This window comes from Nonomuraea sediminis (genome assembly GCF_018531495.1).
GTDB lineage: Bacteria > Actinomycetota > Actinomycetes > Streptosporangiales > Streptosporangiaceae > Nonomuraea > Nonomuraea sediminis.
The window spans coordinates 112,793-227,118 of the sequence record NZ_JAHDTI010000004.1; the positions used below are offsets into that span (position 1 = coordinate 112,793).

At 71.0% G+C, this 114,326-nt stretch carries 100 protein-coding genes (1 of these 100 cut by a window edge); 58 read left to right on the forward strand and 42 right to left on the reverse strand.

What is annotated here, in order from left to right:
• Positions 1–5,179, reverse strand: the 5' portion of a protein-coding gene (locus KIK09_RS57860; protein WP_250573520.1) for an FtsK/SpoIIIE domain-containing protein. The gene continues 230 nt to the left of window position 1, outside the view; 5,179 of the gene's 5,409 nt are visible here — the first part of the coding sequence; it begins with the start codon at positions 5,177–5,179; the stop codon falls past the left edge of the window.
• A 495-nt stretch (positions 5,180–5,674) separates the two neighbouring features.
• Positions 5,675–6,160, reverse strand: coding sequence for a hypothetical protein (locus tag KIK09_RS20410; RefSeq protein ID WP_214320872.1), 486 nt, complete (start codon positions 6,158–6,160; stop codon positions 5,675–5,677).
• A 286-nt stretch (positions 6,161–6,446) separates the two neighbouring features.
• Between KIK09_RS20410 and KIK09_RS20415 the strand changes: the two genes are divergently transcribed.
• The 12 genes from KIK09_RS20415 (at position 6,447) to KIK09_RS20470 (ending at position 16,799) form a co-directional block, all read left to right on the forward strand.
• Positions 6,447–7,079, forward strand: coding sequence for a hypothetical protein (locus KIK09_RS20415; protein ID WP_214320873.1), 633 nt, complete (start codon positions 6,447–6,449; stop codon positions 7,077–7,079).
• Between the two features lies 1 nt (position 7,080).
• Positions 7,081–7,788, forward strand: a complete 708-nt coding sequence (locus KIK09_RS20420; RefSeq protein ID WP_214320874.1) for a hypothetical protein — start codon at positions 7,081–7,083, stop codon at positions 7,786–7,788.
• Positions 7,785–9,086 (forward strand): TadA family conjugal transfer-associated ATPase, encoded by a 1,302-nt coding sequence (locus KIK09_RS20425; RefSeq protein ID WP_250573521.1) that lies wholly within the window; start codon positions 7,785–7,787, stop codon positions 9,084–9,086. The genes KIK09_RS20420 and KIK09_RS20425 overlap by 4 nt, the downstream gene beginning before the upstream one ends.
• Entirely contained in the window at positions 9,086–9,958 is an 873-nt protein-coding gene (locus tag KIK09_RS20430) for a type II secretion system F family protein (RefSeq protein ID WP_214320875.1), read from the forward strand. The genes KIK09_RS20425 and KIK09_RS20430 overlap by 1 nt, the downstream gene beginning before the upstream one ends.
• Positions 9,951–10,871 carry a type II secretion system protein gene (locus tag KIK09_RS20435; protein WP_214320876.1) on the forward strand — a complete coding sequence of 307 codons (921 nt, stop codon included), beginning with the start codon at positions 9,951–9,953 and terminating at the stop codon, positions 10,869–10,871. The genes KIK09_RS20430 and KIK09_RS20435 overlap by 8 nt, the downstream gene beginning before the upstream one ends.
• Positions 10,872–10,873: 2 nt before the next feature.
• Positions 10,874–11,095, forward strand: coding sequence for a Flp family type IVb pilin (locus KIK09_RS20440; protein WP_214320877.1), 222 nt, complete (start codon positions 10,874–10,876; stop codon positions 11,093–11,095).
• The gene (locus KIK09_RS20445) at positions 11,092–11,511 is read left to right on the forward strand and encodes a TadE family protein (RefSeq protein ID WP_308164207.1); all 420 of its coding nucleotides are present in this window, start codon (positions 11,092–11,094) and stop codon (positions 11,509–11,511) included. Before KIK09_RS20440 ends, KIK09_RS20445 begins: the two co-directional genes overlap by 4 nt.
• Positions 11,508–11,894, forward strand: a complete 387-nt coding sequence (locus KIK09_RS20450) for a TadE family protein (RefSeq protein WP_214320878.1) — start codon at positions 11,508–11,510, stop codon at positions 11,892–11,894. The genes KIK09_RS20445 and KIK09_RS20450 overlap by 4 nt, the downstream gene beginning before the upstream one ends.
• Positions 11,891–12,310: a TadE/TadG family type IV pilus assembly protein gene (locus tag KIK09_RS20455; protein WP_308164208.1), complete on the forward strand. Its 420-nt coding sequence runs from the start codon at positions 11,891–11,893 to the stop codon at positions 12,308–12,310. The genes KIK09_RS20450 and KIK09_RS20455 overlap by 4 nt, the downstream gene beginning before the upstream one ends.
• Before the next feature lie 78 nt (positions 12,311–12,388).
• Entirely contained in the window at positions 12,389–15,301 is a 2,913-nt protein-coding gene (locus tag KIK09_RS20460) for a BTAD domain-containing putative transcriptional regulator (protein WP_214320879.1), read from the forward strand.
• Entirely contained in the window at positions 15,298–15,867 is a 570-nt protein-coding gene (locus tag KIK09_RS20465; RefSeq protein WP_214320880.1) for a hypothetical protein, read from the forward strand. Before KIK09_RS20460 ends, KIK09_RS20465 begins: the two co-directional genes overlap by 4 nt.
• Positions 15,864–16,799 (forward strand): hypothetical protein, encoded by a 936-nt coding sequence (locus tag KIK09_RS20470; RefSeq protein ID WP_214320881.1) that lies wholly within the window; start codon positions 15,864–15,866, stop codon positions 16,797–16,799. The genes KIK09_RS20465 and KIK09_RS20470 overlap by 4 nt, the downstream gene beginning before the upstream one ends.
• Here KIK09_RS20470 and KIK09_RS20475 read toward each other — a convergent pair.
• Positions 16,780–16,971, reverse strand: a complete 192-nt coding sequence (locus tag KIK09_RS20475) for a hypothetical protein (protein WP_214321681.1) — start codon at positions 16,969–16,971, stop codon at positions 16,780–16,782. The genes KIK09_RS20470 and KIK09_RS20475 overlap by 20 nt on opposite strands.
• Between KIK09_RS20475 and KIK09_RS20480 the strand changes: the two genes are divergently transcribed.
• Positions 16,937–17,374: a response regulator transcription factor gene (locus KIK09_RS20480; RefSeq protein WP_214320882.1), complete on the forward strand. Its 438-nt coding sequence runs from the start codon at positions 16,937–16,939 to the stop codon at positions 17,372–17,374. The two genes, KIK09_RS20475 and KIK09_RS20480, sit on opposite strands and share 35 nt — an antisense overlap.
• On the opposite strand, the gene KIK09_RS20485 is transcribed toward KIK09_RS20480, so the two are convergent.
• A complete protein-coding gene (locus tag KIK09_RS20485) occupies positions 17,355–17,789 on the reverse strand; it encodes a MarR family winged helix-turn-helix transcriptional regulator (RefSeq protein ID WP_214320883.1) in 435 nt (144 codons plus the stop codon). The two genes, KIK09_RS20480 and KIK09_RS20485, sit on opposite strands and share 20 nt — an antisense overlap.
• An 83-nt stretch (positions 17,790–17,872) precedes the next feature.
• Between KIK09_RS20485 and KIK09_RS20490 the strand changes: the two genes are divergently transcribed.
• A complete protein-coding gene (locus tag KIK09_RS20490) occupies positions 17,873–19,033 on the forward strand; it encodes an MFS transporter (RefSeq protein ID WP_214320884.1) in 1,161 nt (386 codons plus the stop codon).
• On the opposite strand, the gene KIK09_RS20495 is transcribed toward KIK09_RS20490, so the two are convergent.
• The 3 genes from KIK09_RS20495 to KIK09_RS20505 all read right to left on the reverse strand — a co-directional run bounded on the left by KIK09_RS20495 (position 19,030) and on the right by KIK09_RS20505 (position 22,248).
• Positions 19,030–19,539: a methylated-DNA--[protein]-cysteine S-methyltransferase gene (locus KIK09_RS20495; protein ID WP_214320885.1), complete on the reverse strand. Its 510-nt coding sequence runs from the start codon at positions 19,537–19,539 to the stop codon at positions 19,030–19,032. The genes KIK09_RS20490 and KIK09_RS20495 overlap by 4 nt on opposite strands.
• A complete protein-coding gene (locus KIK09_RS20500) occupies positions 19,536–20,924 on the reverse strand; it encodes a DNA-3-methyladenine glycosylase 2 family protein (protein ID WP_214320886.1) in 1,389 nt (462 codons plus the stop codon). Before KIK09_RS20500 ends, KIK09_RS20495 begins: the two co-directional genes overlap by 4 nt.
• A 115-nt stretch (positions 20,925–21,039) precedes the next feature.
• Positions 21,040–22,248 (reverse strand): MFS transporter, encoded by a 1,209-nt coding sequence (locus KIK09_RS20505; RefSeq protein WP_214320887.1) that lies wholly within the window; start codon positions 22,246–22,248, stop codon positions 21,040–21,042.
• A 46-nt stretch (positions 22,249–22,294) separates the two neighbouring features.
• Here KIK09_RS20505 and KIK09_RS20510 point away from each other — a divergent pair, with 46 nt between their 5' ends.
• Positions 22,295–23,266 (forward strand): ArsR/SmtB family transcription factor, encoded by a 972-nt coding sequence (locus KIK09_RS20510; protein ID WP_308164209.1) that lies wholly within the window; start codon positions 22,295–22,297, stop codon positions 23,264–23,266.
• On the opposite strand, the gene KIK09_RS20515 is transcribed toward KIK09_RS20510, so the two are convergent.
• The 3 genes from KIK09_RS20515 to KIK09_RS20525 form a co-directional block, all read right to left on the reverse strand.
• Positions 23,240–24,163, reverse strand: a complete 924-nt coding sequence (locus KIK09_RS20515; RefSeq protein WP_250573522.1) for an NYN domain-containing protein — start codon at positions 24,161–24,163, stop codon at positions 23,240–23,242. The two genes, KIK09_RS20510 and KIK09_RS20515, sit on opposite strands and share 27 nt — an antisense overlap.
• Positions 24,164–24,287: 124 nt before the next feature.
• Positions 24,288–24,488, reverse strand: a complete 201-nt coding sequence (locus KIK09_RS20520) for an acyl-CoA carboxylase subunit epsilon (RefSeq protein ID WP_214320889.1) — start codon at positions 24,486–24,488, stop codon at positions 24,288–24,290.
• On the reverse strand, positions 24,485–26,077 hold the full coding sequence (locus KIK09_RS20525; RefSeq protein ID WP_214320890.1) for an acyl-CoA carboxylase subunit beta: 1,593 nt from the start codon (positions 26,075–26,077) through the stop codon (positions 24,485–24,487). Before KIK09_RS20525 ends, KIK09_RS20520 begins: the two co-directional genes overlap by 4 nt.
• Before the next feature lie 86 nt (positions 26,078–26,163).
• Between KIK09_RS20525 and KIK09_RS20530 the strand changes: the two genes are divergently transcribed.
• From KIK09_RS20530 to KIK09_RS20540, 3 genes are read left to right on the forward strand one after another with little or no spacing between them, the layout of a single operon-like run.
• Entirely contained in the window at positions 26,164–26,928 is a 765-nt protein-coding gene (locus KIK09_RS20530) for an ABC transporter ATP-binding protein (RefSeq protein WP_214320891.1), read from the forward strand.
• Complete coding sequence (locus KIK09_RS20535) at positions 26,925–28,487, forward strand: hypothetical protein (protein ID WP_214320892.1); 1,563 nt, start codon at positions 26,925–26,927, stop codon at positions 28,485–28,487. Before KIK09_RS20530 ends, KIK09_RS20535 begins: the two co-directional genes overlap by 4 nt.
• Before the next feature lie 56 nt (positions 28,488–28,543).
• Positions 28,544–31,165, forward strand: a complete 2,622-nt coding sequence (locus tag KIK09_RS20540; RefSeq protein ID WP_250573523.1) for a phosphoenolpyruvate carboxylase — start codon at positions 28,544–28,546, stop codon at positions 31,163–31,165.
• Here KIK09_RS20540 and KIK09_RS20545 read toward each other — a convergent pair.
• From KIK09_RS20545 to KIK09_RS20555, 3 genes are read right to left on the reverse strand one after another with little or no spacing between them, the layout of a single operon-like run.
• Entirely contained in the window at positions 31,162–32,220 is a 1,059-nt protein-coding gene (locus tag KIK09_RS20545) for an epoxide hydrolase family protein (RefSeq protein ID WP_214320893.1), read from the reverse strand. The two genes, KIK09_RS20540 and KIK09_RS20545, sit on opposite strands and share 4 nt — an antisense overlap.
• Positions 32,221–32,230: 10 nt before the next feature.
• Positions 32,231–33,610 (reverse strand): MFS transporter, encoded by a 1,380-nt coding sequence (locus KIK09_RS20550; RefSeq protein ID WP_214320894.1) that lies wholly within the window; start codon positions 33,608–33,610, stop codon positions 32,231–32,233.
• A 1-nt stretch (position 33,611) separates the two neighbouring features.
• Positions 33,612–34,535 (reverse strand): zinc-binding dehydrogenase, encoded by a 924-nt coding sequence (locus KIK09_RS20555; RefSeq protein WP_214320895.1) that lies wholly within the window; start codon positions 34,533–34,535, stop codon positions 33,612–33,614.
• A gap of 119 nt (positions 34,536–34,654) precedes the next feature.
• Here KIK09_RS20555 and KIK09_RS20560 point away from each other — a divergent pair, with 119 nt between their 5' ends.
• On the forward strand, positions 34,655–35,578 hold the full coding sequence (locus KIK09_RS20560) for a LysR family transcriptional regulator (protein ID WP_214320896.1): 924 nt from the start codon (positions 34,655–34,657) through the stop codon (positions 35,576–35,578).
• On the opposite strand, the gene KIK09_RS20565 is transcribed toward KIK09_RS20560, so the two are convergent.
• The 3 genes from KIK09_RS20565 to KIK09_RS20575 are packed head-to-tail and all read right to left on the reverse strand — an operon-like array spanning position 35,562 to position 39,726.
• The gene (locus KIK09_RS20565; RefSeq protein ID WP_214320897.1) at positions 35,562–36,668 is read right to left on the reverse strand and encodes an epoxide hydrolase family protein; all 1,107 of its coding nucleotides are present in this window, start codon (positions 36,666–36,668) and stop codon (positions 35,562–35,564) included. The genes KIK09_RS20560 and KIK09_RS20565 overlap by 17 nt on opposite strands.
• Before the next feature lie 50 nt (positions 36,669–36,718).
• A complete protein-coding gene (gene fdhD, locus KIK09_RS20570) occupies positions 36,719–37,555 on the reverse strand; it encodes a formate dehydrogenase accessory sulfurtransferase FdhD (protein ID WP_214320898.1) in 837 nt (278 codons plus the stop codon).
• Complete coding sequence (locus KIK09_RS20575) at positions 37,552–39,726, reverse strand: FdhF/YdeP family oxidoreductase (protein WP_214320899.1); 2,175 nt, start codon at positions 39,724–39,726, stop codon at positions 37,552–37,554. Before KIK09_RS20575 ends, fdhD begins: the two co-directional genes overlap by 4 nt.
• A gap of 83 nt (positions 39,727–39,809) precedes the next feature.
• Between KIK09_RS20575 and KIK09_RS20580 the strand changes: the two genes are divergently transcribed.
• The 9 genes from KIK09_RS20580 to KIK09_RS20620 all read left to right on the forward strand — a co-directional run bounded on the left by KIK09_RS20580 (position 39,810) and on the right by KIK09_RS20620 (position 46,916).
• Complete coding sequence (locus KIK09_RS20580) at positions 39,810–40,631, forward strand: biotin--[acetyl-CoA-carboxylase] ligase (protein WP_214320900.1); 822 nt, start codon at positions 39,810–39,812, stop codon at positions 40,629–40,631.
• A 33-nt stretch (positions 40,632–40,664) separates the two neighbouring features.
• Positions 40,665–41,177, forward strand: coding sequence for a PH domain-containing protein (locus tag KIK09_RS20585; protein WP_214320901.1), 513 nt, complete (start codon positions 40,665–40,667; stop codon positions 41,175–41,177).
• 10 nt (positions 41,178–41,187) lie between these two features.
• Positions 41,188–42,162, forward strand: coding sequence for an adenylate/guanylate cyclase domain-containing protein (locus KIK09_RS20590; protein ID WP_214320902.1), 975 nt, complete (start codon positions 41,188–41,190; stop codon positions 42,160–42,162).
• Positions 42,163–42,177: 15 nt separating this feature from the next.
• Positions 42,178–43,263: an S-(hydroxymethyl)mycothiol dehydrogenase gene (locus KIK09_RS20595; RefSeq protein WP_214320903.1), complete on the forward strand. Its 1,086-nt coding sequence runs from the start codon at positions 42,178–42,180 to the stop codon at positions 43,261–43,263.
• Entirely contained in the window at positions 43,260–43,862 is a 603-nt protein-coding gene (locus KIK09_RS20600) for an MBL fold metallo-hydrolase (RefSeq protein WP_214320904.1), read from the forward strand. Before KIK09_RS20595 ends, KIK09_RS20600 begins: the two co-directional genes overlap by 4 nt.
• Before the next feature lie 88 nt (positions 43,863–43,950).
• On the forward strand, positions 43,951–44,127 hold the full coding sequence (locus KIK09_RS20605) for a (2Fe-2S)-binding protein (protein WP_214320905.1): 177 nt from the start codon (positions 43,951–43,953) through the stop codon (positions 44,125–44,127).
• Between the two features lie 21 nt (positions 44,128–44,148).
• Positions 44,149–44,631, forward strand: a complete 483-nt coding sequence (gene bfr / locus KIK09_RS20610) for a bacterioferritin (protein ID WP_214320906.1) — start codon at positions 44,149–44,151, stop codon at positions 44,629–44,631.
• A gap of 335 nt (positions 44,632–44,966) precedes the next feature.
• Positions 44,967–45,635, forward strand: coding sequence for a response regulator transcription factor (locus KIK09_RS20615; protein WP_043620820.1), 669 nt, complete (start codon positions 44,967–44,969; stop codon positions 45,633–45,635).
• Between the two features lie 3 nt (positions 45,636–45,638).
• Positions 45,639–46,916 carry an ATP-binding protein gene (locus tag KIK09_RS20620; RefSeq protein WP_214320907.1) on the forward strand — a complete coding sequence of 426 codons (1,278 nt, stop codon included), beginning with the start codon at positions 45,639–45,641 and terminating at the stop codon, positions 46,914–46,916.
• Here KIK09_RS20620 and KIK09_RS20625 read toward each other — a convergent pair.
• Complete coding sequence (locus KIK09_RS20625) at positions 46,900–47,379, reverse strand: GtrA family protein (RefSeq protein ID WP_214320908.1); 480 nt, start codon at positions 47,377–47,379, stop codon at positions 46,900–46,902. The genes KIK09_RS20620 and KIK09_RS20625 overlap by 17 nt on opposite strands.
• Positions 47,380–47,591: 212 nt before the next feature.
• Here KIK09_RS20625 and KIK09_RS20630 point away from each other — a divergent pair, with 212 nt between their 5' ends.
• From KIK09_RS20630 to purE, 3 genes are read left to right on the forward strand one after another with little or no spacing between them, the layout of a single operon-like run.
• Positions 47,592–48,353: a YajG family lipoprotein gene (locus KIK09_RS20630; protein ID WP_214320909.1), complete on the forward strand. Its 762-nt coding sequence runs from the start codon at positions 47,592–47,594 to the stop codon at positions 48,351–48,353.
• Positions 48,354–48,364: 11 nt separating this feature from the next.
• Positions 48,365–49,507 (forward strand): 5-(carboxyamino)imidazole ribonucleotide synthase, encoded by a 1,143-nt coding sequence (locus KIK09_RS20635; protein ID WP_214320910.1) that lies wholly within the window; start codon positions 48,365–48,367, stop codon positions 49,505–49,507.
• On the forward strand, positions 49,504–50,001 hold the full coding sequence (gene purE, locus KIK09_RS20640; protein WP_214320911.1) for a 5-(carboxyamino)imidazole ribonucleotide mutase: 498 nt from the start codon (positions 49,504–49,506) through the stop codon (positions 49,999–50,001). The genes KIK09_RS20635 and purE overlap by 4 nt, the downstream gene beginning before the upstream one ends.
• Here purE and KIK09_RS20645 read toward each other — a convergent pair.
• Positions 49,953–52,754 carry an AfsR/SARP family transcriptional regulator gene (locus tag KIK09_RS20645; RefSeq protein ID WP_214320912.1) on the reverse strand — a complete coding sequence of 934 codons (2,802 nt, stop codon included), beginning with the start codon at positions 52,752–52,754 and terminating at the stop codon, positions 49,953–49,955. The two genes, purE and KIK09_RS20645, sit on opposite strands and share 49 nt — an antisense overlap.
• 46 nt (positions 52,755–52,800) lie before the next feature.
• Here KIK09_RS20645 and KIK09_RS57865 point away from each other — a divergent pair, with 46 nt between their 5' ends.
• Positions 52,801–53,532: a hypothetical protein gene (locus KIK09_RS57865; protein WP_250573525.1), complete on the forward strand. Its 732-nt coding sequence runs from the start codon at positions 52,801–52,803 to the stop codon at positions 53,530–53,532.
• 180 nt (positions 53,533–53,712) lie between these two features.
• Here the strand turns inward: KIK09_RS57865 and KIK09_RS20655 are convergent, their stop codons facing one another.
• Positions 53,713–55,347, reverse strand: a complete 1,635-nt coding sequence (locus KIK09_RS20655) for an FAD-dependent monooxygenase (RefSeq protein ID WP_214320913.1) — start codon at positions 55,345–55,347, stop codon at positions 53,713–53,715.
• Positions 55,348–55,436: 89 nt separating this feature from the next.
• Between KIK09_RS20655 and KIK09_RS20660 the strand changes: the two genes are divergently transcribed.
• Positions 55,437–56,045 carry a TetR/AcrR family transcriptional regulator C-terminal ligand-binding domain-containing protein gene (locus KIK09_RS20660; RefSeq protein WP_214320914.1) on the forward strand — a complete coding sequence of 203 codons (609 nt, stop codon included), beginning with the start codon at positions 55,437–55,439 and terminating at the stop codon, positions 56,043–56,045.
• A gap of 280 nt (positions 56,046–56,325) precedes the next feature.
• Here the strand turns inward: KIK09_RS20660 and KIK09_RS20665 are convergent, their stop codons facing one another.
• Positions 56,326–57,489 carry an acyl-CoA dehydrogenase family protein gene (locus KIK09_RS20665; protein ID WP_214320915.1) on the reverse strand — a complete coding sequence of 388 codons (1,164 nt, stop codon included), beginning with the start codon at positions 57,487–57,489 and terminating at the stop codon, positions 56,326–56,328.
• Between the two features lie 124 nt (positions 57,490–57,613).
• Between KIK09_RS20665 and KIK09_RS20670 the strand changes: the two genes are divergently transcribed.
• Complete coding sequence (locus KIK09_RS20670) at positions 57,614–58,927, forward strand: UDP-glucose dehydrogenase family protein (RefSeq protein WP_214320916.1); 1,314 nt, start codon at positions 57,614–57,616, stop codon at positions 58,925–58,927.
• Here the strand turns inward: KIK09_RS20670 and KIK09_RS20675 are convergent.
• From KIK09_RS20675 to KIK09_RS20695, 5 genes are all read right to left on the reverse strand, one after another.
• Complete coding sequence (locus KIK09_RS20675) at positions 58,903–62,403, reverse strand: protein kinase domain-containing protein (RefSeq protein WP_214320917.1); 3,501 nt, start codon at positions 62,401–62,403, stop codon at positions 58,903–58,905. The genes KIK09_RS20670 and KIK09_RS20675 overlap by 25 nt on opposite strands.
• 38 nt (positions 62,404–62,441) lie before the next feature.
• Entirely contained in the window at positions 62,442–63,170 is a 729-nt protein-coding gene (locus KIK09_RS20680) for a DUF4097 family beta strand repeat-containing protein (protein ID WP_214320918.1), read from the reverse strand.
• Positions 63,171–63,312: 142 nt separating this feature from the next.
• Positions 63,313–63,789 carry a hypothetical protein gene (locus KIK09_RS20685; protein WP_214320919.1) on the reverse strand — a complete coding sequence of 159 codons (477 nt, stop codon included), beginning with the start codon at positions 63,787–63,789 and terminating at the stop codon, positions 63,313–63,315.
• 74 nt (positions 63,790–63,863) lie between these two features.
• On the reverse strand, positions 63,864–64,640 hold the full coding sequence (locus KIK09_RS20690) for a S1 family peptidase (RefSeq protein WP_214320920.1): 777 nt from the start codon (positions 64,638–64,640) through the stop codon (positions 63,864–63,866).
• 152 nt (positions 64,641–64,792) lie between these two features.
• A complete protein-coding gene (locus KIK09_RS20695; protein WP_214320921.1) occupies positions 64,793–66,427 on the reverse strand; it encodes a trypsin-like serine peptidase in 1,635 nt (544 codons plus the stop codon).
• A 684-nt stretch (positions 66,428–67,111) separates the two neighbouring features.
• On the opposite strand from KIK09_RS20695, the gene KIK09_RS20700 reads away from it, so the two are divergent.
• The 3 genes from KIK09_RS20700 to qcrB are packed head-to-tail and all read left to right on the forward strand — an operon-like array spanning position 67,112 to position 71,533.
• A complete protein-coding gene (locus KIK09_RS20700; RefSeq protein ID WP_214320922.1) occupies positions 67,112–69,949 on the forward strand; it encodes an AfsR/SARP family transcriptional regulator in 2,838 nt (945 codons plus the stop codon).
• A 57-nt stretch (positions 69,950–70,006) separates the two neighbouring features.
• Positions 70,007–70,156 carry a hypothetical protein gene (locus KIK09_RS20705; protein ID WP_214320923.1) on the forward strand — a complete coding sequence of 50 codons (150 nt, stop codon included), beginning with the start codon at positions 70,007–70,009 and terminating at the stop codon, positions 70,154–70,156.
• Positions 70,157–70,213: 57 nt separating this feature from the next.
• Entirely contained in the window at positions 70,214–71,533 is a 1,320-nt protein-coding gene (gene qcrB, locus KIK09_RS20710; protein WP_214320924.1) for a cytochrome bc1 complex cytochrome b subunit, read from the forward strand.
• A 103-nt stretch (positions 71,534–71,636) separates the two neighbouring features.
• On the opposite strand, the gene KIK09_RS20715 is transcribed toward qcrB, so the two are convergent.
• From KIK09_RS20715 to KIK09_RS20730, 4 genes are all read right to left on the reverse strand, one after another.
• Positions 71,637–72,353, reverse strand: a complete 717-nt coding sequence (locus tag KIK09_RS20715; protein WP_308164210.1) for an LLM class flavin-dependent oxidoreductase — start codon at positions 72,351–72,353, stop codon at positions 71,637–71,639.
• Positions 72,350–73,078, reverse strand: coding sequence for a GNAT family N-acetyltransferase (locus KIK09_RS60075; RefSeq protein ID WP_214320925.1), 729 nt, complete (start codon positions 73,076–73,078; stop codon positions 72,350–72,352). The genes KIK09_RS20715 and KIK09_RS60075 overlap by 4 nt, the downstream gene beginning before the upstream one ends.
• A gap of 148 nt (positions 73,079–73,226) precedes the next feature.
• Entirely contained in the window at positions 73,227–73,568 is a 342-nt protein-coding gene (locus KIK09_RS20725) for an STAS domain-containing protein (RefSeq protein WP_214320926.1), read from the reverse strand.
• Between the two features lie 28 nt (positions 73,569–73,596).
• On the reverse strand, positions 73,597–75,051 hold the full coding sequence (locus KIK09_RS20730) for an LCP family protein (protein WP_214320927.1): 1,455 nt from the start codon (positions 75,049–75,051) through the stop codon (positions 73,597–73,599).
• Between KIK09_RS20730 and KIK09_RS20735 the strand changes: the two genes are divergently transcribed.
• Positions 75,050–76,150 (forward strand): glycosyltransferase family 2 protein, encoded by a 1,101-nt coding sequence (locus tag KIK09_RS20735; protein WP_504740303.1) that lies wholly within the window; start codon positions 75,050–75,052, stop codon positions 76,148–76,150. The genes KIK09_RS20730 and KIK09_RS20735 overlap by 2 nt on opposite strands.
• Here the strand turns inward: KIK09_RS20735 and KIK09_RS20740 are convergent.
• Together KIK09_RS20740 and KIK09_RS20745 are read right to left on the reverse strand one after the other, a co-directional pair.
• Complete coding sequence (locus KIK09_RS20740; RefSeq protein ID WP_214320929.1) at positions 76,113–77,828, reverse strand: CDP-glycerol glycerophosphotransferase family protein; 1,716 nt, start codon at positions 77,826–77,828, stop codon at positions 76,113–76,115. The two genes, KIK09_RS20735 and KIK09_RS20740, sit on opposite strands and share 38 nt — an antisense overlap.
• A gap of 26 nt (positions 77,829–77,854) precedes the next feature.
• Complete coding sequence (locus KIK09_RS20745; protein ID WP_214320930.1) at positions 77,855–79,246, reverse strand: bifunctional cytidylyltransferase/SDR family oxidoreductase; 1,392 nt, start codon at positions 79,244–79,246, stop codon at positions 77,855–77,857.
• 96 nt (positions 79,247–79,342) lie between these two features.
• Here KIK09_RS20745 and KIK09_RS20750 point away from each other — a divergent pair, with 96 nt between their 5' ends.
• The 7 genes from KIK09_RS20750 to KIK09_RS20780 all read left to right on the forward strand — a co-directional run bounded on the left by KIK09_RS20750 (position 79,343) and on the right by KIK09_RS20780 (position 85,921).
• Positions 79,343–80,785 (forward strand): CDP-alcohol phosphatidyltransferase family protein, encoded by a 1,443-nt coding sequence (locus KIK09_RS20750; protein WP_250573527.1) that lies wholly within the window; start codon positions 79,343–79,345, stop codon positions 80,783–80,785.
• Positions 80,786–80,796: 11 nt separating this feature from the next.
• Complete coding sequence (locus tag KIK09_RS20755) at positions 80,797–81,405, forward strand: DUF5941 domain-containing protein (RefSeq protein WP_250573528.1); 609 nt, start codon at positions 80,797–80,799, stop codon at positions 81,403–81,405.
• 82 nt (positions 81,406–81,487) lie between these two features.
• Positions 81,488–82,219: a phosphocholine cytidylyltransferase family protein gene (locus KIK09_RS20760; RefSeq protein ID WP_214320932.1), complete on the forward strand. Its 732-nt coding sequence runs from the start codon at positions 81,488–81,490 to the stop codon at positions 82,217–82,219.
• 28 nt (positions 82,220–82,247) lie between these two features.
• The gene (locus KIK09_RS20765; protein WP_214321620.1) at positions 82,248–83,288 is read left to right on the forward strand and encodes an iron-containing alcohol dehydrogenase family protein; all 1,041 of its coding nucleotides are present in this window, start codon (positions 82,248–82,250) and stop codon (positions 83,286–83,288) included.
• The gene (locus tag KIK09_RS20770) at positions 83,266–84,033 is read left to right on the forward strand and encodes a CDP-alcohol phosphatidyltransferase family protein (protein WP_214320933.1); all 768 of its coding nucleotides are present in this window, start codon (positions 83,266–83,268) and stop codon (positions 84,031–84,033) included. The genes KIK09_RS20765 and KIK09_RS20770 overlap by 23 nt, the downstream gene beginning before the upstream one ends.
• Positions 84,034–84,208: 175 nt before the next feature.
• Entirely contained in the window at positions 84,209–85,093 is an 885-nt protein-coding gene (locus tag KIK09_RS20775; protein WP_214321621.1) for a glycosyltransferase family 2 protein, read from the forward strand.
• 36 nt (positions 85,094–85,129) lie between these two features.
• Complete coding sequence (locus KIK09_RS20780; RefSeq protein WP_308164211.1) at positions 85,130–85,921, forward strand: ABC transporter ATP-binding protein; 792 nt, start codon at positions 85,130–85,132, stop codon at positions 85,919–85,921.
• Here KIK09_RS20780 and KIK09_RS20785 read toward each other — a convergent pair.
• Positions 85,918–86,625 carry an acetoacetate decarboxylase family protein gene (locus KIK09_RS20785; RefSeq protein WP_214320934.1) on the reverse strand — a complete coding sequence of 236 codons (708 nt, stop codon included), beginning with the start codon at positions 86,623–86,625 and terminating at the stop codon, positions 85,918–85,920. The two genes, KIK09_RS20780 and KIK09_RS20785, sit on opposite strands and share 4 nt — an antisense overlap.
• Before the next feature lie 95 nt (positions 86,626–86,720).
• Between KIK09_RS20785 and KIK09_RS20790 the strand changes: the two genes are divergently transcribed.
• Both KIK09_RS20790 and KIK09_RS20795 read left to right on the forward strand, forming a co-directional pair.
• Entirely contained in the window at positions 86,721–87,173 is a 453-nt protein-coding gene (locus KIK09_RS20790; protein WP_308164264.1) for an RNA polymerase sigma factor, read from the forward strand.
• On the forward strand, positions 87,170–88,063 hold the full coding sequence (locus tag KIK09_RS20795) for a hypothetical protein (protein ID WP_214320936.1): 894 nt from the start codon (positions 87,170–87,172) through the stop codon (positions 88,061–88,063). The genes KIK09_RS20790 and KIK09_RS20795 overlap by 4 nt, the downstream gene beginning before the upstream one ends.
• On the opposite strand, the gene KIK09_RS20800 is transcribed toward KIK09_RS20795, so the two are convergent.
• The 4 genes from KIK09_RS20800 to KIK09_RS20815 form a co-directional block, all read right to left on the reverse strand.
• Positions 88,060–89,049 (reverse strand): glycosyltransferase, encoded by a 990-nt coding sequence (locus tag KIK09_RS20800; RefSeq protein WP_214320937.1) that lies wholly within the window; start codon positions 89,047–89,049, stop codon positions 88,060–88,062. The genes KIK09_RS20795 and KIK09_RS20800 overlap by 4 nt on opposite strands.
• A gap of 49 nt (positions 89,050–89,098) precedes the next feature.
• On the reverse strand, positions 89,099–90,280 hold the full coding sequence (locus KIK09_RS20805; protein WP_214320938.1) for an acyltransferase family protein: 1,182 nt from the start codon (positions 90,278–90,280) through the stop codon (positions 89,099–89,101).
• A 167-nt stretch (positions 90,281–90,447) separates the two neighbouring features.
• Positions 90,448–92,082 carry an LCP family protein gene (locus KIK09_RS20810; protein WP_214320939.1) on the reverse strand — a complete coding sequence of 545 codons (1,635 nt, stop codon included), beginning with the start codon at positions 92,080–92,082 and terminating at the stop codon, positions 90,448–90,450.
• Positions 92,083–92,208: 126 nt separating this feature from the next.
• Positions 92,209–93,606, reverse strand: coding sequence for a hypothetical protein (locus KIK09_RS20815; RefSeq protein ID WP_214320940.1), 1,398 nt, complete (start codon positions 93,604–93,606; stop codon positions 92,209–92,211).
• A gap of 55 nt (positions 93,607–93,661) precedes the next feature.
• Here KIK09_RS20815 and KIK09_RS20820 point away from each other — a divergent pair, with 55 nt between their 5' ends.
• The 3 genes from KIK09_RS20820 to KIK09_RS20830 all read left to right on the forward strand — a co-directional run bounded on the left by KIK09_RS20820 (position 93,662) and on the right by KIK09_RS20830 (position 97,863).
• Positions 93,662–95,698, forward strand: a complete 2,037-nt coding sequence (locus tag KIK09_RS20820; protein ID WP_214320941.1) for a hypothetical protein — start codon at positions 93,662–93,664, stop codon at positions 95,696–95,698.
• A 213-nt stretch (positions 95,699–95,911) separates the two neighbouring features.
• Positions 95,912–96,808 carry a glycosyltransferase family 2 protein gene (locus tag KIK09_RS20825; RefSeq protein WP_308164212.1) on the forward strand — a complete coding sequence of 299 codons (897 nt, stop codon included), beginning with the start codon at positions 95,912–95,914 and terminating at the stop codon, positions 96,806–96,808.
• The gene (locus KIK09_RS20830; protein ID WP_214320943.1) at positions 96,805–97,863 is read left to right on the forward strand and encodes a glycosyltransferase family 4 protein; all 1,059 of its coding nucleotides are present in this window, start codon (positions 96,805–96,807) and stop codon (positions 97,861–97,863) included. Before KIK09_RS20825 ends, KIK09_RS20830 begins: the two co-directional genes overlap by 4 nt.
• Here KIK09_RS20830 and KIK09_RS20835 read toward each other — a convergent pair.
• Genes KIK09_RS20835 through KIK09_RS20845 form a run of 3 tightly spaced genes read right to left on the reverse strand, consistent with a single transcriptional unit; the run spans position 97,764 to position 100,872 of the window.
• Positions 97,764–98,717, reverse strand: coding sequence for a lysylphosphatidylglycerol synthase transmembrane domain-containing protein (locus KIK09_RS20835; RefSeq protein WP_214320944.1), 954 nt, complete (start codon positions 98,715–98,717; stop codon positions 97,764–97,766). The genes KIK09_RS20830 and KIK09_RS20835 overlap by 100 nt on opposite strands.
• A 12-nt stretch (positions 98,718–98,729) precedes the next feature.
• Positions 98,730–99,797, reverse strand: a complete 1,068-nt coding sequence (locus KIK09_RS20840) for a TFIIB-type zinc ribbon-containing protein (protein WP_214320945.1) — start codon at positions 99,795–99,797, stop codon at positions 98,730–98,732.
• Between the two features lie 10 nt (positions 99,798–99,807).
• Positions 99,808–100,872: an SPFH domain-containing protein gene (locus tag KIK09_RS20845; protein WP_214320946.1), complete on the reverse strand. Its 1,065-nt coding sequence runs from the start codon at positions 100,870–100,872 to the stop codon at positions 99,808–99,810.
• 95 nt (positions 100,873–100,967) lie between these two features.
• Here KIK09_RS20845 and KIK09_RS20850 point away from each other — a divergent pair, with 95 nt between their 5' ends.
• From KIK09_RS20850 to KIK09_RS20880, 7 genes are all read left to right on the forward strand, one after another.
• Complete coding sequence (locus tag KIK09_RS20850; protein WP_214320947.1) at positions 100,968–101,795, forward strand: class I SAM-dependent methyltransferase; 828 nt, start codon at positions 100,968–100,970, stop codon at positions 101,793–101,795.
• 23 nt (positions 101,796–101,818) lie between these two features.
• A complete protein-coding gene (locus KIK09_RS20855) occupies positions 101,819–102,703 on the forward strand; it encodes a lysylphosphatidylglycerol synthase domain-containing protein (RefSeq protein WP_308164213.1) in 885 nt (294 codons plus the stop codon).
• Positions 102,704–102,798: 95 nt separating this feature from the next.
• A complete protein-coding gene (locus KIK09_RS20860; RefSeq protein ID WP_250573529.1) occupies positions 102,799–103,917 on the forward strand; it encodes a glycosyltransferase family 4 protein in 1,119 nt (372 codons plus the stop codon).
• A 32-nt stretch (positions 103,918–103,949) separates the two neighbouring features.
• The gene (manB, locus tag KIK09_RS20865; RefSeq protein ID WP_250573530.1) at positions 103,950–105,029 is read left to right on the forward strand and encodes a mannose-1-phosphate guanylyltransferase; all 1,080 of its coding nucleotides are present in this window, start codon (positions 103,950–103,952) and stop codon (positions 105,027–105,029) included.
• 26 nt (positions 105,030–105,055) lie between these two features.
• A complete protein-coding gene (locus tag KIK09_RS20870; protein WP_214320949.1) occupies positions 105,056–105,952 on the forward strand; it encodes a DNA-3-methyladenine glycosylase family protein in 897 nt (298 codons plus the stop codon).
• A gap of 18 nt (positions 105,953–105,970) precedes the next feature.
• The gene (locus KIK09_RS20875) at positions 105,971–108,505 is read left to right on the forward strand and encodes a bifunctional FO biosynthesis protein CofGH (RefSeq protein ID WP_214320950.1); all 2,535 of its coding nucleotides are present in this window, start codon (positions 105,971–105,973) and stop codon (positions 108,503–108,505) included.
• Positions 108,506–108,565: 60 nt separating this feature from the next.
• Complete coding sequence (locus KIK09_RS20880; protein WP_308164214.1) at positions 108,566–110,308, forward strand: substrate-binding and VWA domain-containing protein; 1,743 nt, start codon at positions 108,566–108,568, stop codon at positions 110,306–110,308.
• A gap of 64 nt (positions 110,309–110,372) precedes the next feature.
• Here the strand turns inward: KIK09_RS20880 and KIK09_RS20885 are convergent, their stop codons facing one another.
• Both KIK09_RS20885 and KIK09_RS20890 read right to left on the reverse strand, forming a co-directional pair.
• Complete coding sequence (locus KIK09_RS20885; RefSeq protein WP_214320952.1) at positions 110,373–111,110, reverse strand: lytic polysaccharide monooxygenase; 738 nt, start codon at positions 111,108–111,110, stop codon at positions 110,373–110,375.
• Positions 111,111–111,191: 81 nt separating this feature from the next.
• Entirely contained in the window at positions 111,192–111,596 is a 405-nt protein-coding gene (locus KIK09_RS20890; RefSeq protein WP_214320953.1) for a DoxX family protein, read from the reverse strand.
• Positions 111,597–111,782: 186 nt separating this feature from the next.
• Between KIK09_RS20890 and KIK09_RS20895 the strand changes: the two genes are divergently transcribed.
• The gene (locus KIK09_RS20895; RefSeq protein ID WP_214320954.1) at positions 111,783–113,072 is read left to right on the forward strand and encodes a polyadenylate binding domain-containing protein; all 1,290 of its coding nucleotides are present in this window, start codon (positions 111,783–111,785) and stop codon (positions 113,070–113,072) included.
• Positions 113,073–113,123: 51 nt separating this feature from the next.
• Here KIK09_RS20895 and KIK09_RS20900 read toward each other — a convergent pair whose 3' ends face one another.
• Complete coding sequence (locus tag KIK09_RS20900) at positions 113,124–114,260, reverse strand: coenzyme F420-0:L-glutamate ligase (protein ID WP_308164215.1); 1,137 nt, start codon at positions 114,258–114,260, stop codon at positions 113,124–113,126.
• Positions 114,261–114,326: the final 66 nt, after the last annotated feature.

The window sequence follows — 114,326 nt, forward strand, 5'->3', positions numbered from 1 at the left end:
CGTGTTCGCCGTCTCTGCCCGTGCGGAGGATCTCGTCCAGGGCCTGCCCGGCGGGCGCGTCGGGGTTGATGAGCTCGGCGTCGTCCACGAGGACCACATAGCGTTCGTGATCCGCCAGGAGCTCCTGGAGACCTGCGGCGTTGCCGTCCAGCACCGCGAGCGCCCCTTCCAGTTCGCGCAGTGGGCTGCGGCGGGGAACCACGGCGACGATCGGCGTGCCGTACTCGACGAGTGACCTGGCCATCGTGAGCAGGACCGACGACCTGCCCGAGCGGGGCGGTCCGGCGACGACCGCGCCTGGGCCGTGGGCCAGTAGGTCGACGCCGAGCGGGGCCAGCGCGTCGCCGCCCGCGCCCGCCAGCGCCCACAGCGGCGAGGGTGGTACGAAGCCCGGGTCGAGGTCCATGACCTGGCTCGCGGTGATGCGCATGGGCAGGGCGTCGACCCGCATCGGCGGCTCGCCCTCCCACCGCCACCTCCGCGAATTCCTGGACGCACCCTCCTCGGAGGCCACCGGGGCACCTCGCCTGTCCACGGCTCCGACCTGGGTGCTGTAGGAATCCGCAGCTCCGGCTTGGCTGCTGTGGGAGTCCACGGCTCCGGCTTGGGTGTGGGAGTTCGCAGCTCCGGCTCGGGTGCTGTGGGAGGACGACGGGATTCTGCCTCCGCGTGCGATACCGCTGGGCGTGCTGTCGGCGGCCACGTCACCTGCCTCAGACGGGTCGCTGTCTGAAGGCGGGAGGCTGCCTGCGTTGCTCGCTGGTGCTTCGTCCCGGTTGGGGGACAGCGGGAGACTGCGCGGCTCAGCGTGGTCGCGGCGGGAAGGCGGCTCGGAAGCGGGGGGGTTGGCGGTGCCCACGTCGTCTGCGCGGGGGAGGGCTCCGTCGGGAGGAGGGCTTGTGCGGGACGGGCCTTCAGGCGGGGAGGTGGTGGTCGATGACAGCGGCGGTTCGGGTACGGCGCGGGCCAGGTGTTGGAGGGTGGCTACCTGGGAGGGGCCCGAGGGGTCGTCGGTCAGGAGGGCGATCTGGCTGGAGACGATGCCATGCTCGCCCATCGCCAGGGCACGGCCCGGCGGGATTGAGGTGGGCAGGTCCTTGATCGGGAGACCGGCGAGGCCGTAGTCGGCGAGGTCCGCCAGGCGCAGCAGCAGGCGGTCCTCGAAGAGCGTGGAGACCTGGCCGAGCAGGCACGAGCGGTCGCCGGTGACGACGGCGCGCAATCCCACCGCGGGGCCCTCGCGGAGGATCTGCATGAGGGATTCCGTCAGGCGGCCGTAGTCGTAGCCCTCGAAGGCCGCCACGTAGCCCTCCCAGCGGTCGACCATGAGCACCAGCCAGGGCAGCCGGTTGCCTGCTTGGCGGTATTCGGCCAGCGAGGCGTGTCCGGCCTCGGCCAGGAGTTGCTGGCGGCGGCCGATCTCGGACCTGAGGCGGGTGAGGAGGCGTTCGACGCGGTCGAGCTGGTCCCGGGTGACGACGGCGCCGCAATGGGGGAGCGCCACCAGGGGGAGGAGGGCGCCGGAGCCGCAGTCGACGGCGTGCAGGTGTACGTCGGACGGTGAGGTCTGCGCGGCGATGGCGCCGGCGATGGTCCGCAGCGCGGTCGACCGCCCGCTGCGGGCACCGCCCGCGACGAGCAGGTGTCCCCCGTGGACGAGATCCAGGGCGAGAGACCGCCGATCCTGCGCCCACGGCCGGTCGGTCACCCCGAACACCAGCGGCTCCACCTCCTCCCACCCGGCGCGGCCCGCGGCACGATGCACCGGCCTGGCACCGGCGGTGGCCTCCCCGCGGTCGAAGGGGCCGGTGGATATCGCGTGGTCGTGAAGGCTGGCGGCGAGCTCCCCGTGAGGGAAGGCGGAGACGAGCTTGCCCTGGGCGCGGTCGGCGGCGGCCTGCGCCGGGGGCAGGTCGGGGGTGAGTCGGTGGGACAGGTCCAGGACCGTGTGGGTGGGGAGGGGGTCGAGCCAGGGGCTCGGCTGGTCGGGTACGCCCGCCAGGCGGGCCGCCTCGATGAGGGCGTCAACCAGGAGCGTGAGGTCCGTGGTTCCGGTGTCGTCGGGAGGCGTGGGTGGTGCAGGGAGGGGGCGGCCGAGGGTGCGCCAGTCGAGGTCCACGACGCGGACGAACGCGTCCCTGCTTCCCGAGCCGCGCCCGCCGACCCGGGCGGTCTGCACCGCCGCCGCGGCACCGACCCCCGACTTCACGTAGCAGCGCCCGGGAGTCGACTTCGAGATGTGGGCCGCGTCAGGGAGGTCGATCACGTCGGTGGACTCGGCGGGTTCGGTGACCCGCAGCGCGATGCGGAGCGAGGTGTTGGCCTGGATGTCGGCTGTCACCACTCCGGCCGGCCGCTGGGTGGCCAGGATCAGGTGGATGCCGAGCGACCGCCCGCGCCGCGCGATGTCCACCAGCCCGCTCACGAAGTCCGGCAGTTCGGACACCAGCGCGGCGAACTCGTCGATGATCAGCACCAGCCGGGGCAGTGGTTCACGCCCGGCGGCGAGGTAGTCCTCGATGTCCTTCGCCCCCGCCGCCAGCAGGAGCCGCTCCCTGCGGCGGATCTCGGCCGCCAGCGATTCGAGCGCCCGCTGGGTCAGGTGGCCGTCGAGGTCGCTGACCATGCCGACCGTGTGCGGCAGCCGTACGCACTCCTTGAAGGCCGCCCCGCCCTTGTAGTCGATCAGCACGAACGTCAGCTGGTCGGGCCGGTTGGCCACGGCGAGCGCGGAGATCAGCGTCTGCAGCAGCTCCGACTTGCCCGCTCCCGTGGTGCCCGCGATGAGGCCGTGTGGGCCGTCCACGCTGAGATCCACGGCGAAGGGCCCGTCAGGACCCACGCCGATCACGGCCCGGGTCGTGCCACGCGCCCGCCAGCGGGCCGCCACGTCGCGCCCCGTCGGAGTGCGCAGGTTCAGCAGGTCGAGCAGCCGCGCCTCGCCCGGCAGGTTGCCCGCGGAGTCGTCCCTGCTCACGTCGCGGATCGGGGCGATGGCCCTGGCCACGCGGTCGCACCAGGAGGGCGAGACCAGGTCGCCCAGGATGTCGCCGATCGCCTCGAGCCCGCCGCCGCGCAGCCGTACCTGGCCGTCGGACGCGCAGTCGGCGACCGTCGCGCACTCCTCGGGCAGCAGCCGCTGATCCTCGTCGAGCGCCATCGTGTAGACGCCCGAGCGCGGGCCCTGGCGCAGCACCTGCGGCATGCCCGGCAGCCCGCGCAGCACCTGGGCGCCGTCGAGGACGATCAGCACGTCGTACGGCCGGACGTCATAGGAGGAGAAAGCGGGCGTCTCGGGCCCGCCGAGATCGTCCCACCCGGTGGGGATCTTGCCGAGCTCGGGGATCGCGGTGTTCTGGCGCTCGTCGATGAGCGCGGCCAGTTCGGCGACCCGATGGGCCGCGGACTCAGGGTCGGTGCCGACCAGGGCCACGCAATCCTCGCCGCCGCGCGGCGCGCAGTGCGGCAGCCACCGGACCCAGCTCCAGCGCCGCTCGCCGTCCGAATGCGCCGACAGCACCACGATCGCCAGGTCACGCGGGCTGTGCAGGGTGGCGGCCTGGCCGATCAGCCAGCTCGCCAGCGCGGTCGCGGTCTCGCGCGGCCCCGTCACGCCGGCCACGCCCAGGCGGCGCATCGCCAGCGACACGGGTACGGCGCGGCAGATCGGTGGATCGAGCGCACCGCCCTGCTCCTCGGTGAGCTCCAGGTCGGCGGGCAGGTCAGCGAGACCCACGCGCAGTTTGAGCGCGTCGGCGTCGTGGATGCGCCGCTCCCACAGCCGTCTTCGCGGCCCCGTGGCGGTCAGCAGCACCTGTGCGGGGTCGGGCGCGTCGTGCCTGCGGAAGCGCTCGTCCTGCGCCCTGGCCCGCTCGACCGCCTCCTCGTAGGCCTCCAGCTCCTGCTTGAACTGCCTGCTCGCCTGGCGGTGCTGTTTACGGCCGTGCCGCCGGTCGCTCCACCACTGGCCGATCATGATCATCGGGGTCATCAGCGCGACCAGCAGGAAGTACCACTGATGCAGCACGAACGCCAGCGTCAACCCCAGCACCGCGGGCAGCATCGCCGCCAGCAACTGCAGCCGCATGCCCTCGGCCCTGTGCGGCTCCCGCGGCCGTTCGAAGCGCCGCTCGGGCTCCGGCCGTCGGAGCCTCGGCGGCCGGTTGTAGGCCACGCCGCCCTCGGGCCTGGGCGCGAGATGAGCGTCCCGCGGCTCGATCGCCGTGAGCGTGAACAGCGACGAGCCGCAGGTCAGCAGCGTGTCCTCGGGCCAGTCGCGCGCCTCGGTGAGCGTGGTCGCGGCCAGCTCGGGCTGCGGCCACGGCGAGCTCCAGCGCTCCTGCTTGGCGGCCTCGCGCGCCTCCACCCTGGCCGCCATCTCGGCGACCTCCTCGGCCCAGCGGCCCTTCAGCTTCAGCCGCTGTGCCTGCGCGGGCTCGTCGCGGCGCGCCGGCTCGACCGTGATCGCCCCGGGCGCCACGCGTACGGTCGCCGCCTCGGGAGCCAGGGTCGGATCAGGTACGGCTATCGCGCACATGGGATCGGAGCCGATCACGTGCACGCCCAGGCCCAGCCGATGCACCGCGCCCGCCGCCGGCCCGCCCACCACGCGCACCTCGGCCACGCCGCCCGGCTCCTCGATCACCGTGGATCGTGCCAACCCCGGGTCGAGCGTCACCTTGTCACCGTCGCGCAGCACCGCCCGCGCCGGGGCCCGCGGATCGAGCGCCTTACCGTTCCGCCACAACACCGGGCCGTCATACGCCAATCCGTCCACCCCACTCCGGTACGGCAAGGCCTCCACGGACGAGCCGGGCACGTCGGGCCCATGAGGGGAACGTCGGGGCGTGTCCGAACTCCGGTACGGCGGGCCTTCCGTGGGCGAGGCGGGACCGTGGCGGGACGCGTCGGACCCGTTGGAGGGCGTCTCGGAGGTGATCGCGACCGGGCGGGGGATTTCGCGAGCAGGCGTGTCCGGGATGAGGGGTGTCGGGCGGGGGTGAGGTTGGGGGTCGGAGAGGCCGTAGGGGGCGCGGGAGCGGGGGAGGCGGACGACCTTGGCCAGGGGCTCGGGGGAGTCGAGGGCCTCGGCCACGCGGGCCACGGTGATGCCGTCGTCGCCATCGATGACCACGTCACGGTCGCCTTGCTCGCCGAGCACGGTGAGCATGATCCGCATGTGCCGTCTCCTCGGATGGGTCCGGGCGGGGCGCAGCCCGCGGGCGCCAAGGTAGCGCCCGAAGGCACGTTAGGCGCGCCAGTTGACGTCAACGGCATGGACCATCTCGCCTGTGGATGACGGGCTCGCCTTCGCGACGGTTGTGGATGGCGAGCTGAGCCTTGCGCGGTGCCTGGATGGCGAGGTCAGTCCCGGACGGCCAGGTCCGTCTCGGGCGTGCGCGTGGATAGCCAGGTCAGCCTTGGGCGGGTGTGTGATTGACCAGGTCAGCCTTGGGCGGGTGCGTGATTGACCAGGTCAGCCCTAGGCGGGTGTGTGATTGACCGAGTCAGCCCTAGGCGGGTGCGTGGATGGCGGGCTCAGCCTCAGGCATGTGCGTGGATGACGCGACGACCTGGGCGAGGTGGGGTTGTGGATGACAAGCCGGGCTGTGGAAAAGTAGCGGGGATTTTGCCCGGGCGTGAGGGGTTGCCTGTGGATGAGGTTGTGGAAAACCTAGGGGTCGCGGCGTGAGCGGGTGCGGTCGTGCAGTTCTCCTGCCTTCTCCTCCAGCAGGCCCGCGTAGGCGCTCACGTCGGAGGTGACCTCCGCGAGGCCGGTCGCGGCCCGGTGCAGTCGCTCCACGACCCGTTCCGTCGCGGGCGCTCCCACGATCCGCTCCACCCCGCGCCGCCGCAACTCTTCAACCCGTGACGCGCCGCCCTCCCGAAGGCGGGAAACGCGTGAGGCGCCGCCTCGACGGAGCCTTGCCACGAGACCGTCCTGCGCCGCGACGCCGTCCTCCACGACGCCGTCCTCCACGACGCCGTCCGGCGCGACGAGGCCGTCCTTCGTCGTGAGGCTGTCGTGTGCTGCGTGGCGGTCCTGGGTGTCGCGAGGGTCCTGGGTGTCGCGAGGGTTCTGGGCCTGACGGGCGGCGTCGCCTGGCCGTACGTGCTGCAGCGCTGAGCGCAGCCAGGCCGGGAGCTTCCTGCGAGCCATGGTGCCAATGGTCGCACAACTTGAACAGGTTCAGAAGGCGGCTAAAAGCACGAATCTCACGAAAAATCAGCGAATAGGGGGACGAGAGTTAATCCAGTGCCGCATAACCCAAAAAATCGAGAAACGTCAAGTCGACCAACCCAATAGGCATAACGTAATTCCAGTTGACAGTGTCCTACCTGCGAAACGAGCATGGTTCCCCGCATTCGAACCCCACCCCGTCACCCGGATGCACATAATGGCGTGAATTACACAATTATCTCAGCCAATTGGGAGCCCCCCACCCATGAGGACCGCAGAAAAGCCTGGGCTGTCCGCCCCTGCCTCGCGCAAGCTTCCCGTTCCTCCCCGTGAGCGGAAGCCCGCGCTGGCAGCGCTCGCCGTGCTCCTCATCCTGGGCGGGGCGCTGGCCACCACGCTGCTCGTGCTGCGCAGCGGCGACCGGGTCTCCGCGATCAGGATCACCCAGCAGGTCGGCGCGGGCCAGCCGTTCACCGACCGGGTGATCGAGGAGGTCCAGATAGCCGACACGGGCGTCGACTACGTGGCGTGGTCGCAGAGACAGCGCGTCCTGCAGACCTTCGCCGCGGTGACGATCCTGCCTGGCACGCTGCTGACCAGCGACATGGGCGTGACCGCCAGCCGGGAGCTCGGCCCCGGCAAGGCCAAGGTGGGCCTCGCGCTGAAACCCGGCCAGTACCCGGCGGGTCTGGAGCCGGGTGACCGGGTGCAGGTCATCCACGCGGCCGGCCGTACCACACAGCAGGAGAGTCAGGTGCTCGCGCAGAGCGCGCTCGTCAACAGCGTGGGGGACAAGGGCCTGATCACGGTGATCGTCGACGCGTCGACGTCTCCGGAGATCGTCGGATACGCCTCCGCCGGCGAGATCGCGGTGGCCGAGCTGCCCGGAGCGCGCTGAGGTGGCACTGATCGTGCTGGCCGCCGACAAGGGTGCGCCGGGCGTCACGACCACGGCGACGGCCCTGGCGGCGGTGTGGCCGCGTCCCGTGCTGCTGGCCGAGTGCGACCCGGCAGGGGGAGACCTCGCCTACCGGCTGCCCGCGGCCGACGGCGGCGTGCTCAACCCGGCCAAGGGCCTGCTGTCGCTGGGCGCCACCGCGCGCAGGGGGCTCGAGCCGGCGCAGATCCACGAGCACACGCAGCGGATCGTCGGCGGCCTCGACGTGCTGGCCGGGCTCACCCACGGCGAGCAGGCCGCGGGCCTGACCTGGCTGTGGGGGCCGCTGGGGCGCACGCTGGCCGGCATCCCCGGCGCGGACGTGATCGCCGACTGCGGCCGCATGGGCTCCTACCCCCAGATCGCCGACCTGACGGCGGAGGCCGACCAGATCGTGATGCTCACGCGAGCCACCCTCGACCACGTCGCCCACCTGCGCGAGCGGCTGTCGATCAGCAAGGCGCACGCCGTCGTGGTGATCGCCGACCCGCGCAACTACCGCGCCTCGATCGACGACGTGCGCCGCGTCGTCGGCCAGAACGTCGAGCACGTGTACGGCCTGGCCCACGACCCCAAGGGCGCCGAACTGCTGCGCGGGAGGTGGGGCGGCCGCCTGGACCGCACCCTGCTCATCCGCACCGCCCGAGACCTGGCCAGGAGACTCGCATGAGCGTGATCGACCACGGCCTCGTCAAGCGCTTCCGCCAGGAGGTCGGCGACCGGCTGGCCCACCAGCGCAGGCTCGACCAGGCCAACGGCCTGCCGGCGATGACGGGCGAGGACGAGCGCCAGTTCGCCAGGGCGCTGATCTCCCAGGTGCTGGAGGAGCACGCGCGCAGCGAGATCGGCCTGGGCCGCACCCCGCCCACCGTCGAGGAGGAAGAGGCGCTCGCGGCGGGTATCCACGCCGCGCTGTTCGGCGTCGGCCGCCTGCAGCCGCTGCTCGACGACCCCGAGGTCGAGAACATCGACATCAACGGCTGCGACCGCGTCTTCGTCGGTTACGCCGACGGCCAGGAGGTCATGCACGACCCGGTGGCCGACTCCGACGACGAGCTGATCGAGCTGATCCAGATCCTGGCCGCCTACTCGGGGCTGTCGAGCAGGCCGTTCGACACCGCGAACCCGCAGCTCGACCTGCGCCTGCCCGACGGATCGCGGCTGAGCGCCGTCATGGACGTCACGATCAGGCCCGCCGTGTCGATCAGAAGGGCGCGCCTGGGCAAGGTCTTCCTCGCCGACCTCGTCGGCAACAACACGCTAAGTCCGGAAATAGGGCGATTCCTCACCGCGGCGATACTCGCCCGCAAGAACCTCATGATCGCCGGATCCACGAACGCGGGAAAGACCACCCTGCTGCGGGCGCTGGCCAACGAGATCCCGCCGTCAGAGCGCCTCATCACCGTCGAAAGAGCCCTGGAGCTGGGCCTCGACCAGTTCCCCGAGCTCCATCCGAACGTGGTCGCCGTCGAGCAGCGCCTGCCCAACTCCGAGGGCCAGGGCGAGATCACCATGGCCGAGCTGGTCAGGAGATCCCTGCGGATGAACCCGTCCAGGGTGATCGTCGGCGAGGTCCTCGGCGACGAGATCGTCACCATGCTCAACGCGATGACCCAGGGCAACGACGGTTCCCTGTCGACCATCCACGCCAACTCCAGCATGGAGGTCTTCAACCGCATCGCCACCTACGCCCTGCAGGCTGATGAGCGCCTGCCCATCGATGCCACCCACATGCTCATCGCGGGTGCCATCGACTTCGTCGTCTTCATCGAGAAGCGCAACGACTACGAGCGCGGCGGCACCCTGCGCCGCTATGTCTCCAGCATCCGCGAGGTCAACGGCTGCGACGGGCGCGTCCTGTCGAGCGAGGTGTTCGTGCCGGGCCCCGAAGGGCCCGCCGTACCCCATGCTCCCGTCTCCTGCCTGGAGGAGCTCGCCGCGCACGGCTACCACCCGGGGAGCTGGTGATGTTCACGATCGACCCGTTCGCCCTGCTCGCGGGCGCGGCCGCCGGTGCCGGGCTCTTCCTGCTGTTCCTGTCCCTGTACGGCATGCGCCCCCGGCCCGCCCGGCCCAGGCGCCACCTGGTCAGGACGCTGACCACCCGCACCGCGATCGCCGCCGTGGCCGCCGTGCTCGTCCTGGTGGTGACGGGCTGGCCGGTCGTCGCGGTGGGCGCGGTGCTACTGGTGTTCGCCTGGCGGGGACTGTCGGGCGGCGCGGCGGAGGAGCGGGCCGCGATGCGCCGCCTGGAGGGGCTGGCCGCCTGGACGGAGTCGCTGCGCGACACGATCGCCGGCGCGGCCGGGCTGGAGCAGGCCATCCCGTCGTCGATCAGGGCCGCGGCGCCGATGCTCAAACCGCAGCTGAGAGCGCTGATCGACCGGCTGCACACGAGGATGGCGCTGCCTGACGCGCTCGCCCTGTTCGCCGACGAGCTCGACGACCCCTCGGCGGACCTGGTGGTCGCCGCCCTGATCCTGAACTCGCGGCTGCGCGGCCCCGGCCTGCGCGACGTGCTCGGCGCGCTGGCCGTCTCGGCCCGCGAGGAGCTCGACATGCGCCGCCGCGTCGAGGCCGAGCGCCGCTCCACCCGGCGCAGCGTGCAGATCGTGGTGATCACCGCGCTGGTCTTCGCCGGGCTGCTGGTGGTCTTCAACCCCTCCTACGTCAGCGAGTACCACAGCTGGCTCGGCCAGGCGGTGCTGGTCGTGGTGGCGGGGCTGTTCGGCGCCGGGTTCGCGTGGATGCGCCGCCTGGCCAGATTCGACAAACCCGCCCGCCTGCTGTCAGGCACGGGCAAACCCGCGGAGATCCTGACGGGAGGCGGCCATGGTTGAGGGCGTGCTCGCGGGCGGCGTGTTCGGGCTCGGCCTGTTCCTGCTGCTGCGTGCCCTGTTCCCGGCGCGGCCAGGGCTCGTCGCGCGGCTGCTCGCGCTCGACTCCGTCCGCGACGACGCCGACTCCGCGCGCATCCAGCTCGTGCTGCCCGACGAGGAGGTCAGCGCCTTCCGCCGCGGTCTCGGCGTACGGCTGGCCCGCCTGTACGCGGCACGCGGCTGGGAGGCCCGCTCGATCAGGGCGGACCTTTCGCTGGTCGGGCGCTCGTTCGAGGGCTTCCTGGCCACGAAGGCGTTGCTCGCGGCGGCGGGGCTGCTGGCCTTCCCGCTGCTGCTCGGCTGGCTGGTGCTGATGGAGTGGGGCACCTCGCCGACGATCCCGTTCTGGAGCTCGGTTGCGGTCGCCGTCGTGTTCTTCTTCCTGCCCGACCTGCAGATCCGGCGCGACGCGGCGGCCAGGCGGCGCGACTTCCGCCACGTGGTCGGCGCGTTCCTCGACCTGGTCTCGATGAACCTGGCGGGCGGCCGAGGCGTCCCCGAGGCGCTGCTGATGGCCGTGAGCGTCAGCGGCGACCAGCCGAACTGGGCCATGGCCCGCATCCGCGAGGCGCTCAGCGGCGCCAGGATCGTCGGCATCACGCCCTGGCAGGCGCTCGGCCAGCTCGGCGAGGAGATCAACGTCGACGAGCTGCGCGACCTGTCGGCGGCGCTCGGCCTGGTCGCCGACGACGGGGCCAAGGTCCGCGCGTCGCTCACCGCCAGGGCCGCCACGCTGCGCCGCAGGGAGCTGGCCGAGATCGAGGGCCGCGCCGGCGAGCGTTCCCAGTCGATGCTCGTGGCGCAGCTGCTGCTCTGCGCCGGTTTCGTGATCTTTCTCAGTTTTCCCGCCGCTATGAAGATGTTGGGGTCCTGACCATGAACCATCCCTGGATCGTCTACCTGCGGGCCTACCTGGGCATCCGCATCCACCGCGCGCGCACGGCCCCCACCCGCGGCGCGTCCGCCGTCGAGTGGGTGATCATCACGGCGATCATCGCCGGGGTCGCGCTCGGGCTCGCCACGCTCATCAAGACGCTGGTCGAGCAGAAGCAGGGCGAGATCCAGAACTCCTTCGGCGGCGGTGGCGGCAAGACGTGAGCGACCGCGAACGCGGCGCCACCGTGGTCGAGCTGGCCATGCTGATGCCCGTCATCCTCGCGGTGGCGCTGCTCATCGTGCAGGTGGCGCTCTGGTTCCACGGCCGCCAGGTCGCCGAGGCGGCCGCGCGCGAGGGCGCCCGCGTGGCCAGGGCCGCGCCCTTCGACTCCGGCTCGTGGGAGTCGGACGCCAAGGCCAAGGCCGAGTCCGTGGTGCGCGCGATCGGTCCCAAGCTGCTGGAGAACGCCACGGCCAGCACCGGCACGTCCGACCCCGACCAGCGCTGGGTCACCGTCACGGGCAGCGCCGTGCAGGTCGTGCCGCTGCTGCCGGACCTCACGTTCACGATCACGGCGACCTCCGGCGGCCCCGTCGAGTGCTTCCGCCCCGACAACCAGGGAGACGATTGCCAATGAACGAGCGCGGGTCGATGGCGGTCGAGACGGTCATGCTGGCGCCCGTCTTCCTGCTGTTCCTGATGTTCCTGGCCGGGGCGGGACGGCTGGTCCAGGCGCAGGGCGAGGTCAGCGGCTCCGCCAGGGACGCCGCGCGGGCGGCCTCGGTGGCCAGGACCATGTCCGACGCGGAGACCTCCGCCAAGGCCGCTCTCGACCAGGGACTGAAGGACCGCTGCGGCTCCGCGTCGGTGTCGCTGGCGGGCACCGACTGGCGCGAGGGCGGCCAGGTCCAGGCCCGGGTCACCTGCGAGCTCGACCTCGGTTTCCTCGGCTTCGGCGCGACCAAGCAGCTCACCGGCACCGCGGTGGTCCCGCTGGAGCAGTTCAGGAGGGTCCAGTGAAGCCTTCCCGGGAGCGTGGCTCGATGTCGGTGTTCACCGTGCTCTTCTCCGTGGTGGTGTTCCTGCTTGCCGGGCTCCTGGTCGACGGCGGGGCGGCGATCAACGCCAGGCTGCGGGCCACCGACATCGCCGAGCAGGCTGCCAGAGCCGGCGCCGACCGCGTCGACGTCGAGCACCTCAGGGCCACCGGCACCGTCCGCCTGCTCGACGAGGCCCAGGTGTGCGCCAGGGCGGACGAGATCGTCGCCGCGTACGGCACGGCCGACGCCTCGCCCGCCTCCTGCGCGGTCGGAGGCGGGCAGACCCAGGTGACCGTGGCGGTGAAGGTCCGCTGGACCGCGCTGTTCCTCGGGGCGCTCGGCTTCCCGGGATCGGAGATGGAGGGGCAGGCCACGGCGGGCCCCGACGCCCGCTAGCCGAGCCAGACCGAATCGGCCCACTCGGTGGATCAGGTGACGACCAGGCAGGACGCTGGACGCCAGAAGGGAGAGGCGATGCCCACGCGAGACCCGGCGCGACCCACCAGGCCCGCCAGCTCGGCCCGCGCGGCGGGATCGAAGGCCCCGGTCCGGCCACGGCCCGCGCCGGTCCGGATTCCGGCCAGGCGGACCGTGGGTGACGTGTTCGCGGGGCTGGGTGCGCTGGTGGCGCTCGTCGGGCTCGTGGGCGGCGTGCCGTACCTGCTGTTGCGGTTCGTCGGGCCGCCGCTGTCGGGCGAGCTGCTCGACCTGGACCTGCTCACCAGCAGGGTGGGGCCGAGCACGATCGTCGCGGTGCTGGTGCTGCTGGTGTGGCTGGCCTGGTTCCAGCTGTTCGTGTGCGTGATCGTCGAGGTGTACGCCGGGGTGCGGCGGGTCGGGATGCCCGCCAGGGTGCCGTTCTCCGGCGGGACGCAGGCGCTGGCCAACCGGTTGGTCTCGGCGGTGCTCGTGCTGTTCACCGCGACCGCGGTGGCGGCGCCGATCGCCAGGATGGGCACCGCGCCGCCGGTGCGGGCGCCGATGACGGCGGTGGCGTTCTCGGCGCCGATCGTGGAGCAGGTGCTCGACACGCACAAGACCAAGAAGGTGTACGTGGTGCAGCCGCCGCACGGGCGCCACCACGAGAGCCTGTGGGAGATCGCGGAGAAGTGCCTGGGCGACGGGCGGCGATATCCGGAGATCTACCGGCTCAACCAGCACAAGGAGCAGCCGGACGGCACTCGGCTCAGGATGGCCGATCTGATCAGGCCGGGCTGGGTGCTCGACATGCCGGACGACGCCCGCAACGTACATGTCGTCCCCGCCGCCCAGGCGCGCGCCCAGACCCTCAAGGAGCACCCCACCTCGGGCCACCGGCCGGTCGGCGCCCACCAGGAGTCCAGTGCCCACCAGGAGGTCGGTGCCCCACTCGAGGCCGACCCGCCCGTCGGCACCCGCGCCGAGCCGACCGCCCAGCCCACCCAGGAGCGCCAGGGCACGCAGCCCCAGGCCGGGCAGCCCCAGCAGACGGACGGGAAGCCGCAGCAGGGGGCAAAGGACGCGGAGCAGGACAAACGAGGCCAGGAGACCGCGAAACCCAAGAGCACAGAGCAACAGGCGGAGGAGGCCACCCAGGCCGAAGACAGGAGCCCGGGTCTTGACCTGGTCGACTACCTGGCGGGCGGGTCGCTGGCCGCCGCCGGGCTGCTGCTCGTGCTGGCCAGGCGCCGCCGCGAGCAGTTGTGGCGCCGCGCGTTCGGCCACCGCCTGGTGCGCCCGCGCGACGACGCCGCCAAGGCCGAGGTCGCGCTCAGGCTGGGCGCAGACGCGCCGGGCGCCCGCCTGCTCGACGTCGGACTGCGCATGCTCGGCGCCGAGCTGGCCAAGCAGGACCGCACGCCGCCCACGGTGTACGCCGCCCACCTGTCCCCGCGCCACCTCGACCTGTGGATCCACCCGCCGGATCCCGACCCGCCCACCCCGTGGACCGACCAGGACGGCGGCCAGGTCTGGCGACTGGCCGCGCACGAAGGCCGCCTGCTGGGCGAGGAAAGTCACGGCGCGCCGTACCCGGGGCTGGTGTCGCTGGGCACGGACGCGAGCGGCCGCGTCCTGGTCGACCTGGAGGCGGCGCAGGGACTGATCAACATCCGTGGTCCGCAGACCACCGCGGCGCTGGCGGCGCTGGCCGTGGAGCTGGCCACGAACCGCTGGTCCGACCGCATGCGCATCACGCTGGTCGGCTTCGGCGAGGAGCTGACCGCGATCGCCCCCGACCGGATCAAGGCCGTCGGCAGCCTGGCCGAGGTGCTGCCCGAGCTGGAGGCGACCGCGGCCCCGCGCGAGGAGGTGCTCACCGGACGCGTCAACGGCAGCCCGCGCGACGCGCAGTACCTGCTCAGCGCGGTCGCCCCCACCCAGGACGAGGCCCGTCGCCTGGCCCTGCTGGCCCGCAAGGACACCGCGGGATACGTGGTGACCGGCGAGGTGCCGCACGCCACCTGGACCGTGGAGATCACCGAGGACGGCAAGGCGCGCATCGCCGAGCTGGGCTTCGAGGTGGCGGCGCAGCTGCTGCCGCGCCGCCACTACCGCGCCCTGATCGAGCTGTTCCGTACGGCGGAGCAGCTCGACGGCGAGGCGATCCCCGACGACGAGCCGCTGGAGTCCACCCGCCCGCCGGCGATCGAGATCCGCACCCTGGGCCCGATCGAGGTCGTCGGCGCCGAGGTGCTCGAGGAGGGCAGGCAGGCGCTGGCCACGGAGCTGCTGATCTACCTGGCCACGCATCCGGGAGGCGTGCACCCGGTGGTGCTCGGCGGGGTGCTGTGGCCGCGCGGCGTGCAGGCCATGGTCAGGGACGCCACGATCGCCAGGGTCGCCGACTGGCTGGGCGAGGACGGCGACGGGAACCCGCATCTGTACGCGGACGAGGCGGGCAGGTTGCGCCTCGGGCCGGAGGTCCGTACGGACTGGGCGCTCTTCCGCGAGCTGGTGCGCCGCTCCCACGGCGACGGGACGGCGCGGGCGGTCCTGCTGGAGAGGGCGCTCGGCCTGGTCAGGGGGCCGCTGCTGAGCGGCAGACCGCCGGGCAGGTACGCCTGGCTCGCGGCCGACGAGCTGGAGTACGACGTGGCGGCCGGGGTGGCCGACGCCGCGCACCGGCTGTGCGAGATCAAGCTGGTCCACGGCGACCCCGACGGCGCCGTGGCGGCGATCCGGGCCGCTTTATTGCTGGCGGCCGACGACGAGGGACTGTGGCGGGACCTGCTGCGGGCCACGCACGCCACGGGTGACACGGCCCGGCTGCGGGCCGTGGCGGACGGACTGTCGAGAAGGTCCGCCTCGCATCCTTACGGCGGCGGGATGGCGCCCGAGACCGAGGCACTGATCGACGAGCTGCTGCCGTCGTGGCGCATCCACGTGGTCAGGGAGTCGACGGCATGAGGCGTTCACTGCTCGCGTTCCTGCTGCTCGTCGCGGCCTGCGGCCCGGCGGACAAGCCGTATGCGCCACGGCAGATGCCGACCGAAGCGGTGGCCGTACGGACTCCCCGCACGCAGACGATCAAGGTGGGCGACGATCTGCAGGTGCTGGTCGAGTGGCCCGCGCAGACCGATCCGGTGATGAAGGTGCTCACCGGGTACTACGTGGGTTCCTGGAAGGCGGTCGTGGCGGGCGACGACGGCTATCTGAGCAGGGTCGAGGAGTCCGCCGCGCGCGAGGCCTACGACTGGGTACGCGGGTTCGCCGACGAGAAGCGGTCGGTGAAGGGCACCGCGCGGCTGTACGCGCTGCGGGTCGCCGCGGTCATGGGCGAAGGCGCTCAGATCAACGCATGTGTGGACGAGTCAGGGCTGCGGCTGGTGGCCAGGGACACGGGCGAGGCGGTCGCCCGCCAGCCGTCCTGGACTCGCGCCCCCTACCTCCAGGCCGTGGTGGCGCATCGCGGCGACGACGGTGTGTGGCGGGTCAAGGGATTCCGCCACAGCACAGAAGGGTGCACCCGATGAAGGGGCTGATCTCGCTGCTGACCACGGGCCTGCTGCTGCTCGACCCGGCGGATCCGGGCGGCCCGCGCGGCGACGGCTTCCAGGACGGCCGTACGGCTGGCGTCAAGCTCTCCAACTCCAAGATCGTCATCACCGGCAACGGCGCCAGGGGCGGTACTACTGACGGCTACCAGATCCAGCGCCCGTGCTGGTACGAGCCGGGTCCCGACGCGACGAACATGCTCAAGACGCAGCAGGACGTGCGCGACTACTGGTTCCGCATGCACCCCGACGGCAGCGAGGAGGAGTTCCAGAAGTTCCTCAAGCAGTTCAAGGACAAGATCGGCAAGCCGGGACGCTGGTGGACGCCCGCCTACAACGACGCCGACCCCAAGGGCCGGGCCTGCTGGGGCGGCCTCGACCCGTTCGTGTGGGTGCCGCCGGGCACCACGCCGCCCGCCGGGATCACCTTCGAGCAGCTGGCCGAGATCGCCAGGGCCGCGCTCACCGTGCCCCAGCCGACGATCAAGCTCAACCCGGACGCCAGGAGCTACGTGAACCTGCCCACCTGGGTCTGGCTGGACGGCATCGGCCAGCCCCGCCGCTCGGTGACCGCGACGATCCCCGGCGTGATGAGCGCCACGGTGGTCGCCACGCTCGACAGCATCAAGATCGACCCGGGCACGACGCCCGACCGGGCCGAGGTGCGCGGCGACTGCGGCACGTCGGGCAAGCAGTACGTCAAGGGCGGCCAGTTCACCTGCGGCGTGCGGTACCTGCACGCCTCGATCGACTGGCCGCGCCAGGTCTACGTGCTCAAGGTGACCACGGTCTGGCCGGTGCGGGTGGCCGAGCGGGTGGTGCCGTTCCAGTACGCGCCCGTGCAGGTCGACGCGACGCGCGACGTGCCGGTGGGCGAGGTGCAGAGCGACGTCAAGCCCGGCGAGGGGTGAGGCGCCCCCACGGTTTGACCACCGACAGCACCACGATGACCACCAGCGTGAACACGGTGCTCGCCGACCCGGTCAGGAGCCGGTCGCGCACCGCTTCGTAGGCCGGGTTCACGATCGCGGCCAGCCGTACCGCGTCGATGATCCAGCCGCCCATCCACACCGGGAGGAACACCAGCAGAGCCAGGGTGCTGGCGCCGCACGAGGTGGTCGCGCAGGTGGGCGACGTGCCCGCGCTGCTCGAGGCCGTGGCGGTGCACGGGCCCGACCTGGTGGTGACCGACGTGCGGATGCCGCCGGACCAGAGCGACGAGGGGCTGCGGGCGGCGATCGCGCTCAGACGGGTCCTGGCCAGGAACAGGTCGCCGCTGACGCCGCGGGAGCTGGACGTGATGGCGCTGGTGGCCGAGGGGCGCTCCAACGCGGCCATCGCCACGAGCCTGCGCGTGAGCGAGGTGGCCGTCTCCAAGCACATCGGCAACATCTTCGGCAAGCTCGGCCTGCAACCGGCGGCCGACGACAACCGCCGGGTGCTGGCCGTCCTGGCGTATCTGAAGCTCAGCCCGCGAGCGTCTTAGCGAGCTCCGCCAGCTCGGGCACGGTGGCGGCCTCCGCCAGGACCTCGTTGAGCACGGCGTCGTGCGTCGGGCCCGCCCGCTCGAGCAGTTCCCTGCCCGCGGGCGTGACCTCGGAGTAGATGCCGCGCCTGTCGTCCTGGCACAGGTAGCGCCGCAGCAGCCCGCGATTCTCCAGGCGCGTCACCAGCCGCGTGGTCGCGCTCTGGCTCAGCACCACGGCCCTGGCCAGCTGCTGCATCCGCATGTGCCAGCCGTCCTGCCGGTTGAGGACGTCCAGCACGGTGTACTCGCTCACGCTCAGCTCGTGCTCGCGCTGCAGGGCCCGCTCCAGCTGCTCCTCGATCTTGGCGTGCAGGGCCGCGAGCCGCCGCCAGCCCTGCGCGCGCGCCTCGACGGCGTCGTCGGCGATTGGCATGACGTCCACCTTCGTTGTATTGTCCGATAGTCGGCGTGTGCAATTAATGCTCACGCTTGTTAACGTCGTCTGAGGAGTATTCTATGCCTCTCGCCCTGTTCGCCCTGGCGATCAGCGCCTTCGGCATCGGGACCACCGAGTTCATCATCAACGGCCTGTTGCCCGAGCTCGCGGCCGATTTCGGCGTGACGATCCCGGCCGCCGGGCTGCTCGTGTCGGGGTACGCGCTGGGCGTGGCCGTCGGCGGGCCGCCGCTGACCATGCTGGGCAGCCGGTTGTCGCGCAAGACCATGCTGCTGGCGTTGATGGTGCTGTTCATCGCCGGGAACTTGTTGTCGGCCCTGGCGCCCTCGTACGGCGTGCTGATGGTGGGCCGATTCCTGGCGGCCTTCTCGCACGGCGCCTACTTCGGCGTCGGGTCCGTGGTGGCGGCCGAGGTGGTCGCGCCGCAGAAGCGGGCCAGCGCGATCGCCCTGATGTTCACCGGATTGACCCTGGCCAACGTGCTGGGGGTGCCGCTGGGGACGTGGATCGGGCAGTCGTTCGGCTGGCGTGCCACGTTCTGGGTCGTCGTGGTGATCGGCGTGATCGGGCTGGCCGGGGTGCTGGCCCTGGTGCCCGCCGCGCCGCGGCCGTCCTCCGGCGGCGTGCTGAGGGAGCTGGCGACCTTCCGCAAGGGCGGGGTGTGGCTGGCGCTGGGGATGACCGTGTTCGGGTTCGCGCCGGTGTTCGCGATCATCACGTTCATCTCGCCGATCATGACCGGGGTCGCGCACTTCTCCGCGGGCGCCGTGCCGGTGGTGATGGTGCTGTTCGGCATCGGGCTGGTCGTCGGCAACCTGATCGGCGGCAGGCTCGCCGACCGGGCCGTCATGCCCAGCATCTACGTCTCCGTCGCGCTGCTGACGCTATTCGCCGTGGTCATCGCGCTGGTCTCGGCCAGCCAGGTGGCCTTCGTGATCGCGATCACGCTGTTCGGGGTCGCGGCGTTCGCCACGGTGCCGCCGCTGCAGACCCGGGTGCTCGACGCCGCCTCCGGCGCGCCGACGCTGGCCTCGGCGGCCAACATCGGCGCGTTCAACCTGGGCAACGCGATCGGCTCGTTCGTCGCGGGGCTCACGATCGACGCCGGCCTCGGCTACACCGCCCCCGCCTGGACGGCCGCGCTGCTCGGCCTCGCCGGCCTCGCGGTGGCGGGCCTGGCCGGGCTGCAGGCCCGCCGCCACGCCCTGGTCACCGCCTAGGAGCCGGTCCGGCTCGCCGCCTCGTGGGCCAGGAGCCACTCCTTGACCGGCACGCCGTAGTAGTAGCCGCCGAAGCCGCCCGTGCTGGGCAGGACCCGGTGGCAGGGGACGAACGGGGCGATCAGGTTCTGCGCGCACGCGGAGCCCGCCGCCCTGGCGGCCGTCCTGGGCAGTCCCGCCCGCTCCGCCAGCTCGGCGTAGGACACCGTGGTGCCCGCCTTCACCTCGCGCAGCGCCCGGTGGAGCTCCTTGCGGGTGGGCGTGCCCGGCTGGTCGACGGGGAGCTCGTCGATGGCGTCCAGGTCGCCCTGGAAGTAGGCCGTCGTGGCCCTGGACACCTCGCCCAGGTCGTCCACGATCTCCATGCCCTCGGTCTGGAGCTCGGGGGCCAGCCGTACGAACATCTCCTTGGGCTCCTGCGTGAACCCGGCCGCGACCAGCACGCCGTCGCGCACGAGCAGGGAGAGCGGGCCGATCGGGGTCGGCAGGACCTGAGCCTTGATCATGATGAACTCCACAGGTGCAGGGCGGCGTAGGCCCGCCAGGGCCGCCACCGTTCGATGTGATCTCTGGGGATGCCCAGGGCGGCCATGCGCTTGTCGAGCACCAGGTCGCCCGTGGGCCAGGCGTCCGGATCGCGCAGCGCCCTGAGCGCGACGTAGCTGGCGGTCCACGGGCCGATCCCGGGGACCTCGAGCAGCGCCGCCACGGCCTCCGCGGGATCCTGGCCGCCGTCCAGGTCGATCTCGCCTCCGGCGATCCGTCCCGCCAGGTCCCGCATCGTGGCGATGCGCCGGTTCGTCAGCCCGAGCCCGGTGAGGTCGGCCTCGGCCAGCTGCTCCGGCGTGGGGAAGAGCCCGTCGGCGCCCGCCCTGGCGACGATCCTGCCGAGCAGGGTCCTGGCCCCCTTCACGGAGACCTGCTGGCCCACCACCGCACGGACGGCCAGCTCGAACCCGTCGAACGCGCCGGGCACCCGCAGCCCCGGCCGCGCCTCGACCAGCGCCCGCAGCGACGTCTGGCCCAGCTGTTCGGAGATCGCCCCTGGGTCGGCGTCCAGGTCCAGCATGCGACGGCACCTGGCCACGATCCTGGGAAGCTGCCGGGTGTCCGAGATCGAGGCGTCCAGCGCGATGTGCCCGTCCAGCGGCGTGAGCGTGATCGTGCCGCCGGGCACGAGCCGCGTGTAGGAGGACTCGTCGGCCACCTCGAGCCCCGGAATCGCGCGGGAGGCCAGGAACGCGAAGACGCCGCCGGCGTCGTACGGCTCGCGCCTGTTCAACCGCAGCCGGAGCGAGACCTCCTCGGAGTCGTGCCGGGGACCGGCCGTGGCGCGCAGCTCGCTGGGCGTGAAGCCGTACGTCTCGCGCATCGTGGCGTTGAACTGCCTGACGCTGCCGAACCCCGCGGCGAAGGCCACCTCGGTGACCGGCAGCGGCGTCTCGGTGAGCAACTGCTTGGCGAGCAGCAGCCGCTTCGTCCTGGCCACCGCGAGCGGCCCCACGCCGAGCTCGCCGACGAACAGGCGGTGCAGGTGGCGCTCGGTGATGTGCAGCCTGCGCGCCAGCCCGGCCACGCCGTGCTCGTCCGCCGCGCCGTCGTCGATGAGCCGCAGCGCGCGGCCGATGAGGTCGCCCCGCAGGTCCCAGCCGGGATCGCCGGGCGACAGCTCGGGACGGCACCGCTTGCACGGCCGGAACCCGGCCGCCTCCGCCGACGCCGCGTGCCGGTAGAAGCGCACGTTGCGGGACGCCGGGGTGCGGGCCGGGCAGATCGGGCGACAGTAGATGCGCGTCGTCGTCACCGCCGTGTAGAAGCGCCCGTCGAACCGGGCGTCCCGGGCGCTGACCGCCCGGTAGCAGGAGTCGAAGTCGAGCTCTAGTGGTGACATGTGCTCGACGATATGCCGCGGCCGACGACCTTGACTGGCGGGATTCGGACCTTGCCGTGAAAGCGCAGGTGAGCACGTCGAAGCGGGTGACCGGCGGGAATCGGACATCGTCTCGTCACGGTTCCCTGCGCAGCGGCGAGAGCAGGATCGGCACCCAGCTCAGCGCCATGACCACCGCGCCGGTCCACATCGGCACGCGCACGCCGCCCACCTCGCCGAGCAGCCCCGCAAGCAGCCCGCCCAGGCCGAGCGCCCCCGTCAGCAGCAGGCGCATCGTCGCGGTCATCCTGCCCAGCATGCCGTCGGGCGTGACGCGCTGCCGCAGGCTCACCAGCAGCACGTTGTTCACCCCGGTGCGGAACGTCAGCACGAACCACGCGGCCGCCGCGGCCACCAGCCAGCCGCCGCGGTCGAGGAACGGCGTGACGAGCGCCGCGGGCGTCGTGGCCATGCTGACCAGCCACACCGCCCGCCCGGTCCCCAGCCGGCGCCCGATCAGGTGCGCGGCCGACGACCCCGCCAGCACGCCGAGCCCGCCCACCGCGAGGTAGGCCCCGAGGACCCAGGCCGGATACCCCAGTTGCTCGACGATCAGCACGGGCAGCAGCACCGAGCACAGCGGGAACGCCAGGTTCGCCATCGATCCCTGCACGGTCGCCGCCACCAGCACCGGGTTCCCGAACAGGAACCGCACCCCGTCACGGACCCGCCGGTCGCCGGCCGTACCGCCCTCGAGACGAGGCTCGGGGACGCCGCGCAGCCACAGTGCCGACCACAGGTAGGACAGCGCGTCCAGCAGGATCGCCACCGGCGCGCCCGCCACCTGCACCAGCACGCCCGCCAGGCTCCTGCCCGCGATGTCCATCCCCGCGCCCGTCCCCACCAGCAGCGAGTTGGCCCCCGTCAGCCGCGAACGGCCGACGAGCCCGGGCAGCAGGCTGTAGGAGGCCACGTCGAACAGCAGCGTCCCGCCGCCCACCAGCACCGCGGCCGCGTACAGCTGCCCCATCGACAGCCACCCCGCCCACCAGGCCACCGGTACGGTCACCAGCGTCGCGGCCCGCAGTGCGTCCATCCCCACCATCACCGGGCGCCGCCTGACGCGGTCCACCCAGGCGCCGGCGGGCAACCCGAGGACGAGCACGGTCAGCGTCCCGAGCGCGCTGAGCAGCCCGAGCTGGCCTGGACCCGCGTGCAGCGCGGTGACGGCCAGCAGCGGGAGCGCCACGTAGCTGATCTGGCTGCCGAGCTGGCTGACGGCGGCGGCCAGGTAGACGTTGCGGAATCCGGAGTGCCGCAGCAGCGGCGTTTCTACGACGGTCATGCCGTAGACGATCCGAGCAGGCGGGCCGTAGTGCTATTGATTAAGTGTGAAGCGAATCGAGCTGCCCTTCACGCCGCAGGACGTGGCCAACATCCGCTTCGCGATCTCCCCGCTCGGCGAGGTCGTGGCCAGCGTGCGCGTGGTGAAGGACCCGGACGCGCACCCGCTGCTCAAGCCGTGGGCGCACGAGGTCCGCCGGCGCCTGGCCGACGTGGACTGGCGGCTGCTGTCGGCCCTGGTCCCCGTGCCGACGGTGACGATCGCGGGGTTCACCTGCACGCCACCCTCCACCTCGATGCCCGACCTGGAGCTCGAGCTGGCCACGATGCGGGGTGCGGCCGGCAGGGTCAGATCCGACCTGGAGGACGCCCGCGCGACCCACATCCGCGAGCTCTACGACGACCCGGACAGGGGCCTGGAACGCCTGACGGGGGAGGTGTCGGCCTACTGGGAGGCCGCCATGGCGCCCTACTGGCCGCGGATCAGGTCGCTGCTGGAGGGCGAGATCCTCTACCGCGCCCGCCTGCTGGCCGAGGGCGGCGCCCAGCGCATGCTCGCCGACCTGGACGAGGCCATCGACTGGCAGGACGGCCGGCTGACCGTCAGGCACCGGTTCGCCTCGGGCACGCGCAGCCTGCGCGGCCTCGGCCTGCTGCTGATCCCCAGCGTGTTCGTCTGGCCGCGCGTCTTCTCGGTGACGACGCCGCCCTACCAGCCGACGGTCCGCTACCCGGCCCGCGGCATCGCCACGCTCTGGGAACGCCACGACATCGACGTCCCTGAGGCCCTGGCCGCCGTCCTGGGCCACACGCGTGCCCGCCTCCTGGCCGAACTCGACCAACCGGCCTCCACCCAGGCGCTGGCGATGCGCCTGGGCCTGTCGGAACCGGGAACCAGCCAGCACCTCACGGCGCTGCGCCGCGCGGGCCTGTGCACGGCGCACCGGACAGGCCGCTACGTCCTCTACGCCCGCAGCGCCGTCGGGGAGTCGCTACTTGGAGGAAACCCCGACGCCTAGATCGAACTCGCGGTAGACGCGGGCCCAGAAGCCGTCGCGCAGCCACACGCGGGCCTCCGGGTAGGGGCGCAGCGAGTGGCCGAGCTCCTTCTCCGCCTCGATGAGCAGTTCGGTGTCGATGACGGTGGGCAGGATGGGCCCCGGCAGCAGGTCGCGGATGTTGTCGCGGCCGCGGGTGAGGATCCACTTCTGCGCCACGTGCTCGCCCACGTCCTCCACGCGCGGGCGCGACGGCCCGAGCTTGGCCACCTGGCCCGGCTTGACGTGCGGCTTGGCGGGCGCCCGGCCGGCGAAGACCTGCGCGGGCGAGGGCGCCGCGGCGGGCGGGGTGACGGGCACCGGCTGCGGTGCGCGGGAGAAATACGGCCTCAGGAAATCAGCGGAGATCACTTCGACGGTGTCGGACTCCCACACGAGGCGTTCGGCCTGGTTCGTGCCATAAGGCGGCTCGACGCCCCACAGGTGAATGCGGACCCCGTAGGCCTGCGCGGCCTCGACGGCGGGCACCATGTCCTCATCGCCCGCCAGCAGGATCGTGTCGGTCACCGCATGATGCCTGGCCAGCGCCTCAAGATCGCTCCTGATCTGCGCGTCAACGCCTTTCTGCTGGCCACGGGCGTTCAGGTTGCCAAGCCGTACCTTCACCCAGGGCAGCTGGGCGATCACCCGCTGGTCGACGGTGGGCACGCGGTCACGAGCGGCGTCATACCAATAGATCCGCAGAAGTTCGCCAGAAATACGTTCCTCTGCATGTTTCTGTAGACTCTGGATCAGCTCATCGGCGGCCACCCGATATTCCTTGCGCTCCTTGGCGCCGAGCAGCACTTCACCTGCGGCAGCGTACAGATAACCGACATCCACCAGGACGGCGTACTTGGCTGCCACGGGATGCGGCATGAGGTCTGGGATGGCCATGTCGTCCTCCAGGCCGCGGCGTTAGTTGATCGGCCGACTATATACGCCTTCTTTTCTAGATAGTCCCAACTCCCGGGGAGCTTGACACCCGTTTCCTGGGATCTATCTAGGGTAGAGCGCTGATACGCCAAGCCGCCTTCCCCGGAGCGAGTGGCTTACGCATCGATCGGGCCGGGTTTCGCCATGTTTCGGTCTTGCGTACGGCAGGCCGCGGCCGATCGGTCTCGCGCGTGGCGAGCACGGCCACCAGAGCGGCGATCTCCTCCGGTGTGGCGTCCCCTCGGACAATGCGCAAATGCGTGCTCATAGTGGGATGTTGCCATGCTTCTTGGCCGGCAGCGACGCCCGCTTGTTGCGCAGCGCGCGCAGCGCCCTGACGATCTGGCCCCGCGTCTCCGACGGACGGATCACCGCGTCGACGTAGCCGCGCTCGGCCGCGATGTAGGGGTTGGCGAGCGTGTCCTCGTACTCGGTCACCAGGCGGGCCCGCTCGGCGTCCGGGTTCTCGGCGCCCGCGAGCTCGCGCCGGTAGAGGATGTTGACCGCGCCCTGCGCGCCCATCACCGCGATCTGCGCGGTGGGCCAGGCCAGGTTCACGTCCGCGCCGAGGTGCTTGGAGCCCATGACATCGTAGGCCCCGCCGTAGGCCTTGCGGGTGATGACCGTGACCAGCGGAACCGTGGCCTCGGCGTAGGCGTAGAGCAGCTTGGCGCCGCGCCGGATGATTCCGTTCCATTCCTGGTCGGTCCCCGGCAGGAATCCCGGCACATCCACAAATGTCAGGATCGGGATATTGAATGCATCACATGTTCGGATAAATCGTGCTGCCTTCTCGGATGCGTTGATATCGAGGCATCCGGCGAAATGCATCGGCTGGTTGGCCACGACCCCGACCGGCCTGCCGTCCACCCGGCCGTAGCCGACCACGACGTTGGGCGCGAACAGCGCGTGCACCTCGAGGAACTCCCCGTCGTCCAGCACGTGCTCGATGACCTGGTGCATGTCGTAGGGCTGGTTGGCCGAGTCGGGGATGAGCTCGTCCAACTCGGGATCGCGGTCCAGGTCCTCGGCGCTGTCGTAGGCGGGCGCCTCGTCAAGGTTGTTGGAGGGCAGGTAGGACAGCAGCGCCTTGACGTAGTCCAGCGCGTCCTGCTCGTCGGCGGCCTGGTAGTGGGCCACGCCCGACTTGGTGTTGTGCGCGTGCGCGCCGCCCAGCTCCTCGAAGCTGACCTCCTCGCCCGTCACCGTCTTGATGACGTCGGGACCCGTGATGAACATGTGCGAGGTCTGGTCCACCATCACCACGAAGTCGGTCAGCGCGGGGGAGTACACGTGCCCGCCGGCCGCGGCGCCCATGATGAGCGAGATCTGCGGGATGACGCCGGAGGCGTGCACGTTGCGCTTGAAGATCTCGGCGTACAGGCCGAGCGCGACCACGCCCTCCTGGATACGCGCGCCGCCGCCCTCGTTGATCCCGATGATCGGGCAGCCGGTCTTCAGCGCCAGGTCGAGCACCTTGACGATCTTCTCGCCGTACACCTCGCCGAGCGAGCCGCCGAAGACGGTCACGTCCTGTGAGAAGACGCAGACCTGGCGGCCGTCGATCGTGCCGTACCCGGTGATCACGCCGTCGCCGTAGGGGCGGCGCTTCTCCAGCCCGAACATGGTCGAGCGGTGCCGGGCGAACTCGTCGAACTCCACGAACGAGTCCTCGTCCAGCAGCGCGAGCACCCGCTCGCGGGCCGTCATCTTGCCGCGCGCGTGCTGCTTGTCCACCGCCGCCGCGGATCCGGCGTGCGCCGCCTCGTCCAGCCGCCGGGCCAGATCGGCGATCTTTCCTGCGGTGGTGTGGATATCCGGCTCGTCCGGCATAGCCTCAGCAGCAGGCGTGCTCATTGGTCGCTCACCACTCCTCATTCGCTCACTGCGTCGGGTTCGCTCCGTATGCGCGCAAGGTTAACGCGCCTCCTACAGTGGACTCCATGACGGAGGCGGTTCGCACGCAGGGGCTGTTCAAGCAATACGGTCCCCAGATCGCGGTGGCGGGGGTGGACCTGGTCGTCCCGGCGGGAAGTTTCGCCGGGCTGGTCGGCCCCAACGGAGCGGGCAAGACGACAACGCTCAGCATGATCACCGGGCTGCTGCGGCCGAACGGCGGGCAGGCCTGGATCGACGGCCTCGACGTGTGGCGCGACCCCTTGCAGGTCAAGGCCCGCATCGGTGTGCTGCCCGAGGGCCTGCGCCTGTTCGAGCGCCTGTCCGGCCGCGAGCTGCTGATCTACAACGGCCGCCTGCGCGGCATCGCCAAGGGCGACGTCGAGCAGCGCGCCGAGGAACTGCTGGCCGTGATGGATCTCACGGGCGCGGCCGACAAGCTCGTCGTCGACTACTCCACCGGCATGCGCAAGAAGATCGGCCTGGCCGCGGCGCTGCTGCACAACCCGTCGGTGCTCTTCCTGGACGAGCCGTTCGAGGGCGTCGACCCGGTCAGCGCGAACACGCTGACCGAGGTGCTGCAGCGCTTCACCGCCTCCGGATCCACGGTCATCTTCTCCAGCCACGTGATGGACCTGGTCGAGCGGCTGTGCGACTGGGTGTCGGTGATGAGCGGCGGGCACATCGTGGCGCAGGGCCCGCTGGCCCAGGTGCGCGGCGGCCGCACGCTCAACGAGGCGTTCATGCAGCTCGTGGGCGGTCCCCGCAACAGCGGCGAGACCGGGCTGAACTGGCTGGGGGCCAAGCAGTGACGACGGTCGCGCTTTTCGCCCAGCTCAAGCTGCGGCTGCTGGCGGGCAACCTGCGCGCGGACACGCAGCGCAAGATCGGTTTCATCTTCACCCTGATCCTCGCGATCGGCCTGGCCGGGCTGGGCTTCCTGCTGATGAGCCTGCTGCGCCTGGCGCCGCACGACGTGGCCGCCCAGATCGTGATCGTGGTCTACACGTTCATGCTGATCGGCTGGATCGTCGTGCCGCTGCTGGCCTTCGGGCTGGACGACACGCTCGACCCCGCCCGGCTGTCGCTGTTCCCGCTGCGCACCCGGCAGCTTGCGGTGGGCATGTTCACCGCCTCGGCCACCGGCGTGTGGCCGCTGGCCTCGCTGATCGTCACGCTCGGCGCGATCGTCGGGCTCGCCTCCGGGTTCGGCGGCGTGGTGCTCGCGGTGCCTGCCGTACTGCTGCAGTTCGCGCTGTGCCTGGTGACCTCGCGGCTGGTGACGACGGCGCTGTCGAGCGGGCTGCGCAGCAGGCGCGGGCGGGACGTGCTCGCGGTGGCCGCGGTCCTGGTGGTGGTGCTCGCGCAGTTGCCCAACCTGATCATCAACAGGGGCATCGGCGACCCCGGCGCGATGCTCGACCGGCTGGCGAGCGTGCTGCGCTGGTCCCCGTCGGGGCTGGCCGCGCACGCCATCGCCGACGGCGGGCTGACCGGGCTGGTGGAGCTCGTCGTGCTGGCGGCGCTGGTACTGCTGCTCGGCTGGCTGTGGATCAAGGCGCTGAGCAGGGCGCTGGTGACGCCCGACGCCTCCACGCAGGCCGCCTCGGTGCGCAAGGAGAGCGGGCTGGTCGACCGGTTCCTGCCCGACGGGCAGCTGGCGGCCGTGGTCACCAAGGAGCTCAAGTACGCCAGGCGGGAGCCCAGGTTCCGGGTCCAGTGGTTCATGTCCGTGGTCGTCACCGCGATCCTGGCCTTCTCCCTCAGCAGCGGACGGAGCGGGCTTCCTACCGGCCTCGCCGTGCTCTTCCCCGCGTTCGCCGCGCTCATGATCGGGTTGCAGGCGGGCAACAGCTACGGCTTCGACGGGCGCTCGTTCTGGATGAACGCGATGGCCTTCGGCTCCGAGCGGCAGGTGCGCGTCGACCTGGCAGGGCGGCACCTGGCCACCGCCGTCATCGGGATGCCGCTGCTGGCCGTGGTCTCCGCCGTGGTGTGCGCGCTCATCGGTGACTTCGGCGCGCTGGTGCCGGCGATGCTGACCGCCTGGGGCGAGCTGGGGATCGGGCTGGGCGTGGCCTCGCTGATCAGCGTGCTGATCCCGTACACCGTTCCCGAGCGCCTCAACGCCTTCAGCGGGGCCGCGCCGGGGCAGGGCGGGCAGGCGTTCGCCGCCTCGCTCGGCGGCATGTTCTCGATCGTGCTGGTGTCGCTGCCCGTGGTGATCCCGATGATGATCGGGATCACCTGGGTCGCCGTGCTCGCGCCGTTCTACGGGCTGCTGATCGAGGTGCTCGGCAGGCGGCTGGCCGCGCGCGTCGCCTTCCCGAAGCTTCCCGAGCTGCTCGCGGCGGTGTCGAAGGCGAGCTGAGTCCACGACGTGAGACCGGTCTGCGCGCTTTCGAGACGACTCGATAACCTCGGAGCATGATTGACCAGGGGGTCCAGCGTCGCAGCGAGGCCGTCACCGAGATGCCCGACGAGCTGCGCCACGACGTGCGCCTGCTCGGCAAGCTGCTCGGCCAGGTGATCGCCGAGCAGGGCGGCGAAGACCTGCTCGAGGACGTCGAGCGGCTGCGCAAGTCCGTGATCGCCGCGCGCCTGGGCGAGGTCTCGAGCGACGAGATCGCCGCCATGGTGGCCGGGTGGGAGATCGACCGGGCGGTCCAGATCGCCCGCGCCTTCACCTGCTACTTCCATCTGGCCAACCTCGCCGAGGAGCACTACCGCATCCGCACGCTGCGCGAACGCGACACCGACGGCGAGCCGCTGCGCGAGTCGCTGGCGCAGGCCGTCGAGGAGCTGGGCCGCGAGCGCGTGGCCGAGCTGGTCGAGGGACTCGAGCTGCACCCGGTGCTGACCGCGCACCCCACCGAGGCGCGCCGCCGGGCCGTGGTCACCGCGATCCAGCGCATCAGCGGGCAGCTCACCGAGTACAACACCCCAGGCAGGGGCGCCTCCGAGCGCGAGGAGAGCAGGCGCCGCCTGCTCGAGGAGATCGACCTGCTCTGGCGCACCGCCCAGCTGCGCAACACCAAGCTCGACCCGCTCGACGAGGTCCGCACCGCGATGGCGGCCTTCGACGAGACGCTGTTCCGCATGGTGCCGCAGGTCTACCGGTCGCTGGACAAGGCGCTCGGTGCGGGCAGCGGCACCCGGCCGCCGCTGGCCAAGCCGTACATCCGCTACGGCAGCTGGATCGGCGGCGACCGCGACGGCAACCCCAACGTCACCGCCCGCGTCACCCGCGAGACCATCCTCATCCAGGCCGAGCACGTGCTGAGCGCGCTCGAGGCCGCCTGCACCCGGATCGCCCGCACGATCACCGCCACGGCCCAGTTCACCCCGCCCTCGCCCGAACTGCGCGCGGGGCTGCGCCAGGCCGAGGACGCCAACCCCGACCAGGTCTCCGAGCTGGCCACCCGCTCGCCCGACGAGCCGCACCGGCAGTGGCTGCTGTTCGTCGCGGCCCGCATCGCCGCCACCCGCGAGAGCGACCTCAACCTGGCCTACCGCTCGCCCGCCGACCTGCTCGCCGACCTGCGCCTGGCCCAGGACTCCCTGGCCCGCAGCGCCGCACGGCAGGCCTACGGCGAGCTGCAGCACCTGATCTGGCAGGTCGAGACGTTCGGCTTCCACCTGGCCGAGCTGGAGGTGCGCCAGCACTCCCAGGTGCATGCGGCCGCCCTGGAGGAGATCAGGGCCGGCGGCGAGCTGTCCGAGCGCACCGAGGAGGTCCTGGCCACGATCCGGGTGATCGGCTGGATCCAGGAGCGCTTCGGCGTCACCGCCTGCTCCCGCTACGTCGTCTCCTTCACCCGCACCGCCGACGATGTCGCGGCCGTCTACGAGCTGGCCGAGCACGCCCTGGGCGCCAAGGCGCCGGCGCTGGACGTGGTGCCGCTGTTCGAGTCCGGCCAGGACCTGGAGAACTCGCCCGCGGTCCTGTCGGGGATGCTGGAGCTGCCCCAGGTCCAGGCCAGGCTGGCGGCCACCGGGCGGCGCATGGAGATCATGCTGGGCTACTCAGACTCCGCCAAGGAGCTCGGCCCCGCGGCGGCCACGCTCAAGCTCTACGAGGCGCAGGAGGAGCTCACCGCCTGGGCGCAGCGCAACGAGGTCAAGCTGCGCATGTTCCACGGCCGCGGCGGCGCGCTCGGCCGCGGCGGCGGCCCCGCCAACCGGGCGGTGCTCGCTCAGGCGCCGGGCTCGGTCGCCGGCCGCTTCAAGGTGACGGAGCAGGGCGAGGTCATCTTCGCCCGCTACGGCCACACCGCGATCGCCCGCCGCCACATGGAGCAGGTCACCAACGCCGTCCTGATGGCCTCCTCACCGTCCGTCGGATCCCGTACGGCTGCCGCCGCCGACCGCTTCAGGCCGCTGGCCGCCCAGGTCGCGCAGGCCTCGGAGCAGGCCTACCGGGGGTTGACGGAGGACCCGGGCTTCCCCGAGTGGTTCGCGCTGGTGAGCCCGCTTGAGGAGATCGGCTCACTGCGCCTGGGGTCCCGCCCCGCCAGGCGCGGGCTCGGGGCGCCGCGCTCGCTGGACGACCTGCGGGCCATCCCGTGGGTGTTCGCCTGGGCGCAGACCCGGGTCAACCTGCCCGGCTGGTACGGCCTGGGCAGCGGGCTCGCCTCCGTCGGCTCGCTGGAGGAGCTGCGGGCCGCCTACGCCGAGTGGCCGCTGTTCAACGCGATGCTCGACAACGCCGAGATGTCGCTGGCCAAGACCGACCGCTCGATCGCCGAGCGCTACCTGGCGCTCGGCGGCCGCAAGGACTTCGCCGAGCAGGTGCTCAAGGAGTACGACCTGACCAGGCGGCTCGTGCTCGAGGTCACCGGGCACACGCGGCTGCTGGAGAACAGGAAGGTGCTCTCGCGCGCCGTACAGCTGCGCGACCCGTACGTGGACGCGCTGTCCCACCTGCAGTTGCGCGCGCTGGCGGCGCTGCGCACCGGCGAGGTGGGCGAGCAGGAGCGCGAGCGCCTGTCGACGCTCCTGCTCCTGTCGGTCAACGGCGTGGCGGCCGGCCTGCAGAACACCGGCTAGATCGCCCGCCCGGCCCCCCGGATGGCCGGCGCCTCCTGCGCGAAGAAGGCGCGGATGTCGGCGATCAGGGGTTCCGGGGTGGCCATCGCCACCATGTGGCTGGTGTGCGGGTTGTCGGCCCAGTGGGTGATGTCGTTGCCGCGCTCGGCGTTGCGCCGGAACTCCTCCGGGCCGCCGTGGGACACGCCCGTCGGCACCAGGTCCTGGTCGATCGGCAGCCCCGCCGCGCCCTCGTAGTAGGTCCACGAGGACGATCCACCCGTGTTGGTCAGCCAGTACAGGGACGCGTTGGTGAGCACCAGGTCGCGGTCGAGGTTCTCCTCGGTCGTCTGGTCGAACTCGTGGAACCGCTCGACCAGGTAGGCCAGCTGCGCGATCGGCGAGTCGGCCCAGCCGTAGCTGAGCGTCTGCGGCCGGTTGGCCAGGTAGGGCCCGTACCCGCTGCCGGGACCCCAGTCACCGGCGGGGATGCCGAGCCCGGCGGTGATGTGCACGGCCACCACCCGCTCCGGCGCCACGACCGCGAGCCGGGGCGAGACCAGCGCGCCCGCGTCGTTGCCGTGCGCGCCGTACCGCTCGTAGCCCAGCCTGGCCATCAGCTCCGCCCAGGTGAGGGCGACCCGCTCGATGCTCCACGGCCGCTCGTCGGCCGGCTCGGGGAAGGGCGAGAAGCCGAACCCGGGCAGCGAGGGCGCCACCACGTGGAAGGTCTCCGAGAGCGGCCCGAGCACGTTCATGAACTCGGCCACCGAGTTCGGCCAGCTGTGCGTGATGATCAGCGGCAACGCGCCGGGATCGGCCGACCTGATGTGGAAGAAGTGGATCGGCTGACCGTCGATCTCGGTGGTGAACTGCGGAAAGGCGTTGAGCCGCGCCTCCTGGGCCCGCCAGTCGAACCCGTCGGCCCAGTATCCGGCCAGGTCCTTCAGATAGGCGACGGGCACCCCGCGGCTCCAGTCGGCGCCGGGCAGCCGGGCCGGCCAGCGGGTGCCGGCCAGCCGGTCGCGCAGGTCGTCGAGGTCGGACTGGGGGATGCCGATGCGGAAAGGCTTCATGGGAGCGACGCTATGACCTATCGCGGAAGACTTCGTTCCGCGATGGGCGGAGGATCCAGCGGACGGCCGCCGCTCCCACGAGCACGATGGCGGCGTTCACCAGGGTCGCCGTGTGCACGCCCGCCAGGACCGAGTCGCCCGCCGCGACCACCGCGCTGATCACCGGGATGCCCAGCGTGACGCCCACCTGCTGGGTCATCGAGGCCAGCCCGGTGGCCAGCCCCTGCTCGCTGTCGGGCAGCCCGGAGGTGGCGGTCACCATGTACGACACGATCGCGACCAGGTGGCCGACGGCTCCGGCGGCGGGCACGGCCAGCACCAGGATCAGCGAGCCGGCGCCGCCCTGCCCGAGCAGGACCAGCGAGCCGGTCGCCACGCCCTGCAGGACGAGCCCGCCGACCAGCGCCGCCCGGTTGCCCACCCGGCCGATCACCCTGGGCGCCAGCAGCCCGCCCGCGAAGGCGGCCGCCCCCAGCACGGCGAAGACCAGCCCGGTCTGCAGCGGCGTGTAGGACAGCACGTCCTGCAGGTAGAGCGTGAGCAGGAAGATCAGCGAGCTCTCCATCGTGAACGTGACCAGCCCGCCCAGGTTCCCGCCGCGCACGGTGTGCCTGGTCAGCACCCCGATCGGCGCCAGCGGAGCAGCCGCGCGCCGTTCGATCAGCCAGAACGCCGCCAGCAGCGCCACGGCCAGCGCGAGGGCCGGCCACGAGGCGGTGGTGACGCCGTAGACCAGGGCGAGCATCCCGCCGGTCACGGTCAGCGCGCCCGGCACGTCCAGCCCGGTCCGCTCCTCGGCGCGGCTCTCCGGCAGCAGCCCGGGGGCGGCCAGCACGACCGCCGCGGCCACGGGCACGTTCACGAAGAAGGCCCACCGCCAGCTCAGCAGGTCGGTCAGCAGCCCGCCGAACACGGCGCCCGCGGTGAAGCCCGCCGACATCAGCGTGCCGTTCAGCCCGAGCGCCCTGTCGCGCAGCGGACCCTCGGGGAAGGACGTGGTCAGCAGCGACAGCGCGGCGGGCGTCGCCAGCGCCGCGGCCAGGCCCTGCGCCACCCTGGCGGCCAGCAGCACGCCGGGCGACTCGGCCAGCCCGCCGGCCAGCGACCCGGCCGCAAGCAGCACCATGCCGGCCAGCAGCATCCGCCGCCGCCCCGCCAGGTCGGCGATGCGGCCGAACAGCAGCGTGAACCCGGCCGACGGCAGCATCATCGCGGTCGCGATCCACTGCAGGTTCTCCATCGAGAACCCCAGCCCCTTGCCGATCTCGGGCAGCGCCACGTTCAGGATCGAGAAGTCCACGGCCAGCATGAACTGCGAGCCGAGCAGCAGCATCAGGACCAGCCGCTGCCGCGTGGTCATGGTGATCCGGTCAACGGTCAAAGCGGTCATCTCACTGTCCAATCGTCAGCACGGCCTTGCCGGTGATCCGGCGCTCGCGCAGGTCGTCCAGGGCCTCGGCGGTCTTGCTCCAGTCGGCCAGGCGCCCGATCTCCGGGTGCAACCGCCCGTCCGCGACCAGCCGCACCAGCGCCTCGAGATCCGTCCGGTACGGCTCGGCCGAGTCGGCGTAGCTGAAGTGGCGGATCGTCGCCGACAGCGGCCCCTTGAAGAAGTCGAAGAAGCTGAGCGTGGCGGGCTCCCGCGAGGCCTGGCCGAACCAGAGCAGGCTCCCGCCCGGGGCGAGCAGCGCGAGCGCCCGCGGCAGCGACGCGCCGCCCACCGACTCCAGCACGGAGCCGAACGGCCCGCGGGCGTCGTCCAGGTCGTGCACCACGGCCGCGGCCCCCAGCTCGAGCAGCCGCCGCCCGCGCTCGGGCGAGGCGGTGACCGCGGTGACGCTCGCGCCCGCCGCGGCGGCCAGCTCGACGAAATAGTGGCCCACACCGCCGGACGCCCCGGTGATCAGGACCTTGCAACCGGCCACGCACCCGGCCGTCCGCAGCAGCCGCAGCGCGGTGAGCCCGGCCAGCGGCAGCGCCGCCGCGGTGACCGTGGACACCGAGTCGGGCAGCACCGCGACCGCGTCCGTGGGCGCCGCCGCGTACTCGGCCCAGCCCGCGTCCGGCAGGTGGGCGACGACCCGCTGACCCACGCGCGGCCCCGAGCCGTCGGCCGCGGCCTGCACGACGAGCCCGGCCACGTCCTTGCCCGGCCGTGAGCCGGGCCGCGGGCGGTGCAGCTGGAGCACCTCGCCCCGGTTGATCGAGAACGCCTCGACCTTGACCAGCGCCTCACCGGGTCCTGGCTCGGGCTGGTCGACCGAGCCAGGCTCGACCAAGCTCCCGGGCACGCCGGTGGGAAGGAGCGCCTTCATGGAGACCCCTTAGAGTTTCGGTGGAATGTCCGAAACCAGGTAAGCGGGGCCGGCCGAGGGGCGTCCAACAGCTCTTTCGCGGCTTCGACAACGGGCGGTTGTCAGGGGAGGTGAACGGGGTGGATCTGGACCTCGCCCAGGTCAGGGCGTTCGTGGTCACCGCCGGGCGGCTGCATTTCGGCCAGGCCGCCGCCGAGCTCTACCTCACCCAGCAGGCGCTGTCGAAGCGGATAGCCCGGCTCGAGGAGGTGCTCGGCACCCGGCTGTTCGACCGGAGCGGCCACGCGGTCGAGCTCACCGCCGCGGGCAGGCGTTTCCTCGAGCCCGCCGTCGAGACGCTGCGCGCGGCCGACCGCGCCGTGGCGGCGGCCGTCCACGACGACCGGCCGCTGCGCCTGGACGTGTGGAGCCACCTGTACGGGCCGCAGCGCATGGTGCGCCTGCTTGTCGAGCTGGAGCCGGAGCTGGACCTGGCGCTCGGCATGCGCTCCGACGTCGCGGCCGCGATCACCGGCCTGCGGCGCGACGAGCTGGACGCGGGCTTCGGCTGGGCGCCGGCGGGGCCGCTGCCCGACGGGCTGGCGCGGCGCCTGGTCAGGCTGGAGCCGGTGGCCGCCGTGATGAGCCAGGACAGCCCGCTGGCCGCAGCCGGACGGCTGCGGCCGGAGGATCTGCGGGCGGGCGAGCTGTGGTTCCCCGCCGACGCGGCGAGGCTGGAGTTCCTGCGGCTGTTCGCCGAGGAGTTCGGGCTGCCGCACGCCTTCGGCGGGGTCAACCTGGGCATGGAGGCCAACCTGGACCATCTGCGGGCCACTCCCGGGCACTACATCCTGCTGCCCGCCGAGGCCCCGGTCGCGGCGGGGCTCAGGCGGGTGCCGCTGGTCGGGCCCACCCCGCTGTACGGTTGGTCGCTGCTGTGGCGCGAGGGCGAGCGGCACCCGCTGCTGCCCCTGCTCCTGGACGCGGTCGGCCGGGCCGTGCGGGCCAACGGGTGGCTCGACTACGACCCGGCCAGGCACTGGATGCCTACCGCAGAGAGCTGAAGAACTCGCGTACGTCGGAGACGAGCAGGTCGGGCGCCTCCATCGCGGCGAAGTGGCCGCCACGGTCGTACTCGGTCCAGCGCACGATGTTGTTCAGCGGCTCGGAGAAGCGCCGGATGGCGATGTCCTCGGCGAAGTTGGCCACGGCCGTCGGCGTCTGCGAGGGCGTGGGCCAGTTGCCGGTGTGCATGGACTCGTAGTACATCTGCGTCGACGACGAACCCGTGTTGGTCAGCCAGTAGACCATCACGTTGGTCAGCAGGTGGTCGCGGTCGATCGAGCCGGCCGGGTAGGCCCAGTCGTGCATCTTCTCCCCGATCCAGGCCAGCAGCCCGACCGGCGAGTCCGCGAGCCCGAACCCGATCGTGTGCGGACGGGTCGCCATGATCTGGAAGTAGCCATTGCCGTCGGACAGGAAGTTCTGCATCCGCTCGAGCCGGACCTTCTCCCCGTCGGTGAGACTGGCCAGGGTCTCCTCCTCCACCCCGCCGAACGGGATGAAACCGGCGGTGGCCGCGTTGACGTGCACGCCCACCACGTGCTCGGGGGCGACCCTGCCCAGGTCGGGAGCGATGAAGGCGCCGAAGTCGCCGCCCTGCACGCCGTAGCGGTCGTAGCCGAGGCGCGCCATCAGCTGCGCGTAGGCCTTGGCGATGCGGAAGGAGTCCCAGCCGGCGTCGGCGGTCGGGCCGGAGAAGCCGAAGTTCGGGTGGGAGGGGATGACCAGGTGGAAGTCGGCCGACAGCGGCTCGATCACGTCCAGGAACTCCACGATCGAGCCGGGCCAGCCGTGCGCGAGCAGCAGCGGTAGGGCGTCCTCACGGGAGGAGCGGACGTGGATGAAGTGGATGTCCTGGCCGTCGATCTCGGTGACGAACTGCGGGTGGGCGTTGAGCCGCTTCTCCCACGCGCGCCAGTCGTAGCCGTCGGCCCAGTACGCGACCAGATCCTTGAGGTGGTCCACGGGGACGCCCCTGCTCCAGCCGGTGCCGGAGACCTGCGCGGGCCAGCGCACGTCCGCCAGCTTGCTCCGCAGGCTGTCGAGGTCGGACTGCGGGATGTCGATGCGGAAGTCACGGATCTCGCTCATGGTCGTCCCTTTCGAGAGGATGTGCCTCCAGCATAGCAGAACGGAATGCTTTATTCCACAATCCGCTCGGCGCCTGCGTAGACGTTGCACCGCTCCTCACGCAGGAAACCGACCAGTGTCATCCCGAACTCGCGGGCCAGGTCCACGGCCAGCGACGAGGGCGCCGACACCGCGCACACCGCCGGGATCCCCGCGGCCAGCGCCTTCTGCATGATCTCGTAGCTGGCCCTGCCGCTGACCATCAGCACGTGCCCGCGCAGCGGCAGCCGTCCCTGCATCGCCGCCCAGCCGACCAGCTTGTCCACGGCGTTGTGCCTGCCCACGTCCTCGCGGGCGGCCAGGAGCTCTCCCTCGGCGGTGAACAGCCCCGCGGCGTGCAGCCCTCCGGTCTTCCCGAACACCCCCTGCGCCTTCCTCAGCGCGGACGGCATGCCGTACAGGGTCTGCGGGGTGAGCCGCAGCGGGTCGGCGGGCAGCGGGGAGCAGCGGTCGCGCAGCGCGTCGAGGCTGGCCGAGCCGCACACCCCGCACGCGCTCGAGGTCATGAAGTGCCGGTCGAGGCTGGGCAGCTCGGGAATGCGGCCACGCAGGTGGACCGTGACGACGTTGTAGCGGGCCTCCGGCTCGACGTCGTCGTCGGTGCAGTAGGCGATGGCCGCGATGCCGCCGATGCCCTCGCCGTTCAGGAACCCGGTGGCCAGCTCGAAGTCGTGGCCGGGGGTGCGCATGGTGATCGCCAGCGTCTTGTGGGCGCCGTCGGCGCCCATGAGCCGAATCTCCATCGGCTCCTCGGTGGCGAGGTCGTCGCGCCGATCGCGGGCGACATTTCCGGAAATCTCGCGGATTCGGGCGCGGGTTGTGGGGCCGGGCCGGGTCGGAGTGGTCATAGCTTGTGCACCGTGACGAGAGCGTTGTAGTCGGGGATCTTGGCGTCGGGGGAGCGGCGGGCCTCGTCGAGCAGCACGTTGCCCTCCGGCCAGTGGATCTGCAGGTTGCCCGGCATGAGCGGCGCCCGCAGCACCCTGCCCTGGTAGGAGCGCCCGTCCGCGCGCAGCTCGACCGCCGTGCCGTCGGCCAGGCCGAGGCGGTCGGCATCGTAGTCGCTCATTAATGCCGCCTCCCGTGTGGCGCCGTTGAAGCCGTCGCGGCGCTCGTGGACCATGCTGTTGAACTGCTTGCCCCGCCGCGTCGCCACCATGAACGCGCCATCGGGCCGCTCCAGGTCGGGCATCTTCACCACCGAGAACGCCGCCAGGCCGTCCGCGGTCTGGAAGCGGCCGTTGGAGAACAGGTGGCGCCCGCCGTACTGGACGTTGTCGCCGAAGCTCTTCAGCGCGGAGATACCCGCGTAGAACGGGACGGCCCGCTCGATCTCCGCACGGATCTGCGGGGTCCCGGTGAAACGGATGTCGGGTCCGATGCGGGAGGCCAGCTCGGTGAAGATCTTCCACTCCGGCCAGGCCTCGCCGACGCGCGGGCCCTCGACCTCGGGAGAGAAGATGATGCGCCGTTCGGTCGAGGTCTCGGTGACCCCGCCGACCATCTCATAGCGGGTCTGCGCGGGCAGGAGGAGGACGTCGCCGTCCACCAGCATCTGCGAGGACAGCACGATGTCGATGTGGATGCGCAGGCCGAGCCGCGACAGCGCCTGCCGGCAGTGGTCCGGGTCGGGCAGCACCTCCAGGAAGTTGCCTCCCGAGGAGATCAGCACATCCAGGTCGCCGGAGTGGGCCGCGTCGATCATCTCGGTCGCGGTCAGGCCCGGCGTCGCCGGCACCTCGAAGCCCCACAGGCCGGTGAACTTCGCGGCGTTCTCCGGCGTGATCGGCAGGCCGCCCGGCAGGCCGGTGGCGTAGGCGCCCATCTCCGCCCCGCCCTGGACGCCGCTGTGCCCGCGGATCGGCATCAGCCCGCACCCGTCGCGGCCCAGGAAGCCCCTGGCCAGCGCCAGGTTCACGATCGCGCGGACGTTGTCCTCGCCGTAGGTGTGCTGCGTGATGCCCATCGACCAGACCAGCACCGCCGACCTGGCCTCGCCGAGCTGCCTGGCCAGGCGGAGCATGTCCGCGCGCGAGGCCCCGGAGATCGCCTCGAGCCGCTCCCACGGCTGGTCCGCGGCCGCCTGCCGTACCTCGTCGAAGCCTCTGGTGCGGGAGCCGACGAACTCCTTGTCCACCCAGTCGTTCTCGATCAGGTGCTTGAGCACGCCGGTCAGGAAGCCGATGTCGCCGCCCACGTTGACGCCGAAGAACTCGTCGGTGATCTTCGTGCCGAAGACCGCGGACTCGGCGTTCGACGGGACCCAGTAACGGTCCATGCCCGGCTCGCGGTAGGTGTTGACCATCGCGATCCGGCTGCCGGCCTTCTTGGCGTGGTAGAGGTACTTCATGGCGACCGGCTGGTTGTTGGCCGGGTTCGAGCCGATGAAGACGATCAGATCGGATCCGATCCAGTCCGTGTAGGAGCAGGTCGTGGCCGCCGCGCCGATCGTCTGTTTGAGCGCCACGGTCGAGGGCGAGTGGCAGATGCGGGCGGCGTTGTCGACGTTGTTGCTGCCCATCGCCCGCACGGCCTTCTGCGCGGCGTAGTAGTTCTCGTTCGGCACGCCACGGCTGGTCAGATACGTGCCGAAACGAGCGCCGCTGAGCGCCTCCGCCGCGACGCGCAGCGCCTCGTCCCAGGAGACGCGGGTGAACCCCTTGTCTCCCTTCCTGCGCAGCATGGGGTACGGCAGGCGGCCCAGCTCCCGCAGCTCGGCGCTCTTCATGCCCGCCAGCCCCGAGATGTCGCCCAGCTTCCGGTGGTCCAGGGCGGGCATCGTGTTCAGCGGCAGCAACCGGAGCCGGATGTTGCACAGGTGGATCTCGTCCATCGTCCAGTCCCGCATGCCGTGCGTGCCGAGCGCGCACCCGTCGCACGTGCCCTGGTTGAGGATGCGCCAGGCGTAGCGCCGGTTGCCCTTGACCGACTTGAACGCCTTCCACAGCTCCAGGTAGTTGTTCGGTTTGCGCAGCCCGAGGCCGAACGGGCGCCAGGAGGCCCAGTTACGCGGGTTCATCCCTCCATCCTGCCCGGGGCCTCGACCGAGGGACAGCCGAGCCCCGGCGATGACCGCCACGGACGTTCCGCGAAGATGGGGAGATGGCCGTTTCACGATACTCAGACCTCGAGCGCCCGCCGCTCTCCCAGGCTGCCCTCGAGCGCGCCCTCGTACAGCCGGGCGGCCTGTGGACCGGCATCACGGTCGTCGACAGCACCGGGTCCACCAACGCCGACCTGGCCGAGGCCTCCCGCGCGGGCGCGCGGGAGGGCGCCGTGCTGGTGGCCGAGTCGCAGGTCGCCGGGCGCGGCAGGCTCGGCAGGACCTGGACCGCGCCGCCACGCTCTGGGCTGACGTTCTCGGTGCTGCTGCGCCCCACGCTCCCGACGACCGTGCAGGGCTGGCTGCCGCTGCTGTTCGGCGTGGCCGCCGCCTCGGCGCTGCGGCGCCTGGCCGAGGTGGACGTGCGCCTGAAGTGGCCCAACGACCTGCTGATCGGCGAGCGCAAGCTGGCGGGCGTGCTGGCCGAGCGGGTGGAGGACGCCGTCGTCATCGGCATGGGGCTGAACGTGTCGCTCAAGAGCTCCGAGCTGCCCGTCGAGACCGCCACCTCGCTGGCCATCGAGGAGGCCGCCTGCCTCGACCGCGACCCGCTGCTGCGGGCCGTACTCAGGGAGCTGGAGCGGCACTACCGCGACTGGGTCGCCGGCGGGGGAAACGCCGACGCGGCCGGGCTGCGGGCCGCCTACCAGGCCGCGAGCGCCACGATCGGGCAGCAGGTCAGGGTCGAGCTGCCGGGCGGCATCCTGCTGACCGGACAGGCCACCGGTGTGGACCACGCCGGCTGCCTCCAGGTGAACGCCGGCGGGCGGACGCACACGCTGAGCGCCGGCGACGTGGTCCACGTTCGCCCGTCTTCGTAGCTCTGGGGCTGCCCAGGTGGCACGATGTGGGCCATGACCCTCCCGGACCACCATCTGACGACCGGCGAGAAGCGCATCCGGTCGTTCCATCCGCATTGGAAGCGGATGGTCGTGCCCTTCATCGCGCTCGTGCTCATCGTGCTGGCCTTCGGCGCCGCGTTGTTCTTCATCCCCAGCACGTGGCAGTACGCCTTCTACGGCAGGGTCGCGGCGGGCGTCATCGCGGTGCTGCTGCTGACCGTCTGGTCGTTCGTGCCCTACCTGCAGTGGCGCAACACCGGCTACGTGCTCACCTCGCACCGCTTCACGATCAGCACCGGCGTGCTGAACAAGTCGACCGACGAGATCCCGCTGACCAAGGTCAACTCGGTGAGCTCCGACCAGACGTTCTTCGAGCGCATTCTCGGCTGCGGCACGCTGACCGTCGAGTCCGCCAGCGACGAGGGCCAGCTCGTGCTGCGCGACATCCCCAGGATCCAGGACGTCAGGGCCGACCTGTTCCGCGCCGTGGAGGACATTTCCGACGGCCAGGTGGACGGCCAGTAGCCTGCAGGGCGTGGACACCTCACGCAGGCCGACCGCCGAGGAGATCGAGCGGCTGCTGGTCGGCCACCCCGCCCGCTACACCAGGTCGGAGGTCTCGGCCAAGGCAGGCGTGCCCTCCGAGCTGGCCGAACGGATCTGGCGCGCGCTCGGCTTCGCCACGCTGTCCGACGACACCGTGGCCTTCACCGACGCCGACGTCGCCATGCTCGGCCGGGTCCGCGCGATGCTCGACAGCGGGCTGCTCGACGAGCAGACGACCATCCGGATGGCCCGCGCTCTCGGCCAGACCACGGCCAGGCTGGCCCAGTGGCAGGCCGAGATCATGATCGGCGCGATGCTGCCGCGCGACCGCGAGGCCTCCGACGCCGATCTGGCCCGCGTGCTGGCTACGGCCCAGCAGCTCCTGCCCGACTTCGAGCAGGTCCTGGTGCACGTCTGGCGCGAGCAGCTGGCCGCGGCCGGCACCCGGCTGCTGGCCATCGCCGACATCAACGAGGAGCTGGTGCCCACCCGCGTCTCGATCGCGGTGGGCTTCGCCGACCTCGTCTCCTTCACCCGTCGTGCCAGGGAGCTGGACGAGCGCGAGCTGGGCGACCTGGTGGAGGGGTTCGAGGCCCGCGCGGCCGACGTCATCGCCGGGCACGGCGCCCGGCTGGTCAAGACGCTGGGCGACGAGGTGCTGTTCACCGCGCCCACCGCCGGGCAGGCCGCCGAGATCGCGCTCGAGCTGATCGAGACGGGGGAGCTGCGCATCGGCATGGCCTACGGGCCCGTGCTGCCGATGATGGGCGACATCTTCGGCACCACGGTCAACCTGGCGGCGCGGCTGACGGCCATCGCCCGGCCCGGCACGATCGTGGTCGACTCCGAGCTGGCCTCCCAGGTGGAGGGGGCGCAGGCCGTCGAGGTGCACAAGATCCGGCGGCGTCCCGCCCGCGGACTCGGCGTGGTGCAGCCCTACGTCTTGCGGAGATCATCGCCTTGAACGGAGGATGCTGACATGCCGTACGAAGTGCAGGGTGTCATCGCCCGAGGTAAAGGCCAGGAAGTAACCCTCGAGACCGTGGTGGTGCCCGATCCGGGTCCCGGCGAGGCGGTCGTGAACGTCAAGGCGTGCGGGGTCTGCCACACCGACCTGCACTACCGCGAGGGCGGCATCAACGACGACTTCCCGTTCCTGCTCGGCCACGAGGCCGCCGGCGTCGTCGAGGCGGTCGGCGAGGGCGTGACCGACGTGGCGCCGGGCGACTTCGTCATCCTCAACTGGCGCGCGGTCTGCGGCCAGTGCCGCGCCTGCCTGCGCGGGCGGCCCTGGTACTGCTTCAACACCCACAACGCCGCCCAGAGGATGACGCTGAAGGACGGCACGGAGCTGTCGCCCGCGCTCGGCATCGGCGCCTTCCTGGAGAAGACGCTGGTCGCGGCCGGGCAGTGCACCAAGGTCTCCGCCGAGGCGCCGGCCGAGGTGGCCGGGCTGCTCGGCTGCGGCGTGATGGCCGGGCTCGGCGCGGCCATGAACACCGGCGGGGTCACCCGCGGCGACAGCGTGGCCGTCATCGGCTGCGGCGGCGTGGGCGACGCGGCCGTGCTGGGCGCCGCGCTGGCGGGCGCGACCAGGATCATCGCCGTCGACGTGGACCCCCGCAAGCTGGAGTGGGCGCGCGGCTTCGGCGCCACCGACGTAGTGAACTCCGCGGAGACCGACCCGGTCGAGGCGATCAGGTCGCTGACCGGCGGCCACGGAGCCGACGTCGTGATCGACGCGGTCGGCAGGCCCGAGACCTACAAGCAGGCCTTCTACGCCCGCGACCTGGCCGGGACCGTGGTCCTGGTCGGCGTGCCCACGCCCGACATGACGCTCGACCTGCCGCTGCTCGACGTCTTCGGCCGCGGCGGCGCGCTGAAGTCCTCCTGGTACGGCGACTGCCTGCCGAGCCGCGACTTCCCCATGCTCATCGACCTCTTCCTGCAGAACCGGCTGCCGCTGGACAAGTTCGTCTCCGAGCGGATCGGGCTGGACCAGGTCGAGGAGGCCTTCGCCAAGATGCACCGCGGCGAGGTGCTGCGCTCGGTGGTGGTCCTGTGATCGACCGCGTCATCACCTCCGGGACGTTCTCCTTGGACGGCGGCACCTGGGAGGTCGACAACAACGTCTGGATCGTCGGTGACGCCCGCGAGGTGATCGTCATCGACGCCGCGCACTCGGCCTCCGCGATCCTCGACCGCGTCGGCGACCGGACGATCAAGGCCGTCGTGTGCACGCACGGCCACAACGACCACATCAACGCCGCCGCCGACCTGGGCGCGCCGATCCTGCTGCACCCCGCCGACCACATGCTGTGGGAGGCGGTGTACGGCGAGGCCGTGCCGTACACGCCGCTGCGCGACGGCGAGAAGCTCGAGGTCGGCGGGGTGACCTTCGAGGTGATGCACACCCCTGGGCACTCGCCGGGGGCCGTGTGCCTGCTGGGGCAGGGCGTGCTCTTCAGCGGTGACACCCTGTTCAAGGGAGGGCCGGGCGCGACGGGCCGGTCGTTCTCGTCCTTCGAGACCATCATCGACTCGATCAGGACCCGGTTGCTGGTGTTGCCTCCTGAGACTGTGGTGAAGACCGGGCACGGCGATTCCACCACAATCGGGGCAGAGGCCCCTCACCTGGGCGAATGGATAGCCAGGGGTTACTGATCTGTGGCGGACTTAACATAGGCAAGCCTTACCGAAGGCAGGTATCTTAGGCGTGCCTAACCTATCTGCCTGAGAGGCCTGCCCCCAGATGTATGTCTGCGTTTGTCGTGCTGTGACCGAGAACGAGGTCCACGACTGCATCGCTGCCGGCGCGAAGAGCGCGCGGCAGGTTCGCGACACCACGGGCGCGGGCGGCGACTGTGCATCTTGCGTGCGGAAGATCTGTGCGATCCTGAAAAGGTCTGAAGAACTCACGACCGCATAGCAAGCACAAGGGGCCCGTTCAATGCAGGGCGACAAGCAGATCATCGAGCTGCTGAACGAGCAGCTCACGGCCGAGCTCACCGCGATCAACCAGTACTTCCTGCACGCCAAGATGCAGGAGCACTGGGGCTACACCAAGCTGGCGGAGCACACCCGTGCAGAGTCCATCGACGAGATGCGACACGCGGAGCGCCTCACGGACCGCATCCTCTTTCTCGAGGGCCTGCCCAACTACCAGCGCCTCGGCACGCTCCACATCGGGCAGACCGTCGAGGAGCAGCTCCGCGCCGACCTGGAGGTGGAGCTGGCCGTAGTGCAGCGGCTGCGCCCGGCCATCCAGCTGATGCGCGAGAAGGGCGACGCCACCTCGGCCCGCATCTTCGAGGACATCCTCCAGGACGAGGAGCTCCACATCGACTACCTGGAGACCGAGCTCGCCCTCATCCAGAGCCTCGGTGAGCAGCTCTACCTCGCCCGCTACGCCGAACCCTCGTCGGCCGACTGAACCCCCTTGGCTTCCGGGCCCGCTGCCTCGCAGCGGGCCCGCTCGTTTTTCATTGCACTTTTTGCACCCGCTATTGCCTTTCGTGGGAAATTCGAGGCTTGTTTGTATATGGGTGGAAATCGCCCTTGGCGCGCAAGAATGGGCTGTGTGAAAGTGGCGAGTGAGGCGCACGGGTTCCATGGGGCCGATGATGCGGGCTCCGGGAAATCCCGGGTGTTTTAATCGGGACTGGCCGACATTTATCCGCGTTTGCCCAGGTCAATGGATAGGTCAACGACGAGTCAAACCGCGCGCTGCACCCGGGAAACGATCGCCTAAGGTCCTACGATCGCTTCATGACCTGCGTACTTCTCGCCGAGGATGACACCTCGATTTCAGAGCCGCTCGCGCGTGCGTTGCGCCGCGAGGGCTATCAGGTTGAGGTGAGCCCCGACGGCCCCCAGGCCCTGGAGAGGGCTCTGTCGGGGGGGATCGACCTCATCGTTCTTGACCTGGGCCTGCCCGAGATGGACGGCCTGGAAGTGGCGCGCCGGATCCGGGCCGAGGGCCACGGCACTCCGGTGCTCATTCTGACCGCACGCGTGGACGAGGTCGACACCGTCGTCGGCCTGGACGCCGGCGCGGACGACTACGTGACCAAGCCGTTCCGGCTGGCCGAGCTGCTCGCGCGCGTGCGCGCGCTCCTGCGGCGCGGCACGTCGGAAACCCCGGTGGTCCAGGGGGTGCGGATCGACGCCGACTCCCGCCGCGCCTGGATGGGGGAGAAGGAGCTGCACCTCACCACCAAGGAGTTCGACCTGCTGCGCGTGCTCGTGCGCGACGCCGGCAAGGTGGTCACCCGCGAGCAGATCATGCGCGAGGTGTGGGACACCAACTGGTGGGGCTCCACCAAGACCCTCGACATGCACATCTCCTGGCTTCGGCGCAAGCTGGGCGACGACGCCGCGAAGCCGCGTTACATCACGACCGTTCGAGGAGTCGGCTTCCGGTTCGAGCGCGAGTAGGCGATGCGTCGACGTCTGCTCACGTCCACCCTGGTCGTCGCTGTCATAGCGGTGCTCCTGCTCGGGGTTCCCCTGGGGATCGTGGTCAGCCGCCTCATCGTCGACGAGGCCGCTCAGGAGCTCAGGGCGGAGGCGACCCGCCTGGTGGGTGAGGTTGAGTACGCCCGTATCCAGGAGACGCCACTCGATCCCCAGCAACTCGCGCAGAAATACCCTGACCGCTACATCCAGATATACGAACGCGGGACCCCGCCCAAGGCGACCATCGTCGGCACCGCACCGCCGTCCGGTCACCAGATGACCGAGGACGCCCAGTCGGAGAGCGGGATCTACGTCCGGGTGAGCCGTGACAAGGACCAAGTCGAGCAGGACGTGCGTGCACGCCTGCTGCTGATCGTGGCCCTGGCCGTCGCGGCTCTAGCGGTGGCGGTGGGGCTCGCGATCGTCCAATCACGGCGGCTGACGCTGCCGCTACTGGACCTGGCGAAGATCGCCGACCGGCTCGGGTCAGGCGACGCGAGACCGAGCAAACACCGCTACGGCATTCCCGAGCTCGATCGGGTGGCGGAGGTGCTCGACCGCAGCGCCACCCGCATCTCCGACCTGCTCACGCGCGAGCGGGAGTTCGCCACCGACGCCTCGCACCAGCTGCGCACCCCGCTGACCGGGCTCACCATGCGCCTGGAGGAGATCGTGGCGGCCTCCGACCAGCCGGTGATCGTACGCGAGGAGGGCGAGGCCGCCATCGTGCAGGCGGAACGGCTCACCGCCGTGATCGACGAGCTGCTGTCCGCGGCCCGCCGCCAGCGCCAGTCGCAGGCGGAGCCCGTCGCCATCGACGACATCCTGGACCAGCAGGTCAAGGAGTGGGACCCGGTCTTCCGCGGCGTCGGCCGCCACCTGCGGCTGGAGGGCGCGCGCGGGCTGAAGGCGATGGCCACCACGGGCGGCTTCGGCCAGGTGATCGCCTCGCTGCTGGAGAACTCGCTGCGGCACGGCGGCGGTGCGGTCAAGGTCCACACCACCGTGAGCGACAACTACGTGGTCGTGGAGGTGTCCGACGAGGGGCCCGGCATCGCCGACGACATCGCGCCGAAGGTCTTCGAGCGGAACGTGAGCGGCGGCGGGGGCACGGGCCTCGGGCTGACGCTGGCCCGCGCGATGGCCGCCTCCGACGGCGGCCGGCTGGAGCTGGTGCGGCGGCGGCCCGCCGCCTTCGCGATCTTCCTGCGTCCGGCCGAGCAGAACGGGCGCAACCGCGTGGTCAGCGGCCCTGCTTGACCTCGGGCAGCTCGGCCGGGATCGGCTCGGTGGCCTCCAGGAACACCCAGCGGCGATAGGACCAGAAGCGGAACAGCGTGCCCAACCCCGTGCCGATCAGCGACGCGATGTTGTTGGCCAGCAGGCTCTGGAAGCCGAGCGTGTACTTGCTGAACCCCACGCACAGCACTTCGATCAGCAGCCCGATGCCGTTGAGCATGAAGAACAGCAGGTACTCGCGCCCCAGCCCGTTCTGGTCGCGGTGCCGGTAGGTCCAGTAGCGGTTGCCCACATAGGCGAAGGTGGTGGCGATCACGGTCGCGATGACGGTGGCCGTGATCGTGCCCTCTGAGCCCCACAGAACCCAGAGCAGGTTGCGGATGCCGTAGCTGAGGACGAAGGCGATGGCGCCGATCACGCCGAACTTGGCGAGCTCGTGGACCAGGGCTGCGAAGCGCTGGTAGAGGCGTCTGATCAAATCCACGTCCCCGGTCTCATAACAGGCATGACCACCCCAGACTACCGGTGACGATCGGCGCCGGGGGCTGGAGCCAGGGAACCTGAAGGAACACTTCTAGAAATATCGCCCTATGGGCGGCATTCCCGATAGCTGGGCATTACGCTGCGGTTTCAGATCGCAGGGCGCATCCGGTCGGGGCGGGGCGCCCCGGACGGCCCACGACCTCGGGATCACCCTTGCCGCGACGCCTGCTCGCCATCCTCGGCGCCCTGTTCGTCCTGGCGGGATGCGGTACGGCCGGCACCGGCGTCACCGTGCCCCCCGAGCAGGCCGCCCCGTCGATCTCCGCCCACCGCGTCGACGAGGCGACGGCCGAGCAGGCCTTCCAGCTGCTCGACCGCCTCGACAAGGCCCTGTCGCAGCACGACTGCGCGGCCGTCGACGACCTGGTCACGTGGGCGGCCAGGACGCTGGGCGGCCGTGCCTGTGAGGCGACCCGGAACGGCCGCCCAGCCCGATACGGCGACCCGGAGTTCCTGCTGCCGGACGCGGACGACTGGTTCGCCGCGCTGGCGCGCAAGCCGTCGCCCGCGTACTTCGTCTTCGTGCTGGAGGACAACCGGTGGCGGCTGGGCGCGGGCCCCATTCCCGTCATCGGCCGCCCGCCCGCGCACACGCCGGGGGCCACCGCTGATCCGGACCTGGCCGTGGAGGCGGGCCTGGTTCCGCAGCGGCACCTGACGTTCCTGACCGATCCGGCCGGGGTCCAGGGGGTCCGCTTCCCTGCCGGGGATCCGCTGCAGGGGCTGCGGGCGGGGATCGCCGACGTGGAGTTCGTCGACGGGGGCGCCCGGGCGGTGGCCCTGTCGAGCACGCAGCTGCTGGTCTTCGACGCGCTGCGGATCCGCCGTACGGCCGGCCGTACGGAGACCGTCGAGCTGGCCAGCGTGGTCACGGCCGGGAACCGGTGCGCGACCGTGGGTCTCCTGCGCAGGTAAGCTCAGCGGACGTGAGTTCCTACAGCCCCATCGGGCCGGTCGTCGGCATCGTCGGCGCCGGTCAGCTGGCCAGGATGACGCAGCAGCCCGCGATCGCGCTCGGGGTGGAGCTGCGGGTCCTGGCCAACACCCCCGACGAGAGCGCGGCGCGGGTGATCGTGGACACGCGGATCGGCGACTACCGCGACCTGGGTGACCTGCGCGAGTTCGCCAAGGGCTGCGACGTGGTCACCTTCGACCACGAGCACGTGCCTACCGACCACATCAGGGCGCTGACCGCGGACGGCATCGCCGTGCACCCCGGCGCGGACGCCCTCGTGCACGCGCAGGACAAGGCCGTGATGCGCGAGCGGCTGACGGCCATCGGCGCGCCGTGCCCCGCCTGGGCGCGCGTGACCTCCACGGCCGACGTCTCGGCGTTCGCGGACGAGCACGGCTGGCCTGTGGTGCTCAAGGCCGTCCGCGGGGGTTACGACGGCCGCGGCGTGTGGATTTGTCGCGAAATTTCGGATGCTGAGGACGTCGTCGCCTCGGGCGTGCCGCTGATGGCCGAGACGTTCGTGCCCTTCGAGCGGGAGCTGGCCGTGCTGGTGGTGCGCTCGCCGCACGGGCAGGGCGTCAGCTACCCGGTCGTGGAGACGGTCCAGCAGGACGGCATCTGCGTCGAGGTCCTGGCGCCCGCGCCCGGGCTCGACCCCGAGGAGGCCGCTCAGGCGCAGCGCATCGCTCTGGAGATCGCCGACTCGCTCGGCGTGACGGGCCTGCTCGCGGTGGAGATGTTCCAGACGCAGGGTGGGCTCGTCGTCAACGAGCTGGCCATGCGGCCGCACAACAGCGGCCACTGGACCATCGAGGGCGCGCTCACCTCCCAGTTCGAGCAGCACCTGCGTGCCGTGCTCGACCTGCCGCTCGGCTCGCCCGCGATGACGGCCCCCGTCGTGGTGATGGCCAACCTGATCGGCGGCGAGGAGATCTTCCACCGCTACGAGCACGTGATGGCCCACGACCCCGGCATCAAGGTCCACTTCTACGGCAAGCAGGTACGGCCGGGCCGCAAGATCGGCCACGTCACGGCGCTGGGCGACGACCTGGAGACGGTCCGCGCCCGCGCCCGCCACGCCGCCGTCTACCTCACCACCGGGGAGTACACATGAGCATCGGGATTGTCATGGGGTCCGACTCCGACTGGCCGGTGATGCGGCTGGCGGCCGAGGCCGTCGCCGAGTTCGGCGTGCCGTTCGAGGCGGACGTCGTCTCTGCCCACCGCATGCCCGAGGAGATGATCGCCTACGGCAAGCAGGCGGCCTCCCGCGGCATCCGCGTCATCATCGCCGGCGCCGGCGGCGCCGCCCACCTGCCCGGGATGCTCGCCTCGGTCACCCCGCTGCCGGTCATCGGGGTGCCGGTGCCGCTGAAGTACCTCGACGGGATGGACTCGCTGCTGTCGATCGTCCAGATGCCGGCGGGTGTCCCCGTGGCCACGGTCGCGGTGGGCGGTGCCCGCAATGCGGGGCTGCTGGCCGTACGGATCCTGGCGGCTTCCGACGAGGGGCTGCGGGAGCGGATGGTGGAATTCCAGGCCGAGCTCAAGCAGCAGGCCTACGCCAAGGGCGAGAAGCTCCGCGCCGAGGCCGCCGAGCTGGGCTGAGCGTCGATCTCGGCCCTGGCCTGCTCGGCCTCCGGCAGGCCGAGCCGGTCGAAGATCTCCAGCGCCTCGACGTAGCAGGCGTGGCCGCGTTCCTGGTGGCCGGTGGCGGTGAGGGCCTGGCCGAGGATCATCAGGGCCTTGCCCTGCCAGTGCTCGTCGCCGCACTCCTGCAGCGCGGCGAGGCCCTGCTCGGCATGTTCCAGGGCACGGGCGGGATCGTCCAGCGCGAGGTGGATCTCGGCCATGCGGGTGGCGGACGTGCCGATCCAGTCGAGCTCGCCGATCTCACGGAAGCCGACGACCGCGGCCTCGAACATCCGTGACGCCTCCTCCAGCAAGCCCGTGGCCTGCAGCGTGAGCCCGAACTGGTAGGGCGCCCACGGATGCCGCGGGGTGCCGCCGCCGAGCTCGGCGTGGATCCGGTAGGCCTCCCTGGCCGCCTGCACGGCCTGGCCGGGATCGTCGGCGGCGCCGAGCGAGCGGGCCAGCAGGCCGAGCCAGAGGGCCTGGGCGCCTCTGTCGCCGCGGGCGGCGAAGACCTCCACGCCCTGCCTGAGGTACTCGACCGAGGCCTGGTAGTCGCCGTCGTCGTAGGCCAGGCCGCCGAGGGTGGCGCTGGCGGCGGCCCGCACGTACAGGTCGTCCTGGGCCAGGTCGAGGGCCGTCCTGGCATCGAAGCGCCGGGCCTGGCTGTCGAACGCGAAGACGGTCGACCGGACGTAGCGGGCCAGGGCCTCGGCTCGCGGGTCGCCGGCGGCGTGCGCGACCAGGAGGTCCAGGGTGTGGGGCAGCGCGATGGACTCGGGTGCGACGTCCGTCAGCATGTCCACGGTCCAGGTCAGCCGGTAGCGGTTGGCGTGGCCGCGCTTGGCGGCCTGCCGTACGACTGACAGCAGCGCGTCGGTCTCCGCGGGATCGAACGCGTCGTCGCACTCGCCGGTGGGCACCAGTTCGGCGCGCTGGTCGCCGGGGAACAGCGAGCGGAAGCGGTTGGCCACGGCCGCGGCGTAGTAACCGAGCAGCCGATCGAGCGCCTCGTCGGCTTCAGAGTCGACCCGGCTTCTGGCGAACGCGCGCAGCAGGTCGTGGAAGCGGTAGCGGCCGGGCGAGCGCGACTCCAGCATGCTGAGGTCGACGAGCTCCTCGCACAGCTCCTCGGCCTCGAAAGAGTCCAGCCCGAGCAGCGCGGCCGCGGCGGGCAGCGAGACATCAGGCATGTCCGGTACGGCCAGCAGCCTGAACGCCCGGGCCAGGCGCGGCTCCAGCTGGTCGTACCCCAGCGCGAAGCACGACTCCACGGCCAGGTCCCCGACCCGCAGCTCCGCCAGCCGCCGCCGCTCGTCCATGAGCCGGTCACGCAGCCAGGCCAGCGTCCAGCCCGGCCTGGCGGCCAGCCGCGCGGCCGCGATCCTGATCGCCAGCGGCAGGAACCCGCAGGCCGCCACGAGGTCCACCGCGGCGTCCCGCTCGGCGGCGACCCGTGCCGGGCCGAGGATCTTCTCCAGCAGCTCAAGCGCCTCGCCGGGCTCGAGCACCTCCAGGTCGAGGTGCTGAGCGCCGGTCAGGCCGGTCAGCCGGGCACGGCTGGTGACGACGACGGCGCAGCCGGGCGTACCGGGCAGCAGCGGCTCGACCTGGGCGGCGGAGGCGGCGTTGTCCAGCACGACCAGCAACCGCCGGTCGGAGAGCATGGAACGGTACATCGCGGACAGCTCTCGCAGCTCGTCCGGCGGCTCGGGCACGCCGAGCGCGCGCAGGAACCCGCCGAGCACCCCTTCGGGCTCGGCCGGCGCGGGGCCGGAACCGAGCAGGTCGGCGAAGAGCTGTCCGTCGGGGAAGCGGTCCGCGAGCCGGTGCGCGACGTGGACGGCCAGCGTGGTCTTGCCCACCCCGCCCTGCCCCGCCACCGCGGAGACCACCAGCGCGGTCCCCGGCGTGAGCGCCTCGGCCATGGCGGCCGTCTCGTTCCCGCGGCCGGTGAAGTCCGGCACGCCGAGGGGCAGCTGCCGCGGCACCACGACCGTCCGCACGGGAGCGGGCGTCGTGTCGGGACGGGCGGTGATGATCTCCTGGTAGACGGCGGCCAGCTCCGCGGAGGGTTCGACACCCAGCTCCTGCGCCAGCAGCCGCCTGGTGTCGTGGAAGGCGCCGATCGCCTCGGCCTGCCGTCCCGACCGGTACAGGGCGCGCATCAGCAGCGCCCGCGGCCGTTCCCAGGTGGGGTGCGCGGCGCACAGCTCGGTCAGCTCGCCCACCAGCGAGGACGCGCGGTCCAGGGCCAGGTCGGCCTCGACGGCGCGGACGTGGACGTCGAGCCGCGCCTCGATCAGCCGGGCACGCTGCGCCTGCGCGTAGTGGCCGGGCAGCCCGTTCAGCGGCTCGCCCGCCGTCAGCGCCAGCGCGCGGCGCAGCCAGTCGCTCGCCTCGGCGGGCGCGGCGCCCTCGGCCTTGGCCGCCAGCGCCTCGAACTCCTCCAGATCCAGTTCGGCGCTCACCTGGTAGCCGGACCCCACGGTGACGATCGCCTCGGGCCCCAGCGCGCCGCGCAGCCGCGAGACGTAGGTGCGCACGGCGTTGACCGCCGTCTTCGGCGGATCCGTCTCCCACAGCACGTCGACCAGTTGGTCCAGGCTCAGCACCCGGCCCCTGGCCAGCAGCAGCGCGGCCAGGATCAGCCGCTGCTGCGGGGAGCCGAGCTCCAGCTCGACCCCGTCACGCCACCCACGAACCACCCCGAAGACCTCGAACCTCACCCGCCGCATTCTAGGTTTGTCGGAGGTGATCTCTACCGTCTGCGCCATGACGACTGCGGTCCAGGCGTACTCCTACGCCCGCCCCTCCACGCTCGACGGCTCGCGGCTCGGCCTGTCCACCTCCGGTGGCCGCGCGCTGTCCGGCCCTCAGCGGCACCCGCGCTTCTTCAGCGGGCTGATCACCGAGGCGGAGCCTGCCGCGGCGGGCCTGCTCGCCCTGGCCGACGTGGCGATGACGCGCTATCACCAGCCCAGGCCGGGCTGGACCCGCGATCCCGTGGTCACCTGCGACGGCTCGCGGCTGCGGCTGGAGTCGTTCTCCGCCTGCGGCGGCGTGTACGCCAGGCTCGACCTGGCCGCGCTCGACGGCGACATCCTCGACCGGGGCACCACCAACGTGGACGTCAACGGGCCGCTGCGCGAGGCGCTGGCCCGCGTCGGCGGCGGCGATCCGCTCCACCTGGGCGTGGGCGCCGACGAGCTGGCCGTGACCACGCTGGACGGCGCCGTCATGGAAGCACTGGACCACTGCGCCCGATCAGGCGCCCACCGCGAGGTCTGGGCCATCTTGACCGGCCTCCTGCCGATCTACCTCCCGTCCCCAGGCGAACGCGCCCACGCCGGCCACGCCCGCGCCCTCCGCTTCGCCACGGACGCCGCCCGCTGGGCCGACGCCCACGGCTCCCTCCCCACCCTCGCGAACGCAGCCGCCCGCCCCACCTCCAGCGCCTTCACCACCACAGCCCACCACCTGCACACCTGGCTCACCCGCCCCTGAAGCCCTGCTCGCGCTCGAAGACCTCCATCGCGCGGACCACGTCAGTCACGACGTGGTCCGCCTCATGGCTCACACCCATTCGAGGCCCAGGTGGCGAGCGATCCGTGGCATCCTGCGCACGAGCTCGCCTTCGCTCTCGGGATCCCACTTCTCCCCATGGAAATCGTGTGTTCTGCTGTCTCAGCGTGCTGCTGGGCGGGCGGCTCCCAGCGCTCGTTGTACGGCGGCGGCGAGGGTGTCGGGGGCGGCGTGGGGAGCGCGCCAGGCGATCACGTGGTCGGGACGGATCAGCAGGGCGCCATCGTCGCCGATGCCGCAGGCGTTGGCGGGGCGTGCCGCTGCTGAGGTGATCCGGTGGGGCAGGAGCGTTGCGTTGAGGAAGGTGCCGTGCGGGTCCAGCCGGTGTGCGGCTTGTAGCCAGAGGCGTCCTTCGGGTCCGGCGAGAAGCAGGTAGCGGCCGTCGCGGACCAGGTCGAGCGTGGAGCCGGGCCCGTCCTGGCCGCTGAGGGGCAGGTGTGGCAGCCGGGTGCCGGGCTCGCCACGCCAGCGGTCCGGTTCCCCGGCCACCGGTAGATCGGCGGTGGCAGGGTCGTCACCAGGCATGGGATAGCGGTAGCCGATGGACACCGCCGCCTCGCTGAGCAGCGGACGGTCCTCGATCGGGACCCGGGCACGGTCGCGGGCGCGCAGCAGCGCCTGCTCCACCGTGATCCGGCCCACCACGCGGCGCTCGGGCTCGTAGTCCTCCAGTAGCCGCGGGTCGGCGTGGCCGCGCAGGACCGAGACCAGTTTGGTGGTGAGATTCCAGGCGTCCTGGATGCCGGTGTTGGCGCCGAAGCCGCCGGTTGGCGGCGTGACGTGCACCGCGTCGCCGAGCAGGAAGACCCGGCCGGCACGGTAGGAGTCAGCCACCCAGCCGCCCATCTGCCAGGGGCGGCGACCGGTGAGCGTGAAACGGGATGGAGGCAGCCCGAGCGCGCGTGCGACGATCCCACGGCACCGCTGGACATCGAACGTCGCCGGATCGTTGAGCGCGGGATCATAGGTCACCGACACCGTCCCGCGGTCCTGTGCGGTGTTCCAGGACAGGTACGCGTGCTCGGGCGGGCCGGTGAAGGCCAGGGCGAGCCGGCGGCCGTCGAGCACCTTGCGCATGTCGGCTTCGAAGCCGATCTCCATGACGTGCGCGATGACCTCGTTGCCGCTGCGGCCGATGCCCAGGCTCTCGCGGACAGCGCTGCCGTTTCCGTCCGCGGCCAGCAGATAGTCGGCCGCCACGGTGTAGGTGCTGCCGTCGGCGCCGCGTATGCGCGCCACGACCTGGTCCTCGTGCCGGCGCAGTTCGACCAGGCGGTGGCCGAATCGCAGGTCGGCGCCGGCGGCGTGTGCGTGCGCGCGGACGACCTCCTCCAGGTCGGCCTGTTTGAGGAAGGCGCTGGGGCATGGCGAGACGCTGCTGAAGTCCTGCGCGGCCGGCAGCCGCCAGCGCCGCAACTCCGGGCCGGCGAGCGAGGCGACCACCGCGGCGTGGTCGGCAGGCGGGAGGCGGTGCTGGACGGCATAGACGTCCTGGTCGACACCAACGGAGCGATACGCCTCCATCGTGCGTGGATAGAACAGCTTGGCGCGCAGCCTGGTCGAGACCGCCGCGTGCTTCTCGACCAGGACGGGCGTGACGCCGCGGGCGGTGAGGAACAGCGCGGCCGAGGCCCCCACGATGCTGCCGCCCACGATCAGGACGGGAACGCGTTCGGGCAGCGGATCGGCACCGGCCGAAGTGCCTGCCGTGACGGTTGCGGGGCCGGAATCGGACATGAGGACCTCCCTCAAACGAATCAGAACAGGTCTGTTCCATTATTACTGCATAAGACAACCAAACGAAACAGCCCTGTATCGTTACTGGCGTGAACGAGGAACTTCCGACCCGTCGCGGCGGGCGGCAGCGCGACCCTGCCACCGACGAGGCGATCATCGACGCGGTCCTCGACATGGTCGCCGCCGGCGCCACCCTCACCGGCCTGTCACTGGTGACCATCGCCAAGCAGGCCGGAGTCTCACGCAACAGCGTCTACCGACGTTGGAAGACCAAGGACGAGCTCTACCTCGACGTGCTGGAGACGATCAACGAAGCGCGGCCCTCCCCGACCGGCACCAGCACCCGTGACGACCTGGCCGTCCTCCTGCAGGCACTGGCCGAACGCGTCGTCGACAAGCGGGCCGGCAGCATGCTGCGAGCCCTCAACGCCGAGGCTGTGACCTTCCCCCGGCTGCACAGGCGCTACTTCGAGGAGATCGTCGCCCCCCGCAGGGAAGCCATGAACCAGGTCCTGCGACGCGGCGTGGAACGAGGAGAGATCCGGTCAGACGTCGACCCCGACTTGATCTCCGAACTCCTCGTCTCACCCCTCCTCGCCCGCATGGCATCGAGCAACACCGGTCAACTCGACCCGGTACGGGCCGGCCGACAGATCATCGACCTGGTCCTCGACGGTGCGGCGGCGGGACCGAGCTGATGGGAGCACTCGCCCGAAGAACGCGTCGCGATGCGGGTGGCGGCCACCCAAGGCGATCAGATCGTCCATTGCGGCCAGTCCCAGACCGCGTGCCTTCACGAACTCCTCGGCCCAGACCCGGAACGCAGCGTCCAGATCGATCAGCGTGTTGTCCAGATCGAAGAGCGCCAGTCGTTGCACATCGGGATCGTACGGAACAGCGACGGAACAGAGGGGTTGCCGAGCAAGAGAAGCCCGGCCTCCCCAGAATCGCGGAAGCCGGATCTTCGCAGTTCAGCGGCTACTTCAACAGCTGCCGGGCCATGACCATGCGCTGGATCTGGTTGGTGCCCTCGTAGATCTGGGTGATCTTGGCGTCGCGCATCATGCGTTCCACCGGGAAGTCGCGGGTGTAGCCGTACCCGCCGAGCAGTTGGACCGCGTCCGTCGTGATGTCCATGGCGGCGTCCGAGGCGGCGCACTTGGCGGCGCTGGACAGGAAGGTGAGGTCCTTCTGCGGCCGGCCGTGCATGGCCAGCTCCGACTTGGCCGCCGCGTGGTAGGTGAGCTGCCTGGCCGCCTCCAGCTTCATCGCCATGTCCGCGAGCATGAACTGCACGCCCTGGAAGTCGCCGATCGCGCGGCCGAACTGCTTGCGCTCCTTGACGTAGCCGATGGCGTAGTCGAGGGCGCCCTGGGCGATGCCGAGGGCCTGCGCGGCGATGGTGATGCGGGTGTGGTCGAGCGTGGCCAGGGCCGTCTTGAAGCCCGTGCCGGGCTCGCCGATCATGCGGGAGGCGGGGATCCGGACGTTCTCGAGGATGACCTGGCGGGTGGGCGAACCCTTGATGCCGAGCTTCTTCTCCTTCGCCCCGAACGACACGCCCTCGTCGGACTTCTCCACGACGAAGGCGGAGATGCCGCGGGCGCCCTCGCCGGGCTCGGTCACCGCCATGACCGTGTAGTACTCCGACACCCCGGCGTTGGTGATCCACATCTTGGTGCCGTTGAGCACGTAGTGGTCGCCGTCGAGCACCGCCCGCGTCTTCATCGCGGCCGCGTCGGAGCCCGCCTCGGGCTCGGACAGGGCGTAGGAGAACATCGCGTCACCGCGGGCCATCGCCGGCAGGTACTGCTCCTTCAGCGCGGCGGACGCCGACAGCAGCAGCGGCACCGTGCCGAGCTTGTTGACCGCGGGGATCAGCGAGGACGACGCGCACGCCCGCGCCACCTCCTCGATGACGATCACCGTGGCCAGCGCGTCCGCCCCCGCTCCGCCGTACTCCTCGGGCACGTGCACGGCGTGCAGGTCCGCCGCGACGAGCGCCTTGTAGACGTCCCAGGGAAATTCCTCGGTCTCGTCGGTCTCCGCGGCGCGCGGAGCGATCTTCTCGTCGGCGAGGGCCCTGACCGTCTCGCGGAGCATGTCGTGCTCCTCGGCGGGCGCGTAGAGAGGGAAGCTCATGGATAGATAGTAGGACGTCCGAGCATCTTGCTACCAGCTAGTACGGTTTGCCGGTTTATGCAGGTGGCACAGAGGAGGTAGCGGGGGCCTGTAACATGCCCTGGCGATCGAAAGGAGCTCACTCGTGCCATATCGCCTCACGGTGATCGGGACCGGATATCTGGGCATCACTCATGCAGCCTGCATGGCTGACCTGGGGTTCGAGGTCCTAGGGCTGGACATCGACGCCGACAAGGTCCACCGCCTGAACAACGGTGAGCTCCCCATCCACGAGCCGGGCCTGGAACCGGTGCTGCGCCGCGGCCTCGACTCCGGCCGGTTGCGTTTCACGACCTCCTACGAGGAGGTCGCGGCCTTCGGCGACGTGCACTTCATCTGTGTGGGCACGCCGCAGAAGCACGGCGAGTACGCCGCCGACGTCTCCTACACGGACAGCGCTGTCGAGTCGCTCGCCCCGCTGCTCACGCGCGAGTGCCTGGTCGTCGGCAAGTCGACCGTCCCCGTCGGTACGGCAGGCCGCCTCGCGGAAAAGCTCGCCAGGCTGGCCCCTGCGGGCGCCGTGACGGAGCTCGCCTGGAACCCCGAGTTCCTGCGCGAGGGCTTCGCCGTACAGGACACCATGAAGCCGGACCGGATCGTGATCGGCGTGCGGTCGGAGCGGGCGGAGAAGGTGCTGCGCGAGGTCTACCACCCGCTGGGTGACGTCCCGTTCGTGGTCACCGACTTCGCCACGGCCGAGCTCGTCAAGACCGCCGCGAACTCCTTCCTGGCCACCAAGATCTCCTTCATCAACGCGATGGCCGAGGTGTGTGAGGCCGCCCACGCCGACGTGCAGATGCTGGCCCAGGCGCTCTCCTTCGACGACCGGATCGGCGGCCGCTACCTGAACGCCGGGCTCGGGTTCGGCGGCGGCTGCCTGCCCAAGGACATCCGCGCCTTCATGGCCCGCGCGGGCGAGCTCGGCGCCGATCAGGCGCTGACGTTCCTGCGCGAGGTGGACGCGATCAACATGCGCCGCCGCGCCCGCATGGTCGACCTGGCTCGCGAGCTGGCCGGCGGCTCGTTCTACGGCTGCACGGTCGGCGTGCTGGGCGCCGCGTTCAAGCCGAACTCCGACGACATCCGCGATTCGCCGGCGCTGGACGTGGCCGTGACGATCGGGCAGCAGGGCGGCCTGGTCACCGTCTACGACCCCATCGCGCTCGACAACGCCCGCAAGGCCCACCCCGAGCTCAACTACGGCGACTCGGCCCTCGAGGCGGTCCGCGGCGCGAACGTGGTCCTGCTGCTCACGGAGTGGCAGGAGTTCGTCGACCTCGACCCCGAGGAGCTCGGCGCCGCGGTCGTCACCCGGAAGATCGTCGACGGCCGCAACGCGCTCAACGCCGAGCAGTGGCGCGCCGCGGGCTGGCACTACCGAGCGCTCGGTCGCCCGTAGGACGGGCAGATCGTCTCGTAGGGCTGGTCCGGCAGGTACTGGTGCCACTCCGACCGCGTCAGTGAGCGGCCCGCCAGGTTGCACAGCGTCGTGGCCGAGTCCCTGGGCATCACGATGGGCCACAGGCGCACCTGCTTCCCCTCGTCGGCGCCGGCCAGCATCGTCCCGTCGGGGTCGTAGGCCAGGGCCTGGACGGCGCGCCCGCGCCCGGGCAGCGGACGGCCGATCTGGCGCCGGGTGGCCACGTCCCACAGCCGCACCGTGGTGTCGGAGCCGCCGCTGGCCAGCGTGCGGCCGTCGGGGCTGAAGGCCAGCGCCCGCACCTGGTCGGTGTGCCCGGTCAGCGGCTGGCCGAGCTGCCTGCCCGACGGCACGTCCCACAGGTGGACCGTGCCGTCGCTGGAGGTGGCCAGGGTCCGGCCGTCGGGGGCGAAGGCCAGGGCGTTCGCGGTGCCCGTGTCGGTGAATTTCGAGATCTGGCGGCCGGTGCCGAGGTCCCAGAGCATGACCGTGTTGTCGCCGTACCCCAGGGCCACCAGCTCACCGGACAGCCCGAAGGCGGCCGCCCACAGCACCGCCGTCTCCCTGGCCACGCGCAGCGGCGCGCCCACGGGCGCCCCGGTGGCCAGCGCCCACCGGCGGACGGTGTTGTCCCCCGCCACGCTGACCACGCTCCGCCCGTCCCGCGCGAAGGCCACGGCCGAGATGCCGTAGGTGTGTCCCGAGCCGGTCCACAGCAGTTTGCCGCTGGCGGTGTCCCACAGGCGGACCTTCCTGTCGTATCCGCCGCTGGCCACCGTACGGCCGTCCTGGCTGATCGCGACGGCGGTCGCGCCCTTGGGGTGGCCGGCCAGCAGCCGGCCGGGCTCGCCACGCTGCCACAGGTGGACGGGCCCGGTGTCGTCCGCGCCGACCAGGTACGAGCCGTAGGCGAGCCCGTTCATCGAGCCGCCCGGCGAGACCGGCATGCCCACGGTCGCCTTCCACATGCGGATCGTGTCGTCGCGGCTGGCCGTGGCCAGGGTCCTGCCGTCGGGCGACCACGCCACGCCCTCGACGTCCTCGGTGTGGCCGGTGAGCGGGTCGCCGAGCGCGCGGCGGTTCTCCACGTCCCACAGCCGGACCGTCTGGTCGACGCTGGTGGTGGCCAGGGTCCTGCCGTCGGGGCTGAAGGCCACGTCCCGCACGAAGTTGGTGTGGCCCGACAGCGTGGCGAGCGGGCTGCGCGAGGCCACGTCCCACAGCCGCGCGGTCTTGTCGTCGGAGGCGCTGGCCAGGAGCTTCCCGTCGGGGCTGAACGTGACCGCCTCCACGGCGTCGGCGTGCCCGCTGAGCACCCCGGCGGCCTGGCGGCCGGCCACGCTCCACAGCCGGATCGTGTGGTCGTAGCTGGAGCTGGCAAGCAGCTTCCCGTCGGGGCTGAACGCCACCCCGGTCACCCCGTCGCGGTGCCCGGGCAGCAGGGCGAGCTGCCGCCGGGCCTTCACGTCCCACAGCCGGACCGTGCGGTCGTGGCCCGCGCTGGCCAGCAGCCTGCCGTCGGGGCTGAACGCCACGTCCTCGACGTAGCCGGTGTGCCCCGCGAGCACGCCCAGCGCACGCCCCGTCGCCACGTCCCACAGTCGCAGCGTGCGATCGTCTCCCGAACTGGCCAGGACCTTGCCGTCGGGGCTGAAGGCCACGCCGTACACCACCCCCTGGTGGCCGACGAGCGGATTGCCGAGCTGCTGTCCCGCGGCGGTCCAGATCTTGATCTTCGAGCCCTGCGTGCCCGCGATCAGCTTTCCGTCGGGGCTGAAGGCCACGTCGAAGGCGTCGTCCTGGCCGCCGCCGAGCACGCCGCGCGACGGCCCCGCCAGCGCGTTGATCATCGCGTAGCGCGCGTCGGGCGTCTGCGCGAAGCGCCAGGCCGTGACCGCGAGCAGCTGCGAGACCGTCGCGTCGCTCTCGCCGATCTCCTTGCTCTGCGCCGCGAGCAGCCGCGACAGCGCCGACCTGTTCTGCTCCTGGGCGATGGCGCGCTGCGTGTCCGCGTTGCGCGCCGCGATGACCGCGCCCGCCGCGGCCACGACCGCGACCACGAGGAGCGACACCAGCGCCACGACCGCCAGGCTGCGCACGCGCGTGGCGCGGGACAGCGCCCGGTTGCTCGCGTCGATGAAGTCGCGCTCGAGCCGGGTGAGCGTCAGGTGCAGCCGCCCCGCGACCACCCAGCGCTGGATCTCCTCCAGCCTGCTGCCGCGCAGCAGGTCCCCCGCCTTGCGCCCGTGCTCGTCCCAGTGGTGCGCGGCCGCCGTCAGATTGCCCAGTACGGCGAGCCCGCCCCGATCCGCCTCCACCCACCCGCGCAACCGTGGCCAGGCCCGCAGCAGCGCGGGCCGGGTGAGCATCACCTCGTCCTCGCGCCGCGAGATCAGGTACGAGAACACGTCCAGGACCCGCTCGACCGCGGCCCGCTGCGCCTTCGGGCGGTCGCCCAGCAGGTCGGCCAGCGCGGCCGGCCGGGCGGTCTCCACCTCGTCGGCGCCGATCGTGACCATGCGGAGGAAGACCTCCGGCGCCAGCTCCCGCTCGGCGTCGCGAAGCAGCCCGTAGGCGTCCTCGGCCAGCGCGCCGAGCGCCGGGTCGGCGGACGCGGTCACCAGCACGCCCTGGGCCCTGCGGCTGCCGGCAAGCAACAGTCCGTCGGTGTCCTCGTCGCCAGCGCCCACCAGCGCGAGCAGCAGTTCGCGGGCGGTCGGCCTGGCGTCGGGGTCCTTCGACAGCGCCGCCGCGACCAGACCCCGCAGCGGCGGCGGCAGCACCTCCAGGTCGGGCTCGAGCGACAGCACCCTGTGCATGACCGCGCCCAGGCTGTCGGCGTGGAACGGGTCGCTCCCCGTCGCGGCGAACAGCACGATGGCGCCCCACGCGAACACGTCCGCCGGGGCGCCGGCCCGCTGACCCGCGAACACCTCCGGCGCCATGTACGTCGGCGTGCCCGCCGCCAGCCCGGTCGAGGTCAGGGACATGTCCTCGGTCCGCGCCACGCCGAAGTCGATCACCCGGGGGCCGTCGGGGCCGAGGAGCACGTTGTCCGGCTTGAGGTCGCGGTGCACGACTCCGGCCTCGTGCACGGCGGTCAGCGCCGTCGCGATCGCGGTGACCAGGCGGCGCAGGTCGTCGCCCGTGATGCGGTGTCCATCCTGCACCGCCGTACGCAGGCTCGGCCCGGGGACGTACTCGCTGACGACGTACGGCGGGCGGGCCTCCAGGTCGGCGTCCAGGACGCGTGCCGTACAGAAGGAGGCCACCCGCCTGGTGGCGGTGACCTCCCGCTCGAGGCGGCCGTCAGGGGCGTGCAGGACCTTGAGCGCGACCCGCCTGCCCGCCCCGTCGTAGGCCTCGTAAACGACGCCCTGACCGCCCACACCCAGCCTGCCGGCCAACCAATATGCCCCGATACGCTGCGGGTCGTCCGGAGTCAGGGCCCCCATGTGCATGTGGATAAGACGCGGCAGGTCCGGCAAAGGTTCTATCCGCGGTTGATGCGGACCTCCCCGGCGCCGCTCCGCGCGATGATCGTACGGCCCGCGGAGGAGCCCGCGTCCTTGATCTGCGAGCGGGCACGGCCGTCGTCGCTCTTGACCGTCACCGCGTACTGGCCGTCGGGCACCGTGGCCGTCACGTTGCCGTCCTTCGTCAGCAGGTCGAGCCGCGTCGGCGCGACCGCGAACGTCAGGTCGATGCCGCCCCCGGAGTTGCGCACCTTGACGTCGGTGGACTTGAGCCGTTCGCCCGAGATGCCGTCGTCGCTGCCGTTGAGGCGCAACGCCCCCGAGGTGTCGTAGACCTGGATCCGCCCGCTCGACGACACGGTCACGTCCTGCGCCAGCCCGTTGACGATCACCCCGTCGTCGTCACCGTCGACGACCAGTTTCACGCCGGGCGGCACCTTGACGTGGTAGCGCCCGCCGCAGTCGCCGAACACCACCCGGCAGGAGGCCCCCAGCCGCAATGTGCCGTCCTTCAGCGACCAGGTCGCGTTGCCCTCCTGCGCGGCCTTCCCGCGCAGCCACCGCTCCACCTGCACGGACCCGGCAGTGCCCGGCTCGACCCGCAGCCCGCCGAGCGCCGACTTGATCGTCAGCGAGCCGCCCGTGAAGGGGAAGGACTGGGCGGAGTGGACCTCCTTCGCGTCCAGCTCGATCCCGCACCCCGTGAGCATGATCGCGGCCACCACTAAGATGATGATTCGCTTCATACGGCCATGCTGGCCAGCCCCGACACCCCCGCCATCGGCCATCTGACCGACCCCCCGTCCCTCTTTCGGTCAAACCTGGGACCGGAGGCGTTTCAGGGGATCCCTGCGGACGACGCCGCCGTTTCTGTGCGGTGAGGCCCGATCAGGGCTGCGAGGTGTCGCGGCTCCAGATCTGGGTGCACCGGGGGAGGTCTGCGATGCCACCGCCTTCCGGGATCATGCCCCAGAGGAAGGGGATCATGTACTGAGGCGGTTCGCCCAGGAGCACGGTCAGTTCGTCCTCGGTGACCGTGAGGGAGAACGACGCGCCAGGTTGCCCCGGGTTCCATCCTTCTTCGACGGCCCGCCGGATGCATCCACCGACCAGGACGGGCCGAACCGTGATCGTTCGCTCTCCAAACGAGTTGTCCGGCCGGGCGCAGGGGAGCGACACCACGAGAACGCCTCCCGGCTCCTCGGCCCGCTCGGCGGTGAAGCTCAACGGACTCCAGGTGTCGCCTCGGCCACGGGTCGGCTTGTGGCGCACACGCCACCGGTATGCGGTGCCGTCGACCGTGATGAGCCGCGAGCCTTTCCTCGGCATCACCACAATTGCCTCCAAGCTCTGCCCTTGCCCCATGGGAGCACCCGAACCAGCGCAAGCGTAACCGCCGTCCATCATCATGATCGACCGTTTTCCCAGGCATCCGCAGGCTAGGGAAGCGTGACGAACTTGCCGAGGAAGTGCCGGACGATGGGGGTGTCCAGCCGGTAGTCGAGGTTGGCGCGCCTGCAGGCGTCGTCCTGTCCGCTGATCGTCGTGGCGATGAGCAGATGCGAGTCGCGCCCACCCAGGAAGTTCGGGCCGCCCGAGTCGCCGAAGCAGGTGCTGCCGTCGCCCTTGGCACGGTCCGGTGTCAGCTCGAGCCACCTGCGGGAGACCGCCTTGAAGGAGATGGACGCCTGGTTACGGGTGTCGTTGTACCGGTAGTCGCCCTTCCTGGTCACAGACAGCGCGCCGTATCCGACCGGGGTGAATGGCGTCGCCTTCAGCTTCTTGTTGGTTCTGAGCTGGTCGAGCATGCCCGCGGCGGGCAACTGGGCGGGCTTGATGTCCGGGACGGCCGCGCTGAAGACGACGACGGCCATGTCGTGGAGGTCGGACTTCTTCTTGTACCGCGGATCGGGGATGTAGCGACCGGTGAAGAGCTGGGACCCGGGCTTGTACTCATTGACGAACGTGACCCGGGCGGTCTTCTGTCCTTTGTGTCCGCAGTGGGCGGCGGTGAGGAAGACGGTCGGGGAGATGAGCGTGCCGGTGCAGTAGGACCAGCTGCCGTCGGGATGCGCCTTCTGACCGATGAGGGCGCCCACCTCCGGGTGGGCGTTCCCGTCGGCGGAGCCGTTGGTGATGGCCGATGCGGGCAAGGAGATACCCAGGACACCCAGAACCAGCGCGGGGAGAATCGCGACAAAGGGGACAAATCGCATTCCCGGAGTGTATGCACGCTTGGCCGAAACATGACATACATGCGCAAAAGATCTATACAAGACCTGTCAGGCACACGTTGCGCAAAGCCGCCGCGCGATCACGCGGAAGTCGATGATGGAAGGCCCGGCGCGAACGCCGGGCCTTCACTGGGTCACTTCGTGGTCGGCAGGATGTTGCCGGACCAGGAGGCAGCGGCGGCCTTGTAGACGCCGGCCGCTTCCCCGTCGAAGTACGGCGAGGAGATCGCGTCGATCCGCTTGTTGTTGTCGGTGTCCAGGAACAGGCTGGTCACGCCGTTGACGTAGCCGAGGCGCTTGGCGTTGTTGTAGTTGGACAGCCAAGGTCCGCCGTTGGCGCCGCCGGTCATGGCGCACTTGAGGGCGACCTGCTCCTCGACCTTGTACGCCGCGACCTTGACGTTCTTCTGGCTGGTCTTGCCGTAGCACCACTTGGGCGTCACGCCCGTGTAGGGCTTGTTGCCGTCGGGGTGCGCCTCGTACGGGTAGCCGAAGACGCGCACGTACTTGCCCGTCGGCTGGTTGTAGGCGAAGCCCTGACCGCCGACGTTGTCGCCGAGGCGGCCGACGTCCACCAGGCCGCCGTCGCGCACGAAGTACTGCTCGACGACGAACTTGACGGGCGCGGTGGCCTTGACCCACTTGACCACCCAGTACTGCGTCTTGTACCAGGCGATCTCGTTGCCGTTCTTGTCCTTCTCGACCTCGAGGAAGCCGAGGAACTTGCCGTTGGCCTTGTCCTTCAGCAGCCTGTCGGACTCCTCCTTGCTGATCGGGACGCGGACGCCGTCGTTGTCGCAGAAGGCCGGCTTGCACCTCTCGCCGTTCTTCCACGCGGTCGTGGCCTCGGGCGCGCGGTCGTACTCGGCCTTGGTGACCTCGACGCCGAGCACCGTCACGCCGTCCTTGCCCTGGGCGTAGCCGCCCTTGCCGACGATCTCCTCGTCGGCGAAGGTGGCCTTGGGCGGGTTGACCGACTCGACGTTGGTGTCGCCGATCAGCTTCTTGTACGGGCCGTTGGGGCCGTACTTGCTGACCCCGTCGAGGTACTCCTTCTCGGAGATCTGCTTGGCCTCGACCCACTTGTCGCCGACGAACTTGTCGTAGTCGTCGCCGTTGACCTGGACGACCTTGCCGTCGACGAACTTGAGGCCGTTGTAGACGGTCACGAACGCGTAGTCGCGGTCGCTGTCCTCGTAGTTGGCGTAGTCGTAGTGGGTGAAGGCGGTCTTGCCGACGTAGATCCCGGCGGGCGCCTTGCCCTGGTAGTACATGGGCACGAAGACCCAGTAGCCGAGCGTGCCGGAGTTGGCGGCCTCGTCGTAGACGCAGTGGCCCGCGGTGGCGACCAGGTTGCGGAACTGCGACTGGATCGAGGTGGCCGAGCACCAGCGCGGCTGGCCCTTGCCGTCGAGGAAGAACACCTTGCCGATGGTCTTGGGCAGGTTCACGTTCTGCGACTTGACCGGGCTCTTCTTCTCCTGGCCGATCGGGGCGACCGTGCCGGGCTTGCCGTCGGCCGAGTACCCGCCGGTCATGACCACGCCGGTGCCCTCGGCCACATGGTCGTAGTTGTACGCGGTGGCCTGCTTGAGCGCCGCGTAGTTGGACTTGGACCAGAAGTCCAGCACCTTCTGGACCGCGGCGTAGTCCTTGGCCAGCGTGTCGGAGTCGACGTCGCCCGCGGCGCCCGCGGCGGTGGTGGTGCCGGCCAGCCCGGCGGCCAGCAGCCCTCCGGCCAGGAAGGTGGGGATGAGGATGCGCTTCACTTTCGATTACTCCTAGAGGTCTGTCGTGGCCCGCTTTTCTTACGGACCAGGCGTCAGAAGTGGAATGGCCAAGAACCTACAGCCCGATTTCCGGCTGTCCAGCGAAAAATTGGGCGCTATCTTTCTGTGACAAAGATTGACGATGCGTCCGCGCAGGTGAAAAGCATTCAGGCGTCCTGGAATGTGACGCACATCACGGCACCGAATCGCTTTCTCGTGCGTCTGCGAAAAGGCCTCTGACGTGCGCGAAGGCACGCCTCGAGAACAACTCGAGACGTGCCTTCGCTATCCCTTTGTTGACGCATTCGCGCGTATATGAGTCCCCCTTCGCAGGACGCTGTGAAGCGGCATGAAAGCACGACGACATTGATGCGAATTAAACGCGGGCGTCAAAATCGTCTAACGCGGGTACGGCAGGCCGCGGTGCCGTCCGGTGAATCGGAGACGGAACATGCGAGGGATGCTGGTTCGCCGGCCTTTACGGTCGGTGGACGGCGGATTGACGCGGCGGCCATGGCGGCGGCGAGCGCGAGCCTGCGCCCGATGGTCATGGGCTCTCCTTCCTGGAGGTAGGAGCCCACGATGGAGGCCGCCCTTCGACGGCGCCGTATACGCGACGTAGAAGATCTGTTTACCGGGCTTGGCCAGCATGGCTGCGACTACCAGGACTTGGGGGAACAGACCATGACGGACTGGCGCATCGACCTGCTCGGCCAGGTTCGCGTCCGCGACGGCGCGGGCGAGGTGCCCGTCGGCACTCCGCAGCAGCGTGCCGTACTGGCCATGCTCGCCCTGCGGGCGGGGGAGTTCGTGCCGATCGGGGACCTGGTCGACGGCATCTTCGGCGAGGAGCCGCCGCGCACCGCGCACACGACGATCTCCACCTACGTCACCCGGTTGCGCGGCGTGCTCGACCGCGACAGGACGGGGCTGCTGACCTCGGCCTCGGGCGGCTACGTGCTGCGCGTCCAGCCGTACCAGGTGGACGCGCACCGGCTGTCGGCGCTGACGTCCTCGGCGGCGCGTGCGGTGGCCGAGTCGCGGCTGGCGCAGGCGCTCGAGCTGTACCGCGAGGGCGAGGCGCTGTGGCGTGGCGAGCCGCTGGCAGGGGTCGCGGGGCCGTGGGCGGACAGGCAGCGCTCGGCGCTGGCCGAGCGGCGGCTGGCAGGACTGGAGGCGAGGCTGGCGGTGGAGCTCGAACTCGGCGAGCACCACGCGGTGGTGGCCGAGCTGGCGGGCGTGGCCGAGGCGCACCCCTTCAGGGAGCGCCTGCAGTCGATCCGCATGCTGGCCCTGTACCGGGCGGGCCGCCAGGGCGAGGCGCTGGCCGTCTACCAGGAGGTGCGCAGGATCCTGGCCGACGAGCTGGCCGTGGACCCGGGCCCGGAGCTGACCGAGCTGCACGCCGCGATCCTGGCCGCCGACCCGTCGCTGAACGCGCCCCTGTCCGCCCTGGCCACGCCCAAGCCCGCGCAGCTGCCCGCCGCCATCGACGGGTTCACCGGGCGGGCCGATCTGCTGGCCGACATCGTCAAGGCGCTGGAGGAGACGGGCTCGGGCGCCGCGCCCACGCTCGTCGCGGTCTGCGGGATGGGCGGCGTCGGCAAGACCACCTTCGCCGTCGGCGCGGCACACGCGGTGCGCCACCTGTTCACCGACGGCCAGCTCTACGTCGACCTGCGCGGCGCCGAGGCGGAGCCGGTGCGTCCCGCCGAGGCGCTGGCCCGCTTCGTCACCGCGCTCGGCGTGCCGGCGGACGCCGTGCCCGACGGGGAGAGCGAGCGCGCCGGGCTGTTCCGCTCGCTGCTGTCGGACAAACGGGTGCTGCTCGTGCTCGACAACGCCCGCGACCTCACCCAGGTGCGCGAGCTGCTGCCCGGCTCGCCCTCCTGCGCTGTGCTCATCACCTCCCGCACCATGCTCGCCTCGCTGCCGTCGGCCAGGCACGTCGCCCTGGACGCGCTCACCGAGGCGGAGGCCAGGCAGATGCTGGTGGCGATCCTGGGCGCTGCCAGGGTCGAGGCGGAGGAGGCGGACGCCGCCCGGCTGATCGAGCTCTGCGGGAGGCTGCCGCTGGCGCTGCGCATCGCGGCCGCGCGGCTGACCGCCAGGCCCGCGTGGCGGCTGGCCGACATGGCCGAGCGCCTGGCCGACGAGCGCGGCCGCCTGGCCGAGCTGCGCAGCGGCTCGCTGGCCGTCGAGGCGTCGTTCGCGCTGTCCTACGAGCAGGCGACCCCGGCGGAGGCGGACGCCTTCCGCCTGCTCGCCGCGCCCGACGCCGTCGAGCTGCCGCTCACGGCCTGCTCCGCCGTGCTCGGCCTGCCGCCCGCGCAGGCAGAACCGCTGCTGGAGAGCCTGGTCGACGTGGCGCTGCTGCAGTCGCCCGCCCCCGGCCGCTACCGCCTGCACGACCTGGTCAAGCTGTACGCCCGCCGCCGCGGCGCCGACACCGAGGAGAGCGCCGCCGCCCGGGCCGCGCTCGCCGACTTCTACATCGCCGCGCTCCGCTCGGTGGTCGCCCTGCTGGCCCCCGGCGACCCGGTCTACGCCGCCTGCGGCGCCCGCACCCAGGTACGGCAGGCCGCCGAGCCCGCCGACGCCGCGCTCTGGCTGCAGACCGAGCGGGAGGCGATCGTCGGCGCGCTGGCGGGATGCGCGGGCGACCGCCTCGGCGACCTGCTCGAGCTGGTCTACACGGCGGGCGACAGGCACATCCCGGCCGACGCGCTGCGCCCGCACGCCGCCCGCCTGGCCGCGCACGACCGGGCCAGGGCGGAACGCGTGCTCGGCGGCCTGCTGCTCGAGGAGGGCAGGGACGCCGAGGCGGCCGCCCACCTGCGCCGGGTCGTCGAGCTGCCCGGCGTGCCCGGCTACCTGCTCTGCTTCGCGCTCGGCGAGCTCATGGTGGCCGAGACCAACCTGCGCAACCGCGCGGAGGCCCGCGGCCTGGCCCGCCGCAAGCTGGAGCTCGCCGGGAGCCTGGGCAGCGTCACCCACGCGGTGCACGGGCGCACGCACCTCGGCGCCCTGCTCGACGATCCCGCCCAGGCGCTCGAGCAGTGCGTGCGGGCGCTCGCCCACGCCCGGGACGAGCGGGCCGACCCGATGGTCATCGCCATGATCCACGCCGACCTGGCCGCCATCCAGTGCCGCGCGGGGCAGCACGAGGACGCGGTCGAATCCCTGACCGAGGCCGCCCGGCTGTGCCCGCCCGACACGGTGGTGCGGGCCACGATCCACTACCGGATGACCGAGCCACACCTCGCGCTGGGCAGGAACGACGCGGCCCTGACCCAGGCCTACAAGGCGCTGGCCGTGGCGCAGGCGCTGTCGGACGAGCCCCGCCAGGCCATGGCGCTGGTCGCGCTGGCCAACGTGCACCGCGCGGAAGGCGAGGCCCCGGCCGCCGTCCGCGCGCTCACGGCGGCCCACGCGATCTTCACCCGGTTCGGCCTGGCCGCGGACGCCGCGGAGGCCGAAGAAGCATGCCGTTCGGTTATGGATGCAGGTATTGGACGGTAAAGCGGTCCCGCGAGCAGGATCGATCGCGTAACCGAGATCACGGAAAGAAGGATCGGAATGAACGCGCTGATGATCCGTTTCGAGGTGCCGGACGAGGGAGTCGCGGACGTGGCGCTGCGCGAGCTGCAGGCGACCGTGGCCGAGCACGCCGTGGGGGAGGCGCCCACGCCGCAGCCGCTGGAGGTTCTCGGAACCTACGGGTTCTGACGTCGGGATTGTCACAACTGGGGGCGCTATCCCGTCTGTTTCGTAGAGGGGGTTGCGATGATGCGTTTCAGACGGATGGACCACTGGTCGTTCCTGTTCGGGGAGATCGCCCTGTACTGCTTCGCGGTCCTGACGATCACGGGAGGCCTGCTGGCCTTCCTCTTCGATCCGGACATGAGCCGGACGATCTACGACGGTTCCTACGCCCCGCTGCGCGGCGTCGGGGTGAGCAAGGCATTCGCCTCGACGCTCGACATCAGCTTCGAGGTGCGGGGCGGGCTGCTGCTGCGGCAGATACACCACTGGGCGGCGCTGATCTTCATCGCCGCGGTCTGCGTGCAGTTGCTGCGGCTGTTCTTCACCGGCGCCTTCCGCCGGCCGCGCGGGCTGCACTGGCTGGTCTGGATCGGCGTCCTGCTGCTCGGCATGGCGGCCGGGATCACCGGCGGGATCCTGCCGGACGACATGCTCTCGGGCGGCAGCCTCGGGCTGATCCAGGGAGTCACGCAGTCGATCCCGGTGATCGGGACGTTCCTGGCCGGGCTGCTGTTCGGTGCGGAGTTCCCCGGCGAGCAGGTCATCCCGCTGTTCTTCTGGCTGCACGTCCTGCTGCTGCCCGCGGCCATCGCCGGGCTGCTGCTCGTGCGCCGGTGGCTGGTCAGGCGGCACGGCCACACCTACTTCGCCGGAGCCGTCCCCGCGCGGACCGCTCCGTCGTCACTGGCGCTGTTCGTGGCCACCTGCGCGGTGCTGTCGCTGCTCGGGACGTTCGCCCAGATCAACCCGATCTGGCAGTACGGGCCCTACCAGCCCGGAGCCATCAGCGCGGGATCGGTGCCCGGCTGGTACATGGGCTTCCTCGACGGCGCGATCAGGATCATGCCAGGCTGGGAGGTCACCGTGTTCGGGTACACGCTCACGCTGGCCGTGCTCGTGCCCGCGCTGCTCGTGCCCGGCGCCTTCTTCACCGTGCTGGCCGCCTACCCGCTGATCGAGCGCAAACTGACCGGCGACCGCGGCGTCCACCACGTCCTCGACCGGCCGCGCGAGGCGGCGACCAGGACCGCCGTGGGCGCGGCAGGGGTCGCCTTCTACGGCCTGCTGTGGGCGGCCGCCGCCAACGACCAGATCGCCTACAACTTCCACGTCTCGCTGTACGCGGTGACCTGGTTCTTCCGTGTCGCCGTCTTCGCCGGCCCGCTGCTGGCCTACGCCATCACCCGCCGCCTGTGCCTCTACCTGGCCGAGCAGGAGCGGGAGACGGCACAGCACGGCCTGGAGACCGGAGTGATCACGATGACCCCCGAGGGCGGATTCCGCGAGATCACCACACCGCTGGACCGCCCGGCGGTCAACGGGCCGCCAGCAGCCATATGACACCGCTCCAGTTACGGCGGGCCGCCGCCACCGGCCGCCCGCCGTACTTCGGCTGAGGGCCCGCGCCCGGCGCTTCCGGCGAGTCGGTGACGGTCGCCCGCCGTCACGGCGACGCGTGTCCCGGGCACCACGGTCCCCCTGGCCCGCCGTACAAGGCGCCGGACGACCGCCGCACCACGTCTCGCCGACCCCGGCGCGCGAATCCCACGGTGGCCGATCCCCGCCGTGGCCAGCCTCGTGGCCAGGCGGAGGCGCGACCCGCTCGACCAGGCCGGGTGGGGTCGAAGCCCTCGGGGATGATCGTGCCCTGCGCCACGCGGCCCGACAGCGCCAGGGAACGCGGGCTCATCACGCCCGCCAGCACCGGCGGCGGCTCGGCGGGCGGGTGTACCAGGCGGATCCCGTCGAGCCGGACGTGCCTGCCGTCCAGGCTGACCGTCTCGCCGCGCAGCAGCGCGCGGACGGACGTGATCGTCTCCTCGAGCAGCGCCAGGGGAGAGGACACGGCGGCGCCCACCTGCCGCATCCAGTCCTGCACGCCGTGGCCGATGCCGGCCGCCAGGCGGCCCGGGTGCAGACGGGCCAGGTTGGCCAGCTCCATCGCCAGCAGCGCCGGGTTGCGCAGCGGGGCGGGGGTGATGCCGATGCCGACGCGCAGGCGGGAGGTGGCGGCCAGCGCCGTGGCGGCCGAGGAGATCGCCCCGGTCCAGCCCAGGTCCTCGACCACCCACAGGTCGTCGACCACGCCGTCGAGCTCTCCGGCGAAGGCGACCAGCCCCTCGGGCGGCAGGTCGCGGTCGTACATGACGCCCAGCCTCACGGTGCTCTCCAGTAGTAGCGGAACAGGCGGCTGACCTCGGAGTAGCCGGCGCGCGTGAAGGCCGCCGCGGTAGGCGTGTTGGCCACGTCCGTGGCGGCCACGATGCGCGCGATCCCGGCCTCGGCCAGGGTGCGGGTGCCGTGGGCGAGCAGGTCGTCGACGTAGCCCTGGCCGCGGTGCGAGGGGATCACGCCGATGTAGGCAATCGAGTGATCGTCGGGCGCGACCAGGCCGACCGGGACGTCGCCGGCATAGCCGACGACGAACCAGTCGGGCTTGCCCCTGCGGTTGATCAGGTCGTCGTACATGGCCTTGGCCTCGCGCTCGGGTCCCACCGTGGACAGCTCCAGCCGGGTGTCGTAGTCGAGCGACCCCTGGGCGATCCGGGCGATCAGGTCGAGCACCTCGGCCTCACTCAGCTCACGGGCCGGGCGGTAACGCAGTCTGCCGGGGTCGTCGGGCAGGTCCGTGCCCGCGCGCCACTCGAGCAGCAGCCGCTCGACCTCCATCCTGAACCCGGCCCCGACCAGCGCCTCGTGCTCCACCCTGCGGTCGACCTCGGGCGACAGGCCGGGCGGCAGCGAGATGTCGTGGATCATCTTGGCCGTGCCCAGGCTCCGCAGCCCCCGCCTCAGCAGCCGCGCCCCGGCCTCGGGGTCGAGCCCCGGATCGAAGTGCCAGGTGACGACCGGGTCGGCGCCGCGGAACGGCGCCCAGAAAGCCACCCGGGCCTGCCCCTCGGCGAAACACCACTCGGGTCGCGTCTTGCCTTCCTCATACGCGGCACGCAGCTGGGATCGGGCAGGTTCGGGGAACTCGTCGAACAATGTGCGGGCCTCCGGCGCGGCAGGTGATGACTGGCAACATCATCTCCTACGCGGCCGCTCCCAGTGCCAGCCGGGCCTCCGCCAGCGAATCCATGGTCTCGAAGTGCCGGTCCAGGTTCGTGATCGTGAGCAGATGGGTGATCATCCCGGGCGTCACCACGAGGATCAGCCTGCCGCGGGCCTGCCGTACCCGGTTGAGGACGGCGACGAGCACGCCCAGGCCGACGGAGTCGCAGAAGGGTACCTCGGCGAGATCGAGCACCAGGTTGGGCGGTTCCGCAAGAGCCTGTTCGATCTCTGCCCGAAGGCGGGGGGCCCCGGCCACGTCGAGGTCGCCGACCACTTCCACGACCGCGCAGTGGTCCTCCCGCCACGATCTGACCACCATGCCCGTCACCTGCCCGAACTGCAGGGGGTTATGCCTGTTTCTTGCAGATGTTCTGGCTTGCGGTTTTTGTCGTTGGGGTGGTGCTGGTCGTGGGGGTGGTGTCCGGCGTGGCCGCCACCTTCACCTTGTGGATCTTGGGCTGGTCGCTGCCCACGAGGACCTCGATGCCGCTGACGTCGGCCTGCTTCAACTGCGACCCGGGGATCGCGGCGGCCACCGTACGGGCGGAGTCCTCGCGGCCGGGGCCGTAGCGCACGATGGTCTGCTTGTGGTCCTTGGCCGGCTTGTTGCCCGGCTGGCCGGGCACCTGGAACCCGGCCGACAGCAGCGCCTGCTTGGTGCGGGCGCCGAGCCCGGTGATCAGCGTGCCGTTGGTGACCTTGACCGCGATCCGCTCCGGCGGGATCGTCAGCGCGGGCGCCTTGGTCGGCGTGGTCGTCGGCTTGGGAGCGGGCTGCTTGCCCAGGTCCTCGTCGGCGCCGATGCGGCGGAACAGCTCACGGGCGCCCTGCTTGTCCCACAGCACGGCCGACTCGCCGGTCGGCGACCTGAAGTTCAGGTTGGACAGCGGCACGTCGGCGAAGCGCACGTCGTCGAGGGACACGTCGCGCAGCTGGGTGGCCAGGCCGATGAGCCCGTCGTCGGGGTCGACCTTGATCGTGCGCAGCGTCGAGTTGACGAACGAGGCGAGCTTGATCGGGTTGGCCAGCGTGCCCGCGCTGAGCGCCTCGCTCAGCAGCGCCGAGATCACCTGGTGCTGCCGGTCGATGCGGTCGAGGTCGGAGCGCGCGGTCGCCCTGGTCCTGGCGTAGCGCAGCGCGTCGGCGCCCTGCAGCTCGTGGGTGCCGGCGGTGAGGTTGAGGCCCGCCTTGGGGTCGTTGATCGGCACGGGCGTGCAGACGGTCACGCCGCCCAGCGAGTCGACCACGTCGATGAAGCCGAGGACGTTCACCTCGATGTAGCGGTTGATCTGCAGCCCGGTGACCTGCTCGACCGTCTGCTTGGCCAGCTTCGCCCCGCCGAACTGGTAGGCGGAGTTGATCTTGTGGTCGCCCTTGCCGGGGATCGTCGTCCAGGTGTCGCGCGGCAGGCTCACGACCGTGACCCGGCGGTGGTCCTCCGACAGGTGGATCACCATCATCGTGTCGGTGCGCTGGCCCACCTCGCGGCCCAGGTTGAGCTGGTTCTGCTGCCTGCGGGTCAGGTCGTCGCGCTTGTCCACGCCGACGAGCAGGATGTTCATCGCGCCGCGCGGCGCCGTGTCGGACACACCGGCGTCGACCGAGGCGATCTGCCGCGGCATCGCCCACACCACGCCGGTGCCGATCAGGATCGCTCCGGAGATGGCGCCGTTGATGATCAGGTTGCGGCGCCGGGCGCGCGGGCTCCTGCCGGGCTTCCTGGGCCGGGTCGCGAGCTTGACGCCGCCGTACGCGTCGCCGCCCACGAGCACCCCAGCGTCCTCCTCGCCCGGGTCGCGCATGCCCTGCCCCCCTTTGATCCCGCCGGAGATCGGGCTTTCGATTGCCCTCCTCCCCTGGTCGTACAGTAGCGTGAGGCCCGCCATGAAGCAGTTCCCCGACTCGCCGCACGCGCCCGCGGAGACGCGTGACTGGCCGCCGATTTCCGTCGTGATGCCGGTCCTCAACGAGGAGCGGCACCTCCGCGAGGCCGTGGACATGATCCTGGCCCAGAGCTACCCCGGCGAGATCGAGATCGTCCTCGCCGTGGGGCCATCCCGCGACCGCACCCAGGAGGTCGCCGACGCCATCGCGGCGGCCGATTCCCGGGTGACCGTCGTCCCCAATCCGAGCGGTCGCACGCCGAGCGCGCTGAACGCCGCGATCGCCGCCTCCCGCAACGGGATCATCGCCAGGGTCGACGGGCACGCCATGCTGCCGGCCGACTACCTGCGCGTGGCGGTCGAGACGCTGGCCGAGACGGGCGCCGACAACGTGGGCGGCGTCATGGCCGCCGAGGGCGTCACGCCCTTCGAGCAGGCCGTGGCCAGGGCCATGACCTCCAAGATCGGAGTCGGCGCGGCCGCCTTCCACGTCGGCGGTACGGCGGGCCCCGCCGACACCGTCTACCTGGGCGTCTTCCGCCGCGAGGCGCTGGAGCGGGTCGGCGGCTACGACGAGCACTTCCAGCGCGCGCAGGACTGGGAGATGAACCACCGCATCCGCCAGACCGGCGGCCTGGTGTGGTTCCAGCCCGCGATGCGCGTCACCTACCGGCCAAGGCCCAACGTCAAGGCGCTGGCCAAGCAGTACTTCCACTACGGCCGCTGGCGCCGGGTGGTCTGGCGCACCCACGAGGGCACGATCAACCCGCGCTACCTGGCGCCGCCGGCCGCGGTGCTGGGCATCGTGCTCGGACTGCTGGTCGCGCCGTTCTTCCCGCTCGCGCTGATCCTGCCCGGGGGTTACGTCGCCGCCGTCCTGGCGGGCTCCGTGCTGACCGGTGGCGGGCTGTCGTTCACGGTCCTGCTCCGGCTGCCGGTCGTCTACGCGACCATGCACATCTGCTGGGGCTGGGGCTTCATCACGAGTCCGCGAAAGCTCGCTCGACCGTCCAGCTGAAGCGGTCGGGCCCGATCAGATACGCCTTGAGCTTGCGCCGGGCACAGGCCAGCGAATCCTCCCCGTCGAGGAAGCCGGCCAGCCCGGCCAGGTCCCTGCCCAGCAGCACGCCCGCCTCCGTGCTCGGGTAGCGCTCGTGGAAGTTCCGCTCGGGCAGCCCTGAGACGTTGGTGACCGCGTACGGCTTGCCGCTGGCCAGGAAGTCGGCGACCACGCTGGAGATGTCGCTGATCATCACGTCCGCCTCGTTGAAGCAGTCGTACAGGTGCGGCTCGTTGCCGGTGACCACGAGATGCGTGATCGGGCTGCCCGCCGTACCCGAGGTGGGGTGGCGGCCCTTGGCCAGGGCCAGGTTGGCGGCCTCCAGCATGGCGACGATCTTCCTGTGCGCGCGGCCGGCCGCGCGGTCGCGGTGGCCGGTGAGCGGGTGCGACTTGTAGATCACGCGCAGCCGCGGCGAGTGGTCGAGCAGCGCCCGCACGATCCGCGGCCCCATCGTGGTCAGCGAGGTGTGGAACAGGTCGTCGGTCCACCCCTCCCAGGTCGGTGCGTAAAGGACGGACCGGTACGGCAGGCCGGGCCCCTCCGTCGAGATCCCGTCCAGCTGCGGCCGCCCGACCTCGTGGACGTCCTCGTCCCTGACCCCCACCCGGGCCCGCAGGTAGCGGTCGCGCCCGGCGGGCCCCGCCACCCAGACCTCGTCGTAGACCCGGGTGAACGGGTTGAACGAGGCCTCCTTGTCGCTGTCGCCGTGGCCGATGAAGACGCTGCGCAGCCCGGGGATGCGCAGCATGTGGATGTTCTTGCCCACGTTGGCCACGTACAGGCAGAGCCGGGCGGTGGTCAGGGCGTGGAAGCCCATCAGGTCGGCCGAGGACGGGATGCACACCATCGGCAGCGTGGTGGGCTCCAGGTACTGCGCCATGCCGCGCTCGCGCAGCAGCACCAGCGCCCTGCGCTCCAGCCGCTCCAGTGTGGGCAGCCACATCCTGGCCTGGTAGGCGGCCTCCTTCGCGCCGGAGAAGTAGAGGATCACCTCCGGCTGGTACTCGCGCACCTGGCGGTCGACCACCGCGATGACCCGGGCGGCGTCCTTGAGCGGTTCGGACCGCCTTACGTAGGGAATGAGCGCCACCACACACGCCAGGCCAAGCAGCAGCGAGGCGCCGGCGCCGGTAAAGGCCGCCTCGGCGCCGAGGGCGGCGCCGAGCACCGGGAGCACGTCGAGGTAGAGGAAGCGCACGCCCTGGTAGTTGACCAGGAACTCCGGCGGCATGGCCGGCAGGTTGAGCGCGGAGACGTCCAGGTTGCGGGTGGTGACCGGCAGCATGGTCAGCGTCTGCTTGAAGCGCATGGCCAGGCCCGTCTGCAGGGCGCGCACCCCGTGCAGGGCGAACAGCCCGACCGCGAGCCCGACGAACCACGGGGAGTTCGGCCCCGCGGTCCGCGCCACCAGCAGGACGGCCGCCATCTCGCGGACCACGAACCGCATCGTGACCCCGAGGTGGACCCTGGACAGCAGATCGACCAGGTAATGGGACACGCGCGGCGCGACGATCTCCGCCGCGTAGGAGGCCACCGCGACCAGCGCGAACAGCGGCGGCGACGGCCAGAGGGCGGTGATCAGCAGGGCTGGGTAACACGCCAGCAGCAGCCCGAACGCACACAGTCTCCTCATGAGTACGGACGGTAACAAGTGTGAGGTCAAGCGCCGTCAAGGCGAACGTCTACCACTTGCCCGGTTAGGTCGGAGATGAGGACATCGATCGACGTCTGGGCCACGGCGCGCGGAGACAGCAGGGTATGGGCGGGTTCCTCGCCGAATGCCCGCTCACGCATCGGCGTGCTGGTCCGCTCGGGATTGACGCAGTTGACCCGGATGCCGTCGGCCGCCCACTCGTCGGCCAGCGCCTGGGTCAGGTTGACCACGGCCGCCTTGGTGGAGGAGTAGAGGCTGTAGTCGGCGCGCCCGCGCGTGTAGCTGGAGGAGGTGTACAGCAGCAGCCGCCCCCGCGTCTCGCGCAGGTGGGCGTAGGCGGCCCGTGCCACGTTGACCGGGCCCAGGTAGTTGACGCCCACGGTCTCGGCGATGGTCTCGTCGGTGACCTCGGCCAGCTTGCCCATGTGCAGCACGCCCGCCGTGTTGACCACGTAGTCCACCTGCCCGACCTGCGCCAGCGCCTTGGCCACCGAGTCGTAGTCCTCCACCCGCACGCCGTTCTGGGTGCGCGAGAAGGAGTGCACCCGCGCGCCGTACCCCTGGGCCAGGTCGACCACGTCGGCGCCGATGCCGTAGCTGCCGCCGAAGACCACCACGGACCTGCCGTCGAGCGCCTCCCGGTAGTCGCGCGGGTTCGGCTGCGGGGCGCCGGCGGCGGCAAGCTGGAACAGCTTGTCCGCGATGTGCACGTCCACCGGGTGGGTGACCTTGATGTTGTGCTCGCTGCCGGGAACGATGTAGATCGGCACGTCGGGCAGGTAGCGCAGCACCACACCGCAGTCGTCGGTGGCGGGCTGCTTGTCGAAGTCGGGGTCGGCGAAGGCCCGCTCGTAGGCCTCGCGGATCACCGACAGCCGGAAGCACTGCGGCGTCTGCCCCCTGCGCAGCCGCGACCTGTCGGGAATGTCGCGCACGATCTCCCCGCGCGGCCCTGGAGCCGCCACCACGACCGTGTCGGAGCTCGGGATCGCCACGTCCACCGCCGAGTACGTCTGCAGCGCCGCGACGCACTCGGTGATGATCCGCGGCTCCAGCAGCGGCCGCACCGCGTCGTGCAGCAACACGTTGCACTCCTGCGGCCCGAGCGCCTTCAGCGCCCGCCAGGTCGACTCGGTACGGCTCGCGCCACCCTCCACGATGTGGCTGACCTTGCCGAAGCCGCCCCTGGATACCAGCTCCTCCACCTGGTCGGTGAAGCCGGGCGTCATCAGGACCACGATCTCGTCGATCTCCGGCGCACCGTCGAACAGGGTGAGGGTGTGCTCCAGGATCGTCTTGCCGGCGATCTTGATGAGCTGCTTGGGTGTGTTCAGCCCGACACGCTGGCCCACCCCGCCAGCCAGCACAACACCCACGGAACGCAGCCGAGATTCCATGGCATGGAGCGTAACGGTCCTGTTCCGTGATATCGCGTTGCGCTGTCGCTACGCTGTGTCCACGCGCTCCCTCGCGACCCGGGAGGAGTCCTGCGCTTGACCGACTCACTGACCCGTGTGAGCACGACCACGTCGGCCGTGCTCCTCGCAACCACCGCCGCTGCCAGGCTCACCTGCGCCGACGGCACGCTGCTCGACCGGATCAACGATCAGCTCGCCACGCTGCCCGTGCGTGACGTGCAGGTCGTGCCGCCGGGGGCCGGCCTCGGGGCCGATCTACGGAGCGTAGCGAAGATCGCCCGTCTGTCCTCGGGCCCCGTCGTCGTGCTCCCAGCCGACCTCGTGGCTCACACCGAGGCGCTGGCGCTGCTGCTCGAACATCCCGCGCGCGACACCGGCGCGCTGGTCTGCTTCGACGTGATGGCCGCGCCGCTGCGCCCTCCGGTGCAGGTCGAGCGCGGCCGGATCGTCGCCGCGGGCAGCTCGTTCCACGAGGTCCCCGACGCCAACGCCACCTTCCGCGGCGTGCTGCAGGCGGGCGAGGCCGATCTCGGCACGCTGGCCGACATCGCCGAGGAGCTGGCGGAGCTGGCCGACACCGGCAAGCTCGGCCCCGTCAGCCCGGTGGAGGCCGTCGACCTGCTGCTGGTCGGCCTGGTCCGCTCCGGCGTACGGGTGCGCGCGGCCACGCTCGGGCCGCTGCACTGCGACAGGATCACCAGCCAGCACTCCGCCGACGCCGCCGTCACGCGCCTGGCGGAGGTGGACGAGACGCGGGTGCGCCTGGACACCTCGGTCAAGTCCGAGGACGGTTTCTTCGCCACCTACTTCGTCTCGTCCTGGTCGCGCTACCTCATACGGCCGGCGGCCAGGCTCAAGCTCACGCCCAACGCGGTCACCGGCATCTCGATCGGCATGGCCGTGCTCTCGGCGATCTGGTTCTCCGAGGGCACGCGCCTGTCGCAGATCGCCGGCGGGCTGCTGCTGTACCTGTCTTTCGTCCTGGACTGCCTGGACGGGCAGCTGGCCCGCTACACCCGCACGTTCTCCCCGCTGGGCGCCTGGGTGGACGGCATGGCCGACCGGTTCAAGGAGTTCGTCGTCTACGTGGGCCTGGCCTTCGGCTACACCGCCGGCCTGGGCAACCCCGACGGCATCTGGTACCTGGCCGCCGCCGCCATGATCCTCCAGGTCGTACGGCACTCCGTCGACTTCTCCTATTCGGGCGCGGTCGCCGACTCGGGCAGGATCGGCGCCGCCTGGGCCAAGCCCAGGCGCTCGCTGCTCGAGTCGGCCGACGGCGGCCGCTACGGCGTGCCCCGCCAGGGCATGCTCCGCCTGGCCCAGCGGATGGAGCGGGAGTCGGTCACGCGCTACCTGAAGAAGATGATCGTGCTCCCGATCGGGGAACGGTGGGCGCTCATCGCGATCACCGCGGCGGTCTTCAACGCCCGCGTCACGTTCCTGTCCCTGCTCGCGTGGGGCGGCGTGGCGGCGCTCTACCAGCTGGCCGGCCGGATCGCGAGGTCCTCCCGATGATAAGTGTGCACATGACCCCGGTGCCGCGCAGCACCGTCATGGCCTACCGCGACGACGGGCCGCTCTCGCGCGGCATGGGGATGCTCGTCGCGGGCCAGCTGCCGCCGCTGCCCCCGGTCGTCGCGGGCGCGTTCGTCACCGGCGTGCTGCTGGTCATCGGGGTGGCGGGCTCTGACGGGCTGGCGGTCTTCGCCCCGGCGGTGACGCTGCTGCTGGCAGGGCCGGGCAGCTCCCACCCGCACGACGGGCGGGTCGACTGGCTGGTGCCGCCGATCCTGCGCCTCATCGAGTACTCCTTCATCGCGGCCTGCGGCTTCGCCCACGACGTGCCGCCGTGGCTGATCTTCGTCCTGCTCGGCGCGATGGCCTTCCACCACTACGACCTGGTCTACCGGCTGCGCCAGCGGGTCTACCCGCCGCCGTGGCTGGCCACGTTCGGGCTCGGCTGGGACGGGCGGATGATCGTGGTAGCCCTGACGGCCATCGCCGGCTTCGTGACCGGCGGTTTCGTGCTGCTCGCGCTCTACCTGTGGGGGCTGTTCGGCTGGGAGAGCCTCACCTGCTGGCTGGCGGCGCCACGTTCTGGTGTGGAAGCGTCCGATTTGGAAACGCAGGACTAAGGGCTGATTACCCGATCAGGGCCTCCAGGCAACTAACCTTTGGGGCCTGGAGAAGAGTCACGCCCCGACTTAGGAGTGCACGTTGCTGGGAATGGTGCTGGCCGCTGGAGCCGGACGACGCCTGCGGCCGTACACCGACACGCTGCCGAAAGCGCTCGTGCCGGTCGACGGCGAGACCACGATCATGGACATCTCCCTGCGTAACCTCGCCGAGGTCGGGCTGCGCGAGGTCGTGATCATCGTCGGCTACGCGGCGCAGGCCGTACACGAGCGCAAGGCGGACTTCGAGGACCGCTACGGCGTGAAGCTGACCCTCGTGCACAACGACAAGGCCGAGGAGTGGAACAACGCCTACTCCCTGTGGTGCGCGCGCGACTACTTCGCGCAGGGCGCGCTGCTGGTCAACGGCGACACCGTGCATCCCGTCTCGGTGGAGAAGACGCTCCTGTCGGCCCCGGAGACCAGCGACATCCTGCTGGCCGTGGACGACGTGAAGAAGCTCGCCGACGAGGAGATGAAGGTCACGCTCAACGGCGGCTCCCTGTCGAGGATCACCAAGCTGATGGACCCCGCCGAGGCCTACGGCGAGTACATCGGCGCCACCCTGATCAGGCCCGCCGCCGCCGAGCGGCTGGCCGACGCACTCAAGGCGACCTTCGAGCGCGACCCGCAGCTCTACTACGAGGACGGCTACCAGGAGCTGGTCGAGCGCGGCGAGAAGATCCACGTCGCCCCGATCGGCGAGGTCGACTGGGTCGAGGTGGACAACCACGACGACCTGGCTAAGGCTCGTACCATCGCTGTTCGCTACTGAGGGGGCGCAGATGCCGCTTCTGGCGAGGATGCTGCCCGCGCCGCTGACCATGGAGGTCCGGCGCGGAGCTGTGGCGGAGCTCGGCGCGCTGCTGGCTGACAGCAGGGTGGCCACCTCCGGCAGGGTCGCGGTGGCCGTGGGTCCCGGCCAGGGCGACCACATCGAGGGCCTGATCGCGCCCACCCTGGGCGAGGCCGAGGTGTTCAGGGTGACCGACGGCTCGGTCGACGCGGCCGTGTCGCTCGGCGCCGACCTGCGCAAGGGCGCCTACGAGGTGGTGGTGGGCGTCGGCGGCGGGCGGACCATCGACGCCACGAAGTACGCGGCCTCCCTGGCCGGCATCCCGATGGTCGCGGTCGCCACGAACCTTTCGCACGACGGCATCTGCTCGCCGACGGCCTCGCTGGTCTACGAGGGCGGCAAGGGCTCCTTCGGCGTGCCGATGCCGCTGGCGATCCTGGTCGACCTGGACTTCGTGCACGCCGCGCCGGAGTCGCTCGTCCGCTCGGGCATCGGCGACGTGCTGAGCAACCTGTCGGCCATCGACGACTGGCAGCTGGCCAACGTCGAGCGCGGCGAGCCCATCGACGGGCTGGCCTGCTCGATGGCCCGCACGCCCGCCGAGGCGCTGATCGGCAGGTCAGACTCGATCGAGTCCGACGCTTTCCTGACCGTCCTGGCGGAGGCTTTGATCCTTTCCGGCATGTCGATGGTGATCGCCGGCTCGTCCCGGCCCTCCAGTGGTGGAGATCATGAGATCCTTCATGCCGTGGATCAGCTCTTCCCCGGCACGTCCAACCACGGCGAGCTGGCCGGCATCGGCGCCGCCTTCTGCTATTTCCTGCGGGAGGACAGCGCCAGGCTGACGCAGGTGACCGACTGCCTGCGCAAGCACAAGCTGCCGGTCGGCCCCCTCGACATCGGCCTGACCGCCGAGCAGTTCACCCAGGCCGTGATGCTGGCACCCGCCACCAGGCCAGGCCGCTACACGATTCTCGAGCATCTGCGTCTGTCAGAGTCCGAGACTCGGGATCGGGTGGAGGACTATGTCCGGGCCTTCGCTAACTGAGTTCCGGCGGGTCGCCCAGCCCGCCGGACACCTCGAGCGCAAGAACGGCGAGCACTGGGCCGGCGTGCTCTACATGCGCAAGCTGTCCGTCTACGTCACCTATGCGCTGGCCAAGACGCCCGTCACGCCCAACCAGCTCACCTGGCTGATGACGATCGTCGGCGTCGTGGGCGGGGCCGTGCTCGCCCTGCCCGGGCTGTGGGCCGCGGTGGTGTCCGCCCTGCTCATCCAGGTGTACCTGCTGCTCGACTGCTCCGACGGAGAGCTGGCCCGCTGGACGGGCAAGACCTCGCTGGCCGGGGTCTACCTGGACCGCGTCGGGGCGTACTTCACCGAGGCGGCCGTGCTGGTCGCGCTCGGGTTCCGCGCCTCGGCGGTGCTGCCCGACTGGTACACGGTGCTCGGCCTGGCCGGGGCGCTCGGCGCGATCCTCATCAAGGCCGAGACCGACCTGGTCGACGTGGCACGGGCCAAGGGCGGGCTGAGCACCGCCTCCGAGGCTTCGGTGGCCCAGTTCCGCTCCGGGCTGCTGGGGCTGGCCAGGCGGATCCTGGCGGCGACCAAATTCCACCGGATCGTTCAGCCGGTGGAATTGTCGATCCTCGCCCTCGTGGCCGCCGTGATCGATACCGTCGTAGGTGGACTTCCCGCGTCGCGGGTGCTGGTCGTGGCCTGCGCCGTCGCTGCCGCGATCCAGGTGGTTCTGCATTTGGTAAGCATCATGGCGTCGAGGCGGCTTGCGTGATCTCATGTCGGAACCGGGTGGGCTCCCCGTCCGTCGTATTGATCGGACGTCCGCCGTTCGGTGGGGGTTCACTAACGGTTCCGATACGCTTAGCTCCACCAATATCAGGAAATAGACTCGGTGATCATGAAAGAATGCTCCGCCCGTGCTCTCAACGCGTCAAGGCGATGACGCGTTGAAGATCTCGTGCGTCATCCTCACCATGGGCAACCGGGTCGCGGAGCTGGACCGGGCGGTCGAGTCGGCGCTCAACCAGATCGACGGCGACGTCGAGGTGGTGATCGTAGGCAACGGCGCAGACGTGCCCCAGGTGACGGCGACGCCACCCGAGGGCTCGGCCGCGACCGTGAAGACGGTCCGGCTCGAGCGCAACACCGGCATCCCGGCCGGCCGCAACCGCGGCGTCGAGGAGTGCTCCGGCGATGTCGTGCTGTTCCTCGACGACGACGGCTGGTACGCCAACCAGAAGGTCGTGGCCCACGTCCGTGACCGCTTCGCCACCGAGCCCGACCTGGCGGTCATCTCCTTCCGGGTGATGGACCCCGAGGGCGGCATCGGCCAGCGGCGCCACGTGCCGCGGCTGCGGGCCGGCGATCCCGAGCGCTCGTCCCCCGTGACGACGTTCCTCGGTGGCGCCTCGGCCATCAGGCGTTCCGCGTTCCTGCAGGTCGGCGGGCTGCCCGAGCGGTTCTTCTACGCGCACGAGGAGACCGACCTGGCCTGGCGGCTGCTCGGCGAGGGCTACCGCATCGAGTACGACGCCGAGACCGTCATGTACCACCCGCAGGTGCCGCCCACCCGCCACGCCGAGTTCTACCGGCTCAACGCCCGCAACCGGGTCTGGCTGGCTCGGCGTAACCTGCCGTGGCCGCTGGCGGGCCTCTACCTGGTCGACTGGGTGGTGCTCACGCTCATCCGCGAGCGCAGGTCGAGCGTGGCGCTGAAGGCCTGGTTCCAGGGCTTCTTCGAGGGGCTGCGCACGCCCGCGGGCGAGCGCCGCCCGATGGCCTGGCGCACGGCCTGGCGCATGGTGAAGCTCGGCCGCCCGCCGATCGTGTGAGCCACCGCCTCGAACCGTGATGGAGCACCTGCCCGCGTGAACATCTCCGACACCGGGCCCGTGCTGCGGGCCGAGGACGTCGACGTCGTGCGTGACGGCACCCTGCTGCTGCGCTCGATCTCGCTGACCGTGGAACGCGGCGAGCACTGGGCGCTGCTCGGCCCCAACGGCGCCGGCAAGAGCACGCTGCTGGCCCTGCTGGGCGCCGTCAAGCACCCCTCCCGCGGCGCCGTGGAGGTCCTCGGCCACCGCCTGGGCCGGGTGGACGTCAGGGAGCTGCGCTCGTTCCTGGGCCACGTGAACCCGCGCCACGAGCTGGAGTCCGGCCTGCGGGTCCGCGAGCTGGTGCTGACCGGCGTCACGAACACGATCGAGCTGGTGCCCCGCTGGTCGCCGACCCCGGAGCAGGAGGCGCAGGCCGACCGGCTGATCGACCTGATGGGCATGACCGCGAGGCGCGACTCCCGCTGGCCCACCCTGTCGCAGGGCGAGCGCGGCCGGGCGCTGATCGCGCGGGCGCTGATGCCGAGCCCGCGGCTGCTCCTGCTCGACGAGCCCGCCACCGGGCTCGACCTGGCGGCCAGGGAGCAGTTGCTCAGCAGCCTCGACACGCTGCGCCGCGAGCATCCGGAGATGGCCACCGTACTGGTGACCCACCACCTGGAGGAGCTGCCGGTCACCACCACGCACGCGCTGCTGCTGCGCGAGGGCGAGTGCATGGCCTCGGGCCCGGTCTCGGACGTCCTGACGACGGACCTGGTCAGCAAGTGCTTCGACCACCCGGTCCAGATCGCCAGGACCGACGGCCGCTGGTCGGCCCGCGCCTAGACGATCTCCGCGTCCTCGAACGACATCGCGGCGTGCGAGACGGTCGCGCTGAGCAGCGCCGTCTTGGGCAGTCCCAGCTCGCTGAGCTCCTTGGCGATCGGATGGTTGCCCAGGCGGATCAGCGCCCCGCCGGGTCTGACCCGCACGCCGCGCACCCGCATCCAGGCCGGGATGTGCCGCGTCACGCCGTCCAGATGGGTGTAGGCGCTCAGCGACGCGGGGCCGCCCGGCACGGGGACGCCCGGCTTGAGCAGCATGTCCAGCACGAGCCTGCCGTCCTTGCGCAGGATGCAACGCTTGTACGGCGAGCGGAGCCGCAACTCGATGTCCGCCAGCTCCTTCGGAAACCCCCAGAGCGTCCGTCCCGCCTCCCGGGTGAAGCCCTGGTCGACGGGCAGCCAGTGGACGAACGCGCCCGCCTGCCGCAGGTCGTTCATCCCCACCGAACCTGTCACGCCCGGCGGCCGGATCAGGAACACCACCCCGAACTCGTGGTAGGCGTCGAGGTCCCCGTCGCGGTAGTCGACGAAGACGAGCTGGCAGATGGCCTTGCCGGGGAAGACCTCGGCCACGTCGAGCCCGGAGTAGGCGATGACGGCCCGGGCGGCGTCGGCGCGCACGGCATACATGGCGCTGCAGACCGTGGCGTTCCTCACGCGTACGGGCATGCTCACCGTGCGGCCCTGGATCGTATGCGGTGCCATGCGTCCAGTACATCAACCGGCAAGCCGTGTGACCATTCCCGCCCTGACCCCGTCTGCTCTGATGTGACAATCACGACGACGCGGAGGCCGCCATCATCGAGGAGCTCTATCGCGAGCACTGGCCGCTCGTGTGCGGGTTCCTCCTGCGCAGGACCCGCGACCCCCACCTGGCCGAGGACCTCGCCCAGGAGACCTTCGTCAAGGCCACCAGGGCGTTACTGGGCTGGCGCGGCGAGAACCCGGCAGCCTGGCTGCTCACGATCGCCCGCAACGTCCTCATCGACCACGTCAGGCGCGCCCGCCGCGAGCTGGAGCTGCCGCACCCCGACGAACTGGGCGTGCCCGCGCTCCACGAGGACGCGCTGGTGGTCCGCGACCTGCTCGACCGCCTGCCTGAACGGCACGGCAAGCTGCTCACCCTGGTCTACCTGGAGGGCTTCTCGCTGGTCGAGGTGGCCGCGATGACGGGGGCCAAGCACGCGACGATCAAGACCGCGGTGTGGCGCGCCAGGGCCGCGTTCGCCGAGCTCTACGGGGAGAAAGCATGACCGAGGAACTGCCGGACCTGCCCACCTTCGACCCCGGACGCACCCGCAAGGCGGTCAGGCGCGGCCTGTACAGGACCGTGACGATCGTGCTGGCGATCCTGCTGGTGCTGGGGCTGGCCGCCACCGAGGGCTCGCGTCTGCTCCAGACGCGCGGCGACCGCGTGGAGCGGATGCAGGACGTGCTGGTCACGGCATTCAAGCTCTACAACCCGGCCTACCAGATCGCCGGGCTCGACTGCTGCGAGACCACCCCCTGGTCGCTGTCGTTCACGTTCTCGGCCAGCCCGATCCGTGCGGGTATCGGTTTCGGCCCGTACGGCGGCTCCTACTACACGATCAGCCAGGACTTCTTCGGCCGCGTCGGCCACCTGCCGCTGGGCAACGACGCCAAGACGCCGCTGACCACGGCCCTGTCGGACCTCGGCACGGGCATCCGCCCCAAGGACGACGTGCGCAAGGTGCTCGCCAGGCTGCCGGCCGACCTGCGCGCGCTGGCGGTGGTCGAGTTCGCCAAGCCGCTCACCGACCAGGAGATGCGGGCCTTCCACGAAGTCTGCCCGACGAGCGTGGTCTACGAGCACCGCCCCAGCGACGTGCCGATCACCTGGGGGGACATCACCTGGGATCGTGGGCCGACCGAGGACTCGAAGTGCGGAGGCAGCCTGAAGAACCTCCGGGCCTGGGTCAAGATCCTGCAGGAGTCCGACCAGGCCAATCTCAGCAGCTTCGGCTTGAGCCTGGACAGGCTGCGCAAGGCGGCCGCGGACGGTCTGGCCTACGCCTACGTGGACGACTACACCTCGATCGCGGAGCTACGGAAGATCATCGAGGACCCGCGGGTCAGGACGGTCCGGCTGGCCGATGTGGCCTTCGACCTCGACCACCCCTAGACGGCCAGCGCGTGCTCGGGAACCCCGGCATAGCGCTGCATCAGTGACACGAACGTCGCCGCCTGGTCGGGCCAGTGGTAGCGCAGCAGCGCCTCCGCGTGGCCCCTGGCTCCCAATTCGGCCCGCCGTACCGGATCCTCCTTCAGGTCCAGTACGGCGTGCCGTACGGCCTCCACGTCGAGCGGGACAGCGATCCCGCAGCCCACCCGCTCCACCAGCGCGGCGGACTGCGGGGTGGTGATCACGGGGATGCCGCGGCCCATGTAGTCCAGCACCTTGGTCGGCACGCCCCGCACGGACGCGCTCGCCAGCGACAGGCCGGCGAGCGCGCCCTCGGCCATGCGCAGGGCGTGCCGGTTGGGCACGTACCCGTACCAGTCGAGCAGGCCGACGCGCTGGGCGTCACGCAGCAGCGGGCGCACGTCGCGGTCGGCCGCGCCGATCAGGTCCATCCTGATGCCGTGCGGGATGAGCCGCTCGGCCAGCCCGATGAGCTCCGACACGCCGCGCTCGGTGGTCAGCCGTCCGAGATGGACCACCCTGGTGTCGCCGGGCGGGGGTGGATATGACGACACCAGAGTGGCCTCCGGCACGACCTCACCTGTCGCCGAGCCCGCAACGGCGTCGGCGGCGATGACGTGGTGCCGTCGCCGCGCGCGGGCGAGCCGCCGTTCCGAGACCGGCTCACGTACGTCCCAGACGACGGGCGGGCGGCGGTACGGCAGGGCGCGCAGCAGATCGTGGTCGTGGACCATCAGCAGCTCTGCGTCCTTGACGCCACGCCGCAGTGCCGACCGCGCCCGGCTGTAGGCGGCATGGCGAGGCACGTCGATGGCCGTGATCGGCATCGGGGGCGTGACGTTGAAGAACGTGAACGGCGCGACGTAGGTCACCTGGTGGCCCGCGTCGAGCAGCGCCCGGATCTGCCGATGCATGATCCGGGCGTCCTCGGGGTGGTGGACTGTGGTGGCGACGCATACCCGCATGTGTCGATGCTCGGCAACAACCCGGTCAAGGGCGTGAATGCGGGTGGAATTACCGCTTAACTTCCGAAGGGCGCCGATACAGCCAGGTCAGTCGGGGCTCCAGCACCCACTTGAAGATCGTGCGGGTTTCCGGCAGGCACAGCACGATCGCCAGCGCGAAGGCGCTCGCGGCGATCGCCGCCACGCCCAGCGGCCCGTACAGCCACGGCACGTCGAGCCAGCCCATCTGCTTGGCGATGAGCACCGGGATGCCGTGCAGCAGGTAGCAGTAGAGCGTGCGGGTGCCCAGGTCGGAGAACCAGGTGTCGCGCCGCGGCACCAGCGCCAGGATCGCCAGGCTCATGGCCAGCGCGCACACCAGCAGGCCGGTGCGGACCGCCAGGCCCATCCACCACGACAGGCCGAGGTCCTGGTAGCTGGCCTTGAAATAGAACGGGTCGAGCGGCGCGTGCGGCGCGATGTAGATGGCCACGCCCGCCGCGCACACCAGGATGATCCCGGAGGCGACCTTCACCCATCGCCGGTTGAGCAGCTCGAAGTGCTCCGGCTGCATCATGAGCCCGATCACGAAGAACGGCATCAGGCCGAAGAAGCGGTCCATGCTGAAGTCGCCGGTGATCTGTGAGAATCCGGCGAACAGGTAGACCGCGATCGAGATCGGGATCGGATACTTCATCCGTTTCCACACCGGCCCGGTCAGCCGCCAGAACAGCAGGGCTACCAGGTACCAGTTGAGCCACGACGGGTCGATGATCGTGAGGCTCCACTTCTGGCCGACTGAGTAGCGCAGCGCGGCGTAGCCGATCTCGACGATGACGTACGGGATGACGAAGGTGTCGACCAGTTTGTTCGTCTTGGCGTTGGAGTTCCAGAAGTTTCTGGACAGGTAGCCGCTGATGATCACGAACAGCGGCATGTGGAAGGTGTAGATGAACAGGTAGAGCGCGCGGGAGGAGTCGGCGTCGAGCGTCGGCACCAGCGAGTGGCCGACGATCACGCACGCGATCAGGATGAACTTGACGTTGTCCAGGTAGGGATCGCGCTTCTTGGCCGGCCGTGGCTCCGGTTCGGGCTCAGGCTCCGGCTCCGAGTCGAGCACGCCGTGGGGGTCGTTGGCCTCGCTCCAGAACGCCTCTTCCGGCAGCGGCCATTTGGCGCCGGTGTTGGCCGGCCCCTGATCGGCGTCGGACGGGCTCCTCTGGACCGGGGGGGAAGACTTGGTGTCGGACACGTGGGAGATCGCTCAGCTTTGCTCGGGGACACGACAGCCGACCTTGACTGCCGCGTTGACGACGCCCGGCGCGTGGCGTTGCCGTTCCGAGCAACTTTATTACGGCGAGACCGCTCCTGTCTCTTCAGGAACTCCAGGAACCCCGATTACACAGGGAACTTGGAGGATCATGCGCAGGAGCTCTTGGCCTGGTTGGCGCTGATGGTCTGGTTGTTCACGCTGTCAGGAAGCTTGGTCACCTTCACGCCCTTGAAGTCCGATCCCACGATCAGCTGGATCGTCGGCGCGCCCTTGACCGGGGTCGTCGTCGGCGTGGTCGTGGGGACGTAGGGCTGCGGGTTGACCGCCTTGGCCTTGCCCGCGGTGGGACCGGGCTTGGGATCCATCGCGGCGGACAGGACGGCGGCGTAGTCGGCGCCGGTGGCGTCCTTCTTGGCGTAGCGCAACTCGGTGGTGGGCTGGCTCTTGCCGTCGGGGGCCTGATAGTTGCCGACGCCGACGACCTGGAAGCCCTCCTTGCTGAGCTGGTCGGCCACCTCTTTGGCCTTGCCGAAGGTGGTGGTGCCGTTGAGCACCTGGACCCGCACCTGCTCGGGCTTGATGTCGGCCTTGGGGGCGGTGGTGGTGCCCGTGCTCGGCTTGGCGGTCGGCAGCGTGACGTCCACGTCGGATTTGATCGCGTTGAACAGCACGTTGGCGTCCTGGGTCCACACGACCCGGTTCTTGTCCTCCGGGTCGGGCCCCCACGGGACCGTGGTGAAGTTGATGCCACCGGTGGTCATCTTCTTGACGCTCTGGGCGATCTCGATCAGTTGCTCGGTGTCGTTGGCCAGGTCGGGGTCCATGGTCACCGACTTGCCCGCGGCGGCGATGAAGTTCCGCAGCCTGGGCACGTCGGTCAGCAGGTCGCTGCTCATTGCCTTGGCCACCACCTTGCTGAGGAAGAGCTGCTGGCGCTTGATGCGCTGGATGTCGCTGCCGTCGCCGTAGTGGCGCAGGCGCACGAACCCGAGCGCCTTCTCGCCGTCGAGCAGGCTCTTGCCCGCCGGGAGCACCAGGTGCGAGTTCCGGTCGTTGACTCCGGACTTCAGGCAGATCTCGATGCCGCCCAGCGCGTCGACGATGCTCTTGAAACCGCTGAAGTCGACCTCGGCGAAGTGGTCGATACGGATGCCGGTCAGCGACTCGAGCGTGGCGATCGTGCAGGCGATGCCGCCCGAGTTGTAGGCCGAGTTGATCATGTCGCGCCTGGCCGGCATGACCTGCTTGGTGCTCTCGTTCTTGCATGCGGGGATCTGCACCATCGAGTCGCGCGGGAAGCTGATCAGGCGGGCCTTGTCGCGGTTGGGGGAGATGTGCAGCAGGATGATCGTGTCGGTGCGCTTGCCGCCGCCGTCGGCTTCGCGGGCCAGCTTCTGGCCGTACCTGGCGTTGCCCTTGCCCGCGCGGGTGTCGGAGCCGACCAGCAGCACGTTGAGCGCGCCGGTCTCGGCCGGGCGCGGGCCGACGATGTCCTGCTTGAAGTCCTTCTTGATGATGTTGCCGACCGCGTCGCGGTAGACGACGTAGGCGGTCAGCGAGCCGGCGACCATGATCGAGGTCATCGCGATGCTGATCCAGGCCAGCAGACGCATCTTGCCGCCGCCGGCGCCGCCGCCGCTGCGGTGACCGCGCGGCGGGAGGTCCTCCGGGGGAGGCGGGGGCGGCGGCGGGGTGGCGCCCGCCCTGCGCGACATCCGGGAGCCGGGCTGTGTGGGCGCGGCGCGGCGATCATCGATGGATGTCCCCCGGTAATCGCTCATACGCCCCCCTCGCACGCCGGCTAGGTCGTTCTGCGCCACGAGACTAGGTCACGTACGGCGTACCCGAGGCCATGATCGTGGTAATCGAGCGTGACCCGGGCGTGATGCAACCGCCAAAGAGCATACTCAGAGTTGGACAATTCGTGGAATATCCGTGCCAAAGTCTTTAACATCGGCGCAGGTCGGACGAACCGCCAAAGCCGCCGCGAGACAGGCGAGCGGTACGGCGGGCAGGACGTAGCGGTAGTCGAACTCCGCGACGGCGGGCGGCACCACCAGCAGGCCGATGCCCACGGTCCACGGCACGAGCCACTCCGGCGTCCAGCCGTTGCGCGTCCGCCTGCCGTACCTGCGCCAGAGCGACATGGCCGGCGGGACGAGCAGGACGGCGAGCAGCACGGTGCCGGGCAGGCGGGCCACGTCCTGGTAGGCGCGCATCCAACCGGCGTAGGGCTCGACGACCTGGGTGCCGATGGGGCCCTGCTCGTAGCGGGTGGCCATGGTGACGCCGAGGTCGGCGGCGTGGCGGCCCGGCGGGGGCGGGGTCGCGGCCGGGAACTCGTAGTAGCCGTAGATCTCCTGGTCGGGGTAGACCGGGCGGCCCCAGGTGAAGCCGCGGCCCAGCTCGGTCAGCACGGACCCGGCGTAGTCCAGCGGCTGCTTCGTGATGGCCAGGGTGGCGAAGCGTCCCGCCAGGTCGTCGGTCGGCTTGATGAAGCTGTCGCCGGGGATGCGCACCAGCGGCGAGTCGGCGCCCCAGATGTACTCCTGCGAGGGCGGTCGCCGGGACGGCGGCCGCGGATCGCACAGGACGCGCAGGTCGGGCGGGGGATCCATCTTGGCGCAGTCGGCGAAGGACATCGTGCGGGCGTAGAGGAAGACGCCGTTCGCGCCGACGACGCCGACCCGCTGATAGGTGGCGTAGAACCAGCCGCCGTAGGCCACGATCGGCGCCACGGCGGCCACGAGCAGCACGCCGGTGATCCTGAACCGGCCGCGCAGCAGGAACCAGACCACGAAGATCACGATGAGCGGCTGGCCGATCGTCCTGGTCAGCGAGGCGGCCGCGAGCAGCAGCCCGATGGCCACGGCCGTACGCCAGGTCGGCGCCCGGCCCAGCGCGAGCACCACGGCGGCGGCGATCAGGAACATGAACAGCGTGTCCGAGACCAGCAGATGCTCCAGCTCGATCTGGTAGGCGTCGAGCAGCACGGGAACGGTCGCGAGCACGGCCGCCCACTCGGGCGCCGCCGCGCGCCTGGCGGCGACGTAGACCAGCACGCCGACCGCCAGCCCCATCGCGTGCTGCACGCCGGTCACGACCGCGAAGCTGTGGAAGGGCTCGAACAGCTTCATGAACATCGAGTAGCCCGCCGGGCGGACCAGGTCGGGGCGCGGGCGGAAGACGGTGACGGTGTAGGTGTAGGTGTCGGGGAACCACAGCGCGGGGCGGTAGCCCAGCATCGTGATCACCCGTAGCACCACCCCCGCGGCGAGGACGGCGGCAAACCATTTCGCCCGCACGTCGCGTAACGCTACCCGCCCTTGTCGCCGGTGTTGGATACGCTCCCGATCACCGATGCGACTTGCCCTGCCTTCCCCCGAACGCAGGCCGTCGGCGGGCCGGGTGCTCGCCGTGGCCTCCCTGCTGCCTGCTCTCCTGGTGGCGGCCTTCCTGCTCGCCGGGCTTCCGCTGCTGCTCGCGGGGTGGTTCAGGCCGCTGCCCGTGCTGCTGCTCGGGGCCGTGATCGCCGTGTTGCTGTGCCGGGTCGCGCTGCGGCTGCCCGAGACGGTGGGCGCCACCGCGCGCCACACCTGCGGGGTGCTGGCCATCGCGCTCGGCTCGGGCGTCTTCAACGCGGTCATGCACGGCGAGCAGCTGATCGTCCGCCGCGACCCGGCCACGTACGCGCAGTACGCCACGTGGATCGGCGGCCACGGCTCGCTGCCGATCCCGTCGCAGGCCTGGGCCTTCGGCGGCGCCGACCCGTCGCTGGTGTTCCGCAGCGTGGGCTTCTTCGACGTCGACGGGTCGGTGGTGCCGCAGTTCATGCCGGGCCCGCCGATGCTGTTCGCGGTGGGCGGCTGGCTCGGCGGGATGCTGCTGACGCCGGCCGTGCTCGGCGCCCTGGCCGTGCTGACCGTCGGCGGGGCGGTCGGGCGGCTGGCCGGCGGGCGGTGGGCGCCACTGGCGGCCTTCGCCTTCGCCGTCGCCATGCCGATCCTGTACACCTCGCGCACCACGTTCAGCGAGATCCCGTCGCTGATCCTGCTCTTCGGCGGCATGGCGCTGCTCCACGACACGCTCCAGACCGAGCGCGTGCGCGTCTGGCCCGCGGCCGGGCTGGCGGGGCTGGTGTTCGGGCTGGCCGTGCTGGTGCGCGTCGACGGGCTGCGCGACGTGCTGCCGGTCCTGGCCTACGCCGGGCTGCTGATCGCGCTGCGCCGGTTCGGCCGTCCCGAGGGCCGCGTCGGGCCCGCGCTGCTGGCCGGGGTCGCCGTGGGGGTGGGGCTCGGGCTGCTGGCGGCCTACCTGCTCGCCCGGCCGTACCTGGCCTACCTGTCGCGCTCGGTCAACCCGCTGCTGCTCATCTGCGCCGCCGTCCTGGTCCTCACGGCCCTGGGTACGGCTGCCGCCCCCTGGCTGGCCGCCCGGGTCCGCCTCCCCAGGCGGCTGCCGGAGATCGGGGCGGCGCTGGTGGTCCTGGTGATGGCCGGGCTCGCCGTACGCCCGTGGGTGCAGACCGTGCGGCGGGTGCCCACCAACCCCGACGACCAGCGCACCTTCAGCTTCATCGCGGACACCCAGCGGATCCTGCGCCTGCCGATCGACGGCACCCGGCTGTACTCGGAATACTCCCTCCACTGGGTGATCTGGTACGTCGGCGTGCCCGTCGTCGTGCTCGCCACGCTCGCCGCGGCCGTGCTCGTGCGCAGGCTGCTGCGCGGCGGCGCCTCCTTCGAGTGGCTGCTGCCGCTGGCGGTCATCGGCTGGACCACGGTCACCACGCTGCTGCGCCCCGAGATCACGCCCGACCAGCCGTGGGCCTCCCGCCGCCTGGTGCCCGTCGTCGTCCCCGGGCTGATCGCGCTGGCCGTGTGGGGGCTGGGCTGGACGCGCGACAAGACCCGCAGGCTCGGGTACGGCAGGCGCACCCAGACCGTGGTCGCGGTGCTCGGCACGCTGCTCGTGCTGGTGCCGCCCACGGTGACGTCGATCGGCACGGCCTTCATCCCGATCGAGCGGGGCGAGCGGGCGGCGGTCGAGGCCATGTGCGCCCAGATCCCGGCCAACGCCTCGGTCCTCATCGTCGAGCGGGTCACCGGCGACCGTTTCACCCAGCTCGTCCGCGGCATGTGCGACCGCCCCACGGCCCGGGCCGGCATCATCTCCGATGAGGTCGCCCCGTTGCCCGAGGTCCGCCGCCTGATCTCCCGCATCCGCGCCGCGGGCCGCGTCCCTGTCATCCTGGCCGCCCAATCCGACCAGGTCAGCCTCTACGGCCCACCACGCCAGGTGATGGCCCTGGTCACCCGCCAGGACGAGCGCTCACTCCTCGACCCGCCCAACGGCACCTGGTCACTGCGCGTCAACGTGTGGATGGCCCTGCCTTGACCACGCCTGTCGCACACCCGCCGGGGGCGGCGTAGCGGGTGGAGCGGTTGGTGGGGGAGATGCCCGGGGTAGACTACGTGACGGATCATTACAACGCGTGACGACGTGCTGGTCGTCCAGCCGCCGTTGAGGTGGTGTGGACCTGGCGTTCAGGTCGGCCGAGTACTCTCGACGCACGTGAGCACGCTTGAGACCCCCCAGAGTGGACCCACCGTGGATGAAGAAGCGCCCTACGTCACGATCGTCCTGCCCTGCTACAACGAGCAGGACCACGTCATCGACGAGGTCGAGCGCATCACCAAGGCGATGGACTCCAGCGGCTACACCTACGAGCTGGTCGCTGTGGACGACTGCTCGACCGACCAGACGCTGGCCCGCCTTGAGGAGGCCGCGCCGCGCTTCCCGCACCTGAGGATCAGGGCCTTCCACCGCAACGGCGGCTCGGGCACCGTGCGCAGGATCGGCACCCAGGAGGCCAGGGGCGAGATCGTCGTCTGGACCGACGCCGACATGACCTACCCGAACGAGCGCATCCCCGAGCTGGTCCAGATCCTGGAGAAGGACCGGACGGTCGACCAGGTCGTGGGCGCCAGGACGACCGAGGAGGGCTCGCACAAGATCCTGCGGGTCCCGGCCAAGTGGGTCATCAGGAAGGTGGCGGAGAAGCTCGCCGGTCAGAAGATCCCCGACCTCAACTCGGGGCTGCGGGCCTTCCGCAAGTCGGTGGCCAGGCCGTACCTGCGGCTGCTGCCGCCCGGGTTCTCCTGCGTCACGACGATCACGCTGTCGTTCCTGTCGAACCAGCACGACGTCTACTACCTGCCGATCGACTACGCCAAGCGGGCGGGCAAGTCGAAGTTCAGCTTCGTGTCCGACGCCTACCGCTACATCCTGCAGGTGCTGCGGATGATCATGTACTTCAACCCGCTCAAGGTGCTCATGCCGCCGGCGCTGTGGCTGGTGGCGATCGCGCTGGTCAAGGGGATCTACGACATGTTCGTGCACCCCTTCTACTTCCCGACCAACACCATCATGATCTTCCTGTCGGGGCTGCTGATCGGGTCAGTGGCGTTGCTCGCCGACCTGATCGTGAGGTCCCGCGGCGAATGAGAATCGCGATCGTCGGCCCGACATTTCCGTATAAAGGCGGCGGCGCGCAGCACACCACGGAGCTCGCCCACCGCCTGTCGGCTCAGGGCCACGACGTCGTCATCGAGTCGTGGAAGGCCCAGTACCCGGGATTCCTCTATCCGGGCCAGCAGACGATCGACGCCCCCGAGGGCGAGCCGTTCCCCCGGACGCACAGAAGGCTCGACTGGCGCCGACCGGACGGCTGGGTCGCCTGCGGGCGCCGGCTCCGCGGTGCCGACCTGGTGATCCTGGCCGTCCTGAGCCCGGTCCAGGTCCCCGCCTATCTCGGCATCCTGTACGGCATGGCCGGCAGGACCCGGGTCGTCGCCCTGTGCCACAACGTGCTCCCGCATGAGCGCAAGCCGTACGACAGACCGCTGATGAAGGCCCTGCTGAAGCGGGTCGACGGCGTGCTCGCCCACTCCGAGCAGCAGGCCGAGCTGGCCAGGACGCTGACGGACCGGCCGGTCACGGTGGCCGCGATGGCACCGCACCTGCCGGCCGGGCGGGCCGGGCAGAACGGCGCGCAGGTCCACAGGAAGCTGCTGTTCTTCGGGATCGTCCGGCCCTACAAGGGGCTGGACCTGCTGATCAGGGCGCTGCCCGAGGACGTCGGGCTGACCGTGGCGGGCGAGTTCTGGGGCGGCATCGAGGAGACCAGGGCCCTCGTCCAGGAGGTGGGCGCCGAGGTGGACCTGAGGCCCGGCTACGTCGCCGCCGAGGCCGTGCCGGGGCTGTTCGAACAGAGCGACGCGCTGGTGCTGCCCTACCGCAGCGCCACCGCCAGCCAGAACGTGTGGCTGGCGTTCGAGCACGGCAGACCGGTCATCGCCACCCGGGTGGGCGCGCTGGGCGACCACGTGACCGACGGGGTGGACGGGATCCTCGTGGAGCCCGGCAGCGTCGAGGCGTTGCGGACCGCGATCGAGCGCTTCTACGAGCCGGGCGAGCCGGAGCGGTTGCGGTCGGGCGTCAAGTCGGTCGACCCTGAGCCGTTCTGGTCGGCGTACGTGGAGACCCTTCTCAGGGGCTGAAGCAGGAAAGCGATCCCGGCCAGCGCCGCGTCGCCCAGCGTGAACAGGACCCGCGACACCACGGCCACCACCAGCGCGGGCCCGTCGCCGATCAGCGGCTTGAGCACCAGCCACATCGCGCCCTCGCGCACCCCGACCCCGGCGGGCACGACGAACGTCAGCAGCCCGGACGCCCAGGCGAACGCGTACGCCCCGGTGCAGATCAGGTAGAGGTCGAACCGCCCCGCCAGCAGCATGGCGTGCACGCCGTACACGAACCAGCCGAGCGCGGTCCAGGCGACGGCCACCAGCACGGTCCTACCGGGCAGGACGCTGTCCAGCGGTTCGCGCCTGGCGATCCGCAGCGCCAGGTTCAGTCCCCAGGTCAGCACCCGGGGATGCAGGCACACGATGATCACCGGCACGAGCAGCAGCAGGTACCAGGCCTGCCGTACCGCCTGCTGGGTGGCCAGCGTCGCGGCCGCGATCGAGATCGCCACCCCGAGGTTGATCACCAGCGCGAGCGAGATGCAGGCGAAGGTACGGCGCGGCGGGCTGCCCTGGTCGCGCCCGAGATCCATCATCGCGGCGTAGGCCCAGACCGAGCCGGGGATGTACTTGCCCAGCTGGCCCACGAACATGATCCGCCCGGCGGTCCGCAGCGGCAGCGGCGAGCCGAGCCCGGCCAGCACCTGCCGCCAGGCCACCAGCATGCAGTACTGCCCGGCGAGCACCGCGGCGAAGGCGCCCGCCAGCGCCCACGGTGAGAGCTCGGCCAGCGCCGCGGTGGTGTCGGTCCAGTTCCTGGCCAGGCCGTACCCGAGGAAGGCGAGGGCGACCAGGGCGAGGAGGATGCGCACCAGGCGGCGGAACATTGGCCAAGCGTCTCACTTGTTGGCGAGGTAAATCCATACGACGGCGGCGATGACCGCGAGCGCCGCCAGCACGGCGATCGTGATCTTCACGGCGCTGTAGGGGCGGTCACCCTGCACCTCGCCGGTGACGCCGTTGATGAGCACCTGGTAGGTCCTGCCGCCGAACAGGTAGCAGCCGATCCAGACCGGCAGCAGCACGAGCTTGAACGTGACGTCGGAGTAGGTGGTGTCGACGCTGTTCACGCGCTGCTCGTCGCCGCCGATGTCGTGCCTGCAGTCCTGCTCGATGACCTCGGCCATCTGGCCCTTGGCCTCCTCCAGGCCTGCCTCGGGCTCGGTGTCGTAGCGCAGGCTGTGGTGCCCGGCGACGTAGCTCGGCTCGAAGGCGACCGCCTGGTGCAGCGGCCAGGGCTCCAGGGCCACCAGGCGCTTCCTGGGGACGTGGCCGGTGGCGGTGATCAGGAGGTCGTCGAAGTCGCGCGCGACCGTGCCACTGGCGGAGTACCAGCGGGTCTTGCGCACCTGGCGGGTCTTGGTCTCGCCGTTCTCGGTGTAGGTCTCGGTCACGTAGTAGTGCTCGCCGCGCATGCCGGTGTAGTCGGAGACCGTGTCGGCGTCGAAGGTCCAGTGCGGGAGGTAGGTGCTCTTCATGGATTCCGCCTCCGACACCTTCTTCAGGCGGTTCGGGGCGAACCAGCGGGATTTCACCCACTTTTTCAGCTCTTCGCGGGATTTCGTGCGGTCGACGGCGAAGGGGACGACCGCCTCGGGGGCGACCTGCGGGTCGCTGCCCGTGTCGGCGACCAGGCCGGTGCCGCAGAACTGGCAGCTCTTGGACAGCGCGTCGCTCTCGGTGCGCGCCCCGCAGCCCGGGCAGGCGAACTGGTGCGGCGCCACGGCGGCGACCCTGGGCTTGGCCAGGAAGGCGTCGTAGGAGTGCTCCATGACCTGGCGGGCGGGGGCGGCGATGCGCTGCTCGCTGCCGCAGTACGGGCAGCGCAGCACGGTGGTGCCCGGGGCGAACTCCACGTTCGCCCCGCAGCCCGCGCAGGGGTGGGTGATCTGGGTGGGGGAGGTCACGTCGTCCTGCCTAGGCGGGAGGCAGCGGGGGAGGGGTGCTGTTCAGCAGGGCCGCGAGCTCCGGCACGTCACGGGCGGGCGTCCACTGCGCCATGCCCGCCTTCCACACCAGCGCGTCGGGGGTCAATCCGGCCGCGGACAGTCCCTGCCTGTCGAACGGCCCGCGTCGCTCGCCGCCGACGCCGAGGAACCACTGCTCCTGCGGAGGAAGAGGAGGAGGCGCCTGACCCGTCGGCTGGGACAGGGCTGCCGCCATCTGCTGGCCGGCCGCGATGCCCATCCCCAGGCCCATGCCCTCGCCGGCGCCGCCGGCGTTCTCCAGCGCGTTGGCCGCCTGGAACCTGGTGTAGGCGTTGAGGTCGCCCACGATCCCCATCGAGGTCCGCTTGTCCAGCGCCTGCTCGACCTCGGGCGGCAGCGAGATGTTCTCGAAGGAGAAGTTCGGGACCGTCAGCCCCACCTTGGCCAGGTCGGCGCTGAGCACCTCGGCCAGCTGCTGCCCCATCGCGTGCTGGTTGGCCGCCATGTCGAGCACCGGCACGTTGGCCGTGCCGAGCGCGCCCGCCAGCCGTCCGACGATCATCTGCCGCAGGTAGCCCTCGACCTCCTCGGTCCTGAACTGCGGGTCGGTCCCGGCCAGCTCCTGGATCAGCAGCCGGGCGTCGATCACCTGGACCGAGTACGCGCCGAACGCCCGCAGCCGCACCGGGCCGAACTCGGGATCGCGCACCATGACCGGGTTCTGCGTGCCCCACTTGAAGTCGGTGAACTGCCGCGTGCCGACGAAGTAGACCTCGGCCTTGAACGGCGAGTGGAAGCCGTACTTCCAGCCCTTCAGCGTCGACAGGATCGGCAGGTTCTGCGTCTCCAGCGTGTAGGTGCCCGGTGGGAAGGCGTCGGCGATCTGCCCCTCGTTGACGAAGACCGCGGCCTGCGACTCGCGCACGACGAGCCGGGCGCCCATCTTGATCTCGTTGTCGTACCTGGGGAAGCGCCAGACGATCGTGTCGCGGCTGTCGTCGAGCCATTCGACGATGTCGATGAACTCGCCCCGAATTTTGTCGAACAACGCCACATTGACCCCATTCGTTGCCGTTTCACCGGGCGGGCCACCGTACCAAAGCTCGTTCGATGACGGATTAACGACGCGCCCGGGTACTGTTGGGCGGCGTGGGTGAGCAACGAGTCGCGCAGCTGGAGTACTCCGAGTTCCAGTCGGCGATGCTCGACGAGGACAAGCGCAGGCGCAAGGCGGCGAAGATCATCGCCGTGATCGAGCACTTCCACGGGCCCCTGAGCGGGCAGACCGTGGGCGACGTCGGCTGCTCGGCCGGGTTCATCGCCGACGAGCTGGCCGGCGCGGGCGCCCTGCACACCCTCGGCATCGACATCGACGTGCCCGGCCTGCGCAAGGCCGCCGACCGCTTCGGCGAGCGGGTCGGCTTCGTCTGCGGCGACGGCACCGCGCTGCCCTTCCCCGACGGCTCGATCGACGTGCTGGTCTTCAACCACATCTACGAGCACGTGGTCGACCCCGACGGGGTCGTGGCCGAGATGCACCGGGTGCTGTCCGACGACGGCGTGCTCTACCTGGGGCTGGGCAACCGGCTCGGCATCATGGAGCCGCACTACAAGCTGCCGTTCCTGTCCTACCTGCCGCCCCGGCTGGCCGACCGCTACGTGCGCGCCTCCGGCCGGGCCGACCACTACTACGAGCGGTTCCGCACGCGGCGCGGGCTGCGCAGGATGCTGCGCGCCTTCCACGTCTGGGACTACACCTTCCCCGTGCTGGCCACGCCCCGCCGCTTCGCCGGGTCCGAGCTGTTCCCCGGCGCGCTCGGTCGGGTGGCGCAGGCCGTACTCGCTCGTACGCCGCGCGCGGTGCTCAGGCTGCTCCTCCCGCTCGTGCCGACCTACCTGTGGGTCGCCACCAAGAAGCCCCGCCGCCCGCGCGGTCCCGCGCTGCCGCAGCCGCCCGAGCGGGTCCTGCCGCTGTGAGTACGGCGGGCAGGCCGAACGACGTGAGCGTCCCCGCGAGGCGCTCGAGGCTGAAGAAGGTCGTCCGCCTGGGGTTCCTGGCGGTGGCCCTGGGGTTCGGCACGTGGGCCGTGGCCAGGCAGTGGGACGACGTCGTCGCCGGGTTCGCCCGGCTGTCGTGGGGCGCGGTCGCCGGGTCGCTCGTCGCGGTGGTGGCCGCCCTGCTCGGCGCCATGATGACGTGGCGCACCCTGCTGTCCGACCTCGGCTCGCCGCTGCCGCTCAAGGCCGGGGCGAAGGTGTTCTTCGTCGGCCAGCTCGGCAAGTACATCCCCGGCACGGTCTGGCCGATGCTGGCCCAGATGGAGATGGGCCGCGACCTGGGCGTGCCGCGCTCGCGAAGCGCGGCCGCGTTCTTCCTGATGATGCCCATCCAGCTGGCGACCGGGCTGCTGGTGTCCCTGGTCACGCTGGGCTGGGACAGGTACGGCTGGCTGCTGCTGTTCATCCCGGTCCTGTTCGTGCTGCTCGAACCCAAGGTGATCAACGCGGTGATCGGGTTCGGGCTCAGGAGGCTGAAGCGGGAGCCGCTCGAGCGGCCGCTCACCCGGCGCGGCATGCTCGGCGCGCTCGGCTGGGCGCTGGCCGGGTGGACCTGCTACGGCGTGCACCTGTACTTCATCGCCCCGCAGGGCGGGATGGTGTTCGCGATCGGGGCGTTCGCGCTGTCGTGGTGCCTGGGCATCATGACGTTCGTGGTCCCCGCGGGCGCCGGGGTGCGGGAGTTGGCCATGGTGGCCGTGCTGGCGCCCGTCCTCGACCGGGGCTCGGCGATCGCCGTGGCGCTCACCTCGCGCATCGTGATCGTGATCGGCGATCTGATCTGCGCGGGTTTGGCGGGAATCGCAGCCAGGCGCGAGTCGGTGTGATTTGGCCCACGATTTGGGGGAGGCTGGGCATAGGGTGAACCAGGAGGGGGACGACCCGAGTCCCACGTTGATCTTGAGGGGAGAAGATCTTCGTAATGCCTCGAGTGCTCGTCGACGCCGCGGCGGTCCCCGCAGACCGCGGTGCGTTGATCAGATATGTTGACGGGCTGATCGCCGCCCTCGACCGGGCCGGTGCCGATCTCGTGGTCGTCTGCCAGCGCGCGGACGCCGAGAAGTACGGCCGGCTCGCTCCTTCCGCCACGATCGTGCCTGGACCTGTCTCCATCACCAACCGCGCCGCCCGCCTGGCCTGGGAGCAGACCGGCGTCCCGCTGCTTGCCAGGCAGAACTCCGCCGACGTGATCCACGCGCCGTACTACTCGATCCCGCTGCGGTCCGGCGTGCCCACCGTGGTCACCGTGCACGACGTCACCTGGTTCACCGAGCCCGACCAGCACAGCGCGGTCAAGGCCTCCTTCTTCCGCTCGGCGACCAGGACCGCGGTACGGCACGCCAACCGGGTCATCGTGCCCTCCAAGGCCACCAGGGAAGAGCTCGTCCGCGTGCTCGCCGCCGATCCCACCCGCATCGACGTCGCCTACCACGGCGTCGACCAGGCGATGTTCCACCCGCCGAGCGAGGAGGAGGTCAGGCGGGCCACCGACCGGCTGGGGTTGCACGGCCGGCCGTACGTGGCCTTCCTGGGGGCGCTCGACCCGCGCAAGAATGTGCCGAATCTCATCCGCGGGTTCGCCGCCGCGGTCAAGAGCGTCGACGACCCGCCCGCGCTGGTGATCGGCGGCGGGGTGCACGAGGACGACGTGGACGCCGCCTGCCGCGAGGTCGAGGCCACGATCAAGGTCGTGCGGCCCGGCTACCTGCGCATCCCCGACCTGCCGGGGTTCCTGGGCGGGGCGCTGGTGGTGGCCTTCCCCTCGCTGGGCGAGGGGTTCGGGCTTCCGGTGCTCGAGGCGATGGCCTGCGGGGCGCCGGTGCTGACCACGCACCGCACGTCGCTGCCCGAGGTGGGCGGCGACGCGGTCGCCTACACCGAGCCGGATGCCGATAGCATCGCCGAGGCGTTGGCCGCGCTGCTCGCCTACGCCGACCGGCGGGCCGCGCTGCGGAGCGCAGGGCTGGCCAGGGCTCGGGAATTCACCTGGGACGCCTCCGCCGAGGCACATCTGAGCGCCTATCAACGTGCAGTCGAATAGTTGGATAACCTCACACAGTGATGGAGAGCTCCTTGCCAGATCTCGAGGCGATCCTGCTGGTCGGAGGGCAGGGCACCCGCCTGCGTCCGCTGACGCTCGGCACGCCGAAGCCCCTGCTGCCGACCGCCGGTGTGCCCTTCCTGGCCCACCAGCTGGCGCGGGCCCACGCCTTCGGGGTCCGCAGGATCGTCTTCGCCACCTCCTACAAGGCAGCGATGTTCGAGCCGGTGTTCGGTGACGGCTCCGACTTCGGGCTCTCCCTGGAGTACATGACCGAGGAGACGCCGCTGGGCACCGGCGGCGCGATCCGCAACGCGGCCCAGGCGCTGACCTCCGGGCCCGACGCGCCGGTGCTGATACTCAACGGCGACATCCTGTCGGGCCACGACATCGGCGATCAGGTGCGCACCCACCTGGCTCGCCAGGCCGCTGTAACGCTCCATTTGACCGAGGTCGACGATCCGACCCGGTTCGGCTGCGTGCCGACCGACGGCGACGGGCGCGTCACGGCCTTCCTGGAGAAGACGCCGAATCCGGTGACGAACCGGATCAACGCCGGGTGCTACGTCTTCACCCGTTCGGTGATCGACTCGATCCCGGCGGGGGAGGTGGTCTCCGTCGAGCGGGAGACGTTCCCCGGGCTGATCGAGTCGGGCGACCTGGTGCTGGGGTACGCCGACCGGACCTACTGGCTCGACGTCGGCACGCCCGCGGCGTTCGTGAAGGGCTCGGCCGACCTGGTGCTGGGGCGGCTGGCCTCGCCCGCGCTGCCGGGTCCGACGGGCGAGTACCTGGCGCTGCCGGGGGCGGTCGTGTCGCCCGAGGCCAAGGTGCGCGCCGGATCGACCGTCGGGGCCAGGGCCGTGGTCGAGGCGGGCGCGACCGTCGACGGCAGCGTGCTCGGCGACGACTGCGTGGTCCACACGGGCGCGACCGTGACCGACTCGGTGATCGGCAGGGGCGCGCGCGTCTGCGCGGGCGCGGTCGTGCACGACGCCGTGATCGGCGACGGCGCGGTCGTGGGCCACGGCAACGAGCTCAGGGCGGGGGTCCGCATCTGGCCGGGCGTGGAGCTGCCCGACTGCGCGGTCCGCTACTCCAGCGACGTCTGAGCCCGGTCACGGGGCACACTGGACAGGTGAAGGAACGGGAGTGGGCGCCCGCGTGGCCCCTGGAGATCGGGCTCGTGCTGGGCCCGCACGGGCACGGCGGCCACGACCCCACGTTCCGTACCGCGCACGACGGCGCCGTCTGGCGCACGTCGCGCACGCCTGACGGCCCCGGCACGCTGCGCGTGTCGGTCAGGTCCGGCCACGTCATCGGGCAGGCCTGGGGGCCGGGCGCCGACTGGCTGCTGGAGACCCTGCCAGCGCTGCTGGGCGCAGATGACGATATTTCGGGCTTCAGCGTGAAACATGAGGTGCTGGAGGACGTGGCCAGGCGCCACACCGGCCTCCGCATCGGGCGGACGGGGCGCGTCATGGAGGCGCTGGTGCCCGCCGTACTCGAGCAGAAGGTCGTCGGCCAGGAAGCCTGGCGCGCCTGGGGCTGGCTGCTGCGAAGGTACGGCGAGCCCGCCCCCGGCCCCGCGCCCGAGGGTATGCGCGTGATTCCTGAACCCGGGGTGTGGCGGGAGATCCCCGCCTGGCACTGGCACAAGTCGGGGGCGGAAGCCGTAAGGGCCAGGACGATCGCGACCGCCGCCTGGCACGCCGACAAGCTGGAGGCCGCCGCCACCAGCGAGGAGGCCGACAGGCTGCTGCGCATGCTGCCCGGCATCGGCGTGTGGACCTCGGCCGAGGTCAGGCAGCGGGCCTTCGGCGACCCCGACGCGCTCAGCGTGGGCGACTACCACCTGGCCAAGCACGTGGGCTACGCGCTGACGGGGGAGAAGACAGACGATCCCGGCATGCTCCGGCTCCTGGAGCCCTACCGAGGTCACCGGCACCGGGCCACGATCCTGATCGGGCTCACCGGGCTGCGCCCGCCCAAGCGCGGGCCACGGATGGGGGTCCGCGACTACCGGTCTTTCTAGCTTCCGTAGTGTCTGGGTATGACCACCGCACTCAGGCGGGCCCTGGCTCGCGCTCGCGACGGCAAGTCCCTTGACCTCACCGAGGTTGGCGTGCTGCTGGAAGCACGCGGCGAACACCTCGACACGTTGCTCTCCCACGCCGCCCGGGTGCGGGACGCCGGTCTCGAGGCCGCGGGCCGGCCCGGCGTCATCACCTACAGCAGGAAGGTGTTCATCCCGCTGACCCGCCTGTGCCGTGATCGCTGTGGTTACTGCACGTTCGCCACCGCGCCGCACAAGCTGGAGTCGCCGTTCCTGAGCCCCGACGAGGTGCTGGAGATCGCCCGGCAGGGCGCGGCGCTCGGGTGCAAGGAGGCGCTGTTCACGCTCGGCGACCGGCCTGAGGACCGCTGGCACCAGGCCCGCGAGTGGCTCGACGCGCACGGCTACGACGACACGCTCTCCTACGTGCGCGCGATGGCGATCAGGGTTCTGGAGGAGACCGGGCTGCTGCCGCACCTCAACCCCGGTGTGATGAGCTGGCGGGACCTGCAGCGGCTCAAGCCGGTGGCGCCGTCGATGGGCATGATGCTGGAGACCACCTCGCGGCGGCTGTTCGAGGAGAAGGGCGCGCCGCACTACGGCTCGCCCGACAAGGACCCCGCGGTACGGCTGCGCGTCCTGGAGGACGCCGGGCGGGTCAACGTGCCCTTCACCACCGGGATCCTGATCGGCATCGGCGAGACCCTGGAGGACCGGGCCGAGTCGCTGTTCGCGATCCGGCGGGTGGCCCGCGAGTACGGCGGCATCCAGGAGGTCATCATCCAGAACTTCCGCGCCAAGCCCGACACGGCCATGCGCGGCCTGCCCGACGCCGACCTGCAGGAGCTGGCGGCGACCATCGCGGTGGCGCGGCTGGTCCTGGGCCCCCGGGTGCGCCTTCAGGCGCCGCCCAACCTGATCGACTCCGAGTACGAGCTGATGATCAGGGCCGGGATCGACGACTGGGGCGGAGTCTCGCCGCTGACCCCCGACCACGTCAACCCCGAGCGGCCCTGGCCGCAGATCGACGCGCTGGCCGCCCGCACGGCCGCCGCCGGGTTCGAGCTCAAGGAGCGGCTGACGATCTATCCGGAGTACGTGCGGGCCGGCGAGCCCTGGCTCGACCCGCGGGTGATGGCCCACGTGGACGCGCTCGCCGACCCGGAGACGGGGCTGGCCCGCGAGGACGCCGTGCTCGAGGGCCGCCCGTGGCAGGAGCCCGACGGCGGTTTCACCCCGTCCGGCCGGGTCGACCTGCACGTCACCGTGGACACCACCGGGCGCACCCAGGACCGCCGCGACGACTTCGACCACGTCTACGGCGACTGGGACGCCCTGCGCGACCGCCTGCCCTCCGGCTCCGCCCCGGTTTCCGGCGACGTACGGCAGGCACTCAAGAAGGCCGAGGCGAACCCCGCGGGACTCACGGACGACGAGGCCGTGGCGCTGCTGAGCGCGGAGGGGGAGGCGCTGGAGGAGCTCGCCCGCCTGGCCGACCACCTGCGTCGTGAGGCCGTCGGCGACGACGTCACCTACGTGGTCAACAGGAACATCAACTTCACCAACGTCTGCTACACCGGGTGCCGCTTCTGCGCCTTCGCCCAGCGGCGGACCGACGCCGACGCCTACACGCTGAGCCTGGACCAGGTGGCCGACCGGGCGCAGGAGGCCTGGGACGCGGGCGCCACCGAGGTGTGCATGCAGGGCGGCATCCACCCCGACCTGCCGGGCACGGCCTACTTCGACCTGGCGCGGGCGGTCAAGGAGCGGACTCCCGACATGCACGTGCACGCCTTCTCGCCGATGGAGGTGGTCAACGGGGCCGGCCGTACGAATCTGTCGATCGAGGACTGGCTGGTGGCGGCCAAGGAGGCGGGCGTGGACTCGCTGCCGGGCACCGCGGCGGAGATCCTCGACGACGACGTGCGCTGGGTGCTGACCAAGGGCAAGCTGCCCGCCAACGACTGGATCGAGGTCATCAGTACGGCGCACCGGGTGGGCATCCCGACCACGTCCACGATGATGTACGGCCACGTCGACAACCACCTGCACTGGGTGCGGCACATCAAGCTGATCAGGCGGATGCAGGAGGAGACGGGCGGCTTCTCCGAGTTCGTCCTGCTGCCTTTCGTGCACAACAGCGCGCCCATCTACCTGGCCGGCGTCGCCAGGCCCGGCCCGACCGCGCGCGAGAACCGGGCCGTGCACGCGCTGGCCAGGATCCTGCTGCACGGCGCCATCGACAACATCCAGTGCTCGTGGGTGAAGCTGCGCGACGACCTGTGCCGTCAGGTGCTCGACGGCGGCGTCAACGACCTCGGCGGCACGCTCATGGAGGAGACGATCAGCCGGATGGCCGGCTCCGAGAACGGATCGCACAAGACGATCAGCGAGCTGCGCGCGATGGTCACCGGCCGCCCCGTCAGGCAGCGCACCACGGAGTACGGCCGGCCGAGCGCGGAACGGCTGGCCGCCTCGGCCGCGAGCGACGGCGTGTGCCAGAGCGTCAGGAGGGTTCTCCCGCTGGTGTAGTGATAACAAGTTCTACCGGCCCTTGCGCCCCCCATGGGGCCGGTTGGCAGAATCGACGCCGTGTCGTTTGGACAGCACCGCGCCAGCCCGAGTCCCGAGCAACGCAGGAGAAAGGCCCTGCTGCGCGGCATACTTGCCGGTGTCGCGGTGCTCGCCGTGGTGGCGGGCACGCTCGTCGTGTTACTCGGCGGTGGCGGCGCGCTGTGCTCGACACGAGAGCCTGTTCTGGTCAGCGTGGCGGCCGCGGTCGACGTAGCGCCGGTGGCCATGGAAGCGGCGGGTCGCTTCAACGACACCAAGACCACCGTCGGCGGCCGGTGCGTGCTGGTCCAGGTGACCGAGCAGCCGCCGGCCACCGTGCTGCGCACGCTCATCGGCGACAAGGCGGGCGTGCTGCGCGAGCGGCCCGACGGCTGGATCGCCGACTCCTCGGCCTGGATCCGGCTGGCCCGCAAGCAGGGCGCCGCCGCGCTGCCCGCAGGCGAGAGCGTGGTGGCCACCTCGCCGCTGGTGTTCGCCACCCGGTCCTCGCTCGCGCAGCGCTTCGCGGTGGGCAGGACCGAGATGAACTGGCGCATGGTCTTCCCACCGACCGTGCGCGGGCGGCTGCGGCCCAACGCCGACGAGCCCGACGTGGTGCGCGTGCCCGACCCGTCACTGGCCGGGGCGGGCATCGCCACGGTGGCCGCCGCCCGTGACGTGGTGGGCAGCGGACCGGCCGCCGACAAGGCGCTCACCGCGTTCGTCCGGTGGGCGCAGGCGGGATCCGCGCCCGACTACCGGACCATGCTGGCCGCCGTGGACGACCACACGTTCTGGAAGCGGCCGGTCGTCATCGTGCCCGAGCAGTCCGTCTGGAACCACAACCAGCAGCCCTCCGCCGACCCGGTCGTGGCGCTGCACCCGCGCGAGGGCACGATCAACCTCGACTACCCCTACGTGGTGACCGCCACCGACCCGACGGTGGCCGAGGCCTCGACGGCCTTCGCCGACTGGCTGCGCGGCCCCGAGGCGCAGCAACTGGTACGGCGGGCGGGCTTCAGGTCCGGCGACGGCACCCTCGGCCCGGTCTCTCCTGGACCGCAGATCCCCACCGACCAGCCCAAGACCCGGCCGTCCGTCTCGCCCCAGGACATCGACGACGCCCTGCAGGCCTGGAGCCGCCTGGCGCCGCCGACCAACATCCTGGTGCTGGCCGACACCTCCAAGCACATGGCCGAGCCGCTCAAGGACACCACCCGGCTCGGCGTCGCGCTGGCCGCGGCCAAGATCGGCCTGCAGCTCTTCCCCGAATCCACGCACATGGGCCTGTGGGAGTTCGCCCAGGGCATCGACCGGCTCAAGCCGTACCGCCAGCGGGTCGGGCTCGGACCGATCAACAAGCCGGAATCGGGGCAGGTGGTACGGCGGGGCCGCCTCGACGAGCTGACCAGCACCATCACCGCGCACGGGGAGCTGGACAGCTCCCTGTACGACACGGTCCTCAGCGGGTTCCGCTCGGTCACCAGCTCCTACCGCGAGGAGATGAACAACACCCTGCTCGTCATCACGGCGGGCAAGGACGACGGCCACGGCGTCAAGCTGCCCCAGCTCCTCGACAAGCTGCGCCGGGAGTGGAATCCGTCGCGGCCGGTGCAGATCGTCATCATCGCCTTCGGGACAGGGGCGGACACGGCCGGCCTGCAGCGCATCACCGAGGTGACCAACGGGTCGCTGCACGTGGCGCAGAAACCGGACGAGATCATCGACGTCTTCCTCAGCGCCCTGGCCCGCCGCCTCTGCCATCCGACCTGTTCCCCGTAGGTTGGGGGGCGCCCCCGGTGGCGCCCCCCAAGTCTTTCTGCTTTTCGATCTTTCGGCCTTTCGATCAGAGGTGCTGCCAGAGGGCCGGGGTGTTCGGGGGTTCCCAGCCGGGGAGCGAGGTGTGCGCCTGGATGCAGCGGTAGCCGGCGCCCGCGTACGTCACCTGGTCACCGATCGCGTAGGCGTGGTTGGCCACCCAGGTGCCCGCCGGGACCGTGGGCGTGGGGGTCGGCGTCGGAGTCGGGGTGGGCGTCGGGGTCGGCGTGGGCGTCGGCGTCGGGGTGCCGCCACCGCCGCCGATCTGCAGGTCGATGCAGGAGTAGAAGGCGTTGGCCGTGTCGGAGATGTTCCAGATGGCCAGCACCTTCTGGCGGCCCGAGTACCCGGACAGGTTCACCGTGTGCGTCACCGTGGCGGGTGGTTGCTGGCCGTTGCCGTTGACGACGGCCACCCGGGTGTTGCCGATGTAGTACTCGTAGTTGAGCGTGGCGTGCCGGGCGGTGAAGGTCCAGGTGAAGTTCACCGTCGTGCCGACGGATGTGACCGGCCACGGCTTGCTCTCGTCGCTGAGCTGGGCGAAGCGGGAGTTGCCGCCGTCGCAGCTGCGCAGGCCCTTGGGGCCCTCCACGCTCTGCGGCTCGTAGATGATCTCGCCGCAGTCGGGCACCTTGCCCTGCGCACAGAACGCCTGGCGGCTGGGTGGGGAGTTGACGTAGCCGTGCGCCATGGCGGGGCCGGAGGCGACGATGGTGGCCGCGAGTGTGATCACCGCGGCGCTGAGTAAGGTGAGGATTCTTCTCATGGAGGCTGGCTCCTTTACATGGGGGGATACCCCGAATCTAAAGGAAAGTTTCCTAACGGTAAATGCCGGGTTGACGCCCTGTCAGCGTTTCTTTCTGACCCTGGACACCAGCGTGTCGAAGGACCAGGGGCCGCTGCCGATCAGCACGAGCAGCAGGAACGACCAGCAGAACAGGGCCGCGGGCTCGCCGCCGTTGATCAGCGGGAAGAGGCCCTTGGGCTGGTGGACGGTGAAGTAGGCGAAGGCCATCGTGCCCGAGCAGAGCAGGGCGGCGGCGCGGGTGGCCAGGCCGAGCATGACCAGGCCGCCGGCGACCAGCTCGATCACGGCGGCCCACCAGTAGGGCCACGCGCCGATCGGGGGCGGCGCGCCGCCGCCGCGTGGGCCGCCCGGCACACCGAACAGGGTGGCTGCGCCATGACAGGCGAACAGCAGGCCTACCACTACGCGGAACAGTGAGACCACGGCGTCACGGATCGGCTCCATGAAGAGCTCCTTCGCGGGGGTGGCCTAAATGTAAAGGAAACTTTCCTAATAGTGAACATCGCATCCGGCCATAACGCGGCGTTATGTCCATGAACGAAACATGAGCCGTTGTCGAGTGTCGCCCGACCAACTCCCGGGGACCTTGCGGATGGTCATCTGATTCTCGGGGGTAAGGGAGTCGTTCTCATGCAGGTCAAAGCTCTGCTCGCGGGGGCGGTGGTGGCGGCAGGAGGGCTCTCGCTGCCTGCCGTACCGGCCGCCGCCGCGAGCCATCCCAAGGTGCACATCAATCCGGCAAAGGCCTGGCCCGGGTCGCACGTGCACGTCCGGGCACCCAGGAGGGGCCAGTTCGCGACGGTGACCTCCGAGGCGTTCGCCGACCCGGTCCAGCTCAACGGGAGCACGGGGACGGCCACGATCAGGCGGGGTGTCGCGCCGGGCACCTACAGCGTGCTGGCGCGCGACGCCGACTCGCGGAGGACGGCCACGGGTCACATCAAGGTGGGGGGCCTGCACGGGGGTGCCGCGGACATCATCGGTCCCTCTCGTCCCGATCCCCGGCCTGCTGCCGAGGACGCCGTTCCCGCCTCTCCCGACCGGCCTCGTCCGGCTGACAATGCCCTTCGGCCCTTCGACAGCGCCGCTCGGCTCGCCGAGCCGGTGGCAGCGCCTCCTCCGGTCGACCGCAAGGGTCCGCGGCTCCAGGGCCCCGGCCCGCGGTTGCCCAATGGCAAGATGCCCAAGCAGTACAACGACGGTGACACGTTCACCCCTCGGCATCCGAATGCGTGGATGCGGTCTCACCGTCCGCACCGCCAGGAGGACCGTGGCGCCCGCGCACTCAAGGACTTCTACCGCCAGCCGGACCGCCAGGCTCGCAACCCCATGAACAACGGCCGCCACCTGGGCCAGCGCCCGCAGTTCCCCGGTCAGCGGTCGCAGCTCCCCGGCAAGCACTCCCAGTTCCCTGGCCAGCGGTCGCAGTTCCCAGGTAAGAACTCCCGCTTCCCCGGTAAGAACTCCCAGTTCCCGGGTCAGCGGTCGCAGTTCCCTGGCAAGCAGTCCCGCTTCCCTGGTCAGAACTCGCGCTTCCCCGGGCAGCAGGGGCAGCTTCCGTGGGGGCAGCGGGGGCAGTTCCCGGGATCGCACTCGCAGTTCCCAGGCAAGCACTCCCAATTCCCCGGCCAGCACTCGCAGTTCCCAGGTAAGAACTCGCGCTTCCCCAGGCAGCAGGGGCAGCTTCCGTGGGGGCAGCGGGGGCAGTTCCCGGGGCCGTGGTCGCAGTTCCCTGGCAAGCACTCGCAGTTCCCGGGCCAGCGGTCGCAGTTCCCAGGTAAGCACTCGCAGTTCCCGGGTCAGCGGTCGCAGTTCCCAGGTAAGCACTCGCAGTTCCCCGGTAAGAACTCGCGCTTCCCTGGGAAGCATGGGCATTTCTCGAAGGATCTGCCGGTTCCCGCGCACGTCAGCGGGCTCTAGCGCATACGTGAGGGGGCGTGGCTCAGCAGAGCCGCGCCCCCTTCGCGTGCGTCAGCGGACGACGATGAAGTCGTCCGGGTCGATCGGCGGCCGATCGGGCGCCGGGGCGGCGGGGTGGCCGACCGCGACGTAGCCCACCGGCGTCCACGACTCGGGCAGGTCGAGCAGGTCCGCGGGCACCGGACGCCGATACCACGCCGAGCCCAGGCCCTCCATCGCCAGCTGGATCAGCAGGTTCTCCACGGCCGCACCGGCCGGCGCCTCGCCGCCGGGGCCGACCCGGCACGGCACCACCAGCAGCGGCGCGTCGTGCAGCTTCCGCCGCAGCTCGGCGGACTCGACCAGGACATACCGCACCGGCTCGCCGTCGTGCGGCGCCGTGACGGCCGCCGCCACGGCCCGCCGTACCGCTGACAGGTCGACCGATTCGTCGGAGAAGTCCGTGACAGTACGGCGGGCCGCGACGACGTCGCGGGAGCCGTAACGGAAGAGGTCCTCGTCGGCGGGGCGGATGAGCGGGCGCACGCCGGGCCCGTCGTCGGCGGTGACCAGGTGGGCCAGGCCGCGCACGATCGCGATCGGGACACCGGTGAGCTTGCCCTTGACCAGCTCCGCCGCCGCCGCGATCTCGTCGACGAGCGCGGTCACGGTGGCGTTCAGCGGGTTGCCGTGGGTGTCGTGGCCGCCGCGGTAGTCCTCCAGCGGGACCACCCCCGCGGCGCCGATCGCCAGATCGGTCAGCCCGTGCCGCCACGGACGCCCGAACGTGTCAGAGATGATGACGCCCACGTGCTTTCCGAGCTTCGCCCTGATACGGCGGGCCGAGGCGTCGGAGTCCTCGGGGAGCAGCAGTACGGTGCCCGGCTCGGTGTTCGAGGCGTCCACCCCCGCGGCGGCCATCACGAACCCGTGGTGCGTCTGGGAGATCACCGTGTCGCCACGCCTGGCCACCACCCGCTCGGTCTCCTCCATGATGGCGGCGGTCCTGTCGGGTGCCAGGCGGATGCGGCCCTCGGCCTTGCTCACGATCTTCGACGTGATCACCAGGATGTCGCCATCCCGCACGTCGACCCCGTCGAGCAGTGCCGCCACGTTATCCCCCGGCGCCACCTCCCCGATCCCCAGGACAGGCACCACCACCACAGCCTTCCGGCCATCGGCCCCGCCCAGCACATCACCCTCCACCACCACGTCTCCCCCTTCCACCCAAAACCCCGAACCCACCACACCAGAGACGCCACTCTCCACCGGCCA

Bases quoted from the DNA above. Each gene is read 5' to 3' on its own strand.
- KIK09_RS20740 (WP_214320929.1), bottom strand. From the start codon at position 77,828: ATGAGGAGACTGTGTGCGTTCGGGCTGCTGCTGGCGTGTTACCCAGCC.
- KIK09_RS20860 (WP_250573529.1), top strand. From the start codon at position 102,799: ATGCCTCGAGTGCTCGTCGACGCCGCGGCGGTCCCCGCAGACCGCGGT.
- KIK09_RS20875 (WP_214320950.1), top strand. From the start codon at position 105,971: ATGACCACCGCACTCAGGCGGGCCCTGGCTCGCGCTCGCGACGGCAAG.
- KIK09_RS20440 (WP_214320877.1), top strand. From the start codon at position 10,874: ATGAACCATCCCTGGATCGTCTACCTGCGGGCCTACCTGGGCATCCGC.
- KIK09_RS20890 (WP_214320953.1), bottom strand. From the start codon at position 111,596: ATGGAGCCGATCCGTGACGCCGTGGTCTCACTGTTCCGCGTAGTGGTA.
- KIK09_RS20495 (WP_214320885.1), bottom strand. From the start codon at position 19,539: ATGATCAAGGCTCAGGTCCTGCCGACCCCGATCGGCCCGCTCTCCCTG.
- KIK09_RS20525 (WP_214320890.1), bottom strand. From the start codon at position 26,077: ATGAGCACGCCTGCTGCTGAGGCTATGCCGGACGAGCCGGATATCCAC.
- KIK09_RS57865 (WP_250573525.1), top strand. From the start codon at position 52,801: ATGACGACTGCGGTCCAGGCGTACTCCTACGCCCGCCCCTCCACGCTC.
- KIK09_RS20470 (WP_214320881.1), top strand. From the start codon at position 15,864: ATGAAGGGGCTGATCTCGCTGCTGACCACGGGCCTGCTGCTGCTCGAC.
- KIK09_RS20530 (WP_214320891.1), top strand. From the start codon at position 26,164: ATGACGGAGGCGGTTCGCACGCAGGGGCTGTTCAAGCAATACGGTCCC.
- KIK09_RS20465 (WP_214320880.1), top strand. From the start codon at position 15,298: ATGAGGCGTTCACTGCTCGCGTTCCTGCTGCTCGTCGCGGCCTGCGGC.
- KIK09_RS20505 (WP_214320887.1), bottom strand. From the start codon at position 22,248: ATGACCGTCGTAGAAACGCCGCTGCTGCGGCACTCCGGATTCCGCAAC.
- KIK09_RS20735 (WP_504740303.1), top strand. From the start codon at position 75,050: ATGCCCTGCCCCCCTTTGATCCCGCCGGAGATCGGGCTTTCGATTGCC.
- KIK09_RS20690 (WP_214320920.1), bottom strand. From the start codon at position 64,640: ATGCGATTTGTCCCCTTTGTCGCGATTCTCCCCGCGCTGGTTCTGGGT.
- KIK09_RS20490 (WP_214320884.1), top strand. From the start codon at position 17,873: ATGCCTCTCGCCCTGTTCGCCCTGGCGATCAGCGCCTTCGGCATCGGG.
- KIK09_RS20680 (WP_214320918.1), bottom strand. From the start codon at position 63,170: ATGAAGCGAATCATCATCTTAGTGGTGGCCGCGATCATGCTCACGGGG.
- bfr (WP_214320906.1), top strand. From the start codon at position 44,149: ATGCAGGGCGACAAGCAGATCATCGAGCTGCTGAACGAGCAGCTCACG.
- KIK09_RS20425 (WP_250573521.1), top strand. From the start codon at position 7,785: ATGAGCGTGATCGACCACGGCCTCGTCAAGCGCTTCCGCCAGGAGGTC.
- KIK09_RS20730 (WP_214320927.1), bottom strand. From the start codon at position 75,051: ATGCGCGACCCGGGCGAGGAGGACGCTGGGGTGCTCGTGGGCGGCGAC.
- KIK09_RS20620 (WP_214320907.1), top strand. From the start codon at position 45,639: ATGCGTCGACGTCTGCTCACGTCCACCCTGGTCGTCGCTGTCATAGCG.
- KIK09_RS20895 (WP_214320954.1), top strand. From the start codon at position 111,783: ATGCAGGTCAAAGCTCTGCTCGCGGGGGCGGTGGTGGCGGCAGGAGGG.
- fdhD (WP_214320898.1), bottom strand. From the start codon at position 37,555: ATGACCACTCCGACCCGGCCCGGCCCCACAACCCGCGCCCGAATCCGC.
- KIK09_RS20705 (WP_214320923.1), top strand. From the start codon at position 70,007: ATGAACGCGCTGATGATCCGTTTCGAGGTGCCGGACGAGGGAGTCGCG.
- KIK09_RS20785 (WP_214320934.1), bottom strand. From the start codon at position 86,625: ATGGCACCGCATACGATCCAGGGCCGCACGGTGAGCATGCCCGTACGC.
- qcrB (WP_214320924.1), top strand. From the start codon at position 70,214: ATGATGCGTTTCAGACGGATGGACCACTGGTCGTTCCTGTTCGGGGAG.
- KIK09_RS20755 (WP_250573528.1), top strand. From the start codon at position 80,797: ATGACCCCGGTGCCGCGCAGCACCGTCATGGCCTACCGCGACGACGGG.
- KIK09_RS20410 (WP_214320872.1), bottom strand. From the start codon at position 6,160: ATGGCTCGCAGGAAGCTCCCGGCCTGGCTGCGCTCAGCGCTGCAGCAC.
- KIK09_RS20415 (WP_214320873.1), top strand. From the start codon at position 6,447: ATGAGGACCGCAGAAAAGCCTGGGCTGTCCGCCCCTGCCTCGCGCAAG.
- KIK09_RS20885 (WP_214320952.1), bottom strand. From the start codon at position 111,110: ATGAGAAGAATCCTCACCTTACTCAGCGCCGCGGTGATCACACTCGCG.
- KIK09_RS20545 (WP_214320893.1), bottom strand. From the start codon at position 32,220: ATGAAGCCTTTCCGCATCGGCATCCCCCAGTCCGACCTCGACGACCTG.
- KIK09_RS20575 (WP_214320899.1), bottom strand. From the start codon at position 39,726: ATGAACCCGCGTAACTGGGCCTCCTGGCGCCCGTTCGGCCTCGGGCTG.
- KIK09_RS20700 (WP_214320922.1), top strand. From the start codon at position 67,112: ATGACGGACTGGCGCATCGACCTGCTCGGCCAGGTTCGCGTCCGCGAC.
- KIK09_RS20500 (WP_214320886.1), bottom strand. From the start codon at position 20,924: ATGTCACCACTAGAGCTCGACTTCGACTCCTGCTACCGGGCGGTCAGC.
- KIK09_RS20745 (WP_214320930.1), bottom strand. From the start codon at position 79,246: ATGGAATCTCGGCTGCGTTCCGTGGGTGTTGTGCTGGCTGGCGGGGTG.
- KIK09_RS20765 (WP_214321620.1), top strand. From the start codon at position 82,248: ATGCTGCCCGCGCCGCTGACCATGGAGGTCCGGCGCGGAGCTGTGGCG.
- KIK09_RS20675 (WP_214320917.1), bottom strand. From the start codon at position 62,403: ATGGGGGCCCTGACTCCGGACGACCCGCAGCGTATCGGGGCATATTGG.
- KIK09_RS20555 (WP_214320895.1), bottom strand. From the start codon at position 34,535: ATGAAGGCGCTCCTTCCCACCGGCGTGCCCGGGAGCTTGGTCGAGCCT.
- KIK09_RS20485 (WP_214320883.1), bottom strand. From the start codon at position 17,789: ATGCCAATCGCCGACGACGCCGTCGAGGCGCGCGCGCAGGGCTGGCGG.
- KIK09_RS20655 (WP_214320913.1), bottom strand. From the start codon at position 55,347: ATGTCCGATTCCGGCCCCGCAACCGTCACGGCAGGCACTTCGGCCGGT.
- KIK09_RS20770 (WP_214320933.1), top strand. From the start codon at position 83,266: ATGTCCGGGCCTTCGCTAACTGAGTTCCGGCGGGTCGCCCAGCCCGCC.
- KIK09_RS20800 (WP_214320937.1), bottom strand. From the start codon at position 89,049: ATGCGGGTATGCGTCGCCACCACAGTCCACCACCCCGAGGACGCCCGG.
- KIK09_RS20585 (WP_214320901.1), top strand. From the start codon at position 40,665: ATGACCCTCCCGGACCACCATCTGACGACCGGCGAGAAGCGCATCCGG.
- KIK09_RS20725 (WP_214320926.1), bottom strand. From the start codon at position 73,568: ATGGTGGTCAGATCGTGGCGGGAGGACCACTGCGCGGTCGTGGAAGTG.
- KIK09_RS20430 (WP_214320875.1), top strand. From the start codon at position 9,086: ATGTTCACGATCGACCCGTTCGCCCTGCTCGCGGGCGCGGCCGCCGGT.
- KIK09_RS20565 (WP_214320897.1), bottom strand. From the start codon at position 36,668: ATGAGCGAGATCCGTGACTTCCGCATCGACATCCCGCAGTCCGACCTC.
- KIK09_RS20830 (WP_214320943.1), top strand. From the start codon at position 96,805: ATGAGAATCGCGATCGTCGGCCCGACATTTCCGTATAAAGGCGGCGGC.
- KIK09_RS20810 (WP_214320939.1), bottom strand. From the start codon at position 92,082: ATGAGCGATTACCGGGGGACATCCATCGATGATCGCCGCGCCGCGCCC.
- KIK09_RS20820 (WP_214320941.1), top strand. From the start codon at position 93,662: ATGCGACTTGCCCTGCCTTCCCCCGAACGCAGGCCGTCGGCGGGCCGG.
- purE (WP_214320911.1), top strand. From the start codon at position 49,504: ATGAGCATCGGGATTGTCATGGGGTCCGACTCCGACTGGCCGGTGATG.
- KIK09_RS20435 (WP_214320876.1), top strand. From the start codon at position 9,951: ATGGTTGAGGGCGTGCTCGCGGGCGGCGTGTTCGGGCTCGGCCTGTTC.
- KIK09_RS20460 (WP_214320879.1), top strand. From the start codon at position 12,389: ATGCCCACGCGAGACCCGGCGCGACCCACCAGGCCCGCCAGCTCGGCC.
- KIK09_RS20580 (WP_214320900.1), top strand. From the start codon at position 39,810: ATGGCCGTTTCACGATACTCAGACCTCGAGCGCCCGCCGCTCTCCCAG.
- KIK09_RS20520 (WP_214320889.1), bottom strand. From the start codon at position 24,488: ATGAGCACGCATTTGCGCATTGTCCGAGGGGACGCCACACCGGAGGAG.
- KIK09_RS20550 (WP_214320894.1), bottom strand. From the start codon at position 33,610: ATGACCGCTTTGACCGTTGACCGGATCACCATGACCACGCGGCAGCGG.
- KIK09_RS20480 (WP_214320882.1), top strand. From the start codon at position 16,937: ATGATCCAGCCGCCCATCCACACCGGGAGGAACACCAGCAGAGCCAGG.
- KIK09_RS20515 (WP_250573522.1), bottom strand. From the start codon at position 24,163: ATGCCGCATCCCGTGGCAGCCAAGTACGCCGTCCTGGTGGATGTCGGT.
- KIK09_RS20450 (WP_214320878.1), top strand. From the start codon at position 11,508: ATGAACGAGCGCGGGTCGATGGCGGTCGAGACGGTCATGCTGGCGCCC.
- KIK09_RS20540 (WP_250573523.1), top strand. From the start codon at position 28,544: ATGATTGACCAGGGGGTCCAGCGTCGCAGCGAGGCCGTCACCGAGATG.
- KIK09_RS20795 (WP_214320936.1), top strand. From the start codon at position 87,170: ATGACCGAGGAACTGCCGGACCTGCCCACCTTCGACCCCGGACGCACC.
- KIK09_RS20835 (WP_214320944.1), bottom strand. From the start codon at position 98,717: ATGTTCCGCCGCCTGGTGCGCATCCTCCTCGCCCTGGTCGCCCTCGCC.
- KIK09_RS20595 (WP_214320903.1), top strand. From the start codon at position 42,178: ATGCCGTACGAAGTGCAGGGTGTCATCGCCCGAGGTAAAGGCCAGGAA.
- KIK09_RS20685 (WP_214320919.1), bottom strand. From the start codon at position 63,789: ATGGGGCAAGGGCAGAGCTTGGAGGCAATTGTGGTGATGCCGAGGAAA.
- KIK09_RS20665 (WP_214320915.1), bottom strand. From the start codon at position 57,489: ATGAGCTTCCCTCTCTACGCGCCCGCCGAGGAGCACGACATGCTCCGC.
- KIK09_RS20615 (WP_043620820.1), top strand. From the start codon at position 44,967: ATGACCTGCGTACTTCTCGCCGAGGATGACACCTCGATTTCAGAGCCG.
- KIK09_RS20605 (WP_214320905.1), top strand. From the start codon at position 43,951: ATGTATGTCTGCGTTTGTCGTGCTGTGACCGAGAACGAGGTCCACGAC.